We start from the raw sequence: 115343 nt of genomic DNA, 5'->3' as shown, positions 1-115343 counted from the left end.
GCCGGCCGGCGCCTCCGTGTACGGGTAGCGGTCGAGATCACCCGAGCCGGCGAGGCCGGAGTCGGCGGAACGGGCGGCGGTCATCATGGTGTGCGCAAGGGTACTCACGCATCCTTTGTCGGCGTCCGTTCGTCGCCTCTTGAGGTCTTTGGTGAAAAGCACACGAAAGGGTGATCGGCGCCCGCCTCCCAATTGACGCCTTAGCGGGTCAAAGCGTGCATTTCGCGGGGAGTTGCGCGCTCACACCGATTCAACGGTCCCGGATGATCACCAACGAACTCTGCCCCGAAGGCTGGTGAACAAATATGCACAGATCAGGGCGGAAAGCGACAACGACAGTGCCGCCCCGACAGGTTGCGCCACCACTCGGACAGCAGCCAGCACCCATCGATCGATTTCGTGCGGCCACTGAACCCAGGCCAGACCCCGCACCCTGGACGGAAACCCGATGGCCGAACGCGCGGCCGGGTCCGCCAGTACCTTCTTGACGAGCGGCACCACGAGCACGGGGACGGCGAGGACGGCGGCCACCCCGGCCCCCGTCACCCGGAAGACGCCCGCGGCCAGCAGACCGGCCCAGGCGCAGCCGACGGTGAGACCCGCCCAACTCGCCGCGAGCGTGGCCGCGTTCCGAGGCATCGCGGTCAAGGCACCGCCGTACAGGAGGTGGAGGACCTCCGCGTCGACCAGGACGACGAGCAGAGCGAGCGACAGGGCGGTGGCCGCCGACACGATCAGTTTCGCCAACAGCAGGCCGAGGCGCCGGGGAACGGTCCCACGGCCGGCCGCGAGCGCGGGATAGCGGAACTCGTCGCCGAAGGAGAGCGCGCCGAGCAGTCCGGCTCCGAGCGCGGCCGGGGGCAGCGGCAGCAGGGCGGGCCAGGCCGCCAACCGGTCAGGCTCGGGCGCGCGGCCGGTACGGGCGAGCAGAACGGAGAGCAGGGCGGAGACGACCACGACCGAGGCCACGATCAAGGCGGTTGTCCTGACCCCGAACAGACGGCGCAGTTCGTAGCGCAGCGGCTGGAGCGGGCCGCGAGCGGCACGCACCGGGATGAGGGGCGCGCGTCCGGGACTGGCGCCACCGGGAAACGGGGAGCCGGGGGGCGCCCGGAAGGACCCGGACCGATCGGCTGTGGCGGCTGTGGCGGCGTCGGGGACGGGAGCACCGACGCCGGTCTCGTCGGCGAGTCGGTGCACGGGAATGCCGTGCCGGAAGGCCGCGTCGCCGATCTCCGCGCAGCTGCTGCCGTACACCGAGAGGCGGCCGTTCTCCTCGGTGACGACTTCCATGGAGCGGCGTGCGGTGCGCGCCTCACGGCTGACCACCGCGGCGAGTCTGGCCGCGTGCGGGGTCCGGACGGCGACGCGGGGGCGGAGCCGGGTACGGGCGAAGTCCGCGGCGTCCTGATCGGCGACGAGCCGCCCGTGGGCGAGGGTGACCACCCGGTCGGCCGCGCGCGCGGCCTCCTTGGGGTCGCCGGTGGTGTAGAGAACCGTGCCTCCCCGGGCCGCATGGGTCCGCAGCATCCCGTACAACCATGCCTTCTCGCGCGGAGAGAGTCCTTCGGCGGGCCCGTCGAGCAGCAGGGCGTGCGGGTCGCCCAGGATCGCGGACGCGAGTCCGAGCCGTCGGTCCATGCCGGCCGAGAGCGTGCCGATGCGCTGGTCCCCCAGGCCGGCCAGTCCCACGGCTTCGAGCACGTCGTCGGCCCGCCCGACGGAGACACCCGCGGCGGCGGCGAGCATGCGGAGTTGGCCCCGGGCGGTCCGGGCCGGGTGGCCCGGTACGTCCCCGAGGAGCACCCCCACCTCTCGGGCGGGGTGCGCGACCCGGTGCAGCGGCCGGCCCCGGAAGTAGGTGATGCCCCGTCCGGGTTCGAGTTCGAGCATCAGCCTGAGGGCCGTGGTCCTGCCCGACCCCGGAGCGCCGAGGAGCGCGGTGACCTGCCCGGGGCGGGCTTCGAACGTCAGGTCGTCCAGGGCGGGCGGTCGGTCACGACGGGGGGCGCTGGTGAGTCCGAAGGCCTGGAGCATCGCTTCTCCCGCGGAAGATGAGACCGCTCGACGGCAGTGGGTACCGCAGCACGATAACGCGACATTTCAGACTTTTGTTGCAGCGTCGTCACGGTGGGCGCTCCGTCGGCTCAGACCTCGGGCCTCAGCATCGGAGGATTGAGCACCGTGGCCGCCCCCGCCCGGAAGAGCTGGGCGGGCCGCCCTCCCTGGCGCGTGGTCGTCCCTCCGGCCGGCACCAGGAAGCCCGGGGTTCCGGTGACCTTGCGATGGAAGTTACGGGGATCGAGGACCACTCCCCAGACGGCCTCGTACACCCTGCGCAGTTCGCCGACCGTGAAGGCGGGCGGGCAGAACGCGGTCGCCAGCGAGGAGTACTCGATCTTGGAGCGGGCCCTTTCGACCCCGTCGGCGAGAATACGGGCATGGTCGAACGCCAGCGCTGACGCTTGTCCGTCCTCGTGCCCGAAGCCACCTTCCGGGCCCAGCAGGTCGTCGACGGGTGACCACCGCGCGCTGTTCGCGTCACCGCCCGCGCGGGGCGCCGGCAGATCGGGGGCCAGAGCGAGATGGGCGACGCTGACGACCCGCATCCTCGGGTCCCGCTCGGGTGCGCCGTAGGTCGCGAGCTGTTCGAGGTGCGCGCCGTTACCGGTCGCCGGGGACGCCGCGTCGTGCGCGCACAGTCCGGTCTCCTCGACGAGTTCACGCGCCGCCGCGGCGCCCAGGTCCTCGTCCGCCTTGACGAAGCCGCCCGGCAGCGCCCACCGGCCCTGGTACGGCGGCTCACCGCGCCGCACGACCAGGGCGCAGAGCGCGTGGCGGCGTACCGTCAGCACGACCAGGTCGACGGTGACGGCGAAGGGCGGGAAGCTCGACGGGTCGTAGGGCGGCATGCCGTGATCATAGTCGTCTGCCTGACGATAAACACTCCTTTCGTGAGGACCGGAGCCCGCTGCCGGAGCCCACCACCGAGCCCGCTGACAGCGGGCTCCACCACGGAACCCCCTCCCACGGCACGGTGACCGCCCCAAGGCGGGTACGGGACGCGGTGAGCGGTCCGCCGGTGCGCGGGCGGCGATGTCCCGGATCGCGCACGCCCCGTCTCCCGCTGCGTCTTCCCACGGACCACGACCACCGCGCCCCCCCCTGAGCCTGCTGGACGTCCGCTCCCTCCGCTCCCCGAACTCCAGCGCTGAGCGGTGGCGTTGGAGTTCGGCGGCCGAAGGCCGAACGGCGGCGTTCCGGCCCGCCCGAGCGTTGTTCCGGCCCGCCGTCCCTGTACCGCCGTAGCCCCGTGGGATCGGGATATGGCCGTCATCGTCCGCTCCTGGTTCCGCTCGGTCCCTGGCGGCGGGCGTCCCGGACACGTCGTCGTGCCGGTCCGGACTCGGTGCGCGCGGAGCCGGGCGGCCTCCTCGGGGCAGGGACCTTCCGCGTGCTCACCCGGCAGGGCCGCGGCCGGGGACTCGTACGGCGGGTGCCGCGCACGGCCCGTCCGCTGCGCTCACCGCGCAGACAGCTGCGCAGGGTCTCCGGATCGAGTCCCTGGTTGCAGGCTTGATGGAGGAGCAGGGCGAAGGTGTACTCAGGATCGGCCCGCAGGGCGAGCCCCAGGGCGACACGGGCGCCCGGCTCGTCACCGGTCGACCAGGACACCCATCCGGCGAGTGCGAGGGGGGCTGCTGCGTGCTCGACGTACGGCCCGACACATCGGCGGGAGAGCGCCCGCCACAGCCGTAGCGCGGACTCCGCCTCCGGGCCTTCCATCCGTTCCGCGGCCTTGTCCCGGGTCTCCCTGTCCTGGAGGCCGAGAATGACCGCGGCGGCCTCTTCGTGGCTGATCAGCCGGTCGTCCCGGGTGTCCGCGGCGGCAGGAGCGCCCTGCGGAGCCCGCCGCAGACGCCTCATGAGCCGGTGGGCCAGCCGCAGCGTCTCCCCGCCGACCTCCGCCCGGCCCGTCGCGTCGAGAATCCTGGGCACCAGCGCGGCGCCCGCCGTGTCCAGGGCCTTGCGCTGTTCCGCCACCGCCGAGGTCTGCCACGGCGTGAGCCGCGCTTCCATCTCCCGCAGCGATCCGCGTACTTGAATGCCCGCGTAGGTGGCGGCCGCCGCCATCACGGAGGTGCCCGGCATGGACAGCGGCCTGCCCTCGGGCGGGCAGCAGCGGGCGTCGGGGCAGCAGTACGACCAGTAGCGCCCGTCGGAAATGCACAGTGCCTCCAACACCGGTACGTCAAGGGCTCCGCAGGAGGTACGCAGACGCTGGGCGAAGGGGCGCAGCCGTTCCATGGTGCGGCTGCCGGTGTCACCTTCGGCGGAATCCTGACAGAGGAAGATCACGACGGCGTCGGGACGGTCCCCGCGCCTCTCACTCCCCTTGATCAGGCATTCGGCGAGCTGATCGGCGACGTGCGGCCATTCCTGTGGTGCCCGCGGAATGCCCAGCCGGAGCCGGCCGCCGAAACGGCCTCGGCCTCCGTGCAGGGCGACCATGACCACGCTGTCGTTCGGGTGGAACCCCATGAGGTACGGAAGGGCGTCGGCCAGTTCGGAGGGACCGCGCAGGGTGATCTCCTGCTCGTCCGCAGGACTGGTGGATTCGTGGTGCTGGTTCATGGCACGACCGTCCCGCGTTCGGCGAGATCCCGCGACCCCCTGTGGATAACTTGTCCACAGCCTCATCGGTCCGTTCGCGGCCCGCCGGAGACATCGGGTTGCATGGACCCTCGGGAGGGAGCCATGGGACAGAGACTGCGTCTTCCATCGGCGCGGGCAGAACGCAGAGGCTCAGCCCGCCGCGGCGAGCACCAGCGGAAGGACCTGTTCGCTGCCCGCCCGGCGCAGCAGTCGGGCAGCGACTGCGAGCGTCCAGCCCGAGTCGGTGCAGTCGTCCACGAGCAGGACGGGGCCCGGAGAACTCGCCAGGGCACCGGCCAGCTCCTCGGGGACGGCGAAGGCGCCGGAGAGCGCCTTGAGGCGTTGGGCGGAGTTGCTGCGGCGTGCCGCGTGCGCGCCGTTCGGGCCGGTGTACGTCAGGGCGCCCAGGAAGGGAAGGCGGCCGATGGTCGCGATTCCCTGGGCGAGGGAGCCGACCAGTTGCGGACGGGTCAGGGATGGTACGGCGACGACCCCCACCGGCCGGGCGGAGACGTCCGGGACATTCGCCGCCCAGCCGCCCGGGGAGCGCGCCCAGTCGGCGAGGACCGCCACCGCGGCCCGCAGGACGTCGTCGGGGACCGGCCCGTCCGGCGCGTTCTCGGCAAGCAGCGGGCGCAGCCGGTTCCCCCAGCCGATGTCCGACAGCCGCCCCAGGGCACGTCCGGCGGAGCACTGCTCCTTGGCGGGGATGCGCCCCTTGAGGTCGACGCCCAGCGCGGGCATCCCCGTCGGCCACATACGGCGCGGCTCGATCTCCACCCCCGGGCGGTCCAGCTCCTTCGTCGCCCCCGTCAGCGTCTCCGCCGAGACGGAGGATTCGGCCCAGGCTCCCGCGCAGTTGTCGCAACGGCCGCACGGGGCCGCCCCCTCGTCGTCCAGCTGCCGGCGCAGGAACTCCATCCGGCACCGGGACGTGCTCACGTAATCACGCATGGCCTGCTGCTCCGCCGCCCGCTGCCGCGCCACCCACGCGTAGCGTTCGGCCTCGTACACCCACTCGGCTCCGGTGGCCGTCCAGCCGCCCTTCACCCGCTTGACGGCGCCGTCGACATCCAGCACCTTCAGCATCGACTCCAGCCGGCTGCGCCGCAGTTCCACCGCCGCCTCCAGGGCAGGCACCGACAGCGGCCGCCCCGCACCGGCGAGGGCCGAGAGGGTCTGGCGCACCTGCGCCTCCGGCGGAAAGGCGGTGTCGGCGAAGTAGCGCCAGATGGCCTCGTCCTCCTTGCCCGGCAGCAGCAGCACATCGGCGTGGGCCACGCCACGGCCCGCGCGCCCCACCTGCTGGTAGTAGGCGATCGGCGAGGACGGCGAACCCAGATGCACCACGAAACCCAGGTCCGGCTTGTCGTAGCCCATGCCCAGCGCCGATGTCGCGACCAGTGCCTTGACCCGGTTCTCCTGCAGGTCGACCTCGGCCTGCAGCCGGTCGGCGTTCTCCGTCTTGCCGGTGTACGAGGCCACGCGGAAGCCGCGCAGTCGCAGGAATGCCGTGGCCTCCTCGGCCGCGGCCACGGTCAGCGTGTAGATGATTCCGGAGCCCTGCAGCTCGTCCAGGTGCTCGGCGAGCCAGGCCAGGCGGTGCGCGGCATCCGGCAGCCGGACCACACCGAGCCGAAGGCTCTCCCTCTCCAGCGGGCCGCGCAGCACCAGGGCCTCGCCCGCGCCGGTACCCAACTGCTCGGCCACGTCCGCGGTGACCCGCGCGTTGGCGGTCGCGGTGGTGGCCAGCACCGGCACACCCGCCGGCAGCTCGGCCAGCATCGCCCGCAGCCTGCGGTAGTCGGGGCGGAAGTCGTGGCCCCAGTCGGAGATGCAGTGCGCCTCGTCGACCACCAGCAGGCCGGTCGTGGCCGCGAGCTTGGGCAGCACCTGATCGCGGAAATCCACCGAATTAAGACGTTCGGGACTTACCAGGAGAACGTCGGTCTCGCCGCGCTCCACCTCCCCGTAGATCGTGTCCCACTCCTCCGGGTTGGCCGAGTTGATGGTGCGCGCCCGGATACCGGCCCGCGCCGCCGACTCGACCTGGTTGCGCATCAGCGCCAGCAGCGGCGAGATGATCACCGTCGGGCCCGCGCCACGCCGGCGCAGCAGAGCGGTGGCCACGAAGTACACCGCCGACTTGCCCCAGCCGGTGCGCTGCACCACCAGCGCCCGTCGGCGCTCCTCCACCAGAGCCGCCACCGCCTGCCACTGGTCCTCCCGCAGCCGCGCCGCGCCGCCCGGGGCGCCGACGAGCTCGGCGAGGATGGCATCGGCTTCGGTGCGGAGCTCCAGGTTGTCCATGCCCCCATGCAACCCGATGGCAGGCACAATCGACCAATTCACCCCACGTGACAACCGACTCATGAACGGTCCGGCTCACGGACCACGGCGCTCAGCGGGTGCGCCCACCGCACGAGGCCCGTCGTCGGCACCGAGCGGACCGGGACGCCGGCGCCGGTGAGCGGAACCGTACCGCTCGTGAACTGGGCGGAACCGTATCGCTCGTGAACGATGTGCCGACACCGGCCGGACACCCACCGTGGCGACACGACCGCTGCGCCGGGCCGGGACGTGAAGGCGTGTTTCCGCTGGTCCTCGGCGTTCAGGCGGGACGAGTGGCGTCAGTGGTGCCCTTCTTGGGCAGGGATATCAGTGTCATTCCGGCTGATACCCGTCAGCCGCGCCATATTGCTCGTTGCCGCCCGCCGGTACGCCAGGAAGAATCGGACCCGCTCCCCGCACAGTCTTTCGCGGCCCGGAAGAGCTGTGCCACGGCGCGCCCTCACCCGACCCTGCCCGCACCGTGGGCGCGTATGCGAAGGGAGGACCGTGACCTTCGGATTCGCTCCGTCCGCAGCCACCCCGGTGCCGTCCGCCACGGCGTCCGCCGGCTCCGCCGGCCATCTCTCCAGAATGCTCGAACCGGCCGAATGGGCAGCCGCGGGCATACCGTTGCTGCGCAGCCCGCGCGAAGTCGTCAACGGCCTGCACGCCCGGCACCGGCCGACCCCGGCGACCGCCGTCGTCGCCGTGCTCGACCACGAGGAACGGCTCACGGCGAGCGCGTCCTTCGTCCGCCACCCGGCCGGCGCGGTGGACGGCTGGGAGTTCCGCAACGCGTTGCTGGCTCACCTGCGCCGCGTCGTACCGCACGATCTCCGCCGGCGCACCCCTGTCCGTACCGGCGTGCTTCTGTACTGCCGGGAAGGGGACGAACGCTGGACGGAGGAGGACGGGGCGTGGATGTGGGGGCTGCGGGACGCCTGCACGCTCCACGGCCTGCGGTGCGGCGCGTACATCACACTGACCCGCGGCGGCTGGCAGGTGCTGGGCGACGGACGCGGCGGACGCCGGCCCAGTTCCGTGTCGCGGCCCGTCTCCCTCGCCGACAGTTCCCTCGGCCCCGCTCCCGGTCCGTCGCGCTCGGGTGGTGGCGCCGCCGAGGCGCTTCGGCACGCCGCCGCCCGGTGAAGGACCCGGCCACCCCTCACGGGCAGCCGGGTCCCGCACTCGTACGGCTCAGACGCCGGCGCCAAGCGCGGCGTTGATCCGCTGCGGCTCACCGCACACGATCAGCAGCGCACCGGCGCGCTCCCGCGCCAGCGGCAGGGCACGGGCGGCGCTGCCGTCGGTGTCGCCGTTGACCGCGACCACCACCACGGGACGGGACTTCGCACGCCGCGCCGCCGTGGCGTCGGCGAAGAAGACGTCGTCGGCGGCGTCGTGCAGGGCCCAGTAGGCGGCCTCACCGAAGGTGAGCTCGTGAGCCGCCCACGGGTGCCGCTCGCCGGTGGTCAGCACCAGGATGTCGCCCGGTGCCCGCCCGGAGTCGAGCAGCAGGTCCACGGCCTCGTCGGCCGCTTCGAGTGCGCCGTTCATCGGGGCCGGGACCAGTTGGATCTCCGGAGTGGAACGATTCTCCTTCTGGGCCGTCCGGGGTCGGCCAGGGGTCGGCACGGGGGCGGCGGTGGACGTGGACTGCGCGCGCTGCGCCGGGGGCGCGGGCCGCGCGGGACCGGGCCCGGGGCGTCCGGGGCGCGGCGTGGCCGCGGTTCGCGGACCGGGTACGGGACGGGGGGTCGGCGCGGTACGGCCGGCGGCCGGAGTGACGCGGGGACCCTGGGCGCTCTCGTGAATCTGAGGCTCCTCGGGGGTGAGAGGCGTGAATGGTTGTCTGTCGCACGCCGATCGGATGGCATCGGCGGATGTCTGGTGCGTGTGCGCGGTCAGAAGTCGAAGCCGAGCTGGCCCCCGCTTTCCAGTGCGGCCGCCTCGGCGGAGAAACGGACCTTCTTCAGGTGCTGCCACCTGGGCAGCGCGTCGAGATAGGACCAGGAGAGGCGGTGGTGAGGTGTGGGCCCCCGCTCCTCCAGCGCGGCACGGTGCACGGGCGACGGGTAGCCGGCGTTGGCATCGAACGCGAAATCCGCGTACTCACCGGAATCCGCGCCCAGTTCGGCCATCATCAGATCCCTGTGCACCTTGGCGATCACCGAGGCCGCCGCCACCGCGACACAGGACTGGTCCCCCTTGATGACCGTGCGGACCTTCCAGGGGGCTCCGAGGTAGTCGTGCTTGCCGTCGAGGATGACCGCGTCCGGACGTACGGGGAGCACGTCCAGGGCGCGGACCGCGGCGAGCCTGAGCGCGGCAGTCATCCCGAGTTCGTCGATCTCCTGAGGCGAGGCGTGGCCGAGGCCGTAGGCGGTGACCCAGCCCCGCAGAAGCGGTGCCAGCTCCGTGCGGCGCTTGAGGGTGAGCAGCTTGGAGTCCGTGAGCCCGGCGGGGGGTTTGCGGAGACCGGTGACAGCCGCGCAGACGGTGACAGGTCCGGCCCACGCGCCACGCCCGACTTCGTCAACACCGGCGACGGTCTTGGCACCGGTGGTGGCGCGCAGCGAGCGCTCGACAGTGTGCGTGGGAGGTTCGTACGGCATGGCGCCAGTCAGCGTACGCCGATGGGAACGCGGGCGACACCCCGGGGCACCAGGTCGCTGTCACGGCCGGCCGCCGCCGCGCCGCCGGTGGCCGGTCCGGGTGTCCCGCCCGGGACGGCGCCGGGAGCCGTTCCGCCCCACGCGTCGTTCACCCCAGCCGCGTGAGACACCGGGCGCGCGCTGAGCGGAGGCGGTCAGACGGCCGGTCCGGTGAGCCAGTCCGGCAGCTCTTCCGTCCGCGCCAGCCACCGCGCGGGCGGCGCACCGACCGCGCCCGAGGCGGTGATCCCGCCCACGATGGCGCAGGTCGTGTCGATGTCGCCGCCGGCCTGCGCGGTCACCCAGAACGCCTCTTCGAAATCACTGAGGCTCCTGGCCGCCGACCAGAGCGCGAACGGCACGGTGTCGTGCGCGCTCGTGCGGCGGCCGTTGCCGAGAACGGCCGCGACCGTGGCCGGATCGCGGTAGTCGAGGAGGTCGCGCGCCCTGCGCAGGCCGGCTTCGACCGCGCTGCGCGGCAGAAGCGCGATGACCCTGTCGAGCAGGCCCGTCGGTGTGGGCGGCCCGTCCGGTGCGGCGGCGAGCGAGGCCGCAGCGGCCACGGCCATCGCTCCCACGACCGCCTCGCGGTGCTGATGTGTGGTGTACGAGGAGATCTCGGCCTGGTGCGTGGCCTGCTCCGGGTCGTCCGCGTACCAGGCGCCGAGCGGCCCGATCCGCATGGCGGAGCCGTTCCCCCACGATCCCTGGCCCTTGAAGAGTCCCGATGCGAGACCGCGCCAGTCGCCACCCTCCCGGACCAGTCCGAGCAGCCGGTTCACGGCGGGGCCGTAGTCCCGGTCCGGGTCGTGGTGGCGGGCGAAGGAGTGGGCGAGCGCGTCCTGGTCGATGCGGTCGTGTGCCAGGAGGACGGCCAGGACCGAGCAGGCCATTTCCGTGTCGTCGGTCCATCGCCAGGGGCCTGGCGGCAGCTCGCGCCGTTTCAGTGAGGGATAGTTGACGGGGAGGGAGAACTGGGAGCCCAGAGCGTCTCCGAGGGAGAGCCCGCGCAGGCTGGCCAGGGCGCGTTCGAAGCGCCGGCCGGGAGTGTGATCAGCGGTCATCGCTCCGCAACCCTATCCGGTGATGCCGTACGGCTCGGGGACCCGCCACCGCTCGAACGGCCGGTCAAGCGTGTACCGGCCGTCGTCCCCGAGCAACAGGGTGCGTGTCTCGGCGTTGCCCGGATTGGACAGCGACTCGAACTCCGCCACCGACCAGTGGAACCAGCGCATGCAGAACAGCCTCATCGTCAGCCCGTGGGTGACCAGCAGCACGTTCGGAGGATGATCGGGGTCCTCGAAGCTGCGGTGCAGGCTCTCCAGGAACGCGCCGACCCGGTCGTACACGTCGGCCCCCGACTCGCCCTGCGCGAAGCGGTAGAAGAAATGGCCGTAGGCGTCCCGGTACGCCTTCTGCAGTCGTACGTCCTCGCGGTCCTGCCAGTTCCCCCAGTCCTGCTCGCGCAGCCGGGGCTCCTCCCGTACCCGGACCCGGCCGAGGTCGAGACCCAGTGACCCGAACGTCTCGTGCGTGCGCCGGTAGGGCGAGACGTACACGCTGACGCGTTCGCCGCCGAACAGCTCGCGCAGTCCCTCGCCCGTCTCTCTCGCCTGTCGCAGCCCCGCCGGGGTGAGCCCCAGCGCGTGATCGGGTTCTCGTTCGTACACCGTGTCGTCGGCATTGCCCTCGGATTCTCCGTGCCGGACGAGGACTATGCGTTGCGGTCGTGCCATGCATCGACCCTACGGGCTGTCCCGTGGTCCCTGTGGAACAGCGCGCGGCGCCGGGTGCGGCGCACGGGCGGCCTTCTCCCCGAAGCCGTCCCCGAAGCCTTGCGGCCCCCGCGCCCGGACCGCCGCCCGGGGCAGGGCGGACCGATCAGACGGTCCAGGACGGTTCGAGCTGCACGACGTCCCCGGCCAGAGCGACGACGTCCTCCTCGATCCCCGCGCGCAGGGAGAGCCGTTCGACGCTGTTCGGCCGGTACTTGCCGCGCTCCGCGCTCGACTGCCACATCGACAGCACCAGGAACTCATGGCCCGGCGCCTCCCCGAACGCCCCCCGCACCATGCCGGGCGATCCCGCCATCGCCGGATTCCACACCTGGCGCTGCATCAGTGAGAAGTGCTCGACCCGGTCCTCGTGCACGCGGCTGTGCGCCACCCGCACCACGTCCACATCGGTGAACACGGGCTCGAAGCCGGTCTTCACATCGAAGCGGTACTCGAAGAGCTTGACCTGGGCGTCCTTGTACGTCCCGGACTGGGCGGCGGCCAACTGCTCATGTCCCCGCGCCATGAACGAGTCGTAGAAGACACGGTTCTCCCAGAACGCGAACACATGCGCCACGTCCGGTCGTTCCCGGCTCCACCCCCCGCCCTGTCCCCTGAATCCCGGCTCACCGAGCAGCCCCGCCCACTTTCGCTGCCCCCGCTCGAAACCACGGCGGTCCACCGCGGTGCAGCGAATCCACTTGACCAGCACCGAGCCATCGTACGGTGCCGGACGTGGCGCGGGTCACGCTCTGACGGAGTACACGCGAATCGGTCATCCGCCCGCCGCCAGGCGCGCCCTCCGGGATGTGTACGCGCACAATGGCTTGATCCGAACGGTCCCCTCCTCACCCCGCGCGCCTTTCGACGGACCGAGGACGCGAACAGCCACGCCCGGCCGCGCGCCGCGCTCGGTGCAGCTCATCGGTGAGGCGGCGCGGGCGTCTCCGTCCCGGTGCCCGTGGTTCGTACGCCGACGACCGCCACCGCGCGCTCCTCACCGGCCCTCGTACCACCCCGCCGGTCGTGGCCTCCGTCGACTTGGCCCGATTACGCCGTCCCGTCCCGCTTCCCCGGGTCGAGCCGGTTGGTTCCACGGTCGGTTACGGACATGATCGGACGGTGCGGCCGTTCCGTCGGCCCAGCGGCAAGGAAGGAAGTCCGATGAGCACCCCCAACAAGGACCTCGAAAAGGTCGAGGTGAGCGTCAAATGGGACCCCAGTCCCCACGGCGAGCCGCCCAACGACCTCGACATCATCGCGGCGACGTACCCGGCGGACGAGCCCTACGGCAGCCCCGCGTACCTCGTGCACTTCGACAGCCGTTCACCGGACGGCACCATCACCCTGAACCGGGACAGCCGCACCGGACAGGGATTCGGGTACGACGAGGTCATGACGCTGGAACTGGACCGGTTGGCCACGTCGTACGGCCGGGTCGTCGTCGGGGTCGCCATCCAGCAACGCGAAGGCCGCAAGACCTTCGGCGAGATAGAGAACACCGGCGTCCTGATCCGCGAGGGCTACACCAAGCTGTCGGAGGACGACCTCTCCGGGGTCGCCGACGCCTCGGCGGCGGTCGTCGCGGAGTTCGTCCGGGACGCCTCCGGTGTCTGGGAGTTCCACAGCGCGGTGCGCGGTTTCGACGGCGATCCCGAATCGTTCGCGGCACGCATGGGGAACCGCGCCACGGACGTGTGAGACGTCCCGCTCCGGAGCGGCCGCCGGACGGGCGAAGCGGTGTCCCCCCGGAGCGCGGTGCTCCGGGGGGACAGGCCGTTCGGTCACTCGGGCGTCAGCGGACGGACCGCTCCCGTCTCACCCTGCCACTGAGGACGAGGGACGGCGGGGACGGTCGTCGCCGGCCGGCGCGGTTCAGCTGCACCCGCTGGTGGAACCGCATCCCTCGCAGATGTAGCAGGAACCCGCCCGCTGCATCTTCGTACCGCAGGAGAAGCAGAGCGGTGCGTCCGCGCTGATCCCGAGCTGCATCTCGACGAGTTCCGCCGAGGTGTGCACGGTCTTCGGGGCGGGCTGCTCGGCCACCTCGGGGTCGACGACCGCCTTCAGCGGCTCCGCCTGGAGCGGTGCCGACTGGGACAGGCCCTCGACGTCCATCTCGTCGTCGCTCATGGACTGCTCGTACGAGCCGGTGTCCAGATGACGCTGACGCTCCTCCGCCGAGTGGATGCCCAGCGCCGAACGCGTCTCGAACGGCAGGAAGTCGAGCGCCAGGCGGCGGAAGATGTAGTCGACGATCGACTGCGCCATCCGCACGTCCGGGTCGTCCGTCATGCCGGCCGGCTCGAAACGCATGTTGGTGAACTTCGAGACGTACGTCTCCAGCGGGACGCCGTACTGGAGCCCGACCGAGACGGCGATCGAGAAGGCGTCCATCATGCCCGCCAGGGTGGAGCCCTGCTTGGACATCTTGAGGAAGACCTCGCCCAGACCGTCGTCCGGGTAGGAGTTGGCGGTCATGTAGCCCTCGGCGCCACCGACCGTGAAGGAGGTCGTGATGCCGGGGCGGCCCTTGGGGAGACGCTTGCGGACCGGTCGGTACTCGACGACCTTCTCGACCGCGGCCCGGATGGTCTCCTCGGCCTTCTCGGTGACCTCGGCCTTCTCCTTGGACTTGGTCTTGGCCGAGAGCGGCTGGCCCACCTTGCAGTTGTCGCGGTAGATCGCGAGCGCCTTGACGCCCATCTTCCACGCCTCGAAGTAGACCTCTTCGACGTCCTCGACGGTGGCCGTCTCCGGCAGGTTCACGGTCTTGGAGAGAGCGCCGGAGATCCACGGCTGGATGGCCGCCATCATCCGGACGTGACCCATCGCGGAGATGGAACGCTCACCCATCGCGCAGTCGAAGACGCTGTAGTGGTCCTCCTTCAGACCCGGAGCGTCGACCACGTTGCCGTTCTCGGCGATGTGGGCGACGATCGCCTCGATCTGGTCCGGCCGGTACCCGAGGCGGCGCAGCGCCTGCGGAACCGTACCGTTGACGATCTGCATCGAGCCGCCGCCGACCAGCTTCTTGAACTTGACCAGCGCGAGGTCGGGCTCCAGACCGGTGGTGTCGCAGGACATCGCGAGACCGATGGTGCCGGTGGGCGCGATGACCGACGCCTGCGCGTTGCGGAAACCGTTCTTCGCTCCGAGGCGCAGGACGTCCTGCCAGGCCTCCGTGGCGGCCGCCCAGACCGGCGAGTCCAGGTCGTCCACGAAGACGGCCTTGGCGTTCGCGTCGGAGTGCTGCTTCATGACGCGCTGGTGCGGCTCGGCGTTGCGGGCGTAGCCGTCGTACGGGCCGACGACCGCCGCGAGCTCCGCCGAGCGCCGGTACGACGTGCCGGTCATCAGCGAGGTGATGGCGCCGGCGAGCGCGCGACCGCCATCGCTGTCGTAGGCGTGACCGGTCGCCATCAGCAGGGCGCCGAGGTTCGCGTAACCGATGCCCAGCTGGCGGTAGGCGCGGGTGTTCTCGGCGATCTTCCGGGTCGGGAAGTCGGCGAAGCAGATGGAGACGTCCATCGCGGTGATGACGAGTTCGACGACCTTGGCGAAGCGCTCGACCTCGAAGGACTGGTTGCCCTCCCCGTCGTCCTTGAGGAACTTCATCAGGTTCAGCGAGGCCAGGTTGCACGAGGTGTTGTCCAGGTGCATGTACTCGCTGCACGGGTTCGAGCCGTTGATGCGGCCCGACTCCGGGCAGGTGTGCCAGGCGTTGATGGTGTCGTCGTACTGGATACCGGGGTCGGCGCAGGCCCACGCGGCCTCGGCCATCTTGCGGAAGAGGGACTTGGCCTCGACCTCTTCGATGACGTCACCGGTCATCCGGGCGCGCAGCCCGAACTTGCCGCCGGACTCGACGGCCTTCATGAACTCGTCGTTCACCCGGACCGAGTTGTTGGCGTTCTGGTACTGGACGGACGTGATGTCGTCGCCGCCCAGGTCCATGTCGAAGCCCGCGTCACGGAGGGCGCGGATCTTCTCCTCCTCCTTGACCTTGGTCTCGATGAAGTTCTCGATGTCCGGGTGGTCGACGTCGAGGATGACCATCTTGGCCGCGCGTCGGGTGGCCCCACCGGACTTGATCGTTCCGGCGGAGGCGTCGGCGCCGCGCATGAAGGAGACCGGACCGGAGGCGTTGCCGCCGGAGGAGAGCAGTTCCTTGGAGGAGCGGATGCGGGAGAGGTTCAGGCCGGCTCCGGAGCCGCCCTTGAAGATCATGCCCTCCTCCTTGTACCAGTCGAGGATCGACTCCATGGAGTCGTCGACGGCCAGGATGAAGCAGGCGGAGACCTGCTGGGGCTGGGGCGTGCCCACGTTGAACCACACCGGCGAGTTGAAGCTGAAGATCTGGTGCAGGAGGGCGTACGCCAGCTCGTGCTCGAAGATCTCGGCGTCCGCGGGAGAGGCGAAGTAGCCGTGCTCCTCGCCGGCCTTCCGGTACGTCTTCACGATCCGGTCGATGAGCTGCCGGAGACCGGTCTCGCGCTGCGGAGTGCCGACCGCCCCACGGAAGTACTTGCTGGTGACGATGTTGACCGCGTTCACCGACCAGAAGTCGGGGAACTCGACGCCACGCTGCTCGAAATTGACCGAGCCGTCGCGCCAATTGGTCATGACGACGTCACGGCGCTCCCATGCCACCTCGTCGTACGGATGCACGCCGGGGGTGGTGTGGATTCGCTCGATGCGCAGACCCTTGCCGGCCTTGGATCCCTTGGTGCGGGAACCTCGTGCCGGGCCGCTCGCCGTCTCTGTCATGCCGCCTCCCATATATGGGCAAAAACGCCCTGAAGTGCCCAGAACTTCCCGGGGCACAGTGTGTATCGATGATCCGCACGCCGCCCACGGTGCCCGGAACAGGTATGTGTGCCGTCGGACCCCGGCCAGGAGCGATCGCTCGGCCCCTGGCCGGTCCGTCCGCGTCGCTCAGTCGGCGGCGACGGCGGGCGCGGGGACCTCAAGGATCTCGCCCTGCCCGTGTTGTCCTGCGGGAGGCCGCTGCTCGCGCAGCTCCGCGATGGCGGCCTCGAAGTCCTCAAGTGTGTCGAACGCCCGGTAGACGGACGCGAAACGCAGGTACGCGACGAGGTCGAGTTCCTGCAGCGGGCCGAGTATGGCCAGACCCACGTCGTGGGTGGTCAGCTCGGCACTGCCGGTGGCGCGCACCGCTTCCTCGACCCGTTGGCCGAGCTTGGCGAGGGCGTCCTCGGTGACCGGCCGCCCCTGGCACGCCTTGCGCACACCGGAGATGACCTTGGTACGGCTGAAGGGTTCGGTCACGCCGCTGCGCTTCACGACCATCAGCGAGCAGGTCTCCACCGTGGTGAAACGGCGGGAGCAGTCGGGGCACTGCCGACGTCGTCGGATCGAGGTGCCGTCGTCGGTGGTGCGACTGTCCACGACCCGGCTGTCGGGGTGCCTGCAGAAGGGGCAGTGCATGGCTCCCAACCCTCCTTCACAGCGCGACTGAATGGCCTCTTCCGGTCCTGTCGGGGACCTTCGAAGCTGGCACCAGCATAGGCGATGACCACGAGTCCGACTGACCCGGGACCACTACTTCTGGGCGGCCGGAACAATCCAACCACTAGATCTAGGGTTTTGCCGCCCAACCGGCCCCGGCGCGTGTCGCGCCCGCCGGACGGTCGGCGGGTCGCGAGCGGCCGGGCAAGAGATTACGGGAAATGTTCGACCGCCGACTCCACCGGGGGCTGCCGGAGCCGCCACACGCACCCCCCGCACCGGTGCGGCACCGCCCGAGGCTAGCCTCGGAGACACGGTCGCCGACCGCTCCGGCCCTCTCGCATACACCCATCAGAGCACCGGCAACAGCCTTTCATTCGTTTTTCACTCGAACGTGTGTTTGGCGCAACCTTTCGAAAGCTACTACCGTTGTCCAGCTAGGGAGACCATTCGAGAGGGGCCGACGTGACCACCACCGCAGACAGTGCCACCATCACTGCCCAGGACCGCTCCCAGAGCCGACTCGAGCCGGTGCATGCCATGAATGACTCAGTCACACATACGGACGGACAGGAGCCCGCGCGACCAGCGCGCTCGCTCCCCGGCCGACCTCCGGGAATCCGGGCGGACAGCTCAGGACTCACGGACCGGCAGCGCCGAGTGATCGAGGTCATCCGGGATTCCGTGCAGCGTCGGGGATATCCGCCTTCCATGCGGGAGATCGGTCAGGCGGTGGGCCTGTCCAGCACGTCCTCCGTCGCCCATCAGCTGATGGCTCTGGAACGCAAGGGCTTCCTCCGCCGCGACCCCCACCGCCCCCGGGCGTACGAGGTACGCGGCTCGGACCAGCCCAGCCCGCAGCCGACCGACACCACCGGGAAGCCGGCCGCTTCGTACGTTCCCCTGGTCGGCCGGATCGCGGCCGGCGGGCCGATCCTCGCCGAGGAATCAGTCGAGGACGTCTTCCCGCTCCCCCGCCAGCTGGTCGGCGACGGCGAGCTGTTCGTCCTGAAGGTCGTCGGTGACTCGATGATCGAGGCGGCGATCTGCGACGGTGACTGGGTCACCGTGCGTCGACAGCCGGTCGCGGAGAACGGCGACATCGTGGCCGCGATGCTGGACGGCGAGGCCACGGTCAAGCGCTTCAAGCGGGAGGACGGCCATGTCTGGCTGCTTCCCCACAACTCCGCGTACCAGCCGATCCCCGGCGACGAGGCGACCATCCTCGGCAAGGTCGTGGCGGTGCTGCGGCGGGTGTGAAGGCCCGCCGACTCTGGACCGGACCCCGGGACCCGCTGCGCCGGTCCCGGGGTCCACCTGTGTCCGGGGACCACTGTGTACGGGGACTGTTCAAGGAGTCTCTCAGCCGGATTGGATCGGTACGCCCTCTCCCGCACCCACACGCGCCGACCGGCACATGTCGGTGACAGCCCTGGGTGCCGCTTCCGGCGCACACCGCCGGAAGCGCCACTACCGGTTGTCGGCCTTGGCGGTCGCGTCGATCGCCGCCAGCGAGCGACGCACCTGGTTGCGATCCGTGGTGAACCAGAAGTCCGGCAGCGAGGCACGCAGATAGCTTCCGTACCGCGCGTTGGCCAGTCGGGGATCGAGGACCGCCACCACTCCCCGGTCCCCCGTCGCCCGTACCAGACGCCCCGCACCCTGGGCCATCAGCAGCGCCGCATGGGTCGCCGCGACGGCCATGAATCCATTGCCCCCGGCCTCCTCCACCGCCTTCTGCCGTGCGCTCATCAGCGGATCGTCCGGACGCGGGAACGGAATCCGGTCCATGATCACGAGCTGACAACTCGGACCCGGGACATCGACGCCCTGCCAGAGCGACAGCGTGCCGAAGAGACAGGTCTCGGGGTCCGCGGCGAAGTTCTTGATCAACTCGCCCAGGGTTTCCTCGCCCTGGAGCAGGATGGGCTTGTCGAGCCGTCCTCGCAGCTCCTCCGCGGCGGCCTGGGCCGCCCGCATGGAGGAGAAGAGTCCGAGCGTCCGTCCGCCTGCGGCCTCGACCAGTTCGGCCAGCTCGTCCATCATGTCGCCGCGCGACCCCTCACGGCCGGGGTTGGCCAGGTGTCTGGCGACGTACAGGATTCCCTGCTTCGGGTAGTCGAAGGGCGACCCGACGTCGAGCCCCTTCCACTGCGGGACGTCGTCACCGGCGGTGCCCTCGGGGGCGAGGCCCAGCGAGGCACCCACCCCGTTGAAGTCCCCACCGAGCTTGAGGGTGGCGGAGGTGAGGACGACGGAGCGCTCGGCGAACAGCTTCTCCCGGAGCAGCCCGGACACGGAGAGCGGAGCGACCCGCACCGAGGCCCCGAACCGGTCGTGCCGCTCGTACCACACGACGTCGTACTCGGAGCCCTGCGTGATGCGCTCGGCCACCGAGTGGATGGACTCGACGGAGGCCAGGGCCTGCTTACGGACCGCGTCCTCGTCCTGGACCGACTTGTCGCGGGTGGCGCCCATCGCGGAGATCACCGTACGCGCCGCGTCGCGAAGCGCCATCAGGGCGTAGCCGAGGTCCTCCGGAACCTCTTCGAGGCGGCCGGGGAGGGCCAGCTCCATCACCCGCTCGAAGCTCTCGGCCGCCGTCTGGAGCGCGTCGGCGGCCTTCTCGTTGACCAGCTTCGCCGAGCGGCGCACCGCCCGGTTGACCTGTCCCGGAGTCAGCTCGCCGGTGGCCACACCGGTGACCCGGGAGACCAGTTCGTGGGCCTCGTCGACGATGAGCACCTCGTGCTGCGGAAGCACCGGCGCGCCTTCGATGGCGTCGATGGCGAGAAGGGCGTGGTTGGTGACGACCACGTCGGCCAGCTTGGCCTGCTCACGGGCCCGTTCGGCGAAACACTCCGCGCCGTACGCGCATTTGCTCGCGCCCAGGCATTCCCTGGACGATACGGACACCTGTGCCCAGGCGCGGTCGGACACCCCGGGCGTGAGGTCGTCGCGGTCCCCGGTCTCCGTCTCGTCCGACCAGTCCCGCATCCTCAGCAGGTCCTGGCCGAGCTTGCTCGTCGGCGCCGCCGCCTCGAACTGGTCGAAAAGCCCCTCCTCCTCGTCCTGCGGAGCGCCCTCGTGGAGGCGGTGCAGACAGAGGTAGTTCGACCGCCCCTTGAGCATCGCGAACTGCGGACGGCGGCGCAGCAGCGGCTGCAGGGCCTCGACGGTGCGCGGAAGGTCGCGCTCCACCAGCTGGCGTTGCAACGCCAGGGTCGCCGTGGCCACCACGACGCGTTCCCCGTGCGCCAGGGCGGGCACCAGATAGCCGAGGGACTTGCCCGTGCCGGTGCCGGCCTGGACGAGCAGATGGGCGTTGTCGTCGACCGCTTCGGCAACGGCCTCGGCCATGGTGACCTGGCCGGGCCGCTCCGTACCGCCGACGGCGGTGACGGCGGCGTGCAGGAGCTCGGGGAGGGATGGCTTCGTCATAGCCCGACCACCCTACGGGGCTCCACCGACAACGGCGATCACTCCCGGACTTCCCCGGCTGCGTGCAGCGGGTTGGGGACCGTGCCGTGGACGGCGGCGTGCGGACGCGTCGGCCGGTCCCGGTACCCGTCGAGATGCAGCCGGTTGCGGTTGAGACAGAGGCGCTCGATGCGTGGCGTCAGCATGTCGAACATCTCGAAGCGTTCCTTGAGCTCGGGAAAGCGGGCGTGGTGCCGGTGGATCTCCCCTCGGACGAGTGACCAGAAATCGGCCTCGGACACGCCGAGCTGTTCCTCGCACAGGGGCGACAGGTAGCGGAAGACGCCCACGAAGAGCCCGGAATGGATGAACTGGGTGAGGAAGGACGGTTCCTCGGTGAGGAGCACCCGGCGGACGTCCTCGGGCATCGAGGCGTGTTCGGGAAGCGGACGCGCGCTGACGTTGACGTCGTCGACGAAGTCCTTGATCGCCAGGCGTACCGGGACGTCCCGTTCGTCGAAGACGACGATGGCGTTCTCGCCGTGCGGGGAGAACACCGTGCCGTACCGGTACAGGAAGTGCAGTAACGGCGGCAGCAGCGCCGTGAAGAGACGTGTCAGCCAGACGGTGGGCGTCAGGCCCGAGCGCTCGACGAGTTCGGCGGTGAAGGCCCGGCCGTCGGGGTCGGTGTGGAGCAGCGAGGCGAGGGTGCGCGCGCGTTCGCCGGGGGCAAGCCGGGGCTGAAGGGGTTCGCGCCAGATGGCGCCGAGGATCTCCTTGAACTGGTACGGCGTCTCCGGGAGGTGGTCGTACAGCGGGTGCTCGACGGCCACGGACGCGACCTCGCCGAGGAGGATCGCCCCGCAGGTGTCCCGCAGGAACGGGTCCGTCTCGCAGAGACCCTGCATCCACCCGGTGACGGCGGGCGCGGCGAGCGTGCGCTCGGTCGGCAGCCCGCGCCAGACAAGGGTGTTGAGGATGGACAGCGGAAGCTTGACGGTGTGCCGGTCGGGCCGTCCCACATTGGCGAACGTGCGGATGGACTGCTGGGGCAGCCGGAGGTCGTCGTCGGCGTGCAGCGGGACGATGTCGCCCGCGGCGATGGCCGGGGCGAACAGCGGAACGATCCACTCGTCCCACTGCCAGGGGTGCACGGGGAAGCAGAGGAAGGTACGGGGGTCCCGGCCCCGGCCGCGCAGGACCGCGTCGAAGGACGCGCGGACCGAGGGATCGAGTTCCCGCCGGTAGAGGTCTTCGGGGTCGGCGAGGCCGGGCACCCCTCGGTAGCCGGCCATGCGGGTGCTGACGGCGATCCACGGCAGCCGGACCGGGTGGCGTGCTTCGGGGGCGTAGCGGGCGGCGTCGGTGGCGGAGAAGCCGAGGCGCCCCTTGTTGGCGACGAGCCAGGGGTGCCCGGTCTGGTGCCCCTCCAGCTCGGCGTAGTCGAGGTCGGCGAGCCGGGCGGCGGGGAGCGCCGTGTGCGCGAGCCGGGCGTCAGCGGCGAGTGTGGCGGTGATCTCCCGGATGAGGTGCCCGAGGGTGGCTCCGTCGAGCCCGAGGAGAGCGCGGGCGCGGGCCAGGAACTGGAGGGGATCGCGGAAGGGGGTGGCCGGGTCACTGACGGCCGCGTATCCGGTGGCGCGATCATCGAGGGGCGCCTGCTCCTCGGCCGGGGGGCGGGGTGCGCCGGGCGGTGCGGCGGGCTCCCCGACCCGGATCGAGTCCGGCGCGACCTGCCAGCTGTCGTACACCCCGCGCCGGGCGCGGAAGCTCAGGAGTGCGCCGTCGTCCAGCCGGAGCGTGTGGATGCCGGTCCGGGCGCCCGGAGCCGTCCCGCCCTCCGGGGCGGCCGGGCGTCTCCGCACTTCCCGTCCCGGCTCCTCCCGTTCGGTCCGCCCTGCGGCGTCGGTCCACGGGATCGGCTCGATGATCTCCTCGTACGCGAATTCGCCGAGCATCTTCGCCAGCAGGCGGGCCGCGGTCCGGTCCCAGACGGACCGGTTCAGTTCCGGGGTGGCGAGTGGAGCGGCGGGCTCCGCCGCGTCACGGCCGGCGGGATATTTCGGCACGGGGACTCCTCGGGGTGGAACCGATGGGGTTCGAGCGGTGTGGTGCGTGCGTCGTCTCGTTCACAACAGGGCCCGGTGGGCTCGGTCGCGGATCATCAGGGCGGCTCGCTTGTCGGGTAGTTCGACCTCCGCGGAGAAGCGGAAGCCGGCGCTCAGGAAGGCGGAGACGGAAGGGGTGTTGCGGAGGTCGGGTTCCGCGACCACGCGCGCGCACCGGGGCCGGTTGTCGAGCACGAGATCGGCGACGGCCCGGAGCAGGGTGGTGCCGACGCCCCGGCCGCGGTCGCTCACACCGCCGATGAGGAGGTGGATGCCCGTGTCGTGGGGGCGGGCGGGGTAGTGGCGCGCGAGGGGGTCGAGATCGGCGCGGTAGATCTCCCAGTAGCTCATGGGGGTACCGTCCAGCACGCCGAGGCAGGGGACGCTGCGTCCGTCGCCGTCGAGCTGGGACCGCAGATGGGCGGCCGTGACGGATTCGGGTCCGGCGAGTTCCCAGAAGGCGGCCACGGCCGGATCGTTCATCCAGCGGCTGATGGCCGCCACATCGCGTCGCGGTCGTACGGGGACGAGCTGGAACACGCCTGCCGGGGTCGTCACCGGCCGCCATTGGGCGGGGCCGTCGAGGAGTCCGGCGCCGCCCGGCCGTAACTCCGCTCCGGCGCCGGGCGCTTGAGGGAGTGTCGCGGGCCGGACGGGGGGCGGCGGGCCAGGCGTGGCGGGTCGCGGCGCGCCGTCCGCGAACAGGGCGAGGAGTTCTTCGGAGAGCTGTAGGTCCAGGGTGTCCTCGGTGCCCGTGCCGGCCTGTGGGGCAGGGCCGGTTCCGGTGTCGGGGTGCGCGTCGGCGGGAGGCACGGTGCCGCTCTCCTCTCGTGGTGTCAGGTGGTCGGGTTCCTTGTGCGTGCGGAGGGGGCGGTCGTGTTCCTCATGCGTGCAGGGGGTTGGCGATGGTGACGTAGACGGACTGGGTGTCGACGGGACCGACGAGTTCGTCGAGGCCGTGCAACCGGGTCAGCAGGTTGGCCTTGCACCGCAGTTGTGCGGCCTCCAGCAGATGGGCGGGGAGCGGGGAGCCGAGTTCCGTCGCCCCGGTCAGGAAGCGGCGGAACGCGGCGATGAGCATGTGTTCGTCGGCGAGCTGCTGGGCACCGAACGCCCCGATCAGACCGAGGACGTTGTTGATGCCGAGGTAGTAGGCGAAGCGTTCGTCGGTGACGGCGTCGGAGACGAAGGTGTCGCTCACCGATCCGATGCCGGGCAGACTGTGTTCGAGCGCGGTTCGGTGGGACTCCCGGAAGTAGTAGCCCTGATTGTCACGGTAGCGACCGCCGATGGGCCAGCCGTCGGGGTCGAGCAGCACCAGGGTGTTCTGCTGGTGGGCTTCGAGCGCCACCCCCGCCGCGCCGTCGAGCCAGAGCACCGGCCGTACGACGTGGTCGAGGTAGCGCAGGAACCACTCGGCGGCCACGGCGCCGGTCGTCCTGCCGGTGCGTACGGCGAGCCCTCGGACGATCTCCGTGAGCCGCGAGCGCATACCGGCCCGGTTCGGCCAGGGGCGCGGTGCGGTGAGCCCGGCGACACAGACGGCGTCGTCCTCGGGACCGAACGGATTCTGGCGCACCATCACGTCGAGGCCGTGCACGGGCTCACCGTCCCGGGTGTCGACGGCCAGCCAGGCGGGGTCCCGGATGATGTCGAAGCCCGGGTGGACGGCGTGCCACTGCGCGGCGAGCCCCGCGTCGAGGAGCCGGTGGACCTCGACCCCACGGTGGAGTTCCTTGCGGAGGTTCTCGCGCCGTGAGTTGGTGATGCGTACGCCGAAGGAGAGCTTGAGCATGACGTTCGCACCGGGGCGGTGAACGGTACGGACCGAGGAGGTGGGGTGCCAACGTTCACCGTGCGGTCCGAGGTCGTGCAGAAGGCCGGCGTCGAGGAGGGCGGTGACCTCGGGGCGGTGGCCCAGGTCCCGGGCCTGCCAGGGGTGCAGCGGCAGGGGGACGGTGCCGGCGGGCAGCCGCAGCCCTTCGGCGTGCGGGGCGATGAGTTCCGTGGCCGGTACGGGGCGGTCGCCGTCCCGCCACGACGACTCCCCGGCCAGTACGGACCGGTCGACCGCCATCCAGTGCAGCGGGAAGGAGCCGTGCGACTCGGGTGCGTAGAGGCGCGATTCGGCGTCGGACAGTCCCTCGCGGCTCTTCGGGGTGGGGTGCATCGGGTGTCCGAGCACGAGTGACTGCTCGGCGCTGAGGAAGAGGTCCGTGTCGGCGGGGTCGCCGGGTGAGCTGCGCCGTTCGGCGATGAAGCAGGCCGTGCGCCGGACCGAGTCGGCCACCCGGCCCACCAGGTCGGAGCCCTCGCCGTGCCCGGATTCGCGGCTGATGAGCGCCGCGACGGTGACGGCGTCGACGGTCGGGGCGCCGTCGGGAACGCCTTCCAGGACGGGGCGGCCGAAGCGGTGCCAGCCGGTCGGGGACCAGTAGAGGACGGGAACGAGCAGCGCGGTGCCGCTGGCGGGCAGGGGAAGCCGGAGAATCTTCCGGTCGGGCGCGGAAAGGCCGTTCTCCCGGACCCAGCAGCGGAGCAGGTTCTCGACGCCCGCGGTGTCGGCGGCCCTGGCCGGGTCGGGGTGGTCGAGTAGGTCGTCGTCCGGCGGCGGACCGGCCAGGGCCGCGTGCTGGGCGCGCCGGTCTCCGCTGGGCCCTTCCTTCTGGCGCGGCACGGTCGTCACCTCGACCGCGAGCGGGCCGGCGGGCCCGTCCGGGTCCCGGTACGGGCCGGAGGAAGGGCCGTCGGCCTCGGGCGCGTCGGGAGCGGGGGTGGGGTTCACGGCGGTCTTCCTTGTGAGGGTCCGGGTCAGTGGTCCGACCCGGTCGCGGTCCGGCGGTACGGAGAGCGTTCGGCGGCTGCCAGGGCGTCGGCGAGACGGTCGACGACCGCGGTCGCCTGTTCGTCGGTCAGCGTGAGGGGTGGGAGCAGGCGGACGACCGCGCAGTGGCGTCCGCCGAGTTCCACGATGAGTCCGCGACGCAGACACTCCTGCTGAACGGCCGCCGCGAAGTCAGGTGCGGGTGGCGGGGCGGTGTCCTCGATGCCGTCGCCGGAGGCGTCGGCGCGCGGTGCGGCCTCGGGGTCGACGAGTTCCATCCCGATCATGAGGCCGCGGCCCCGGACGTCCCCGATCGACGGATGAGCCGTGGCGAGCCCCTGGAGCCGGGCCGTCATGCGGGCGCCGAGGGTCGCCGCGCGCGCGGCGAGCCCGTTCTCCCGTACGTGGGCGAGGGTGGCCGCGCCGGCCGCCATGGCGAGTTGGTTGCCACGGAACGTACCGGCGTGCGCTCCCGGCCGCCAGGTGTCGAGCTCCGAGCGGTAGACGATCACGGCGAGGGGGAGGGAGCCGCCGATCGCCTTGGAGAGCACCATGACGTCGGGCACGATGCCGCTGTGCTCGACCGCCCAGAACGCGCCGGTCCGGCCGACGCCGGTCTGCACCTCGTCGGCGATCAGCGGGATGGAGCGGTCGGCGGTGATCTGTCGCATCCGGCGCATCCACGCGTCGGGGGCCGGGTTGACCCCGCCCTCGCCCTGCACCGGTTCCACGATCATTCCGGCGGGCGTGGGCACCCCGCCCTTGGGGTCGTCCAGGAGGTTCCGCGTCCAGCGGGCGGCGATCGTGGCGCCCCGCTCGCCACCGATCCCGAACGGGCAGCGGTAGTCGAGCGGGAACGGGAGACGGGTCACCTGGATGTCGGTGGCGCCGCCGGAGGCCCCGAGCGCTCCGGCCGTCATCCCGTGGTACGCGCCGGTGAAGGCCAGGAGCCCGCCGCGTCCGGTCGCGTTGCGGACCAGTTTGAACGCCGCTTCGACGGCGTCCGTGCCGGCCGGTCCGCAGAACTGGATGCGCGCGTTGTCGGCCAATCCCCGCGGCAGCGTGCTGAAGAGCTCCGTGGTGAAGGCGTCCTTGACCGGGGTCGCGAGATCGAGGACGTGCAGCGGCGCTCCGGAGTCGATGACCTTCTTGATCGCTTCCAGCACCACCGGGTGGTTGTGGCCGAGCGCCAGCGTGCCCGCGCCGGAGAGACAGTCGAGGTAGCGCCGACCGTCGGCACCCTCGATGGTCATCCCCCGGGCCCGTACCGGCACGATCGGCAGCGACCGCGCGTAGGTGCGGGCCGCCGACTCGCGCGACGACTGGCGGCGCAGAATCCCCTCGTGGGCAGCGGCCGACGCCACCGGAGCTGGTTCGGTCAGGGCCACGGTGTCGATCCTCCCGCGGTTGCAGTTGTGTTGCACGACGGTACGTTGCCTGAACAGAGGGGTGCCCGGATGAACTCTTCCCTCGTGTCCCCCTTACGTACCAACGACGCGGGGCACGAAGGATCACGGGTAAATCGGAAGATCCTTGCGGAGGGGAACCGTGGCCCTGCCGACCGCCGTCCCCATCGGCAACGGCATAGTGGGGGCCGGACTCCGGCATCGGGCGGCACCGCCGGAGTCCGCCGTGTGCGGCCGGCAGCCCGGTTGCCGTGCGGTACAGAAGTGACGAGTGACGAAGTCCCAGGGGGATCTCCGAAGATGCGACCGATACGCCCAGGTTCCACCGCACGCCGTGGGAGCGGCGCCCGCCGCGGGCCCTCCCCCGTGTTCGCCGCCGCGGCCGTGGCCGCCCTTCTCGCCCTGACCGCCACCGCGTGCGGTCCGGACGAGGACGGTGGGGACGCCGGGGACAAGCCGAGCGGTTCCGCCGGTCAGTCGCACGGCAGGATCACTGTTCCGGACGATCTGAAGGACCGGCTCAAGCAGCACGGGATCGATCTCGGCAAGTGGAAGAACGGCGAGTGGAAGAACTGGGACAAGGACAAGTGGCTGCGTGAGGCCAAGGACTTCGTGAACCCGGTCATCGAGGACCTCTGGGACCCGGACCGGATGCGCGACGCCGACAAGTCCCCGGAGAAGCCCGTCGACAACGACATCTCCGGCGACAAGGGCGTGACGGACCCGACGCCGGCGCCCGTACCGGCCGTGTCCGTGCCGACGCCGTACCACGACAGCGCTCCCGAGTTCGGAAAGCTCTTCTTCGACGGGCCCCAGGGATCGATGGTCTGCTCCGCGACCGTGGTCCAGGACCCGGCGCACCCGGGCAGGTCCAACATGGTGTGGACCGCCGGACACTGCGTGCACGCGGGCAAGAAGGGCGGCTGGTACCGCAACATCGCCTTCGTCCCGTCGTACAACAACGACGGTCTGTCGATGGCTGGTCTGCGGGGCGCGGCGAAGGAGAAGGTCGCCCCCTACGGCATCTGGTGGGGCGACTGGGCGCAGACGTCCGACCAGTGGATCGGCGAGGGCGCCTCGGTCGGCGGCCAGGGCGCTCCGTACGACTTCGCGGTGCTGCACGTCACCCCGGAGAAGGGGTCGACGGACAAGTCCCTGGAGGAGACGGTCGGCGCGGCGTTGCCGGTCGACTTCGACGCGCCGGCCGTGTCCGGGATCGGGAACCTGAAGGCGACCGGTTTCCCGGCGGCTCCGCCGTTCGACGGGCAGAGGCAGTTCCGGTGCGAGGACGCTCCCGGCCGCCTCTCGGTCGTGAAGGACGACCCGACGATGTACCGCATCGGGTGCACCATGACCGGTGGTTCGTCCGGTGGCGGCTGGGTGGCGAAGGGCCGGGACGGCAAGCCGGCGCTGGTCTCCAACACCTCCATCGGCCCGGTGAACGCCGGTTGGCTGGCAGGACCGCGGCTCGGTCCGGAGGCCAGGAGCGTCTACGACTCGGTGAGCGAGAAGTACGCCGGGCGGTGACCAGTACGGGCGGTCCGTGACTCGGGCCCGTGGGCCCGGTCCCCCGGCCCGAGCGGTGCTCCGGCACCAGCGGCACGGCGCCGCCCGGCCGGCCCCCGGCAACGCCCGAAGGCCCGCTCCCTCGATACCGAGGGAGCGGGCCTTCGTTCTTCCGTGTGGCCGGCGTCGTGCGCGGCCGTTCCCACGTGGTGGGCCGACGGCCCGCCGTCCGTACGGACGTCAGTGGGCCACGGGGACGAACGAGCCGAGTTCCGCGGCCAGTTCCTCGTGCACCCTGGCCTTGATCAGTGTGCCCTCCGGGGTGTGTTCCTCGGAGATCAACTCGCCCTCGGCGTGCACCCGGGAGACCAGTGCGCCCTGGATGTAGGGCACCAGGACCTCGATCTCGACGGACGGGTGCGGCAGTTGGGCGTCGATGAGCGCCAGCAGTTCGTCGATGCCCTCGCCGGTACGCGCCGAGACGGCGATCGCGTGCTTCTCGATCCGCAGCAGCCGCTGGAGCACGACCGGGTCCGCCGCGTCGGCCTTGTTGATCACCACGATCTCGGGCACGTCCAGCGCGCCCACGTCACGGATGACCTCACGGACCGCCGCCAGCTGCTCCTCCGGCACCGGATGGGAACCGTCCACCACGTGCAGGATCAGGTCGGACTCGCCGACCTCCTCCATCGTGGACCGGAACGCCTCGACGAGGTGGTGCGGCAGATGCCGTACGAACCCGACGGTGTCGGCCAGGGTGTACCCCCGGCCGCTCGGCGTCTCGGCCCGGCGGACGGTCGGGTCGAGAGTGGCGAACAGCGCGTTCTCCACCAGCACACCCGCGCCGGTCAGCCGGTTGAGGAGCGAGGACTTGCCCGCGTTGGTGTACCCGGCGATCGCCACCGAGGGCACCTTGTGGCGCTTGCGCTCCTGCCGCTTGAGATCGCGGCCGGTCTTCATCTCCGCGATCTCCCGGCGCATCTTCGCCATCTTCTCGCGGATACGGCGCCGGTCCGTCTCGATCTTGGTCTCACCGGGGCCACGCGTGGCCATCCCGCCACCGCCACCGCTGGAACCGCCACCACCCATCTGACGGGACAGCGACTGACCCCAGCCACGGAGCCTGGGCAGCATGTACTGCATCTGGGCCAGCGAGACCTGCGCCTTGCCCTCACGGGACTTGGCGTGCTGCGCGAAGATGTCGAGGATCAGGGCCGTGCGGTCGACGACCTTGACCTTGACGACGTCCTCCAGGTGGATCAGCTGTCCCGGGCTGAGCTCACCGTCGCAGACGACGGTGTCCGCCCCGGTCTCCAGCACGATGTCGCGCAGCTCCAGTGCCTTGCCCGAACCGATGTAGGTGGCCGGGTCGGGCTTGTCACGGCGCTGGAACACCGCGTCGAGGACCACGGCACCGGCCGTCTCGGCGAGTGCCGCCAGCTCCGCGAGGGAGTTCTCCGCGTCGAGCACGGTCCCGGAGGTCCAGACACCGACCAGCACGACGCGCTCCAGGCGCAGCTGTCGGTACTCGACCTCGGTGACGTCCTCGAGTTCGGTGGAGAGCCCCGCGACCCGTCGCAGCGCCGCTCGCTCGGAGCGGTCCAGCTGCTCGCCGTCGCGCTCCCCGTCGATGTCGTGGCTCCAGGCGACGTCCTCTTCCATCAGGGCGTCCGCCCGAAGGCTTTCGTTGAGGCTCTCGGTGGTGTTCTCCGTGGCGCTCCGCGCGTTCCGCGCGTCCTGGGGAAGGGAAGAAGAGGAGGTCATTGCATCCTTAAGTCGATGGGTTCCGCTGTATCTGTCACAACGCGTGACGTCCCCGGATGATTCCCGCGGGCGGAGGCCACCGGGGCGGCCGGTCCGGCTGTCGAGCCGGCATGCCGATAGTGACATGCCCCCGCCCGGCCCGTCACTCCGGTTTACGCCGTGCGCGACGGACGGCGTGAACCGCTCCCCTCACAGGTCACCGGATGACGGGGTACGCAGGTCGCCGCGTCCGCGGCTCACCGGGTCTGCGGGCGCGCGCTGCGCCAGTCACGGTGTCCGGGCATCGGCGGGGTCCTCTTCGCGTACAGCCACCCCTTGAAGAACGCGGTCAGGTCCCGTCCGGCGGTCTTCGACGCCAGCGCGGTGAAGTCGGCCGTGGTGGCCGATTCGTCGCGGTACTCGCGCACCCAGCTCCGCTCCAGCCGGCCGAAGGCGTCCGGGCCGATCTCCTGGCGCAGCGCGTAGAGGATCAGGGCGCTGCCGTCGTACACCACCGGCCGGAACAGACTGATCTTCTGTCCCCTGGCCGGGGCCGCGGGACGGGCCGGCGGCCCCCCGTCGGCCCGCCAGTTGTCGGACATGTCGTACGCGGCCCGCATCCGGCGCTCCATCGGCTGCTTGCCGAACTCCTCGGCGTAGCGGGCCTCGTACCAGGTGGCGTGGCCCTCGTTCAGCCAGACGTCGGACCACGCGCGCGGCGAGACGCTGTTGCCGAACCAGTGGTGGGACAGCTCGTGCACCATGACCGAGTCGCGGTACCACTCGGGGTAGGAGGAGTTGGTGAACAGCGAGCGTTCGAAGAGCGTCAGCGTCTGTGTCTCCAGCTCGAAGCCGGTCTCCGTGTCGGCGATCAGCAGGCCGTACGTCTCGAAGGGGTACGGGCCGACCTGCCGCTCCATCCATTCCAGCTGGCCCGGGGTCTTCTTCAGCAGCGGTTCCAGCTTCGCCCGGTCGGCGACCGGCACGACGTCGCGCACGGGCAGTCCGTGGGGCCCTGTGCGGGGCACGACGGCGGAGCGGCCGATGGAGACCTGGGCCAGCTCGGTGGCCATGGGGTGCTCGGTCCGGTACGTCCAGGTGGTGTCGGAGCCGTGCGAGGACTTCCCGGCGGGCAGTCCGTTGGCCACCACCGTGAGCGCCTTGGGCGCCGTGACCCGGAAGGTGAACAGCGCCTTGTCGGAGGGATGGTCGTTGCCCGGGAAGACCCGGTGGGCGGCGTCCGCCTGGTTGGCCATGGCCAGTCCGTCGGCGGTGCGCAGCCAGCCGCCGCTGTCGCGGTCGCCGTTCGGGTCGCTGGTGTGCCGGACGGTGATCCGCAGCGGGGCCCCGGCGGGAAGCGTGCCGGGTGCCCGCACGACCAGGTCCTCGTCCGTGACGGCGAACTCGGCCGGGGCGCTGTTGACCTCGACGGACCGTACCGTGCCACGGGCGAAGTCGAGGTTGATCCGGTCCAGCGGTGCGGTGGTCGTGGCGTCGATCTTGGTGACCGCTTCGAGCGGCCTGGTGTTGTCGCCCCGATAGGTGAAAGAGATGTCGTACGAACGGACGTCGTACCCGGGATTGCCCAGGTGCGGGAAGAGCGGGTCCCCGATCCCCAGTGGTTCGGGCGCGGGGAGGGTGGCGGCGACGAGGGTGACCGACGCGGTGGCCAGCAGGGCGGCGCGCAGTCGGCGGGAGGTGAGCGGCATGGTCTACGGCTATCAGCGACGACCGCCCGCACGGGCGCGGCGCGCTCCGGGCCACCCGAACGAGGAGCGGGCGGGGCGGGCGCCCCGCGGCTCGGCGCCTGCCGGCCGGGGGCCGTGACTCGACGCGTACCGGCTGGGGAGACGGGGCGTGACTCGGTGCGTACGGCCGGGGCTGGAGATGGCTCAACGACGCGTACCGGCCGGGGTGCCGGGCGCGGATCAGCGCGTACCCGCCGGATGCTGGGCACGGATCAGCGCGTACCCGCCGGATGCTGGGCACGGATCAGCGCGTACCCGCCGGATGCTGGGCACGGCTCACGTCGTACACCCCGGGCACGTCCCGCATGGCCCGCATGAGCGCGGGCAGTCCCGCCGCGTCCGGGAGCCGCAAGGTGTACGTGTGGCGGACCCGCTGCTCGCTGGGCGGTTCGACGGTGGCCGAGACGATCGCCGCGTCAGCCGTCGCGATGGCCTCGGTGAGGTCGGCGAGCAGCCGTGGCCGGCCGAACGACTCGGCGACCAGGGTGACGCGGCAGCCGGGCTCGTCGCCCCAGCGCACCCCGACCGGTACCCGGCCCACGGCCCGCATCCTGGCCACGGCGGAGCACTCCTCCCGGTGCACGGTGACGGCGCCGCCGCGCACGGTGAAGCCGGTGACGGCGTCGGGAGGTACGGGTGTGCAGCAGCCCGCGAGGCGTACGGCCGCGTCGGGCCGGTCCACGACGGCGCCGGCGGCCCGGTGTCCGGCTGCCGGGGCCGGTCCCGGTTCCGCGGCGCGCTGCTGCGGCCCGGAACCGGCCGCGAGGAGCCGCTCGGGGGCGGGGACCGGTCCCGCGACGGCCCCGTGGCCGCCCTGCGCGTCCTCGGGATGGGCGTCCAGCCAGGTGTTGATGGCGATCCGGGCGGCGGCCGTGCGGGTGTGGTCGAGCCAGTCGCGCGAGGGCCCGGACGCGGGGTCCTTGGTGAGCAGCAGCTGCACGGTGTCGCCGTCGCTCAGCACGGTGCTCAGCCTGGCGAGACGGCCGTTGACCCGGGCGCCGATACAGCGGTGCGCCCCTTCGCCGTACCGGGCGTACGCGGCGTCGACGCAGCTGGCCCCGGCGGGGAGGCCGAGGACGCCGCCGTCGGGGTGTAAGACCGTGATCTCCCGGTCCTGGGCGAGATCGGCGCGGAGCGTGGTCCAGAAGGTCTCCGGATCGGTGACCGAACGCTGCCAGTCGAGCAGCCGGGACAGCCAGCCGGGGCGGGTGGGGTCGGCGCGTTCGCCGTCCGAGGGTTCCGCGGCCTGCTGGGCCGCGGAACCGTCCGGGGTGTACGGGTTGCCGAGCGCCACGACGCCCGCCTCGGCGACCTTGTGCATGCGGTGCGTACGGATGAGGACTTCGACCACGGCGCCGTCGCGGCCGGCGAGGGCCGTGTGCAGTGACTGGTAGAGGTTGTACTTGGGGGCCGCGATGAAGTCCTTGAACTCGGAGATCACCGGGGTGAAACAGGTGTGCAGTTCGCCGAGGACGGCGTAGCAGTCGGCGTCCTCACCGACCAGGACCAGCAGCCGTCCGAAGTCGGTGCCGCGCAGTTCACCGCGTTTGATCCGGACCCGGTGCAGGGAGACGAAGTGGCGGGGTCTGATCAGGACCTCGGCGGAGATGCCCGCTTCCCGCAGGACCGCTCCGACGTTCTCGGCGATGGTCCCGAGCGGATCGTCGGCGCCGGACGCACCGGACGCACCGGACGCACCGGACGCCCGGGAGCTGCCGGAGGCACTGCCCGCGCCGGACGCCGCCGTGCCCGGGGCCGCCCGGCCGCCGGTTCGGCCGGACCGGTCGGAGGCGGCGATCAGGGTGCGGGTGTGCGCGTACTCCTCGGGGTGGAGGATGGCGAAGACCAGGTCCTCCAGCTCCGTCTTGAGGGCCTGCACCCCGAGCCGTTCCGCGAGCGGGATGAGCACGTCGCGGGTGACCTTGGCGATCCTGACCTGCTTCTCGGGGCGCATCACGCCGAGGGTGCGCATGTTGTGCAGCCGGTCGGCGAGTTTGATCGACATCACGCGGACGTCGTCCCCGGTGGCGACCAGCATCTTGCGGAAGGTCTCGGGTTCGGCCGCCGCGCCGTAGTCGACCTTTTCGAGCTTGGTGACGCCGTCGACGAGGTAGCGGACCTCTTCGCCGAACTCCTCGCCCACCTGGTCGAGCGTCACCTCGGTGTCCTCGACCGTGTCGTGGAGCAGTGAGGCGGTCAACGTGGTGGTCTCCGCGCCGAGTTCGGCGAGGATCAGGGTCACCGCGAGGGGGTGGGTGATGTACGGTTCGCCGCTCTTGCGCATCTGCCCCCGGTGCGAGGACTCGGCGAGGACGTACGCCTTGTGGAGAATGGCGAGGTCGGCGTCCGGGTGGTGCGCGCGGTGCGCCTCGGCGACATGGCCGATCGCGGCGGGCAGCCGGTCCCGGGGTTCGGGGCCGAGCAGTGCGACCCTGCCGAGTCTGCGGATGTCGATCCGGGGGCGGCCTCGCCTGCGGATGGGGGCACCAGGGTTCGTGGCCTCTGCGCTCATGGGGCACCTCCGGCAGCGTCTACCGGCGGTGGGGAGGAAGCGGACGCGCCTCCGGGCCGGTGCTTGATGCTACCGAGCCCACCACGTGGCGCAGTCCACCTCTCGCCCAGCGTGAAACGGATCACCCATTCGAGCGAAGCTTCAGACGTTCACCGTTTCGAGCAGAACCGGGTCCACGAAGCCCTCGGCAACGATCACCGCGGGGCCCGTCATCTCGATCTCGCCGTCCGGCCGCTCGGTGATGACCAGGGTGCCGCCGGGCAGGTCGACCGTGTAGGTGACGGCCGCGCCGGTGGCGGCGGGGTCGGTGCCGTCCCTGCGGGCCGCGGCGACGGCCACGGCGCAGGCCCCCGTACCGCAGGAGCGGGTCTCTCCGGAACCACGCTCGTGCACCCGCATCGCGACGTGCCGCGGACCGCGGTCCACCACGAACTCGACGTTGACGCCGTCGGGGTAGACGGTGGCCGGGTTGACGGGCGGTACGGAGAGCAGATCGCCGGCGTGCGCGAGGTCGTCGACGAACGCGACGGCGTGCGGATTGCCCATGTTGACGTTGCGGGCGGCCCAACTGCGTCCGCCGACCGTGACGGTGACGCCCTCTTCGGGAAGCCGGGCGCGGCCCATGGTCACGGTGACGCCGCCGTCCTTGGCGATGTGCGTCCGCTTGACGCCGCCACGGGTCGCGACCGCGAGGTCTCCCTCGTCGGCGAGCCCGGCGCGCTGGAGGTAGCGGGCGAAGACCCGTACGCCGTTGCCGCACATCTCGGCGATCGAGCCGTCGGCGTTCCGGTAGTCCATGAACCACTCGGCCTCGTCGGCCATGGTCCGCGCGTCGGGATGCGCGGCGGACCGCACCACGTGGAGCAGCCCGTCGCCGCCGATGCCGGCCCGGCGGTCGCACAGCCGGGCGACGGTGGACGCCGGCAGGTCGAGGGCGTTGTCCGGGTCGGGAACGATCACGAAGTCGTTCTCGGTGCCGTGCCCCTTGAGGAATGGGATCTGCGAAGTGCTCACAGGTCAACTGTACGAGGCGGCGCCGACACCGGCTTCCGCCGCCCGGTGCCGGTCAGCGGAGCCGGTCGACGCGCCAGACGGCGAGCGCCACCAGGGCCGCGCCCGCGACCACGTACAGCGCGACCACCCGCCAGTCGGGGCGCTCGCCGGCCTCCCGGGGCGGCAGTCCGGGCCAGGTGTGGCCCACCCGGCGGGCGGCCATCATGCCCCAGCCTGCGGCGCAGCCGCTGATCAGCAGTCCCAGCATGGCGACGACCGCGCCACCCTCACCGACCTCGAAGGCGAGCGGGAAGGCGAACATCAGGGAGCCGACGGCGGCGAGGATCACGATCGGTGCGAGCTGCCAGATCCGCAGTCGGCGCGCGGGCCGCAGCTCGACCTCGACCTCGGGGGTGACCGCGAGTTCGTCCGGGCCGTCAGGGCTGAGGCGTCCCGCCTCGTGCCCCGCGTCCGCCGCGTCCCGCTCCGTGTCGCGAGGGCCGGCCTCCATCGCCACGCGCCCTCCCCACTCGGACTCACCGGTCGATCGTCGCTCGATGATGGCACGCTCCGGGGTGCCGGAATGACGGGCTGAGCTTCCCGATGCCATCACGTGATCAGGCTGTGACCGCCCGTTCGACCAACGTCAGGGCCCGGTGCGGAAGTTCCCCGCTGTCCTCGGCCGCTCCGCTCAGCCAGTGCACCCGGGGATCGCGGCGGAACCACGAGTCCTGACGGCGTGCGAACCGTTTGGTGGCGCGGACCGTTTCGACGCGGGCCTCGTCCTCGGTGCACTCGTCGGCGAGCGCGGCGAGCACCTGCTGGTAGCCGAGCGCGCGGGACGCCGTGCGGCCCTCACGCAGTCCTCGCGCCTCCAGCGCGCGCACCTCGTCCACGAGTCCCGCCTCCCACATCCGGTCGACCCGGACGGTGATGCGCTCGTCGAGTTCGGGGCGTGGGACGTCGACGCCGATCTGCACGGCGTCGTAGACGGATTCGTCGCCGGGGAGGTTGGCGGTGAACGGTCTGCCGGTGATCTCGATGACTTCGAGGGCCCGGACGATACGGCGGCCGTTGCTCGGCAGGATCGCGCGGGCGGCCTCGGGGTCGGCCGCGTGAAGCCGATCGTGCAGCACGCCGGAGCCGTGTTCGAGGAGTTCCCGTTCCAGCCGGGCACGCACCTCCGGGTCGGTACCGGGGAACTCCAGGGCGTCGATGGCCCCCTTCACGTACAGACCGGAACCGCCGACCAGCACGGGGACGCGTCCGGCGGCGAGCAGCCGGTCGATCTCGGCACGGGCCAGCCGCTGGTACTCGGCGACACTGGCGGTCTCGGTGACGTCCCAGATGTCGAGCAGATGGTGCGGAACGGCTCCGCGCTCGGCGTACGTCAACTTCGCGGTGCCGATGTCCATCCCCCGGTAGAGCTGCATGGAGTCGGCGTTGATGACCTCTCCCCCCAGTTGCCGGGCGAGGTGGACCCCGAGATCGGACTTTCCGGCCGCCGTGGGACCGACGACGGCGATGACCCGCGGAGCGGGAGCTGAGCTTCTCACCGCGCCAGTCTCGCAAACCCCGGGCCCCCTTCCCGACGCTGCGGGTGGCGCGGGGCAAGCCGGGTGGTTCGGGCGGGACGGGATGGTGCCGGTGTGAGTAGATTCGGGAGGGACATGGGCGTTTCTTCCACGGTCCGGCCGTCGCGCGCCCCGCCTCTCCGACCGTTCGACCAGCCGGCCCGTGCCCGCCGCCCCCGCGGCGGGCCCGGGCCGGCGTCCGGTCGGGCGGTCGGAGAGGCGGGAAGGCGGACAATGGGGCAGGACGGATCGCCCGCACGCAGTTCGACCGCAGGGAAGGTGCCCCATGGGTTTCCTCGACACACTGAAGGCCAAACTCGGCCCGGCGAAGGACAAGGTCGGTGACCTCGCGCAGCAGCACGGGGACAAGATCGACCAAGGTCTCGACAAGGCGGCACGGACGGTCGACCAGAGGACCAAGGGCAAGTACAGCGACAAGATCGAGTCCGGCACCCAGAAGGCCAAGGACGCCATGGAGCGGCTGTCCCACAAGGACGAGGGCGGCAGCGGGGGCGTCGGCGGTACGGGTGGCACCGGTGGTCCCGGGAGCACGCCGCCCGCCTCCTGAGCCGGCGGGCCCGGTGTGAGGGCGGGCGCGGACGGGCGCGGAGTCGACTCGTGCCCGTCCGCGCCCGCGTCCCTGTCCTGGCGCCCGGGGGCCGGGAACGGTCCCTAGGACCAGACGGCGACGGTGTATCCGACCCCGTACGGAGCGTCCTCGTACAACAGCTGCCCGCCGAGCCCGGCGCCCTCCGCCGCACCGGTGAGCACCTGCCAGGGAGCGCGGCCGGCCGCCTTGAGTTCGTACGCCAGTGACTCGTCCAGCGCGCTCAGTGTGGCGAGGTCCGCCGCGCCCAGCGCGCGGGTCGCGGCGGCGTCGAAGCCGGCCGCGCGCCCGTCGAGGTAGCCGGGGGCCTTGAGGGTGCGGCAGGCACTGCCGTCGCCCATGACCAGCAGGGCCACGCGGTCCGCGCGGGCCGCCAGCCGCCGCCCGGCGGACACGCAGCGTTCAGTGGCAAGCCGTTCCCCCACGCCCAGACCCTCGACCGGGGCGTCCGCCCACCCGGCGCGGCCGAGCAGCCAGGCACCGACCGCGAGCGACGGCGGGAGCGGGTGGTCCGGATCGGCGTCTCCGCGCTCTCCGAGGCTTGCGGAGACGCCGACGCCGAAGCCCTGGAACGACCCGGTGGCGCCCTGGGGGTACGGGGCGAGTCCGTCGGCGTCCACGGGCCCGACGACGACCAGCAGGTCGGGCCGGGCCGCGGCCAGCAGGCCCAGCGCGTCGAGGCACGCGGTCCGCGCGGCGTCCAGCTCGGGCGCGGCGCCCGCGGCTACCTCGGGCACCAGCAGAGGCGGACAGGGACACACTGCGGCGGCGACAAGCATGCCGGCCAGCGTACTGCGTGGGCCCCCGTCAGTCGCAGCCGCAGCCCGGGGCCGCCGCCACGGGAAGCGGGGCCGGAGCGCCCACGCGCGGGAGGCCGAGCATGACGCCGGAGGGCTTCGTGGCGGGTACCGCGTTGCGCTTCTCCCAGGCATCGCCGGACCGGGTGCGCCGCACGCCCAGCGGGGTGCCCTCGGCGAGCAGATGGTGCGGGGCGGCGTAGGTGATCTCCACGGTCACCACGTCGCCGGGGCGCACCTCGCCGTCCGGCTTGGTGAAGTGGACCAGGCGGTTGTCGGGAGCGCGGCCGGAGAGCCGGTGCGTGGCACCGTCCTTGCGGCCCTCACCCTCCGCGACCATGATCTCCAGGGTCCGGCCGACCTGCTTCTTGTTCTCGTCCCAGGAGATCTCCTCCTGGAGCGCGGACAGCCGCATGTACCGCTCCTGGACGACCGCCTTGGGGATCTGTCCCGGCATCTCGGCGGCGGGGGTGCCGGGGCGCTTGGAGTACTGGAAGGTGAAGGCGTTCGCGAACCGCGCCTCACGGACCGCGTGCATGGTCTGCTCGAAGTCCTCCTCGGTCTCGCCGGGGAAGCCGACGATGATGTCCGTGGAGATCGCGGCGTCCGGCATGGCGGCGCGCACCTTCTCGATGATGCCGAGGAAGCGCTCCTGCCGGTACGAGCGGCGCATCGCCTTGAGGATGCCGTCCGAGCCCGACTGCATCGGCATGTGGAGCTGCGGCATCACGTTCGGTGTCTCGGCCATGGCCGCGATCACGTCGTCGGTGAAGTCGCGGGGGTGCGGTGAGGTGAAGCGCACCCGCTCCAGCCCCTCGATCCGCCCGCAGGCGCGCAGCAGCTTCGAGAACGCCTCACGGTCACCGATGTCGGAGCCGTACGCGTTGACGTTCTGGCCGAGCAGGGTGATCTCGGAGACGCCCTCCGCGACGAGCGCCTCGATCTCGGCGAGGATGTCGCCCGTGCGGCGGTCCTTCTCCTTGCCCCGCAGCGCCGGGACGATGCAGAACGTGCAGGTGTTGTTGCATCCGACGGAGATCGAGACCCACGCGGCGTACGCGGACTCACGGCGGGTCGGCAGTGTGGACGGGAACGCCTCAAGGGACTCGGCGATCTCGACCTGCGCCTCCTCCTGGACCCGGGCGCGCTCCAGCAGGACGGGCAGCTTGCCGATGTTGTGCGTGCCGAAGACGACGTCGACCCAGGGCGCCCGCCGGACGATGGTGTCGCGGTCCTTCTGCGCGAGGCAGCCGCCGACGGCGATCTGCATCCCCGGCCGCTTCGTCTTCATCGGGGCGAGCCGGCCGAGGTTGCCGTAGAGCTTGTTGTCGGCGTTCTCCCGTACCGCACAGGTGTTGAAGACGACGACATCGGCGTCACCGTCGGCGTCCTCGGGCGCGCGTACGTACCCCGCGTCCTCCAGGAGTCCCGACAACCGCTCGGAGTCGTGGACGTTCATCTGGCACCCGTAGGTGCGCACCTCGTAACTTCTTCTGCCGTCCACGGTCTCGCTCCGGTCGCTGCTGCTCATACGACAAGGGTAGGCGCTGGCCCGGGGGCCTCCCCACGCCGAGTCCTCCCGTACCGTCGGCCCGGGCCGTTCTCCGGCATCCGTCTCCGGCCACCGCTTACGGCCGCCGCCTCTGGCCACCGCGCCGGGCCAACTGGCAGGATCACGCCATGCTTCAGGCACTGTCCCGTTTCGGCCGGCTGCGCGTCCTCCAGGGCTGCGCGGCGATCGTGGTCGTGCTCGGGCTGCTGCTGTGGTGGCTGCTGCCGCTCGGGAACCCCTCGCCCAGTGGTTCGCTGACCTTCAGCACCGGTGTGCGCAGCGGCGTCTACCAGCGCTACGGCGAGCGTCTGAGGGGCGCGCTCGCCACGGACCTGCCCAAGGTGTCGATACGGCTCCTGACCAGTGAGGGGTCCCAGCAGAACATCGAGCGGGTGGCGACCGGGGAGGCCGACTTCACCATCGCCACGGCCGACGCCGTCGCGACCTATCTGCGCGACGACAAGCCGGGGGCCGAGCGGCTGCGGGCGTGCGTCCGGCTGTACGACGACTACGTGCAACTGGTCGTGCCCAAGGACTCGGGGATCACGAAGGTCTCCGATCTGCGCGGCCGACGGATCGGGGTGGGGCAGCGGGGCTCGGGGGTGCGGCTGGTGGCCGACCGGCTGATGACGGCCGCGGGGCTCGACCCGGAGCATGACGTCACACCGGTCCCGGCCGGGATCGACACGATGCCTCAGCGGCTGCGGAACGGGCTGCTCGACGCGTTCTTCTGGTCCGGCGGGCTGCCCACGGCCGCGGTGCAGGATCTGTCGGACCGGTACGCGATCCGGCTGGTCCCGCTGGAGAACTCGTTGGTCACCGAGCTCCAGGCGGCGGGAGGGCCCACCCGCTTCTACCGGTCGGCGCTGATGCCCGCCGACGCCTACCACGATGCCCAGCTGGGCGGGGCGGTGCAGACCGTGGCCATCGCCAATCTCCTGGTGACCACGGACCGTACGGACCCGGCGATGACCGAGGCGTTCACCCGGACCGTGATCGACAGCCGGGACCGCATCGGACGGGAGGTGCACGCCGCGCAGCTGGTGGACCTGCGGACGGCGATCTACACGGACCCGCTGCCGCTGCACGAAGGGGCCAAGCGCTACTACCGCTCGGTCAAGCCCTGACCGGCGGGCCGGCCAGGGCTCAGGTGTGCGGGGCGTCGCGGGGTACGGAGACGGCGACCCGCAGTCCGTGCGGTTCGCACCGCTCGTACGTGATCGACCCCCCGCCCGTCGCCAGCAGCACCCGGGCGATGGAGAGGCCGAGGCCGGAACCCTGGACGTTCTGGTGGCGGTTGCTGCGCCAGAAGCGGTCGCCGACGCGTGCCAGCTCCTGCTCGGTGAGCCCGGGGCCCCGGTCGGTGACGACCACGGTGACGTGCGGGCCGTCGGTGGCCACCGTGACGTCGACCTCTTCCCCCTCAGGGGTGAACTTCAGGGCGTTGTCGATGACCGCGTCGAGGGCGCTGGAGAGCGCGACGGGGTCCGCCCAGGCGGTCGCCGCCGAAGCCCCTGCCGCTGTCAGCCGCACGCCCTTCTCCTCCGCGACCGGCCGCCACGACCCGAGCCGTTCCGCGGTGAGCGCGCCGATGTCGGTGAGCCGCAGATCGACCTCGGCGTGCTCGGCCAGTGCCAGGTCGAGCAGATCGTCCAGCACCTGGCCGAGGCGCTTGCCCTCCGTACGCACCGAGGCGATCTCCTCGTTCCCCTCCGGGAGTTCGAGTGCCAGCAGCTCGATCCGCAGCAGCAGCGCGGCCAGCGGGTTGCGCAACTGGTGCGAGGCGTCGGCCACGAAGGCGCGCTGCTGCTCCAGGACGTCCTCGACGTTGTCCGCCATCTCGTTGAACGACCTGGCCAGGCGCCGCAGTTCCGGGGGACCGCCGGAGGCCGCCACCCTGGACCGCATCCGGCCGCTGGCGATGTCGTGGGCGGCGGCGTCCAGCGTCCCCACCGGCAGCAGCACCCAGCCCGTGAGCCGGATCGCGGCACCGACCGCGATCAGCATGGCGACCGCCTCGCCCGCCGCGATCAGGAGCCAGCCGTGCAGCGTACGCGAACGCATCTCGCCGGTCGGGGAGTCGAGGACCACGACGGCGAGCACGTCCCCGTCCCTGACCACGGGTGAGGCGACGACCACCCGGCCACGCTGCCAGGGCCACACCTGCGGCGGATCGTGGCTGCGGCGGCCCAGCAGCGCCTCTTTGAACGCCTCGCGCCCCTCCCCCTCGGTGGGCAGCCGCCAGCCCGCGGGGGCCTTCGCCATGGCGGTGTCGTCTTCGCGGTGGAAGACGCCGGCCTTGATGCCGTACACGGAGTCGTACGTCTCCAGCTCGGCCTGGAGTGTGCGCCGGCGTTCGTCCTTGCCCTGGGAGCCCTCCGTGACGAACTGGGCGAGCGCGGCGAAGCGTGCCGTGTCGTCGATGCGGTCGACGACGACACGCTGCTGCTCGGCGGCGGCCACGCTGACCGCGAGCGGGAAGCCGAGCGCGAGCAGTACACCCGCCATCAGGACGATGAGCAGTGGAAGCAGACGGGTGCGCACCGGGACGTACGGCTCTACGCGGAGGGCGTGACGAGGCGGTAGCCGACCCCACGCACCGTCTCGATCAGTGCGGGCAGCCGGAGCTTGGAGCGCAGGGACGCCACGTGCACTTCGAGCGTGCGTCCCGTCCCCTCCCAACTGGTGCGCCAGACCTCGCTGATGATCTGTTCCCTGCGGAACACCACGCCGGGTCGCTGGGCGAGCAGCGCGAGCAGGTCGAACTCCTTGCGGGTGAGCTGCACTTCCTGGCCGTCGACGCTGACCCGGCGGGTCGGCAGCTCGATGTGCACATGGCCGAGCCGCAGCGCGGCGACGGGGGTCGGCCCGGTCTCCTCGCCGGCGGTCGTGCGCCTGCTGACCGCGTGGATGCGGGCGAGGAGTTCACCGGTGTCGTACGGCTTGACGACATAGTCGTCAGCCCCGAGGTTGAGGCCGTGGATGCGGGACCGGACGTCGGCCCGCGCGGTCACCATGATCACCGGCGTGGCGGTGCGCTTGCGGATCTTGCCGCACACCTCGTAGCCGTCCTGGTCCGGCAGTCCGAGGTCGAGGAGCACGACCCCGAAGGGCTCCTCGTCCGCGGGCAGCAGGGCCCGCAGGGCCTCCTCGCCGTTGCGGGCGTGGACGACCTGGAAGCCGTGCCGGGCGAGCACGGCGGACAGGGCCGCCGCGACGTGGTCGTCGTCCTCGACGAGCAGCAGTCTCATCGGACCCCCTCTCCTGTGGTGCTCCTGGTGCCCCGATTGTGCTTCACGGTTCGCACTTCTCGGTTCGCACTTCTCGGTTCGCACTTCTCGGTTCGCACTTCTCGGCACTTCGAGCGCGGTGTACGTGGCATGCGGCATGGGACTCGCCGCCATGCGGGGACGGGCCCGCACGCCGGTGTTTCGGAGGCTGACGCACCAGGGCATCCACTCCGATGAGCGGTGCGCCAGTCAAGTCCCGTTCCGTACCGGCGTGGTTTCCGTTACCCACCCGGTACGCCATGAATACACCGTCCGGCGCCCCGTTCACACGGAGTGTCCGGCCGAAGCCGGATCGTTATGCTCAATTTCCGCTCAGATGTAATGACGCTGGTCGCACTGCGTCACTAGGGTCCTTCCCAACCGAGGAGGACGGAGCAAGAGCCGATGAGCGGAGTTCCAGTGACCAAGGCCGCCGAGGACGCGGTACCCGCGGCGAGCGACCTTGTCGTACTGAGCAACGTCAACAAGCACTTCGGCGCGCTGCATGTGCTCCAGGACATCGACCTGACCATCGCCCGTGGCGAGGTCGTGGTCGTCATCGGGCCCTCCGGGTCCGGGAAGTCCACGCTGTGCCGCACGATCAACCGCTTGGAGACGATCGACTCGGGCGCGATCTCGATCGACGGAAAACCGCTGCCCCAGGAGGGCAAGGAACTGGCCCGGCTGCGCGCCGACGTCGGGATGGTCTTCCAGTCGTTCAATCTCTTCGCGCACAAGACGGTGCTCGAGAACGTGATGCTGGGTCAGCTGAAGGTCCGCAGGACGGACAAGAAGACCGCCGAGGAGAAGGCCCGCACCCTGCTCGACCGGGTGGGCGTGGCCACGCAGGCCGACAAGTACCCCTCCCAGCTCTCCGGCGGTCAGCAGCAACGTGTGGCCATCGCGCGGGCGTTGGCGATGGACCCGAAGGTCATGCTCTTCGACGAGCCGACCTCCGCGCTCGACCCGGAGATGATCAACGAGGTGCTGGAGGTCATGCAGCAGCTCGCACGCGACGGCATGACCATGGTCGTCGTCACGCACGAGATGGGATTCGCCCGCTCGGCGGCGAACCGTGTCGTCTTCATGGCGGACGGGAAGATCGTCGAAGAGGCGGTGCCTGACCAGTTCTTCAGCAACCCGCGCAGTGACCGGGCCAAGGACTTCCTGTCGAAGATCCTTCACCACTGACGACAACCACCACCGACGCAAGGGATGTTCACATGAAGTTCCGCACGCCGGCCGTCCTCGCGGCCATCGCTGTGCTCGCTCTGACCGCGACGGCCTGCGGTGGCAAGGAGGGCTCGGCCGGCGACAAGCCGTCCGGTACCAAGCCCGGTGCCTCCGGAGCGCCCAAGCTGCCCACGTACACCGTCGCGTCGGGCGTCGACCTGGATTCGCCGACGTTCAAGGAGGCGAAGAAGCGCGGCAAGCTCGTCATCGGTGCCAAGGCCGACCAGCCGTATCTCGGCTTCGAGGACCAGTCGACGAAGGAACGCTCCGGTTTCGACATCGAGATCGCCAAGATGATCGCCGCCGACCTCGGTTTCTCCGAGAAGCAGATCGAGTGGAAGACCGTCGACTCCGGCATCCGTGAGACCGCGATCTCCAAGGGTCAGGTCGACTACTTCGTCGGTACGTACACGATCAACGACAACCGGAAGAAGCAGGTCGGTTTCGCCGGCCCGTACTACAAGGCGGGCGCGGACCTGCTGGTCCGCCACGGCGACACCTCCATCACCGGCAAGGACGCGGTGAAGGGCAAGAAGGTCTGCTCGATCGTCGGCTCCACGCCGCTCCAGGAGATCAAGAAGCCCGAGTACGGCGCGAAGGTCGTCGAACTCGCCAAGTACTCCGACTGCGTCCAGCAGTTGCTGACCAAGCAGGTCGACGCCGTCACCACCGACGACTCGATCCTGAAGGGGTACGCGGCGCAGAACTCCGGCAAGCTCATGGTCGTCGGCAAGCCGTTCACCGAGGAGCCGTACGGTGTCGGTCTGAACAAGGACGACAAGGTGCTCCGCGACGCGATCGACGACTCGCTCGAAGCGCACGTCAAGGACGGCACGTACAAGAAGATCTACGAGGCGACCCTGGGCCTGTCCGGCTCGGAGTACACGGCTCCCCCCTCCGTCGAACGGTACTGACGTACCCCGTTGCCGACGCCTCGCCACTGACGCCCACGCGTGAGTGACGCGTCCCGTACGCCGCCGCTGCCGATGACGCCGGGCACGGTGTGCGTACGGGACGTCCCTGTCCGATGCCGCTGACCGCCGACGCGGAGACCTCATGAACGTACTGCTCGACAATTTCCCGGAATTCCGCGACGGCTTCATAGGAACCGTGTCGATCACCGCCGTCAGCTCGGTCATCGCCCTGGTGCTCGGCGTCGCCCTGGCCGGATTCCGGGTCTCCCCCGTGCCGCCTCTGCGGTTCTTCGGCACCGCCTGGGTGACGCTGCTGCGCAACACCCCGCTCACCCTCCTCTTCCTCATCTTCTTCTTCGTCGTGCCGGAGATCCTGTTCCCCGGCATGAGTCCCTTCCTGCTCGGGGCGCTGGCGCTCGGCTTCTACACCTCCTCGTTCGTGTGCGAGGCGGTCCGCTCGGGCATCAACACGGTCCCACTGGGACAGGCGGAGGCCGCGCGCTCCATCGGCATGTCGTTCGCGCAGACGCTGCGGATCGTCGTCCTCCCCCAGGCCACCAGGACCGTGATCCCGCCGTTGAGCAGCATCTTCATCGCGCTGACCAAGAACTCCGCGATCGCGGGCGCCTTCAGCGTCGCCGAGCTCTTCGGCTGGCAGAAGCTGATGAGCGACCGGGGCTACAACATCACGCCGGTGTTCATCTGGGTGGCTCTCGGCTATCTGGTCGTCACCTTTGTCATCAGCGGCCTGTTCCGGCTGCTGGAGCGCCGCATGGAGGTCGCCCGATGAGTGCCAGCGTTCTCTACGACACGCCGGGCCCCAAGGCCGTCCTGCGCAACCGGATCTACGCGGTCGTCGGCAGCCTCGCCATCCTGGCGCTCCTCGCCGTCAGTGTCGTACGACTGTCCGACAAGGGGCATCTCGCTCCCGAGATGTGGGACATCTTCAACTACTCGGGCATCCGGCAGAACATCGCGGACGCCCTGGTGGCCACCCTCAAGGCCTTCGGCCTGGCCGCGATCGGTTCACTGATCCTCGGCGTGGTGCTCGCCGTCGGCCGGCTGTCGGACCACAAACCGGTCCGCTGGGCGGCCACCACGTTCATCGAACTGTTCCGCTCGATCCCCCTGTTGATCACCATCTACGCCGTCTGGGTCGGCTTCCTCACCGACTACTCGATGTGGGCGCTGGCACTGGGACTGTCCGTCTACAACGGCTGCGTCCAGGCCGAGGTGCTGCGTGCCGGGATCAACTCGGTGCCCAGGGGACAGAGCGAAGCGGCGTACGCCCTGGGCATGAGCAAGACCCAGGTCATGGCCGGCGTACTGATTCCGCAGGCCGTCCGGGCGATGCTTCCGACCATCATCAGCCAGCTCGTCGTGACCCTCAAGGACACCTCGCTGGGCTTCATCATCCTGTACCCGGAACTGCTTCAGACGGCCCGGCTGATCGCCTCCAACACCCAGGTCAACGGCCAGTATCCGTACGTCTCGACGATCACCGTCATCGGTGCCATCTACATCAGCATGTGTCTGTTGCTGTCGGCGCTCGCCACCTGGATCGAGAAGCGCGGAAGGCGGGCCAGGAAGGGCGCGCCGCTGACCGCGGCCGGACAGCAGGTGCCCGGAGCGGGCACGCTGGAAACGCTGAACGCTCCGGCCCCGCCGCGGGGGGACGACAATCCCCACGGGTGACCGAGCAGTGGCCGACGGGGGGCGGCGGTCTCCCCGGGGTCTCCGCGGCCTCCCGGGAGCGCCCGTGCCCAGCAAGGCCGGGAGGGGCAGCGGCTTCCGCCTCCCGGCATGTCTGGAGGGTCCGCGGGTCCACGGTCTTCCGGCAGCGCCCCTCCGCTCCCCCGGCCTCCCGACAGGCCGGGGGAGCAGCGGTCGTCCACAACCACCGCCCCGAGGGGTGCTCGCCTGACGGCGAGCACCCCTCGGGCGTGACCCCGTGACGGACGGATACCGGCCGGACCACCGGACGCACGACGGGGCACGCGCGGGCGAGGACCGATCCGGAGCCGCCCCCGCGTGCGCCCACTGTCACTTGACGCAAGCACTCGCAGTGGGTTGCATACGTTCTGTGATCGTGTCCCCTGCCTCCGTCGTCGCGTCCCCTCTGTCACGCCCTTCGCGCTCTTCACCGCCCGCGCCCTCGCCCCTGTCGACCGCCCGGGTCCGAGGAGCCGTGTCGTGGACCCGGTGATCGTCGTCGGCGCCGGGCCGGTCGGACTGGCGCTGTCACTGGCCCTCGCCGCGCAGGGCGTCCCCTCCGTCCTCCTGGACGAGAGCCCCGGCAAGGACGAGACGCGGCTGGCCCGTACGGTCGTCCTGCGGGAGGACACAGCCGACCTGGTGGAACGGCTGGGCCACGACACCCTGCGGGACGAAGGATTCCGCTGGTCGGGCTGGCGTTCGATGCGTCGCAAACAGCTGATACGGGAACTGCCGTCGGCCGGTTCCGCTCAGGACGAGCCGCTGCCCGGGACGCTCCATCTGCCGCAGCATGCACTGACGCGCGGACTGCGGCAGGCCGTCGACGCCGAACGGCTGGTACGCGTCACGCGGCTCAGCCGCGTCGACACACTGGAGCAGGACCGCTCCGGGGTCACCGTACACACCAGGGAACCCGACTCCACCTGGTGGCGCGGGAGTTACCTGGTGGGCTGCGACGGTGCCAGGTCCACCGTGCGCAAACTGCTCGACGTCCGGTTCCCCGGGCGCACGGCCGTGGAGCGGCACGCCGTCGCCGCGCTGCGCACCGAACTCCCGTGGCCCGGCCGCGCCGTACTGCACCGGCTGCCGCCCTGGCACACCGGCGGCGACGAGATCACGGCACGGCCGCTGCCGGGCGGTGTCTGGCGGCTGGACTGGCTGCTGCCACCGCGCGGTGAACTCGTCACCCCCGACGCCCTGATCGCCCGCATCCGGGACACCCTGACCGGCTGGTGCGGGGAGGCACCCCCGTACGAACTGCTGGACACCGGCGTGTACACACTGCACCACCGGCTCGCCAGGCGCTGGCGGGTCGGCCGGGCCTTTCTGGCGGGGGACGCCGCTCATCTGCTGGGCGCGGTCGGCACCCAAGGGCTGGACGAGGGACTGCGGGACGTCGAGAACCTCGCCTGGAAGCTCGCGCTGGCCTGGCATCACGGCGCGTCCGAGGCCCTGCTGGACAGCTACCAGGCGGAACGCCGGACCGCGGTCGCCGCCCGGCTGCGCGCCGCCGACCAGTCACTGCCGGTGCTGCGCGGCGGTGGAGGGCTGCGGACGCTGGTGCCGGGGAGCGCGCGTGGGCACGACGCGCTGCTCGCCGATGGGCATCTGGGACGCGGCCCGCTGGGTGCGCCCCCGTCGTACGCCCGCTCTCCACTCGCTCCGCCCCACGCCGAGGCGCACACGCCGGTGGGTACGCCGCCGGGCTCACTCGTCGAGGACGTACGGGTCACTGCTCCGGACGGGACCGCCGCGCGGCTGCGCGAACGGCTCGGGCGGGACCATCTGCTGGTGGTGCTGGTCGCGCCCGGTACGGAGGTGTGGGACCGGCGGCACTGGATGACGGCGGGCGTCATGCCCCGGCTCGCCGAGGCCGTCGAGGCCCTGCCCGTCAAGGGTGAGGTCCTGGTGACCGAGGCCTACCCCGGGGCCTCGGCCCACACTGTGCTGCTGATCAGGGCCGACGGGTATCTGGTGGACTCGTTCGCCGGGGTGCGGCCCGCGGAACTCCACGCGGCGGCCGACGCGGCGCGCGGGGGCGCGGAGCCTGCCTCCACGCACTCCGACCGGACGGCCGACATCAATTGACCATCGCGGGCGCACATGGTGTACTCCGAATCATGACCGACACCGATGTGCGCCTGTGGCGGAGGGTCCACATGGACCTCGTCCGCTATGCGGGCTGCGTGTGTCATCCGTCCTGCTGAATCGCCTTTCACCGCCGCACCGCGCGGGCTTCCGCGCGGTCGCGCGTTCACGCGAACTCTCAGGACGGTCCCTGTGTCTGCCTCTCCCGCTTCTCCCGTGTCCCCTGCCGCGTCCGCCGCCGCCCCCGCTGATGACGTCGTCCCGGCCGGTGCCTCCGTGGCCACCATCGAGTCTCCCGCCCCGACCGTCTCCGCTTCCCGGTCCGCGGCTCCCGCCGCCCGTTCGTCAGAACCCGTTCCAGCCCCGACGGCCGGAGAACTGCTCGACTTCGTCCGTCGCGTGGCGGCCGACGCCGATCTCGTCGCCTCGCTGCCTCTCGACCCCGAGGGCCGCACCTGGGTACGGCTCGACGGGCCGGGCGGCAGCGAGGCATGGCTGATCGGCTGGCCGCCCGGTACGGGCACCGGCTGGCACGACCACGCCGAATCGTTCGGCGCCTTCCTCACCGCGACGGGGACGCTGAAGGAGCACTCGCTCGCCGTGCGGCTGCCCGCCGACGGCTGGAAGACCCTCGAACTGGCCGAAGGCGTCGACCGGTCACGGGACCTGACGTCCGGTCAGGGAAGGGCGTTCGGCCGGCACCATGTCCACGAGGTGCTGAACGAGTCCACCGCAGAGCACGCCATCTCGGTCCACGCCTACTATCCGCCCCTGCCACAGATCCGGCGCTTCAGCCGCACGGGCGCGGTGCTCCGCCTGGAGCAGGTCGAGAGCCCCGGGGACTGGCAGTGAGCGGCCGACAGGAACCGGGCACGGGCGGCGAACCGGCGCCGACCGGTATAGACGAACTACTGGAACGTGTCCGCTCCGGTTTCGAGCGGATCGGCCCGCGCGGGGCCTTCGACGCCGCCGCCGACGGCGCACTGCTGGTGGACATCCGGTACGCGGCGCTGCGGGAACGGGACGGAACGATTCCCGGAGCCCTGGTGATCGAACGCAATGAGCTGGAGTGGCGGCTCGATCCACGCGGCAGCCATCGAGTCCCGGAAGCGGTCGACCACGGCCTCCGGATCGTGGTGATCTGCAACGAGGGGTACGCGTCGAGCCTGGCCGTGGCATCCCTGCGGCAGTTGGGACTGCACCGGGCGACCGATCTGATCGGTGGCTTCCAGGCATGGCGCGCGGCAGGACTCCCGGTCACTTCCTGAACCGCATCGAAGCGCACGCGCCAGGTAGGGGACGCGCGACATGGGTGACGCGCGGGTCTCGGGAGGTGCGGACTCAGGAAGTACGGGGAAGCACGGGAAGCGGGAAAAGGGCCCGGGGTGGTCGTCGCTCAGCGACGGCCACCCCGTCCGTGTCTTCACAGGTCTCCGAATCGCCGGTCCACAGGTCCGCCGGTCCACAGACCTGCCCGTCGGCCGACGGCCTCATGGGCGCCCGCTTCCCAGCGCTCCAGCCGCGTGTCCGCGCCGTAGTCCCCACCCCTCTCCCTCTTCCTGGCACACCCGAACGCCACATCCGCGTGAAGGGAAGACGCCATTCAACCGACATTCACCACAACATCCGGACATAACATGACGGAAGCTGTGAAGCGATGTCGACCACCACCCTTTCCCCGGAACAACTGGACCGCCGGGCCGTCCGCCTCCACGACGCAGAGGTCTGGCAACAGATCATCACCGGCTGGGACCTCCCAACCCCCGAGCCCGCGCGGTCCGACGGCCCGGAATCCCCTGATCCGGTCAGCGGTCAAGGGCTCGTACCGGCCCCCTGCCCGGATCAGAACCGGGCCGACTGGCGGAGTCTGCTGTCCATGCCCGTCGACCGGCTCATCGCCGACACGGTCAGGACGCTTCCACCACTCCCGCCCCGCGAACGTCCCCTGCCCGGACGCCTGGGCGCGGCGCTGCCCGACCGGTTCCACATCTGGCGGCGGGTCGGGCAACCCGACCTGCGTCCCTCGACCCAGCTGGCCTACGCGCGCCAGATCCTGACGGAGTGGGGCTGGCAGAACACCCCGTACCGGTTGCGCGATGCCCGTGGCGCCCGCTGCATCTGCGGCGCACTGCTCACCGCACACCGTCTCGGATACGGGTCGCTGGAGACCGTCGACCGGGCCGGTGCGTGGCTCATCGCCGAACTCCGTGCGCAGGGGTGGCCCGGCTTGATCGGACCATGGAACCGGCACCCCGGGCGTACCGCCGAGGAGGCCGTCGCGCTGATCGACGCCGCCATTCGCCGCTCCGCCCTCGCCGGTCACTGACGGAACGTCCATGGCCGGTCACTGACGGAACGCCCGTGGCCGGCTTTCGCCACAGCGTCCGAGGCCGACCCCCGACGTCCGCCCCGGACCCATGCCCTCCGCGCTCAGGCTGCCCGCGCTCGACGCCTCTGTGCTCCCCCTGCGCGCTCCGGCCGCAGTGGTCCGAGCCGACCGCTCCCCACCACTCGACCACCCCGCGGTCCGCCCTCGTCCCGGCCCTCGCGACCCACTCCCGCTATCGCCCTCGCCTGCGTCAATGTGCTTCCGGTCCCCGGTCAGAAAGGCTCGTCCAGCCCTTCCGTGTCCTCGCCCTCCTCCTTCAGCGCCTGCCGCACCACCCGCAGGGCCAGCCCTTCGCCGTACCCCTTGCGGGCGAGCATCCCCGCGAGGCGGCGCAACCGTTTGTCACGGTCCAGACCCCGCGTGGAACGGAGCTTGCGCGCGACGAGCTCCCGGGCGGTCGCCTCCTCCTGCTCCGCGTCGAGCTGCCCGACGGCCTCGTCGATCACCATGGAGTCCACACCTTTGGTGCGCAGCTCGCGGGCGAGAGCCCGCCGGGCCAGTCCACGGCCATGGTGTCGGGACTCCACCCAGGCGTCCGCGAACGCCGCGTCGTTGATCAGCCCCACATCCTCGAAGCGCGACAGCACGTGCTCCGCCGCCTCGTCCGGGATCTCCCGCTTGCGCAGGGCGTCCGCGAGTTGCTTCCGCGTGCGCGGGGTGCCGGTGAGCAGGCGCAGACAGATGTCGCGCGCCTGCTCGACGGGGTCTCGCGGTTCCCCCTTCCCGGCCCTCGACGAGGAGGGGGAACCGCTGCTTGTGGAACGGGAGCGGGAGCGACGGCCCACACCCTCGCCGAAGCCGGTGCCGGGACCCGGCTCGGTACGGAACCCGCCGGCCGGGCCGGTGGCGGGACCGGGCTCGGCATGGCTGTCGGACCACTCCGTACGCCGCGTCACGGACTAGCTCTTGGCTGCCGCGGCCTTGACCGGCTTGGCCTTGACCGCCGGCGCGGGCACGGACTTCGCCGCCGTCCCGTCGGTGGCCGTCACACCGCTCGCGGCGTCCGGTCCGGGCTCGGCCGTGGGGTCTGCGGGCCGCACCCCGATACCGAGCTTCTCCAGGATCTTCTTCTCGATCTCGTTGGCCAGATCCGGATTGTCCTTCAGGAAGTTACGGGCGTTCTCCTTGCCCTGGCCGAGCTGATCGCCCTCGTACGTGTACCAGGCGCCCGCCTTGCGGACGAAGCCGTTGTCCACTCCCATGTCGATCAGGCCGCCCTCGCGGCTGATCCCATGGCCGTAGAGGATGTCGAACTCCGCCTGCTTGAAGGGCGGCGCGACCTTGTTCTTGACGACCTTCACCCGGGTGCGGTTGCCGACGGCGTCGGTGCCGTCCTTCAGCGTCTCGATCCGGCGGATGTCGAGGCGCACCGAGGCGTAGAACTTCAGCGCCCGGCCACCGGTCGTGGTCTCCGGCGAGCCGAACATCACACCGATCTTCTCGCGGAGCTGGTTGATGAAGATCGCGGTGGTCTTCGACTGGTTGAGCGCACTGGTGATCTTCCGGAGCGCCTGACTCATCAGACGGGCCTGGAGACCCACGTGCGAGTCACCCATCTCGCCCTCGATCTCCGCGCGGGGCACGAGGGCCGCGACGGAGTCGATGACGATCAGGTCGAGCGCACCGGAGCGGATCAGCATGTCCACGATTTCCAGTGCCTGCTCACCGTTGTCCGGCTGGGACAGGATGAGGTTGTCGATGTCGACACCGAGCTTCTTCGCGTACTCGGGGTCGAGGGCGTGTTCGGCATCGATGAAGGCCACCGTGCCGCCGAGCTTCTGCGCGTTCGCCACCGCGTGCAGTGTCAGGGTGGTCTTGCCGGAGGACTCCGGCCCGTACACCTCCACCACACGGCCGCGCGGCAGGCCGCCGACGCCGAGCGCCACGTCGAGCGCGGTCGACCCGGTGGGGATGACCTCGATGGGCTCGTTCGGCCGCTCTCCCAGGCGCATCACCGCGCCCTTGCCGAACTGCCGTTCAATCTGTGCGAGTGCGGCGTCCAACGCCTTCTCGCGGTCGGTTCCTGCCATGGGTTCCACCCGATTTGCTTGAGTCGATCGCTTCACATCAACGACGCTAACCCCTGCCACTGACAATGGGCCTCGGCGTCCTCCCGGCCTGTGGACAACTCCACGGCCGGACCCGGGAAAACCCGGCCGGAATTCAATGAGAATGGATGTTCGATTTCGGTGTCAAGCGCACCACACCGGCCCTGCCGGGAACCACCCGGCCGTGGCTGATCCCTCGCAGTGAGGACTCAGCATGGTCACCTCCGTGACCACCGGTGGACATGTGGGCCACGAGCCGCGGCCGGGGCGGAGCCGGCTGATCCTGCCGGACCCGTCCCAGATGTGGTGGGGGATTGCCTCGCACCCGTTCCGGCTGCGCCGGCGCCATGGCGATGAGACTGCGGCACGCGCCTGACCGCTGCGTACGGCTGGCGGACGGTCGTGCCCGGGTGGTGGATGGTCGCGCCGAGGACGATGTGGACGAGCGGACCGCGGAGGCGTTCGCTGCGACCGAGCGGGCTTGTCCGGCGATCGGCCGCGAGTTCGCGCACGTCGTCGTCCCGACCCGGTGCCCATGGCGAATCCGAGGTGGCCGGCCTGCCACCGGCATTGGCGGAACACCGGCCGCGGCCGGCCCCCTACGACTACTTCCCATCCGTTTCAGCCGGACCACCTGGCCGACCCGGCGCGTCCGGACCCGCCGGGCCCGCCGCGCCCCCAGTACCCCCCGAGCCCACCGGACCATCCGGACCCCCGGCCCCTCCGGTGCCGTCCAGCCTCCCGGCGCCGTTCACCCCATCGGCCGCCTCGCCTTCCGATCCGTCCGAGCCGTCCGATCCGTCCAATCCGCCCGCCCCACGCTCCGCCCGCATCGCACGGCGGATTCGCGAGACCGCCGGTTCGCCGCGCCGCCCACTCGGCCCGCCGTGCACGCGGGGATCGTCCGTCACGTCGTACCGCTTCACATAGGCCCCCAGGAACGCCTGGAGCGTGGCGACGGCCGGGATCGCGATCAGGGCCCCGACGGCGCCCATCAGCGCCGTACCCGCGATCACGGAACCGAAGGCGACCGCCGGATGGATGTCCACCGTCCTGGCCGTGAGCTTGGGCTGGAGCACGTAGTTCTCGAACTGCTGGTAGATGACGACGAAGCCGAGCACCCACAGGGCGTACCAGGGATCGACGGTGAAGGCGATCAGCATCGGCAGGGCACCCGCCAGATACGTCCCGATGGTGGGGATGAACTGCGAGACGAGCCCGACCCACATCGCGAGCGCCGGCGCGTACGGCACACCGAGGACCATCAGCACGACGTAGTGCGCCACAGCGGAGACGAGTGCCATCAGACCGCGTGAGTAGAGATAGCCGCCGGTCTTGTCGACCGCGATCTCCCAGGCCCGCAGCACCTCGGCCTGCCGGGCGGGCGGCAGGACGGAACACAGCCCGCGGCGCAGCCGGGGTCCGTCGGCCGCGAAGTAGAAGGAGAACAGGAAGATCGTCAGCAGCCGGAACAGTCCGCCGAGCACGGTGGTGGAGACGTCGAGCACACCGGTCGCGCTGTTCTGGACGTACTTCTGCAGCCAGTCGGAGTGCAGCAGGCTGTCCTGGACCTGCACCCGGGAGAGTTCGGTGTGGAAGGACTGGTTGACCCAGTTGATCACCGAGTCGAGGTACTTGGGGAACTCGTCGACCATGTCGAGGATCTGGCCCGCGAGCATCGATCCGAGCATGACGACGAAACCGGCGGACGCCAGCAGCACCACGAGGAAGACCAGGAAGGTCGCGAGCCCCCTGCGCATCCCGCGCGCCGACATCCGGCTCACCGCGGGCTCGATGGCGAGCGCCAGGAAGAAGGCGATCAGTATGTTGGTCAGCAAACCGATGAGCTGATCGAACGCCCAGCTGCCGAGCCGGAAACAGGCGTAGAGCGCCAGGGCGAGGACCATCGCACGCGGCAGCCAGCGGGGCATGCGGACGGGACCGGTGGCCGCCGGTGAGGTCGGCGGTACGGCCGGTGGTGCGGGTGGGGAGGCGGGCGGCTGGCTGTGGGCGGTCTCGTCGGTCGATGGCACGGAACAAGTCTCGCCTACGGGTCCGACAACCGGCCGCCCGCCCCGTCGCCGAGCAGCGGGTCAGCCCAGCGACGCGACGCCGCGCCCGCGAGGGGCGAGGGCGCGGGCCCCCGCGTCGGCCGTGCCTCAGCGTTTGTCGGCCGGAACGCCGACCGCCGCGCACACACCTCGCCAGACGTCCTTGGCCTCCCAGCCGGCGGCCAGTGCCTCGTGCACCGTGCGCCCGCCGAGCTCGGCCATCACGTGGTCCCGGGCGAAGGAGTCCGCGTACTCCGCACCGAAGTGGTCCGCCATCCGCTCCCAGAAAATCGTCAACCGCATGACACCAGTATCGCGCTCCTGAGAGTGCAGCCGGGATGCTGCACCTCGGCGCGGGCCTTTTCCGTTCTACGGTCGGTCCATGGCTGGAACAGGAGCAACTTCCCTCGCCCGCGCCGAGCAGTTCGTCTGGCTCACGGCCCGCGTCCTCGAACAACGGCGGTTCGCGCACCGCTTCCTCGACGCGAGTCCCGACCCCGTCGAGACCGCGCTCGCCGCCTACCTCAACGAGGACGGCGGGTACGGGCACGCGCTCGAACCCGATCTCCGTGGTCCCGTGAGCCAACCACTGCACACGGCCCACGCGCTCAGCGTCCTCGACTCGATCGGCCGCTGCGACGGACTGCGCGCGGAGCGCGTCTGCCGCTACCTGAGCGGGGTGTCCACGAAGGAGGGCGCGCTTCCCGCACTCGACCCCTCTCAGCGCGGCTACCCCGCCGCCCCCTTCATCCCCATCGTCGACGATCCGCCGGCCGAGCTTCTGGCCACCGGTCCGGTCGTCGGACTCCTGCACCGCAACCAGGTGTGGCACGCCTGGCTGTTCCGGGCCACCGACTTCTGCTGGGCGGCGGTCGACGCACTGCGGACATCGCATCCGTACGAGATCGAGGCGGCGGTCGCGTTCCTGGACGGAGTCCCCGACCGGGCCCGCGCGGAGGCGGCGGCCGACCGGTTGGGGCGGCTGGTGCGGGAGCAGCGGCTGGTGGTCCTCGACCCCGACCGGCGCGCGGGGTGTCCGGTGGCGCCGGGGTACGCGCCGGGCGAGCACCACTTCCCGTACGACTACGCCCGGGAACCCGGCTCGCTCGCCCGCCGTTGGTTCACGGACGAGGAGCTGGAGCGCTCCCTGGACCATCTGGCGTCCGAGCAGCAACAGGACGGCGGCTGGCCGCTGAACTGGCGGCAGTGGGCACCCGGCACAGCCCTGGAGGGGCGGCCCCTGGTGACGCTCAGGGCACTGGAGACGCTACGGGCGTACGGGCGCGATCTGGGCTGATCCGACAGGCGCCCGCGATTCGGCACACCCGCCACCGTCACCCCTCACCCACCGCCCCTCACTCATCCCTCAGCCGTGCTTCAGCGTCCCTCACCCGTCACCCCAGTGCGCGCACCGCGGCCGTCACCACGACGGCCACGCCGACGACCACCAGGAAGGGGGCGCGCATGATCAGTGCGAGCGCCGCGGCCGCGAGCCCCGCGCCCCTGGCGTCGAGGAGCAGCTGCTGCCCGTGGCCGAAGGTCTGCTGCGCGGTGAGTGCGGCCAGCAGCGCCACCGGCATGAGCGCCGCCAGGCGCTGGACGAGCGGCCGTTCCAGCACTCCGGCGGGCACCAGCAGACCGAGGAGTTTCGCGAGATAGCAGCCCGCGGCGGTGAGACCGATCGCGATCCAGACGTTCACCGGTTCTCCTCGGTCGTGGCCGTCGTCGTGCCGCTGCCGCCGCTCGGGGCATCGGTCCCGCGCCCCTTGAGGAAGAGGACGACGGGTGCGGCGAGCGCCGCGAGCAGTACGGGTGCGCCGATGGGAAGCACCGGGAGCAGTCCCAGTGCGAGCGCCACCGCGAGCGCGGCGGTGATCCGCTCGGTGGCGCTCTTCAGCATCGGTGCGAGGAGGGCGAGGAACACGGCCGGACCGGCCGCGTCGAGCCCCCAGGCGTCGGTGTCGCCCAGCGCCTCGGCGCCCAGTGCCCCCACCAGGCTGGTCAGATTCCACAGCACGTACAGGGTGATCCCGGTGACGGTGAACCCGATCCGGGCGGCGCGGCGGGTGGGCTGGGGAAGGGTCACCGCCGTCGTCTCGTCGATGACCCACTGCGCGGCGAACGGCCGTACCGCACGGGGCAGCGCGAGCAGCTGCGACAGCCTCAGTCCGTAGAAGGCGTTGCGCACACCCAGGAAGAAGGCCCCGGCCGCCGCGGTGTACGGGTTGCCGCCCGCGGCGAGAGCGCCGACCAGGGCGAACTGCGAGGCCCCGGTGAACACCAGGAGGCTGAGCGCACAGGTCTGCGGAAGGCTCAGGCCCGAGCCCGCCGAGGTGACTCCGAACGCGAAGCCGGACAGTCCCACGGCCACGCCGACGCCCAGCGCGTCCCGCACGACCGCCGCGTCCGTCTTCACCGCGTCCGTCGGTTGTCCGGCCGACGCCGCCGCGGTGCCGGCCACCCCGGTCGTCGCTCCTCGGGCCGTTCGGGCCGTTCGTCGCCTCATCGTTCCGCCTGTCGAATCCGTACGCTCGGTCGGCGCGGTGCGCTCCGACGGAGTTGTCTGTTCTGCCACGCACCGGACGCTACGCGAGCCGATCGGATCGGTCTTGTCCGTTCTTGCACGCTTCCGACTCTTCCGGTCCTCCGTCATCCGCGCCTCCAGCCTCTCCCCGGCGCGTACGGCGTGACGCGCCCCGCCTGTGTGAGGCGTGCGAGTGGACGGAACATCGCGAAGACAGCTCAGCGGGACATCAGTCGGCGGCCGGGGCCACGACACATCAGTCAGCGGTCGGGACACCACCGCCCGCAGCCTCCTTCCACCATCGATGTCAGTGGTCGGGTGCACGATGGGGACATGGCCGGTTCCGCTCTCGATTCGTTCTCGCCCGCGACCCGCAGCTGGTTCACGGGTGCCTTCCGCGCGCCGACAGCCGCCCAGGAGGGCGCCTGGCGGGCCATCGGCGCGGGCTCGGACGTGCTGGTGGTCGCGCCGACCGGTTCGGGCAAGACACTCGCCGCCTTCCTGGCCTCACTGGACCGGCTCGCCGCCGTGCCGCCCCCGGCCGAGGCGAAGAAGCGCTGCCGAGTGCTGTACGTGTCCCCGCTCAAGGCCCTCGCGGTCGACGTGGAGCGGAACCTCCGCTCCCCGCTGACCGGCATCCGCCAGGAGTCGATGCGATTGGGGCTGCCCGAGCCCGAGATCCGGGTCGGCATCAGATCCGGTGACACCCCTCCCGCCGAGCGCCGCTCCATGGCGACCCGGCCGCCGGACATCCTGATCACCACGCCCGAGTCGCTGTTCCTGATGCTGACGTCCTCCGCCAGAGAGGCCCTGACAGGCGTCGAGACGGTGATCCTGGACGAGGTGCACGCCGTGGCGGGTACGAAGCGGGGCGCCCACCTCGCCGTCTCGCTGGAACGGCTCGACGAGCTGCTGCCCCGGCCCGCCCGGCGGATCGGCCTCTCGGCCACCGTCCGGCCGGTCGACGAAGTGGCGCGTTTCCTGTCACCGCAGCGGAAGGTGGAGATCGTCCAGCCGCCGTCCACCAAGGAGTTCGACCTCTCGGTCGTCGTGCCCGTCGAGGATCTGGGAGAGCTGGGCGGTTCACCGGCGACCGACACGGACCAGGCGGACAAGCCGTCGATCTGGCCTCACGTCGAGGAGCGGATCGCCGATCTCGTGCAGTCCCACCGCTCCACCATCGTCTTCGCCAACTCCAGACGTCTGGCGGAACGCCTGTGCAACCGGCTGAACGAGATCGCGTACGAGCGCGCGACCGGGGAGGCGATGCCGGAACACCACTCCCCCGCCGAGATCATGGCGGAGTCGGGCGCGGCGAAGGGCGCCCCCGCGCTGCTCGCCCGCGCGCACCACGGCTCGGTCTCGAAGGAGCAGCGCGCCCAGGTCGAGGAGGACCTGAAGGCGGGCCGGCTGCCTGCCGTGGTCGCCACCTCCAGTCTTGAGCTGGGCATCGACATGGGCGCGGTGGATCTGGTGATCCAGGTCGAGTCGCCCCCGTCCGTCGCCTCCGGTCTCCAGCGGGTCGGCCGCGCCGGACACCAGGTCGGCGCGGTCTCCACCGGGGTGGTCTTCCCCAAGTACCGGGGAGACCTGGTACAGGCCGCCGTGGTCACCGAACGGATGCGTGAGGGGGCGATCGAGGCCCTGCGCGTCCCGGCCAATCCGCTGGACGTGCTCGCCCAGCAGCTGGTCGCCATGGTTTCCCTCGACACCTGGCAGGTGGACGATCTGCTGGCCGTGACCCGGCGAGCGGCACCGTTCGCCTCGCTCCCCGAATCGGCTTTCACGGCCGTGCTCGACATGCTCGCCGGACGCTATCCGTCCGACGCCTTCGCCGAGCTGCGCCCGCGTGTCGTCTGGGACCGGATCGCCGGTACGGTCACCGGCCGCCCCGGCGCCCAGCGGCTCGCCGTCACCTCGGGCGGCACCATCCCCGACCGCGGACTCTTCGGCGTCTTCCTCGCCGGGTCCGACCCCAAGAAGGGTGGCGGACGGGTCGGTGAGCTGGACGAGGAGATGGTGTACGAGTCCCGGGTGGGCGATGTCTTCACCCTGGGCACCACGTCCTGGCGCATCCAGGAGATCACCCGCGACCGCGTGCTGGTCCTGCCCGCCCCCGGGGTCCCCGGCAGGCTGCCCTTCTGGAAGGGCGATCAGCTGGGCCGTCCGCTGGAGCTGGGCCGGGCCCTGGGGGCGTTCCTGCGAGAGATCGGCGCGCTGTCCCCGGAGGACGCCAGGCTGCGGCTGCTCGCCGCCGGTCTCGACGCCTGGGCCGCCGACAACGTCCTGTCCTACCTCGACGAACAGCGCCGTGCCTGCGGTCATGTGCCGGACGACCGGACGGTGCTCGTCGAGCGCTTCAGGGACGAGCTGGGTGACTGGCGGGTGGTCGTGCACTCACCGTTCGGCGCCCAGGTCCACGCCCCGTGGGCGCTCGCCCTGTCCGCACGCCTCTCCGAGCGGTACGGGATGGACGCGCAGGTCATGCACGCCGACGACGGCATCGTGCTGCGTCTGCCGGACGCGGACCTGATGGGCTTCGACCTCCTCGATCACGACCCGGTCCGGTCCGCGGACGGTGCCGACGGCGCCGAGCCGGCCTGGGACACGCCGTCCCACGCGGTCGGTGGCCCCCTTGGTTCCCCGGCTCCGACCGGAACGGGGACCGGTGGCGACCAGCCTCCGGTCGGCGCCGCCGATGTCGCCTTCGACCAGGGCGAGATCAATCAGATCGTCACCGAACAGGTCGGTGGTTCCGCGCTCTTCGCGTCCCGCTTCCGCGAATGCGCCGCCCGCGCCCTGTTGTTGCCACGCCGTAGCCCCGGCAGGCGCACCCCACTCTGGCAGCAGCGTCAGCGCGCCGCACAACTGCTCCAGGTGGCGTCCGAGTTCGGCTCGTTCCCGATCGTCCTCGAAGCGGTACGGGAATGTCTCCAGGACGTCTTCGACGTCCCCGGCCTCACCGAGCTCATGGGCGATCTCGAAGCACGGCGTGTCCGCCTCGTCGAGGTCACCACCCAGGAACCGTCCCCGTTCGCCCGTTCGCTCCTCTTCGGCTATGTCGCGCAGTTCCTGTACGAGGGTGACTCGCCCCTCGCCGAACGGCGCGCTGCGGCCCTCTCCCTCGACTCGCGTCTCCTGGCCGAACTCCTCGGCCGGGCGGAACTGCGTGAACTTCTCGACGCCGATGTGCTGAGCGAGCTGGAACAGGAGCTCCAGTGGCTGACCGAGGACCGCCGGATCAAGGACGCCGAAGGAGTCGCCGATCTGTTGCGCGTCCTGGGCCCGCTCACCGACGCCGAGTTGGCCGCACGGGGAGCCCGGCCGCAGTGGGCTCCCGAGTTGGCGTCGGCCCGCCGGGCGATCCAGGTGCGGATCGCCGGGGCCGACCACTGGGCGGCGATCGAGGACGCCGGAAGGCTGCGCGACGCCCTGGGCACGGCGCTTCCGGTCGGTGTTCCCGAAGCGTTCACCGAACCGGTGAAGGACCCGCTCGGCGATCTGCTCGCCCGGCACGCCCGCACGCACGGCCCGTTCACCTCCTCCCGGGCCGCCGAGCGCTTCGGTCTGGGCGCCGCCGTCACGGACGGCGCCCTGCACCGCCTCGCCGCGTCCGGCCGGATCGTGCAGGGCGAATTCCACCCGGCGGGCATCGGACAGGAATGGTGCGACGCCACGGTCCTGCGCCGGCTCCGCCGCCGCTCGCTCGCCGCCCTCCGCCACGAGCTGGAGCCGGTGCCGCCCGCCGCTCTCGCCTCCTTCCTCCCCCAGTGGCAGCATCTCGGCAGCCACGCGTTGCGCGGGATCGACGGCCTGGCCCGCGCCGTCGAACAGTTGCAGGGAGCGCCGGTCCCGGCGTCGGCCCTGGAGAAGCTGATCCTGCCGAGCCGCGTCATGGGCTACACCCCCGCCCTCCTCGACGAGCTGACCACCACCGGCGAGGTGGTCTGGGCGGGGGCGGGCGCCCTCCCCGGCAAGGACGGCTGGATCTCTCTCTACCCCGCCGACAGCGCCCCTCTGCTGCTGCCTCCATCGCACCCGCTGGAGCAGTCCGCACTCCACGAGTCCGTCCTCACCGCACTGACCGGTGGCTACGGCCTCTTCTTCCGTCAGATCGCCGACCAGGTCCGCTCCACCACCCATCCGGACTGCACCGATCCACAACTCGCCGACGCCCTCTGGGACCTGGCCTGGTCCGGCCGTCTGACCAACGACACGCTCGCCCCGTTGCGCTCACTCCTCGGCTCGGGTCGCACCGCCGGCTCCACCGCGCACCGCGCCGGGCGCAGTGTGCCGCGCGGTCGTTACGGGTCACTCACGGCCGCCGCCCGTCCGGTCTCACGGACCGGACCACCCACGGTCTCGGGCCGCTGGTCACTGCTTCCCGCCCACGAACCCGACCCCACCCACCGGGCGCACGCCCTGGCCCGTACTCTCCTCGACCGGCACGGCGTGGTGACCCGGGGCGCTGTCCAGGCCGAAGGGATCGAGGGCGGCTTCTCCGCCATCTACCGCGTCCTCTCGGCCTTCGAGGACAACGGCCAAGCCCGCCGGGGTTACGTCGTCGAGGGGCTCGGCGCGGCGCAGTTCGCCATGGACGGTGCCGTCGACCGGCTGCGCGCCGCGTCCACCGCCCGCGACCGTACGGACCCCGGCGACACTCCCCGCGCCCTGGTCCTCGCCGCCGCCGACCCGGCGAACGCGTACGGAGCCGCACTGCCCTGGCCCGACCCCCCGGACGGCGCCGGACACAGGCCGGGGCGGAAGGCGGGCTCCCTGGTGGTCCTGGTCGACGGCGAGTTGACGCTCTACATGGAGCGCGGGGGCAAGTCCCTGCTGGCCTGGCCGACCGGCCCGGACGACCCCGCGCTCCGGTCCGCGGCCGAGGCACTCGCCGGCGCCGCGCGCGCGGGCACCCTCGGCACAGTCACCGTGGAACGCGCCAACGGCGTCTCGTCGCTGACTTCCCCACTCGGACGCACGCTGGAGGCGGCGGGCTTCCACGCCACCCCGAGAGGACTGCGACTGCGCGCCTGACCGGCCGACCGGGCCGAGGACCGCGCATCATGGAGGACATGCCCGAAGGAGACACCGTTCTGCAGACCGCCACACGTCTGCACGCCGCGCTGGCGGACCGGCCGCTCACCCGCTGCGATCTACGCGTTCCCCGGTTCGCCACCGCCGACCTCACCGGCCGGACCGTCCTGGGCACGGTCTCGCGGGGCAAGCACCTCCTGACCCGGATCGAGGGCGGACTGACCCTCCACAGTCATCTGCGGATGGACGGCGCATGGAAGATCTTCGCCCCCTCGGAACGCTGGCGCGGCGGCCCGACCCACCAGATCCGCGCCGTCCTCGGCACCGCCGAACACACCGCGGTGGGATACCGGCTGCCCGTCCTCGAACTCCTGCGCACCCGTGACGAGGAGCAGGCCGTCGGCCATCTGGGTCCTGACCTGCTGGGACCCGACTGGGACGCGAGGACCGCGCTCCGGAATCTGCTCGCCGACCCGGGCCGTCCGCTCGGTGAGGCACTGCTGGACCAACGCAACCTGGCGGGCATCGGCAACATCTACAAGGCGGAGCTGTGTTTCCTGGCCCGCGTCACGCCCTGGCTGCCGGTCTGCGAACTCTCGACACCCACCGCCACCCGCCTGGTCGCCACGGCCAAGCGGCTGCTGGAGGCGAACCGGGACCGCCCCATGCGCACCACCACAGGACCCCTCGCGGCCGCGGTGCCGACCCACGCCCACGAACGCCTCTACGTATACGGCCGGACCCACCGCCCCTGCCTGCGCTGCGGCACGCCTGTCCGGGTGGCCGACCAGGACAACCGGCCCACCTATTGGTGCCCGCGCTGCCAGACCGGCCCCACCCCGTAGGTCCGGGCGGGTCCGGCTCCCGCGTGCCCGCCCCGGAAACACCGGACACCACGGCCGCGCCCTCACCCATCCGGTACACATCCGGCGCCACCCTCGCCGCACCGCGCGCACGAGCCATCACCGCACGGACCACCACCGCACGGACCACCGCAGGAACCGTCACCGCACGAACCACCGCCACGCGGACACACCCCGCACCGTGCTACCGGACCGCCCGTTCAGGTCCGCCCACGCAATGCGTCGGCCGAATCGCGGTTGCCGCCGTCCGCACAGCTGATCGGACGAGCACCCGCGCGGTCGTTCAACCCCATGGTCCGGCGGCCCGAACTGCGCTGCCGCAGGACGACGGCCGCGCGGCGCACCACCCGTAGCGCCGCGTGCCGGGTCAGCACATGCCGTACCACCGACCGCATCACCGACGCGCGCTCCGTCACGCCTCGCCCCGCCGAGATACGCCCGATCACACCCCAGCCGACCACGCCTCGGTCGGCAACGGACCGCTCAGTCTCCCCAGCACTCTCCGCCGCACCCGCACCCGTGTCCGTACCGGACGACCGTCCGGTGGCACTCGTGGCCACGTGGACCGGCAGAAGACTCAGCCCCCAACCGCCCGCCGCCACAGCGCCTTCGACGAGTCCGCTGTGACCGGGCTCAAGGACCAGCCGCAGCACTGCCCACCACCACAACCCGGCGAGCACAAGCGCCGGCACCCACCGCCGTACCATGGCTGCCTCCTCCGGCCGAAGCTGGTGCCGCCACTCCCGCGAGGAGGGGCGTGCCCACGCGACAAAGGTGCGAACACCGGGTGTACGCGGCAGCGGCGACAACGCACGCGGCGCACGTGACGCGTACCGCCGTTGAGGCATACGCGCACACATGCGCCCTGTTTCCCCCACACCGTCTCTCACCGAACAGCGGCGGCAGGAACAGCTGGAGCGCCCCCGCACGCCCCGTTTCCACCCAGGTCCCCTCGTCCGGCCGCGCGCCGGAGCCCGGACGCCCGTGCCGGGCCCTCGGGACCCACTCGCCGATCCGGCCCGGTCCGAACGAGAGGCCCGGCGGCCGGGCAGCGAGAGATGCCACCGCGGCCGATCACCTCGTGAAGAGGCGAAGAGGGGTTGTCAGGCGCTCTCCGCCTGGAACATCCACGCGTGCTTCTCAAGGTCCCCGGTGAGCGTGATCAGGATGTCCTGGCTGACCGGGTCCGGCTCGCCGGTGACGTCGATCCGCTCACGCATCCGCTCGATCACCACACCCAGGGCGTCGACCAGGGCGCGGACCGCGTCCACGTCCTTGATCCAGCCGTCGGGGGCGTTCTGGATGGCGGTGGTCTTGGCAAGGGTCGAGGACCGTCCGTCCGGGTTCACTCCCAGCGCGGAAGCTCGCTCCGCGACCGTGTCGGAGTGGGTACGGGCCGTGTCGACGACATCGTCGAGCTGAAGGTGCACCGAACGGAAGCGGGGTCCGACGACGTTCCAGTGGACCTGCTTGGCGACCAGCGAGAGGTCGATCAGATCCACGAGTGCGCCCTGAAGCGCGTCTCCCACGACCTTCAGGTCGGCCTCGGACAGCGGGCTCTTCACCACAGACATGCACTTCTCCCATCACATAGCCGATTGGACGCACCATCCACGATGGCACAAATGCACCAAAACGGTCGGCCGAGAACTCTTCCGGCCTCACTTCGCACCTGCCCGTTGCGACGAGCGGTACACGCGGCGGGTGAGAACGGATGCACACGACGGGTGACACCTTCGACGACTCGCGTCCCGCACGGTCCCCGCGTTCCCACCCGGCCGCGCGCACTCTCCGCACACCCCCCCGCGTGCGGACGCGGCAGCAGACGGCCCGCCGTACCTGTGCCCACAGCCACGCGCTTCCCGCTCGCGGACCACACCCGGAAGCCCGCGGGAACGCAGAACACGAAGGCACATACGCCGAGGCCCCGGCCGGCACCCCTGGTAGGGGGCCGGGCCGGGGCCTCGGTTCACACCGGACCGCGTGGGTCAGGCGGCGACGACATCCACCGCTTCCGCGGGCGCCTTGATCGTCATCCGCCCCGTCGGCACGCCTGCCACCGACGTGACGGAGACGGAGTTGAGCATGGGGCGTACCGGCACAGGGACCGGATCGCCGGCCGCTGCCGACTCGGCCAGTTCAGCCAGCGACAGCTCATCGCTCACTTCACGCATGAGCTCGGACATCCGTACGTCTAGCGCGTCGCAAATGGCGGAGAGCAGTTCGGAGGATGCCTCCTTCTGCCCCCGCTCCACCTCGGAGAGATAGCCGAGCGAGACTCGGGCGGACGAGGAGACTTCGCGCAGAGTACGGCCTTGGCGCTGGCGCTGCCGACGCAGCACGTCACCAAGCAGGCGACGGAGCAGAATCATCGGTGGCTCCCTCCTCGGACCGCGTAGCCGCATCCTTCACGCCCCACCGTACCGCCTTGCGCGGCGGCCGTGCGGGGAGCGATGTCGTGTTCACTCAGGGCTGCAAACATCAATTCCCCCCGTTCTCTTCCGTATCCTGTGTCCTCGCGTTTTCGACGAGTTCGCCGGAGAGCAGTTCCAGCACTCTCCGTACACTCTCTGTACGGATGTCCGCCCGGCCACCGTTCAACCGCAGCGGCAGCACTTTCTCCGCACCGCCCGGTCCGGCGACCGCGACATAGACCGTTCCGACGGGACGGCCGTCCTGTTCGTCGGGTCCGGCCACCCCCGTGGTGGCCGCTCCCCAGTCCGCCCCCAGCACTCGACGCACACCCGCCGCCATCTGCCGCGCGACCCCGGGGTCCACCGCGCCGTTCCTGGCCAGCAGGTCCCCGTCGACACCGAGCACATCCCGCTTCAGGCCGGTGGCGTACGCCGTCACGGAGCCCCGGAAGGTCTGCGAGGAACCAGGGGCGGCCGTCAGCTCCGCCGCGACCAGGCCACCGGTCAGCGACTCCGCGACCGCGACCGTCTCGCCCCGCTCCAGCAGCAGCTTCAGCACGCGGGCCGCGGCCGTCATCGCTCCACCTCGGCCGAGTCCCGGGCTTCCGCCGGACTCGAACCCGGACCCGGGCCCGCGTCCGCGTCGGCACCCGTCGCAGACGCCTCCGACGCCCCGGACGCCACCGCCGGCTCCGAACCCGCGGCATTCGACTCCCGCCGCTCCGCGGCCAGCCCCCTGCGCCGCAGCACGATCGCCTGGCGCACGTAGTCGAGTCCCGTGACCACCGTCATCACGACCGCCACCGCCATCACCCAGAACCGCAGGGTGGCCAGCGGTCCGGTCAGCGCCAGGACGTACATCCCGGCGGCCGTCCCCTGGGCCAGCGTCTTCATCTTCCCGCCGCGACTGGCCGGGATCACCGCGTGCCGGATCACCCAGAACCGCATCAGCGTGATGCCCAGTTCGCGGAAGAGGATCACCCCGGTGACCCACCAGGACAGGTCCCCGAGCGAGGACAGGCAGACGAGCGCCGCCCCCATGATCGCCTTGTCGGCGATCGGGTCGGCGATCTTCCCGAAGTCCGTGACCAGGTTGTACCTACGCGCCAGATGGCCGTCGAAGAGGTCGGTGATCATGGCGACCGCGAAGGCCGCCCAGGCGAACGAGCGCCACACCGGGTCGTAGCCGCCGTTGTGGAGCAGCAGCATGACGAAGCCGGGTACCAACAGCAGCCGCACCATGGTGAGGATGTTGGCGATGTTCCACAGGCTGGCCTGGTTGACGGCCGCGGTGCCCAGCTTGCCGCCGCGCGGAGCCGGCGTGGAGCCGGACCCGCGTGCCGCGGACGCCGGGGCTCCGGTCATCTGGCTGCCTCCGCGAGTTCGTGATGTTCGGCCACCAGGTCCACTCCCTCGGTGCCCACTGCCTTCGCCTCGACCATACGGCCGGGCACCAGTCCCTCGCGTGCTGTGAAGACCACCTGGCCGTCCGTTTCGGGCGCCTGATGCGCCGCGCGGCCGATCGCGCCGTCCTCGTCGTCCACGGACTCGACGAGGACCTGGAGGGATTCGCCGACGCGCTCCTCGGCGCGCTGCGAGGTCAGTTCCTCGGCCAGCTGCGAGATGTGGGCGAGCCGTTCGGCGATGGTGTCGGCGTCCAGCTTGTTCTCGTAGCCGACCGCCTCGGTGCCTTCCTCGTCGGAGTAGCCGAAGACCCCGATGGCGTCGAGCCTGGCGCCGGTGAGGAAGCGTTCCAGCTCCGCCAGGTCGGCCTCGGTCTCGCCGGGGAAGCCCACGATGAAGTTGGAGCGGGCACCGGCCTGCGGTGCCTTGGAACGGATGGTCTCCAGCAGCTCCAGGAAACGGTCCGTGTCACCGAAGCGCCGCATCGCGCGCAGCACCCCGGGGGCGGAGTGCTGGAAGGAGAGGTCGAAGTAGGGGGCGACCTTGGGCGTGGAGGTCAGCACGTCGATCAGGCCGGGCCGCATCTCGGCCGGCTGGAGGTAGCTGACCCGGATGCGTTCGATTCCGGCCACGTCCGCGAGCTCGGGCAGCAGTGTCTCCAGCAGTCGGATGTCACCGAGGTCCTTGCCGTACGAGGTGTTGTTCTCGGAGACGAGCATGACCTCCTTCACCCCCTGCTCGGCGAGCCAGCGGGTCTCCCCGAGCACGTCCGAGGGGCGCCGCGAGATGAACGAGCCGCGGAAGGAGGGGATCGCGCAGAAGGAACATCGGCGGTCACAGCCCGAGGCGAGCTTCACCGAGGCGACGGGGCTGGTGCCCAGTCGGCGGCGCAGCGGCGCCCTCGGACCGGAGACCGGGGCGACACCCTCGGGCAGGTCCGCCGGGGCGGCGGCGTGGGCCGTCTCCTGTGCGTGGCCCGGCAGCGCGACGGCGGCGTCCTGCCGCTCGGCCGGGCTGATCGGCAGCAGCTTGCGCCGGTCGCGCGGGGTGTGCGAGGCGTGGATGCCGCCGTTGAGGATGGTCTGAAGACGGTCGGAGATGTCGGCGTAGTCGTCGAATCCGAGGACTCCGTCGGCTTCCGGCAGGGCCTCGGCGAGGTCCTTGCCGTAGCGCTCGGCCATGCAGCCGACGGCGACGACGGCCTGTGTCCTGCCGTGGTCCTTCAGATCGTTGGCTTCGAGAAGTGCGTCGACGGAGTCCTTCTTCGCGGCCTCGACGAAGCCACAGGTGTTGACGACGGCGACGTCGGCGTCGGAGGCGTCCTCGACGAGCTCCCAGCCGTCCGCTGCCAAGCGGCCTGCGAGCTCCTCCGAGTCCACCTCGTTACGGGCGCAGCCAAGAGTGACAAGGGCGACGGTACGGCGTTCGGGCATGGGCTCAAGACTACTTTGTCGCGGCGACCGGCCCACCGCGCAGGGTTCCCCGCTACTGCGAGTGACGGAAGGCAAGGTGCCTGGGCGGTGGAGACGCCCCCTCGGCCCGAAAGACACACGCGTCCCCACGGAGTCGGAGGACCTCGTGCCCGCAAGCCCAGCCGTCCCGGGAAAGGGAAGCGGTCAGCCGTCCTCCGGGTCACCCTTCGTGTACGAGAGCCGCTCGACCTGTCCGGATTCGAACTCGTCCTCGACCTTCTTGCCGTTGACGAAGAGCTCGATGGCCCCGGCGTCGCCCACGATGAGATCGACGCGCTCCTTGTCCTGGAAGGTCTTGGAGTCGCCCTTCTCAAGGAGCCCGTCGAAGAGCTGACGTCCGTTGTGGTCCTTGGCCGAGATCCAGCTCTTTCCCTGGGTGGCGCTGAGCTTCACGGTCACCTTGTCGAGCGGTGCGGCCGCGATGGCGCTGTCCGAGGGCACGGGCTTGGGGTCGGCGGGCTTGCTGGGAGTCGGCTCGGCACTGGTCTTCTCGGGGGCCGGACCCTCCGCGACCTTCGCGGCGGAGCCGCTGTCGTCACCTCCGCTGAGGAGGGTGAAGCCGGCGAATCCGACGACCGCGACGATCGCCGCGACCATGGCGGCGGTCCAGTTGGGCCTGCGGGGTTCGGACCGGATTCGTTCCGCTTCGAACAGCGGCGCCGCCGGGGTGGGCGCGGGACGCCCGCCGTGCTCGGCGTCGTACTGCGAGACCAGAGGTTCCGGGTCCAGCCCGACGGTGCTCGCGAACGTACGGATGTGTCCGCGCGCGTACACGTCACCGCCGCAGCGGGAGAAGTCGTCGCTCTCGATCGCGCGCACGATAGGGACGCGCACCCGGGTGGAGGTGCTGACCTCTTCGACCGTGAGACCTGCGGCTATGCGGGCCTGCTGGAGGACACGACCGATCGAAGGCCGGTCGTCTTCGGGAGAGTTGCCGATGGACACGGGGGCGCCTTTCGAGCGTGAGCCACCTGCTGGGTGTTCAGTCTAGGGGGGGTACGAAAGGGTGGGGCAACCGGGAGCGAGGACTTTGTACGCCATCGGATTGGCGGGTCGGCCCCAGGGGTGAAACATCGGGCTGTCCCTTCCCTCACCTTGACGTACGGCGGGGTGATTCGGTTGCTCCGGCAGTCCTCAGGAAGCGGTTTCCCCGCGGATCTCGGCCAACACCCCGTCCAGATCGTCGGCCTTCAGCAGTACGTCGCGCGCCTTCGACCCCTCGCTGGGCCCGACGATGCTCCGGGACTCCATCAGGTCCATCAGCCGGCCCGCCTTGGCGAAGCCGACGCGCAGTTTGCGCTGGAGCATCGAGGTCGATCCGAACTGTGTGGAGACGACCAGTTCGGCCGCCTGGCACAACAGGTCCAGGTCGTCGCCGATGTCCTCGTCGATCTCCTTCTTCTTGGCCGTGCCGACCACCACGTCCTCGCGGAAGACGGGGGCCATCTGGTCCTTGCAGTGCTGGACGACGGCCGCGACCTCGGCCTCCGTGACGAAGGCGCCCTGCATACGGGTGGGCTTGTTGGCCCCCATCGGCAGGAACAGTCCGTCGCCCTTGCCGATGAGCTTCTCGGCGCCCGGCTGGTCGAGGATGACCCGGCTGTCGGCGAGCGAGGAGGTCGCGAAGGCCAGCCGGGACGGGACGTTCGCCTTGATCAGACCGGTGACGACGTCGACCGACGGACGCTGGGTGGCGAGCACCAGGTGGATGCCCGCCGCCCGCGCCAGCTGGGTGATCCGGACGATGGCGTCCTCGACGTCACGCGGAGCGACCATCATCAGGTCGGCCAGCTCGTCGACGATCACCAGCAGGTACGGGTACGGGGTCAGCTCGCGCTCACTGCCCTCGGGCGGCTTGGCCTTGCCGGTGCGCACCGCGTGGTTGAAGTCGTCGATGTGCCGGTAACCGAACGCCGCGAGGTCGTCGTAGCGCAGGTCCATCTCGCGCACCACCCACTGGAGCGCCTCGGCGGCCCGCTTCGGGTTGGTGATGATCGGGGTGATCAGGTGCGGGATGCCCTCGTACGCGGTGAGCTCGACCCGCTTGGGATCGACGAGCACCATTTTCACCTGCTCCGGGGTCGCCCGCGCCATGACCGAGGTGATCAGGCAGTTGATGCAGGAGGACTTGCCGGAACCGGTCGCTCCGGCGACCAGGACGTGCGGCATCTTCGCCAGGTTGGCCATCTCGTAGCCGCCCTCGACGTTCTTGCCGAGCGCCACCAGCATCGGGTGGTCGTCCTCGGCCGCGTCCGCGAGGCGCAGGACGTCGCCGAGGTTCACCATCTCCCGGTCGCTGTTGGGGATCTCGATGCCGACCGCGGACTTGCCGGGGATCGGGGAGATGATCCGGACGTCGGGGCTGGCGACGGCGTACGCGATGTTCTTCGCGAGCGCGGTGATCCGCTCGACCTTGACGGCCGGGCCCAGCTCGACCTCGTAGCGCGTCACCGTCGGACCGCGGGTGAACCCGGTGACGGCCGCGTCGACCTTGAACTCGGTGAAGACGTTCGTGAGCGAGGCGACGATCGCGTCGTTGGCCGCGCTGCGTGTCTTCCCCGGGCCGCCGCGCTCCAGCAGGTCGAGTGAGGGCAGCGCGTAGCTGATGTCACCGGAGAGCTGAAGCTGCTCGGCGCGCGACGGCAGCGGCTCCGACTGTGAACGGTCGGGTACGGGTTTGGTCAGATCGGGCACACCACCGGTCGCCGCCGGCTCCTGTGCCCGCCCCGCGTTCCGCCGTCCGGCGGTGCGTTCGGACGTCTCCGCCTCCCGGGCGCCAGGCAGCGGTGTTCCGGCCCGCCTCTGGTCCCGGTCGGCCGAGACGCCCTGGGTGAGGTCGGCGACGACCGGTGAGGGAGGCATGCCGTTGAGCACGGCGCCGTCCAGCGCCGCGGCGGCGGCAGCGGCGACGTCCACCGCGTCCATCGGCCGGTTCATGGCGGGCTGCGCGGAGGCCCTGCGCGGCCTGCGGCGCTTCGTCAGCGCCTCGGCCTCGGCCTCGTACTCGTCAGGACCGTGGTGGTCGCCCGGTGCCTCGGAGCGTCGTACGGGCGAGCGGCGGGAACGGGCGGGCAGCGCCTCGCGCCACTGCTCGTCGTAGCGTTCGTCGTCGCTCTCCTCCCCGAGGTCCGCTCCGTCGTCGTACGACGGCGCGATGACGCCCAGCTTGACGCCGAGCTGGCGCAGCCGGTGCGGGATCGCGTTCACCGGGGTCGCGGTGACGACCAGCAGCCCGAAGACGGTGAGCAGCAGGAGCAGCGGAACGGCCAGCACCTCACCCATGGTGAAGATCAGCGGTTTGGAGGCGGCCCAGCCGATCAGCCCGCCCGCGTCCTGCATGGCGTCGGTGCCGTCCCCCCGGTCGGGCGCCCCGCAGGCGATGTGGACCTGGCCGAGCACTCCGACGACCAGGGCCGAGAGGCCGATGACGATGCGCCCGTTGGCCTCGGGCTTCTCGGGATAGAGGATCAGCCGCACGGCGATGGCGCCCAGCAGTATCGGCACCAGCAGATCGAGGCGTCCGAAGGCGCCGGTGACGAGCATCTCGACCAGGTCCCCGACGGGACCCCGCAGATTCGACCAGGTGCCCGCGGCCACGATCAGCGCGAGGCCGAGCAGCAGCAGGGCGACGCCGTCCTTGCGGTGGGCCGGGTCGAGCCCCTTGGCGCCGCGCCCTATGCCGCGCAGAAGGGCGCCGATGCCGTGCGCGGCGCCCAGCCAGACGGCGCGTACCAGCCGGTACACGCCCCCGGTGGGGGACGGCGCCGGCTTGGGCGGGGGCTTCCTGGCGGGCGCCCTCTTCGCGGGCACGGTCTTCTTCGCGGCGGTCTTCTTGGCGGGCGCGGCTTTCCGCGCCGGGCCAGGAGTACGGCCGACGCGCTTCGCGGGGCCCGCCGTGCCCTGGGAACCCTTGCCGGACGTACGTGAGGCCATGGGGCCGAGGTTACCGGTGCCGGCGCCGCTCGACACGTGCGCCCACCTCTTCACCCGACCGTGTCGCTCGGAAAAGGACCGAAGCTGACGCGCCCTCACCGTGGTACGGGCCACTGCCGGTCCACAGCCCTGCGACCGCCTGACCGGGCGCGACGGCACGCACGGCGCCCGGTACCGCCGCCGAAGCCGGTGGGACGGTCGGTCAGTTCTGCGCGGGGAAGGCGCTCACGCCGCCGGTACCGGGCTCCAGCGCGTCGAGCGCGCGGCGCAGTCCGGTCAGCTTGCGTTCGAGATGGGCGGCGGTCGCCACCGCTCCGGCGTCCGCCGAGTCGTCGTCGAGCTGCTTGGAGAGCGCTTCGGCCTGTTCCTCAACTGCCGCGAGACGCGCCGAGAGTTCGGCCAGCAGCCCGGCGGGCTCGCCGTCGCCGGAGCCGGGGCCGCCACCGCCCTCCAGCTGGAGTCTCAGCAGCGCCGCCTGCTCACGCAGTTGGCAGTTCTTCATGTACAGCTCGACGAAGACCGACACCTTGGCGCGCAGCACCCAGGGGTCGAACGGCTTCGAGATGTAGTCCACGGCACCCGCCGCGTAACCCCGGAAGGTGTGGTGCGGGCCGTGGTTGATGGCGGTGAGGAAGATGATCGGGATGTCCCGCGTCCGCTCCCGCCGCTTGATGTGCGCGGCGGTCTCGAAGCCGTCCATGCCCGGCATCTGGACGTCCAGCAGAATGACCGCAAAGTCGTCCGTGAGCAGCGCTTTGAGCGCTTCCTCCCCTGACGATGCCCGCACCAGTGTCTGATCGAGCGCAGAGAGGATGGCCTCCAGCGCCAGCAGATTCTCCGGCCGGTCATCGACCAGGAGGATCTTGGCCTTCTGCACCATGGCCCGTCCTCCTCGCCCCGGAATCGCACCGGGTGCCGCCCCAGGGGACGACTCCCATACGCCGTCCGTCCTTGTGCCGGTCATGGTAACCGCACCCCGCTCGTCGCCACACCCTGTCACCGCCATGTCACTGTGGATGTCACAGCGCACGTAGCGGAAACGCGGTGGGAGATCAGAAGGTTCCCCCGATCCGGCCCTCTCACACTCCTTTGCCCCCGCCCGATCAGCACTTCATCGCATTTTCAGTCTCTGTCGCGCCCCTTCAAGCCCGCCCGGCACTCACTCTCCACGCATCCACTGCTGCATCACGGAGAGCAGGTGATCGGAGTCGACGGGCTTGGTGACGTAGTCCGAAGCACCCGACTCGATCGCCTTCTCCCGGTCGCCCTTCATCGCCTTCGCGGTGAGCGCGACGATCGGCAGCCCGGCGAACTGCGGCATCCGGCGGATCGCCGTCGTCGTCGCGTATCCGTCCATCTCCGGCATCATGATGTCCATCAGCACGACCGTCACATCGTCGTGCTGCTCCAGGACTTCGATGCCCTCGCGGCCGTTCTCCGCGTACAGCACGGAGAGGCCGTGCTGCTCCAGCACGCTGGTGAGCGCGAAGACGTTACGGATGTCGTCGTCGACGATCAGCACCTTCTCGCCGCGGAACCGGAACGTCCTGCGTGCCTCCGGCTCCTCCTGACCACCCGTGCTCGGCACCCACGACTCCTGCGGCGCCGGCTCGGCGGCCGGCCTCGGAGGCAGCGCGGGCCGCCGCTCCCCCGCTCCCAGCGCCTTGCGCCGGTGCCGGAACAGCCCCGCGGCACCGGCCGGTCCGTCGACCGGACGCGTCGCGTCGACGGGCCCGGACGTCTCCCCGCGCGCCCCGTCGTCACCCACGCCCCCGTGCGACTCGGCGGGCCCCGGCCCGATGTGCGGATAGCCCTGCGGCGGCAACTCGCTGGGGTGCAACGGCAGGTACAGCGTGAACGTCGAGCCCCGTCCCGGCTCGCTCGCCGCGTGGATCTCGCCTCCCAGCAGCCGGGCGATCTCCCGGCTGATCGAGAGACCGAGCCCGGTACCGCCGTACTTGCGACTGGTCGTCCCGTCCGCCTGCTTGAACGCCTCGAAGATGACCAGCATCTTGCTGGACGCGATCCCGATACCGGTGTCGGTGACCGAGAACGCGATCAGGTCACCGTCCACCTCGCGCAGCGAACCGGCCTCCAGCAACTGCTCACGGATCGCGTTCGGCACATCGGTACCCGCCGGCCGGATCACCAGCTCGACCGCGCCCGTGTCCGTGAACTTCACCGCGTTGGACAGCAGGTTGCGCAGCACCTGGAGCAGCCGCTGCTCGTCCGTGTGCAGCGTCGCGGGCAGTTCCGGCGACACCCGTACGGAGAAGTCGAGCCCCTTCTCGGCGGTCAGCGGCCGGAACGTCGCCTCGACGTAGTCGACCAGCTGGACCAGCGCGATCCTGGTCGGGCTGACGTCCATCTTGCCCGCCTCGACCTTCGACAGGTCGAGGATGTCGTTGATCAGCTGGAGCAGATCGGAACCGGCTCCGTGGATCGTCTCGGCGAACTCCACCTGCTTCGGCGACAGATTGCCCTCGGCGTTGTCCGCCAGCAGTTTCGCCAGGATGAGCAGCGAGTTGAGCGGGGTACGCAGCTCGTGCGACATGTTCGCCAGGAACTCGGACTTGTAGCGCATCGAGACCGCGAGCTGTTCGGCGCGCTCCTCAAGGACCTGCCGGGCCTCCTCGATCTCGGTGTTCTTCACCTCGATGTCCCGGTTCTGCCGGGCCAGCAGCTCGGCCTTCTCCTCCAGTTCCGCGTTGGACGCCTGAAGGGCCTTCTGCCGGTTCTCCAGCTCCTGCGAACGGTCGCGGAGCTGTTCGGTCAGCTCCTGCGACTGCTCAAGGAGCTTCTCCGTCTTCGTGTTGACGCTGATGGTGTTGACACTCGTCGCGATCATCTCGGCGAGCTGGTTCAGGAAGTCCCGCTGGATGTGGGTGAACGGCTGGAACGACGCCAGCTCGATCACTCCGAGGACCTTCCCCTCGAACAGCACCGGCAGCACGATCACATGGGCCGGCGGCGCCTCGCCGAGACCCGAGGAGATCTTCAGATAGCCGGGCGGCACGTTGTCCACCTGGATGGTGCGCTTCTCCTCGGCGGCCGTGCCGATCAGTGTCTCGCCCGGCCGGAAGGAGGTCGGCATCGAGCCTGCCGAGTACCCGTAACTGCCGCGCATCCGCAGCTCGTACGCGTTGTCGTCGGCGTCGTCCGAGCCGACCTCGTCCGTGTCGCCGGTCCCCATCGCGAGGAAGAACGCGCCGTGCTGGGCGGAGACCACCGGGGTCAGCTCGCTCATGATCAGCGAGGCGACGTCGTCCAGATCGCGGCGGCCCTGCATCAGACCGGAGATCCGGGCGAGATTGCCCTTGAGCCAGTCCTGTTCCTTGTTGGCGAGCGTGGTGTCGCGCAGGTTGGCGATCATCGTGTTGATGTTGTCCTGGAGCACCTGGATCTCGCCGGCCGCGTCCACGTCGATCTTCAGGTTCAGATCGCCGCGGGTCACCGCGGTCGCGACGGCCGCGATGGCGCGCACCTGCCGGGTGAGGTTCCCGGCCATCTCGTTCACCGACTCGGTGAGGTCGCGCCAGGTGCCGTCGACGTCCCGCACGCGGGCCTGGCCGCCCAGCTGCCCCTCGGTGCCCACCTCACGGGCCACTCTGGTCACCTGCTCCGCGAAGGACGACAGCTGGTCGACCATCGTGTTGATGGTGTTCTTCAGCTCCTGGATCTCACCGCGCGCGTCGATGTCGATCTTCTTGGTGAGATCACCCTTGGCGATGGCGGTGGTGACCGTGGCGATCTGGCGCACCTGACCGGTGAGGTTGGACGCCATCGAGTTCACGGACTCGGTGAGGTCCTTCCAGGTGCCGGAGACGCCCGGGACGCGGGCCTGACCGCCCAGCTCGCCCTCCGTACCCACCTCGCGTGCGACGCGTGTCACCTCGTCGGCGAACGACGACAGGGTGGTCACCATCGTGTTGACGGTGTCGGCCAGCTCGGCGACCTCACCGCGCGCCTCGACGGTGACCTTCTTCGTCAGATCGCCGTTGGCGACGGCGGACGAGACCCGCGAGATGTTCCGCACCTGACTGGTGAGGTTGTTGGCCATCAGGTTGACGTTGTCGCTGAGGTCCTTCCAGATGCCGGTCGCACCACGCACCCGCGCCTGACCGCCGAGGATGCCCTCGGTACCGACCTCACGTGCGACGCGTGTCACCTCGTCCGCGAAGTTCAGCAACTGGTCGACCATGGTGTTGACGGTCGTGACCAGCTCAAGGATCTCGCCCTTGGCGTCGACGGTGATCTTCTTCGACAGGTCGCCCTTGGCGACCGCGGTGGTGACCTCGGCGATGTTGCGGACCTGCATGGTCAGGTTGTTCGCCATGCCGTTGACGGACTGGGTCAGGTCCTTCCACGTACCCGAGACGCCCTGCACCTCGGCCTGGCCGCCCAGGATGCCCGCCGTGCCGACCTCGCGGGCGACCCTCGTCACCTGCTCGGCGAAGTTCGAGAGCTGGTCCACCATCGTGTTGAGGGTGTTCTTCAGCTCCAGGATCTCGCCCCGCGCGTCCACGTCGATCTTCTGCGAGAGATCACCGCGCGCCACCGCGGTGGCCACCTGGGCGATGCTGCGGACCTGGTCGGTGAGGTTCCCCGCCATGCCGTTCACCGAGTCGGTCAGATCGCGCCAGACACCGGCCACCCCGGGCACCCGCGCCTGGCCACCGAGCCTGCCGTCCGTGCCCACCTCGCGCGCCACCCGGGTCACCTGCTCGGCGAACGCGGAGAGCTGGTCCACCATCGTGTTGATGGTGTTCTTCAACTCCAGGATCTCGCCCCGCGCGTCCACATCGATCTTCTGCGACAGGTCGCCCCGCGCGACGGCCGTCGTCACCTGAGCGATCTGACGCACCTGATCGGTGAGATTGCCCGCCATGAAGTTGACGGAGTCGGTGAGTTCCTTCCAGGTACCGGAGACGCCGTCGACCCGCGCCTGGCCACCGAGGCGGCCCTCCGTCCCCACGTCTCGGGCCATCCTCGTCACCTGGTCGGCGAAGGACGACAGCTGCGCCACCATGGTGTTGACGGTGTTCTTCAGCTCAAGCATCTCGCCCGCGACGTCCACGGTGACCTTCTGCGACAGATCGCCGTTCGCGACCGCCGTCGTCACCTGCGCGATGTCCCGCACCTGACCGGTCAGGTTCCGGAACGCCGTGTTCACCGAGTCGGTGAGGTCCTTCCAGGTCCCGGCCGCGCCCGGCACCTCGGCCTGACCGCCCAGCCGTCCCTCGACACCGACCTCACGGGCCACCCGGGTCACCTCGGACCCGAAGGACTGAAGCTGGTCCACCATGGTGTTGACGGTGTTCTTCAGCTCAAGCATCTCGCCCGCGACGTCCACGGTGACCTTCTGCGACATGTCGCCACTGGCCACCGCCGTGGTCACCTGCGCGATGTCCCGCACCTGGGTCGTGAGGTTCCGGAAGACCGTGTTGACGGAGTCCGTCAGGTCCTTCCACGTGCCCGCGGCGCCCGGCACCTGCGCCTGGCCACCGAGCAGCCCCTCACCGCCGACCTCGCTCGCCACCCGGGTGACCTCGTCCGCGAAGGTCCGCAGCGTCTCGGTCATCTGGTTGATCGTCTCGGCCAGCTGCGCGACCTCGCCCCGCGCGGTCACCGTGACCTTCTGCGACAGGTCGCCGCTGGCGACCGCCGTCGTCACCTCGGCGATGCCGCGCACCTGGGACGTCAGGTTCCCCGCCATCGTGTTGACGGAGTCGGTGAGGTCCTTCCAGACCCCGGCGACCCCCGGCACCTGGGCCTGCCCCCCCAGCTCGCCCTCGGTGCCGACCTCACGTGCGACCCGGGTGACCTCGGAGGAGAACGAGGACAGCTGGTCGACCATCGTGTTGACGGTGTTCTTCAGCTGGAGCATCTCCCCGGCCACATGGACGGTGACCTTCCGCGACAGATCGCCCTTGGCGACGGCCGTCGTCACGAGGGCGATGTCACGCACCTGGGCGGTCAGCCGGTACGCCATGGTGTTCACGGAGTCCGTGAGGTCCTTCCACGACCCCGACATGCCGCGCACCTGGGCCTGGCCGCCCAGCTTGCCCTCCGTACCCACCTCGACCGCTACGCGCGTCACCTGTTCGGTGAACGCCGACAGCTGGTCGACGAGGTTGTTGACCGTACGGGCGACCTTCAGGAACTCGCCGCGCAACGGCCGGACGGTCTCGTCGGCCGTGTGCGACCGCAGCTCCATCCGCTGTTCCAGATCGCCGTCGGCCACCGCCGACAGCACCCGCCCGACTTCGGAGACCGGTCGCGCCAGATCGTCGACCAGTTCGTTCGAGGCGTCGATCGCCGCCGCCCAGGAACCCTCACAGGTCCCCTTCTCCAGGCGCTCGGTGAGCTTGCCCTCCCGGCCGACCACACGCCGTACCCGTGCCAGTTCACCCGTGAGGTGGAGATTACGGTCCGCGACCTCGTTGAAGACCGCCGCGATCTCCGTCATCACGCCGTCGCCGGACACGGTCAGACGTCTGCGGAAGTTCCCGTCGCGCATCGCCACCATGGCCGACAGCAGCCTGTTCAGAGATGCCGCGTCGACCTCGATGGTTCCGTTGCGCTGTTTCTTCACGGACTGTCCGCCTCTTGTGCGCGTGTCTGTACCCCGCGCCGCCACGTCAGACTCCACCGTGTCCCTCCCGCAGGGGTTGACCGTCCAGCTAGGGCCTCGTCCGGGAGCTTGCCCAGACTTCCACTTCGGCTCACCGCCACACGGCCAACCGTTGACGGGTGACCATGCGGACGTCAAATCGTTGAAACGTACCAGGCCGGAACCGGCCCGAGCACACCCGCCGACACTCGTCCACGTCACCCCGTTGGGAAGAGCGTATGCGGTCGGTCACGCACACCGGCGGGCCCGCCCGCCTCCGAAGCCGGGCCTCGCGTATCCGGGACCGGTAGCGAGCGTCTAGCCTGGCAGGCGAATCGAAGCGGCGATAAACGGGCACAGGACTCGGGGAAGCGACGAGACACCATATGGGGAGTGCTGTGATCACCGCGCGCGCGGCTGCCACCTTCGACCCGGTCGGGCGCTCTGTCGCGACCGCCCGCGCCTTTGTCCGCGACACCCTCCAGGGCTGGGGGTACACCGACATCGTCGACGACGCCGTCGTCCTCACCAGCGAACTGGTCACCAACGCGGTCGTACACGCGGGCACCGCCGCGGACGTGCTGTGTCTGCGTACGGAGGACGGCGTACGGGTCGAGGTCGCCGACCACTACCCGGAACGGGAGGTCCCGCTCCAGAGCACCGCTCTGGACTTCGGCAGCCCGGACCGTGAGAACGGCCGTGGTCTGCTGCTCTGCGCGGCACTCGCCTCCCGCTGGGGCGTCGAGTACTCACCGACCCGCAAGCATGTCTGGTTCCAACTGGATCTTCCCGACCGGCCGGTCGGCGTCCGCTCGGCCGGACCGGTACTGCCCACGGAACTCCTCCCGGTCACCGACGAACGCGTCCGCGTGGCCGTGGTCCAGATCGACGGCTCGGGTTCCGTCGCCGCCTGGAACGACGACGCCGCGTTCCTCTTCGGTTATGACGCCGAACAGGTCACCGGCAAGCAGCTCGCCGAATTCCTCGCCTGGCCCCACACGCCCGGCACGAACACCGGCAGCGCGGACGCCCTCCGGCTCTCCCGGTGGGAGGGCAGTTACGGCATCCGCAGCGCCGACGGCCGCGTCATCCCCGTCTACGCCTCGCATCTACGGGTCCGCGACACCGAGGGCGAACCGTCGACGGTCTGCCTGCTCGTCCGTGAGTACGAACGCGCCGTGCTCCAGACCCCGGCTCGCACCCCGGTCTCCGATCTCGCTTCCGAGAGCCGTACGACCGATCCGTTCGAGGTCTTCATCGGCTCCCCCGCCCCCGACGACCTCGACGGCCTGCTCCAGCGGACCGTCGAGCGGGCGCGCGACATGCTTGAGGCCGACTCGGCCTTCCTGCTGCTGGCCACCGACGACGAGACGGAACTGGAGGTACGGGCCACCACGGGCCTGCCGTCCGCACGCCAGCGTTTCGCCCGGGTTCCCGTCGAGGCCGGCAGCGGACGGTACGGCTCGGCGCGGATGCCGGCCGTCCACGAGGACCTGACCGCCGTCCCCGGCGCCGTACCGCTGCTCAACGACACCGGGATGCGTTCCGTGGTCACCGTCCCGCTGAAGGTCGAGGGCCGTCTCACCGGTTCGCTGGGCGTCGCGGCCGAAGCACCGGGCCGGTACAGCAACGAGGAGGCGCTGCGTCTTCAGTTCGCCGCCGACCGTATCGCGCTCGCCGTCGAGTCGGCCCGCCTCGGTGAGCTGGAGCGGCTGCGCCGGGGGTCGCTGTCCTTCCTGGTCGAGGCGTCCGACCTGCTGGCGGGCACGCTCGACCGGGACCAGACCCTGGCCCTGATGGCCCAGATGACGGTCCCCACCCTGGCTTCCTGGTGTGCCGTCTACACGATCGCCGACCAGTCGTCGGAGCCGTACCTGTCCTTCGTGCTGCACGAGGACGAGGAGCGGATCGACGGCCTCAAAGCCCTGCTCGCCGACATCTCGCCGCCGGAGCCGGTCCCGGCCCCCGGTGCCCGGGTCTGGTCCGCGCCGTCCGAGGCCGCCCACGAGGCCGCGCTGAGGACGTCGATGCGCCGTCGCGGCCTTGAGGAGACCCCGGCCGGCAGCGCGGACATCCGCACGACGCTCGCCACGGCCGCCGCGGTCGGCGGTGAGACGGTGGTGCTGCCCCTCGTCGCCCGTAACCGGGTCATCGGCATGCTCACGCTCGGCAAGCCGTCCGACGACCATTTCCGCCAGGAGATCCTGGAGCTGGCCGAGGACCTCTCCCGCCGGGCCGCGCTCGCCCTGGACAACGCCCGCCTCTACTCGGAGCGCACCGCGATCAGCCAGGCCCTCCAGCGCAGCCTGCTGCCCCCGGGCCTGCCCGACGTCCCCAACGTCGAGATCGAGGTCATCTACCGTGCGGCGGGCGAGGGCAACGAGGTCGGCGGCGACTTCTACGACGTCTTCCCGATCCGCGACGGCGCGTACGGCTTCGCCATCGGTGACGTCTGCGGTACGGGTCCGGAGGCGGCCGCGGTCACCGGCCTCGCCCGCCACGCCCTGCGTCTGCTGGCCCGCGAGGGCTTCGGCGGCCCCGCTGTCCTGGAGCGGCTCAACGCCGCCATCCTCGACGAGGGCGCCCGCAGCCGCTTCCTGACCCTGCTGTACGGCGAGCTGTGGCCGCAGGAGGACGGCAGCGCCCTCCTCAAGGTCGTCTGCGCGGGCCATCCACTGCCCCTGCGACTGCACCAGGACGGCACGGTCGAACCGGCCGCCGAGCCGCAGCCGCTGCTCGGTGTCATCGACGACCTGGAGCTGTTCGAGCAGACCGTCACGCTCGACCCGGGCGATGTCCTGCTCTGTGTGACGGACGGGGTCACCGAGCGTCGAGAGGGCACGCGCATGCTGGGTGACGACGGCCTGGCAGAGGTCCTGACGACGTGTACGGGCCTGACGGCCGGCGCGGTGGCGTCCCGGGTCCTGCGGGCGGTCGAGCGCTTCGCCGCGGAGCCCGCCTCCGACGACATGGCGATCCTGGCCATGCGCGTCCCCGAACCACACATCCTCTAGTGCCGTGACCGGCAATGTTTGCCCGTCAAGGAGCGTCGTCCGGTGCGTGTGATCGCAAGGCGGCCGGAAGTCCTCGTAGCGGAGCTACCAGGGCTTTTGGCCAACGCGGCGAGCGTGCGTGCTGGGCGACGCGACAGGGCAAAGCCTGCCGGGAGGGGCACTAGTTCGGCCACGAAGGCACCCTGAACACACGAAAGGCCCCCGCCAAGAGGCGGGGGCCTTTCGTCCTGCTGAGCCCCAATACGGAATCGAACCGTAGACCTTCTCCTTACCATGGAGACGCTCTACCGACTGAGCTATTGGGGCCTGCTGCGCTGTGGCAACGGATAGATCATACCCCGAAGCGGCGGGAGATCCGAACCATCACCGCCATGAATCTCGGCCGACTCGCCGACGGCTCCCCAACGACTCTACGGGAGCTTCACTCCCACTCTCTCCGGGCCACGACCGGAGAGCACAACACCGCGCCCGGCCGGGAACGCGGGAAAGCCCCGTGCCACAAGGGCACGGGGCTTTCCCGTCACAAATAGTTCGGCGGCGACCTACTCTCCCACAGGGTCCCCCCTGCAGTACCATCGGCGCTGAAAGGCTTAGCTTCCGGGTTCGGAATGTAACCGGGCGTTTCCCTAACGCAATGACCACCGAAACACTATGAAAATGTGAACCAACCGGACAACAACACAGCCGTTCATTATTTCAGAACCAACACAGTGGACGCGAGCAACTGAGGACAAGCCCTCGGCCTATTAGTACCAGTCAGCTCCACCCGTTACCAGGCTTCCACATCTGGCCTATCAACCCAGTCGTCTACTGGGAGCCTTAACCCCTCAAAGGGGGTGGGAATACTCATCTCGAAGCAGGCTTCCCGCTTAGATGCTTTCAGCGGTTATCCTTTCCGAACGTAGCCAACCAGCCATGCCCTTGGCAGGACAACTGGCACACCAGAGGTTCGTCCGTCCCGGTCCTCTCGTACTAGGGACAGCCCTTCTCAATATTCCTACGCGCACAGCGGATAGGGACCGAACTGTCTCACGACGTTCTAAACCCAGCTCGCGTACCGCTTTAATGGGCGAACAGCCCAACCCTTGGGACCGACTCCAGCCCCAGGATGCGACGAGCCGACATCGAGGTGCCAAACCATCCCGTCGATATGGACTCTTGGGGAAGATCAGCCTGTTATCCCCGGGGTACCTTTTATCCGTTGAGCGACGGCGCTTCCACAAGCCACCGCCGGATCACTAGTCCCGACTTTCGTCCCTGCTCGACCCGTCGGTCTCACAGTCAAGCTCCCTTGTGCACTTACACTCAACACCTGATTACCAACCAGGCTGAGGGAACCTTTGGGCGCCTCCGTTACTCTTTAGGAGGCAACCGCCCCAGTTAAACTACCCATCAGACACTGTCCCTGATCCGGATCACGGACCCAGGTTAGACATCCAGCACGACCAGAGTGGTATTTCAACGACGACTCCGCAACCACTGGCGTGGCCACATCACAGTCTCCCACCTATCCTACACAAGCCGAACCGAACACCAATATCAAACTATAGTAAAGGTCCCGGGGTCTTTCCGTCCTGCTGCGCGAAACGAGCATCTTTACTCGTAGTGCAATTTCACCGGGCCTATGGTTGAGACAGTCGAGAAGTCGTTACGCCATTCGTGCAGGTCGGAACTTACCCGACAAGGAATTTCGCTACCTTAGGATGGTTATAGTTACCACCGCCGTTTACTGGCGCTTAAGTTCTCAGCTTCGCACACCCGAAAGCGCACTAACCGGTCCCCTTAACGTTCCAGCACCGGGCAGGCGTCAGTCCGTATACATCGCCTTACGGCTTCGCACGGACCTGTGTTTTTAGTAAACAGTCGCTTCTCGCTGGTCTCTGCGGCCACCCCCAGCTCATGGAGCAAAGCCCAATCACCAGAAATGGCCCCCCTTCTCCCGAAGTTACGGGGGCATTTTGCCGAGTTCCTTAACCATAGTTCACCCGAACGCCTCGGTATTCTCTACCTGACTACCTGAGTCGGTTTAGGGTACGGGCCGCCATGAAACTCGCTAGAGGCTTTTCTCGACAGCATAGGATCATCCACTTCACCACAATCGGCTCGGCATCAGGTCTCACCCTCCATGTTGCACGGATTTACCTGCACAACGGGCTACACCCTTACCCCGGGACAACCACCGCCCGGGCTGGACTACCTTCCTGCGTCACCCCATCGCTTACCTAATACAAGTCTGGACCGTCGGCTCCACCACTACCCTCAACTCCGAAGAGATCAGGCCGGCTTCACGGACTTAGCATCGCCTGATTCAGTACTGGGCGTTTCAAAGCGGGTACCGGAATATCAACCGGTTGTCCATCGACTACGCCTGTCGGCCTCGCCTTAGGTCCCGACTTACCCTGGGCAGATCAGCTTGACCCAGGAACCCTTAGTCAATCGGCGCACACGTTTCTCACGTGTGTATCGCTACTCATGCCTGCATTCTCACTCGTGAACCGTCCACAACTCGCTTCCGCGGCTGCTTCACCCGGCACACGACGCTCCCCTACCCATCCCAGCCCCCGTTAGGAGTACATGCTGAAATGACACGACTTCGGCGGTACGCTTGAGCCCCGCTACATTGTCGGCGCGGAATCACTTGACCAGTGAGCTATTACGCACTCTTTCAAGGATGGCTGCTTCTAAGCCAACCTCCTGGTTGTCTCTGCGACTCCACATCCTTTCCCACTTAGCGTACGCTTAGGGGCCTTAGTCGATGCTCTGGGCTGTTTCCCTCTCGACCATGGAGCTTATCCCCCACAGTCTCACTGCCGCGCTCTCACTTACCGGCATTCGGAGTTTGGCTAAGGTCAGTAACCCGGTAGGGCCCATCGCCTATCCAGTGCTCTACCTCCGGCAAGAAACACACGACGCTGCACCTAAATGCATTTCGGGGAGAACCAGCTATCACGGAGTTTGATTGGCCTTTCACCCCTAACCACAGGTCATCCCCCAGGTTTTCAACCCTGGTGGGTTCGGTCCTCCACGAAGTCTTACCTCCGCTTCAACCTGCCCATGGCTAGATCACTCCGCTTCGGGTCTTGAGCGCGCTACTAAAACGCCCTATTAGGACTCGCTTTCGCTACGGCTTCCCCACACGGGTTAACCTCGCAACACACCGCAAACTCGCAGGCTCATTCTTCAAAAGGCACGCAGTCACGACGCACCGAGCAAGCTCGATGCGCGACGCTCCCACGGCTTGTAGGCACACGGTTTCAGGTACTATTTCACTCCGCTCCCGCGGTACTTTTCACCATTCCCTCACGGTACTATCCGCTATCGGTCACCAGGGAATATTTAGGCTTAGCGGGTGGTCCCGCCAGATTCACACGGGATTTCTCGGGCCCCGTGCTACTTGGGAAATCCTCAAGCAAGCCGTTGATGTTTCAGCTACGGGGGTCTTACCCTCTACGCCGGACCTTTCGCATGTCCTTCGCCTACACCAACGGTTTCTGACTTGCCGACCAATCGGCAGATTGATCAAGAGAACTCCCACAACCCCGCATGCGCAACCCCTGCCGGGTATCACACACATACGGTTTGGCCTCATCCAGTTTCGCTCGCCACTACTCCCGGAATCACGGTTGTTTTCTCTTCCTGAGGGTACTGAGATGTTTCACTTCCCCTCGTTCCCTCCACACTGCCTATGTGTTCAGCAGCGGGTGACAGCCCATGACGACTGCCGGGTTTCCCCATTCGGACACCCCCGGATCAAAGCTTGGTTGACAGCTCCCCGGGGCCTATCGTGGCCTCCCACGTCCTTCATCGGTTCCTGGTGCCAAGGCATCCACCGTGCGCCCTTAAAAACTTGGCCACAGATGCTCGCGTCCACTGTGCAGTTCTCAAACAACGACCAGCCACCCATCACCCCACCCCGAAAGGTGAGTGCACTGGGGCCGGCAACCGAAGGCGACCATACGGCCATACCCTCAGACACCCAACAGCGTGCCCGGACCAGTCAAACCTTTTTCACGTTCCACGCCGAAGCAGTACTAATGAACAAGACCCAACCAGACCGAATAGTCAACGTTCCACCCATGAGCTGACCACCGCCGGACAGATGCCGACGTAGTGGCTCTGGACCCCTCGCAGGGTCTAGATGCTCCTTAGAAAGGAGGTGATCCAGCCGCACCTTCCGGTACGGCTACCTTGTTACGACTTCGTCCCAATCGCCAGTCCCACCTTCGACAGCTCCCTCCCCACAAGGGGGTTGGGCCACCGGCTTCGGGTGTTACCGACTTTCGTGACGTGACGGGCGGTGTGTACAAGGCCCGGGAACGTATTCACCGCAGCAATGCTGATCTGCGATTACTAGCAACTCCGACTTCATGGGGTCGAGTTGCAGACCCCAATCCGAACTGAGACCGGCTTTTTGAGATTCGCTCCGCCTCACGACATCGCAGCTCATTGTACCGGCCATTGTAGCACGTGTGCAGCCCAAGACATAAGGGGCATGATGACTTGACGTCGTCCCCACCTTCCTCCGAGTTGACCCCGGCGGTCTCCTGTGAGTCCCCATCACCCCGAAGGGCATGCTGGCAACACAGGACAAGGGTTGCGCTCGTTGCGGGACTTAACCCAACATCTCACGACACGAGCTGACGACAGCCATGCACCACCTGTACACCGACCACAAGGGGGGCACCATCTCTGATGCTTTCCGGTGTATGTCAAGCCTTGGTAAGGTTCTTCGCGTTGCGTCGAATTAAGCCACATGCTCCGCTGCTTGTGCGGGCCCCCGTCAATTCCTTTGAGTTTTAGCCTTGCGGCCGTACTCCCCAGGCGGGGAACTTAATGCGTTAGCTGCGGCACCGACGACGTGGAATGTCGCCAACACCTAGTTCCCAACGTTTACGGCGTGGACTACCAGGGTATCTAATCCTGTTCGCTCCCCACGCTTTCGCTCCTCAGCGTCAGTAATGGCCCAGAGATCCGCCTTCGCCACCGGTGTTCCTCCTGATATCTGCGCATTTCACCGCTACACCAGGAATTCCGATCTCCCCTACCACACTCTAGCCTGCCCGTATCGACTGCAGACCCGGGGTTAAGCCCCGGGCTTTCACAACCGACGTGACAAGCCGCCTACGAGCTCTTTACGCCCAATAATTCCGGACAACGCTTGCGCCCTACGTATTACCGCGGCTGCTGGCACGTAGTTAGCCGGCGCTTCTTCTGCAGGTACCGTCACTTGCGCTTCTTCCCTGCTGAAAGAGGTTTACAACCCGAAGGCCGTCATCCCTCACGCGGCGTCGCTGCATCAGGCTTTCGCCCATTGTGCAATATTCCCCACTGCTGCCTCCCGTAGGAGTCTGGGCCGTGTCTCAGTCCCAGTGTGGCCGGTCGCCCTCTCAGGCCGGCTACCCGTCGTCGCCTTGGTAGGCCATCACCCCACCAACAAGCTGATAGGCCGCGGGCTCATCCTGCACCGCCGGAGCTTTCAACCCCATCCCATGCGGGACAGAGTATTATCCGGTATTAGACCCCGTTTCCAGGGCTTGTCCCAGAGTGCAGGGCAGATTGCCCACGTGTTACTCACCCGTTCGCCACTAATCCACCCCGAAAGGCTTCATCGTTCGACTTGCATGTGTTAAGCACGCCGCCAGCGTTCGTCCTGAGCCAGGATCAAACTCTCCGTGAATGTTTTCCCGTAATCGGGACACACATCACGAGAGCGGAACAACCGGTCGGAATAAGACCGGTCATCCACAGCGTCCTCGCTGTGTCATTGCCTGCCCCCAGCCACAAGGACCGGTGAACAGGACTTTCAAAGGAACCACCAACCTGCCGAAACAGGCCGGGGTATCAACATATCTGGCGTTGACTTTTGGCACGCTGTTGAGTTCTCAAGGAACGGACGCTTCCTTCGTACTCACCCTCTCGGGCTTTCCTCCGGGCGCTTCCCTTCTGTGCTTCCAACCTTACCAGACTCTTTTTCGTTCCGTTTCCGGTCCGAATTTGATTCCGGTGGCCTTTGGAGTGGCCTTTTGCCTTTCGGCTGACCCCGACTTTATCAGAACTTCTGAGTCGGAATTCCCGCCCCGTTCGGAAGAACACCTGCGCACGGATGCGCCGGGCGCTTCCCGGTCGAGCGGAGCCGTAAACGTACTGGAGCGGGGCGCCCCGATGCAAATCGAGGTGCCCCGCTCCGTGTTGGAGACCCTTCGGCGTCAGACCTCGACGACGACCGGGAGGATCATCGGACGCCTGCGGTAGGTGTCCGAGACCCACTTGCCCACCGTGCGGCGGACGAGCTGCTGGAGCTGGTGGGGCTCCATCACTCCGTCCTGGGCGGACTTGTTGAGGGCTTCCTCGACCCTGGGCACCACGGCCGTGAAGGACGAGTCCTCGATGCCGGAGCCGCGCGCCTGGAAGTGCGGCCCGCCCACGATCTTGCCGGACGAGCTGTCGACCACGATGAACACCGAGATGATGCCCTCGTCACCGAGGATGCGGCGGTCCTTGAGCGAGCTCTCGGTGACGTCACCGACCGACAGGCCGTCGACGTACACATAACCGGCCTGGACCTTGCCGACGATCTTGGCCTTGCCGTCGATCAGGTCGACGACGACGCCGTCCTCCGCGATGACGATGTGGTCCTTGGGGACGCCCGTGAGGGCGCCGAGCTCGGCGTTGGCCCTCAGATGGCGCCATTCGCCGTGGACCGGCATCAGGTTCTTCGGCTTGCAGATGTTGTAGAAGTACAGCAGCTCGCCGGCCGAGGCGTGGCCCGAGACATGGACCTTGGCGTTGCCCTTGTGGATGACGTGGGCGCCCCAGCGGGTCAGACCGTTGATCACGCGGTACACCGCGTTCTCGTTGCCCGGGATCAGCGACGACGCCAGGATCACCGTGTCGCCCGGGACGATCCGGATCTGGTGGTCGCGGTTGGCCATCCGGGAGAGCGCCGCCATCGGCTCTCCCTGGGAGCCCGTGCACACCAGCACGACCTCGTCGTCCGGAAGGTCGTCGAGGGTCTTGACGTCGACGACCAGGCCCGCCGGAACCTTCAGATAGCCGAGGTCGCGCGCGATGCCCATGTTCCGGACCATGGAGCGGCCCACGAACGCGACCCTGCGGCCGTACTCGTGCGCCGCGTCCAGGATCTGCTGGATGCGGTGGACGTGGCTGGCGAAGCTCGCCACGATGATCCGCTTCTGGGCGTTCGCGAATACCTGCCGCAGGACGTTGGAGATGTCCCGCTCGGGCGGGACGAAGCCCGGCACCTCGGCGTTCGTGGAGTCCGACAGGAGAAGGTCGATGCCCTCCTCGCCGAGCCTGGCGAAGGTCGGCAGGTCCGTCAGCCGGCGGTCCAGCGGCAGCTGGTCCATCTTGAAGTCGCCCGTGTGCACGACCATGCCGGCGGGAGTGCGGATGGCCACGGCCAGCGCGTCCGGGATGGAGTGGTTGACCGCGACGAACTCGCAGTCGAACGGGCCGATCCGCTCCCGGTGTCCCTCGGTGACCTCAAGGGTGTACGGGCGGATGCGGTGCTCCTGGAGCTTCGCCTCGATCAGCGCCAGGGTCAGCTTGGAGCCGATCAGCGGGATGTCCGGCTTCAGACGCAGCAGATACGGGACACCACCGATGTGGTCCTCGTGTCCGTGCGTGAGGACGATGCCCTCGATGTCGTCGAGGCGGTCCCGGATCGTGGTGAAGTCGGGAAGGATCAGATCGATCCCCGGCTGTTCCTCCTCCGGGAAGAGGACACCGCAGTCGACGATGAGCAGGCGGCCGCCGTACTCGAACACCGTCATGTTGCGGCCGATCTCGCCGAGGCCGCCGAGCGGGGTGACCCGGAGGCCGCCCTTGGCGAGCTTCGGCGGCGTGCCGAGTTCAGGGTGCGGATGACTCAAAAGACTCTCCTTACCACGCGCGCCACGTACCGCTTGGGCACGTGGCGCGCATGTCATTCGTGCACTTGCTGTTGTCTGAGGTGTGCTTCCGCGGAGATCCCGCGTATTCAGTTGTGAAGTCGTTGGTTACAGCTGTACCCCGCCGGCCGCGAGATCGATCTTGAGCTGGGCCGTCTCCTGCGGGGTGAGTTCCACCAGCGGCAGACGGAGCGGTCCCGCGGGCAGTCCCTGGAGGGCGAGCGCGGCCTTCGAGGTGATCACACCCTGGGTGCGGAACATACCGGTGAAGACCGGGAGCAGCTTCTGGTGGATCTCGGTGGCCTTCTGGACGTCGCCGCCGAGGTACGCCTCGATCAGCGCGCGCAGTTCGGGGGTGACGACGTGGCCCACGACCGAGACGAAACCGACCGCGCCGACCGACAGCAGCGGCAGGCTCAGCATGTCGTCGCCGGAGTACCAGGCGAGACCGGAGCGGGCGATGGCCCAGCTGGCGCGGCCGAGGTCGCCCTTGGCGTCCTTGTTGGCGACGATCCGGGGGTGCTCGGCGAGACGGACCAGTGTCTCCGTGTCGATCGGTACCCCGCTGCGGCCGGGGATGTCGTACAGCATCACGGGAAGGCCGGTCGCGTCGGCGATGGCGCTGAAGTGGCGCAGGAGTCCTTCCTGCGGCGGCTTGCTGTAGTACGGGGTGACCGCGAGGAGGCCGTGGGCGCCGGAACGCTCGGCGGTGCGGGCGAGCTCGACGCTGTGCCGGGTGTCGTTGGTGCCGATGCCGGTGAGCACGTGGGCCCGGTCCCCGACCGCTTCCAGTACCGCCCGTACCAGCTGGTCTTTCTCCGAGTCGCTGGTGGTCGGGGACTCACCGGTGGTGCCGTTGACGACCAGGCCGTCGTTGCCTGCGTCCACCAGCTGGACGGCGAGCCGCTGAGCGCCGTCGAGGTCGAGTGCGCCGTCCGCCGTGAAGGGCGTGACCATGGCGGTGAGGACCCGCCCGAAGGGGGTCTGCGGAGTGGAGATCGGAGCCATGGGTACCACGCTACTCGCTGCTCAGCGGGTCGCGCCCCCTCGGGGGGAGAAGCGGGGGGACGAGGGAGTGGGACCCGGCACTGCCTGCTCGGGGGTTCAAGCAGTGCCGGGTCCGTTTGATCAGCCTAGATGAACTTCATGAAACGCCGCAATACGGACACCGCCTATGGGGCGACCCGTCCATTTTTGTTGAAGGCCGCATGAGTGAGCGGCATGAGCTTCGCCCACTCCCGCTCCATCCGCTCTCCGACCATCTCGATCTCGCGCTGCGGGAAGGAGGGGACCTTCGCCAGCTCGTGCTGGGTGCGCAGGCCGAGGAAGTGCATCAGCGAGCGGGCGTTGCACGTGGCGTACATCGACGAGAAGAGGCCTACCGGAAGCACCGCGCGGGCGACCTCGCGGGCGACCCCGGCGGCGAGCATCTCCTGGTAGGAGGCGTAGGCCTGGCGGTAGGAGTCCTCCATGACGCGGGTGGTGAGCTCCTGCTGGGCACCGGTGCCCTCGACGAACTCGTACTTGCCGGGGCGGCCCTGCTGGACGAGCTTGCGGGACTCCCCCGGGACGTAGAAGACCGGCTCCAGCTGCCTGTAACGGCCCGATTCCTCGTTGTACGACCAGCCGACCCGGTGCCGCATGAACTCGCGGAACACGAAGATCGGAGCGTTGATGAAGAAGGTCATGGAGTTGTGCTCGAACGGGCTGCCGTGGCGGTCGCGCATCAGGAAGTTGATGAGCCCCTTGGAGCGCTCGGGATCTTTGCTGACTTCCTCCAGAGACTGCTCCCCGGCGGTGGAGACACGGGCCGCCCACAGCACGTCGGAGTCGCCGGCGGCGTGTTTCACCAGGTCAACGGTGACATCGCTGCGGAAACTGAGCTTGGCGGGCTCGGGGGTCTCGGTCATCGGCAGGGGTCCTTCCGGCGGTTCGCTGCGGGCGCCCCCACTCTACGAGTCCGTACCGACAGCGGACGCCCTGCGGTCCGTCCGGGGATTTCTCGTGACCGTTCGGCGATTCGGGGCACCAAAAGGGCCTCCCGTACGTCTGACTCAATAGCAGCACCCGTTCAAGAGTTCAAGGAGAGATACCTCATGTTCCGCCGGCGTGAATCCGTCCCGTTCTCGTTCGTAGCCGAGGCCGACCGATTCCGCAGTAACGTCACTCCTCCTCCCCGGCAGCGCGTCGGCGCGGCCCAGCTGGCCGGCCGTTCGCTCGTGGGTCTGACCGTGGTCGCGGGCCTGGTCGGCTCGCTGCTGCTCGGCCTGCCCGCCCTGGCCCCCGACCGGGCCCCCTCGCACAGTCAGCAGTCCGAGGCCGTCCACGGCCGCTGACTCGGACGGACCCCCTGGGGTGGTCGGGTCGGTGACCACCTCGATAACCTCACCGGGCACAGCAATCGAGCGTGCTTGTGAGTGAGGATCAGTCGTGCCCCTGCCCTTTCTGACGGCCGACCGCGTGTTCGACGCGGACGCGGAGGACGCCGCGCTGCCGTTCGACGACCACGACAGCTGGCGGCGGCCCTACCGCCTGGGACCGTGGCGGGTCGCCGCCGCGGCGGGGCTGTTGCTGCTCGCCTCGTTCGTCCTGCTCGCGGCGATGATCATCGCGTTCGCGGGTGCGGTGTCCGGGGCGGCCACGTGCCTGGTCCTCGCCCTGGCGGTGATCGGCGGCGCCCTGCGGCTGCTGCGGATGGGCGCCTGGGTCAGCCGTCACGGAGTGCGCCGGGTGGCCTTCTTCGTCACCACGACCGTGCCGTGGCAGCACACCACCGCGGTCCGCACGGTGCAGCAGCCCGTGAAGTGGCTCGGATTCCCGCGCACGGTGCAGGGTCAGGCCCTGGTGGTCGTGCGCGGGAACGGTTCCGCGCTGCCGCCGCTGTTCACGGACCACAACGCGGACTTCCTGTCGCGCCGTGAGGCCTTCGACCGCGCGGCCGACACGATCGAGGCCTGGAGCGACGAGTACCGCCCGTAGGACCTGGACCGGGTCCTGGGCGGGGCTCCCCGAAAGCCGGTACGGCGCCACTCAGGCGCGTACCGGCTTTCCCGCGTGCAGGGCGATCGCGCGCTGCATGGCCTTGCGGGCCCGGGGAGTGTCCCTGGCGTCCTGGTAGGCGACCGCGAGCCGGAACCAGCAGCGCCAGTCGTCCGGGCTGTCCTCGGTCTCCTCACGGCGCCGGGTGAAGACGGCGTCGGCGGAGTCGCGGTCGATGCGGCCGGCCGGGGTGCGGACCAGTTCGTCGACCGGCAGTCCGCCCTCGGCGTCCAGTTCGGCGGCGAGGGCGTTGGCCCTGCTGACGAACTGGGTGTTCTTCCACAGGAACCACACGCCGATCACCGGCAGGATCAGGACCGCTACCCCGAAGGTGACCGTGAGCAGGGTGCCGTGCCGGATGAGCAGATAGCCGCGGCTGCCGACCAGGACGAAGTAGAAGACCAGGACGGCGGCCGTGACGAGGTAAGTGATCTTTGCGCGCATGGCGGTGGGTTCACTCAGTTCAGTTCGAGAAAGTGTTCCAGGCCGAAGGTGAGGCCCGGACTGGTCACCACGCGGCGCACGCCGAGCAGGATGCCCGGCATGAAGCTGCTGTGGTGCAGGGAGTCGTGGCGGATGGTGAGGGTCTCGCCCTCGCCGCCGAGGAGCACTTCCTGGTGGGCGAGAAGGCCGCGGAGCCGGACCGAGTGGACCGGGACCCCGTCGACGTCCGCGCCGCGGGCGCCGTCCAGGGCCGTGGCCGTGGCGTCCGGCTGCGGGTCGCAGCCGGCCCGGTCGCGGGCGGCGGCGATCAGCTGGGCGGTGCGGGTGGCGGTGCCGGAGGGGGCGTCGACCTTGTTGGGGTGGTGCAGCTCGATGACCTCGACCGACTCGAAGTAGCGGGCCGCCTGCTCCGCGAACCTCATGGTGAGGACCGCGCCGATGGAGAAGTTCGGCGCGACGAGCACACCGGTCCGCGGCGAGTCGGAGAGCCAGGAGTTCAGCCGCGCGAGCCGTTCGTCGTTCCAGCCCGTGGTGCCGACGACCGCGTGGATGCCGTGCCGTACGCAGAAGTCGAGGTTGTCCATCACCGAGGCGGGTGTGGTGAGGTCGACCGTGACCTGGGCCCCGGCCTCCGCCAGGGTGTCGAGGCGGTCGTCCCGGTCGAGGGCGGCCACCAGTTCCATGTCGTCGGCCGCCTCGACGGCTCGTACGGCTTCGGAACCGATCCGGCCCTTGGCACCGAGAACGGCCACGCGCAGCTTGCTCATTGCTCTGCTTCCTTGAGGTGGTTACGCGACCGCTTCGTGGAGGCGGTCGGCCTGCTTGTCCTTGAGCGGGCCGATGACGGACAGCGAGGGCCGGTGCCCGAGGAGCTCGCCGGCCACCGCGCGGACGTCGTCGGGGGTGACCTCCGCCATCCTGGCCAGCATGTCGTCGACCGACATCTGCTCGCCCCAGCACAGTTCGCTCTTGCCGATACGGCTCATCAGCGCGCCCGTGTCCTCAAGGCCGAGGACGGTGGAGCCGGAGAGCTGACCGATGGCGCGGCCGATCTCCTCGTCGTCGAGGCCGTCCGTCGCGACCCGGTCGAGCTCGTCACGGCAGATCTTCAGGACGTCGTGCACCTGGCTCGGCCGGCAGCCCGCGTACACACCGAACAGCCCGCAGTCGGCGAAGCCGGAGGTGTACGAGTACACGCTGTAGGCGAGACCGCGCTTCTCCCGTACCTCCTGGAACAGCCGGGAGCTCATGCCGCCGCCGAGTGCGGTGTTCAGGACGCCGAGCGCCCAGCGGCGGTCGTCGGTACGGGCCAGTCCCGGCATCCCGAGGACGACGTGGGCCTGCTCGGTCCTGCGGTCGAGGAGTTCGACCCGGCCCGCGGTGCGCAGGGGGCGGGAGCCCTCACGCGGCGCCATCGGGACGGCGTCCGTCCGGGAGAGGGCGCCCGCCCGTTCGAAGGCCCTGCGGACCTGGCGTACGACCGTGGCGTGGTCGACGTTGCCCGCGGCGGCGACGACGAGGTGCGTCGGGTCGTAGTGCTTCTTGTAGAAACGGGAGATCTGGCCGCGGGTGAGCGCGTTCACGGTGTCGACCGTACCGAGGACCGGACGGCCCAGCGGGGTGTCGCCGAGCATGGTGTGCGCGAACAGGTCGTGGACGCAGTCGCTCGGGTCGTCCTCCGTCATCGCGATCTCCTCAAGGATGACGCCGCGCTCGGCGTCGACGTCCTCGGGGGTGATCAGCGAGCCGGTCAGCATGTCGCAGACGACGTCGATGGCCAGCGGCAGGTCGGTGTCGAGGACCCGCGCGTAGTAGCAGGTGTACTCCTTCGCCGTGAAGGCGTTCATCTCGCCGCCGACCGCGTCGATGGCGGCGGAGATGTCGAGGGCGCCGCGCCTGTCGGTGCCCTTGAAGAGGAGGTGTTCGAGGTAGTGCGTCGCGCCGTTCAGGGTGGGTGTCTCGTCGCGCGAACCGACGTTGGCCCAGATCCCGAAGGTGGCGGAGCGGACGGAGGGCAGCGTCTCGGTGACGATCCGCAGACCGCCGGGCAGCACGGTCCGGCGGACGGTGCCGATGCCGTCGGTGCCCTTGAGGAGCGTTTGGGTACGGGCGACGGCCCGCGCCTTCGAAGAGGTGCGGGCCGTCGTCGTGGAACTACGGGACGTCACTTGGCGGCGTCGTCCTTCTCGTCGGCCTCTTCGCTCTCGATCACGGGGATCAGGGAGAGCTTGCCGCGCTGGTCGATCTCGGCGATCTCGACCTGGACCTTCGCGCCGACCCCGAGCACGTCCTCGACGTTCTCCACGCGCTTGCCACCGGCGAGCTTGCGGATCTGCGAGATGTGCAGCAGGCCGTCCTTGCCCGGGAGCAGGGAGACGAACGCGCCGAAGGTGGTGGTCTTGACGACCGTACCCAGGTAGCGCTCGCCGACCTCCGGCATGGTCGGGTTGGCGATGCCGTTGATCGTGGCGCGGGCGGCCTCGGCCTGCGAGCCCTGGGCGGCACCGATGTAGATGGTGCCGTCGTCCTCGATCGTGATGTCGGCGCCGGTGTCCTCCTGGATCTGGTTGATCATCTTGCCCTTGGGGCCGATGACCTCACCGATCTTGTCCACCGGGATCTTGACGGTGATGATCCGCGGGGCGTTCGGGGACATCTCGTCCGGGACGTCGATGGCCTCGTTCATCACGTCGAGGATGTGGAGGCGGGCGTCGCGGGCCTGCTTCAGCGCGGCGGCCAGGACCGAGGCGGGGATGCCGTCGAGCTTGGTGTCGAGCTGGAGCGCGGTCACGAACTGCTTCGTACCGGCGACCTTGAAGTCCATGTCGCCGAAGGCGTCCTCCGCACCGAGGATGTCGGTGAGGGCGACGTAGTGGGTCTTGCCGTCGATCTCCTGCGAGATCAGACCCATGGCGATACCGGCGACGGCGGCCTTGAGCGGCACACCGGCGTTCAGCAGCGACATGGTGGAGGCGCAGACCGAGCCCATGGACGTCGAGCCGTTGGAGCCCAGCGCCTCGGAGACCTGGCGGATGGCGTACGGGAACTCCTCGCGCGACGGCAGCACCGGCACGATGGCGCGCTCGGCGAGCGCTCCGTGGCCGATCTCGCGGCGCTTCGGCGAACCGACGCGGCCGGTCTCGCCGACGGAGTACGGCGGGAAGTTGTAGTTGTGCATGTAGCGCTTGCGGGTCACCGGGGAGAGGGTGTCCAGCTGCTGCTCCATCCGGAGCATGTTGAGGGTGGTGACGCCCAGGATCTGGGTCTCGCCACGCTCGAACAGCGCCGAGCCGTGCACGCGCGGGATGGCCTCGACCTCGGCGGCGAGCGTACGGATGTCCGTGACGCCACGGCCGTCGATGCGGACCTTGTCCTTGATGACGCGCTCGCGGACCAGCTTCTTGGTCAGCGCCCGGTACGCGGCGGAGATCTCCTTCTCGCGGCCCTCGAAGGCCGGGAGCAGCTTCTCTGCGGCGATCTCCTTGACGCGGTCCAGCTCGGTCTCACGGTCCTGCTTGCCGGCGATGGTGAGCGCCTGCGCGAGCTCGGACGTGACGGCGCTGGAGAGCGCCTCGAAGACGTCGTCCTGGTAGTCGAGGAAGACCGGGAACTCGCCGGTCGGCTTCGCGGCCTTGGCGGCGAGGTCCGACTGGGCCTTGCAGAGCGCCTTGATGAAGGGCTTCGCGGCCTCGAGGCCGGCGGCGACGACCTCCTCGGTGGGGGCCTCCGCGCCGTCCTTGACGAGCTGGATGGTCTTCTCGGTGGCCTCGGCCTCGACCATCATGATCGCGACGTCGCCGTCCTCCAGGACGCGACCGGCGACGACCATGTCGAAGACGGCGTCCTCAAGCTCGGTGTGCGTCGGGAAGGCGACCCACTGGCCCTTGATGAGGGCGACACGGGTGCCGCCGACCGGGCCGGAGAAGGGCAGGCCGGCGAGCTGCGTGGAGCAGGAGGCGGCGTTGATCGCGACCACGTCGTACAGGTGGTCGGGGTTGAGCGCCATGATCGTCTCGACGATCTGGATCTCGTTGCGCAGGCCCTTCTTGAAGGAGGGGCGCAGCGGCCGGTCGATCAGACGGCAGGTGAGGATCGCGTCCTCGGAGGGGCGGCCCTCGCGGCGGAAGAAGGAGCCGGGGATCTTGCCCGCGGCGTACTGCCGCTCCTCGACGTCCACCGTGAGGGGGAAGAAGTCGAGCTGGTCCTTGGGCTTCTTGGAAGCGGTGGTGGCTGACAGCACCATGGTGTCGTCGTCCAGGTACGCGACGGCGGAGCCGGCGGCCTGCTTGGCCAGGCGGCCCGTCTCGAAGCGGATGGTGCGGGTGCCGAAGGTGCCGTTGTCGATCACGGCTTCGGCGTAGTGGGTCTCGTTCTCCACTAGATATTTCTCCATACTCGTCGTCTTTCGTCCCCCTACCCGTGTGGTCGGGGACGGTACGGAGAAGCGCCTTGGGGCGGGGCCGGTCTTCGATCGAAGCACCCGGGATGTTCCGGGGGCCACTACCGAGGACCGGCGGAGGCGACTGGCGCTCCTCCTCGTCTTTTGTCGTACGTCCAGGTTACTGAGCTTCGCCCCGGTCTCGCACGTACAACAAAGGGAGCGGCCCCATGGAAGTGGGAACCGCTCCCTCCACGGCGTCCTACTTGGCGCCGCCGGCCGCACCGCGGCGGATGCCGAGGCGGTCGACCAGCGCGCGGAAGCGCTGGATGTCCTTCTTGGCCAGGTACTGCAGCAGGCGGCGGCGCTGGCCGACCAGGATCAGCAGTCCACGGCGGGAGTGGTGGTCGTGCTTGTGGGTCTTGAGGTGCTCCGTCAGGTCCGAGATCCGACGGGAGAGCATGGCCACCTGGACCTCGGGGGAACCGGTGTCACCCTCCTTGGTGGCGAACTCGGACATGATCTGCTTCTTCGTAGCGGCGTCGAGCGGCACGCGGTACTCCTCTTGTTGTTCGATGCGCCCACGAGTGCCCCTGGTCTGGTTCTCAGGGGGGCTTCCGTGACTCGGAGGCGAAGGTCCGATGAGCGCAGACCGCAGGGTTCTCGAAAAAGCCCCGGGATCGCGTACACAAACGGCCGTTACACAGCGTACCAGTCCGTAGGGACCGGGCCCGCCGGGGGTCCCTACGGACGGCCGGCGGGCCTGTCGGGCAGGTCCGGCGGTGTGCCGTCGGCCGGTCCGGTCGTCCGGTGGCCGGTCCGGTCGTCGGGTCGTCCGGTGGCCGGTCCGGCCGCGGCCGGACCGCCGGTCGTCAGCTGGTCAGGGCCCGGACCGAGCGGTAGACGTCGAAGACCGCGAGGCAGAGAGGTACGAGTGTGAGCAGTACGAACGTCTCGGCGATCTCCAGGAAACGCCCCCAGAACGGCGTGACCCCCTTGCGCGGCACGATCAGTCCGATGGCCGTGACCAGCGCGGCCACGGCGGCGACGGCCGCCGCGAGCCAGATCGTACGGATGTCGAGCGCCGTGCTGTCGCCCTGGAGGGCGTCGCGCAGCATCCCGCGCGGCGGGTTGAGGCACAGCCCGAGGCCGAGCAGCACCAGGGAGCCGAGCCCCGCCGCCAGGGCGCAGCCGACCTGCGCGGTGTAGCGGAACAGATGGGCGCGCATCAGCATGGCGGTTCCGGTGGCGAGCGCGAGGAGCTGGCCCCAGAGGTCTCCGGAGAATCCGAGGACGGCGGCGGCGCCGACCGCCACCAGGGCGCAGCCGCCGGCCAGACCGACCAGCAGTTCGTGGCCGCGCCGTGCCTGGGCGGCGATGCGGTCGGCGTCGACGGGGCCCTGCGGGGCCGGTTCGGACGTGCCGTAGTCACCGACGGCGGAGCGTGGCGGCTCGAAACCGATGGGGAGCCGGGCGAAGCGGGTGGAGAGACCGGGCAGGAAGGCGAGCGCGCCGACGGAGAGCGGGGCGCAGACGGCCGCGGTCTCGACCGGCGCCATGTCGGTGAGGATCGCGGCGAAGGTGACGGCCAGGCCGACGGCCGCGGCGAAGACGAACGCGACGAACGGCCCGTCCCCGTCGGGGGCGACGATCATGAGGACGACGGCTGCGACCAGGACGGCGGCGCAGGCGAGCAGGAACTGGAGCCTGCCGATGCCCTGCCCGTCGCTCAGCGGCAGCAGACCCGCGCCGCCGACCCCGGCGTTGGCGAGGGCGCCGATGCCGAGGGCGATCGCGGAGCCCCGGTCGTCGTAGACGCGGGCCCGCACCCCGGCCAGCGCGAGCAGCAGTACGCCGGTGACCCCGGCCAGGACGCCGGGGAGGCCGTGCGTGTCGTGGCGCGGGTCGGAGGTCCACAGGACGAAGCCGAGCAGGACCAGCAGGACGGACCCGCCGAAGAGGCCGGAGCCGCGCATCAGGCTGTCGCCCCACAGGGTGCGGTCCCGGGCCACGGCGGAGGCGACGGCGTCGGACACGTCGTCGAAGACCGCCGGGGGCAGTGACTCGGCGAACGGTCGCAGTGACAGCAGTTCGCCGTCGAGGACGCGGAGGGCGGCCAGGGTACGGGCGCTGTCGAGGACGGTGCCGTCACGGCGCACCAGGTGGTAGCCGACCGGCGCGCCCTCGGCGGGGCTCTGGCCGGACAGCCGGAGGATCTCCGGGTAGAGGTCGGCGACCGGGATGTCCTCGGGGAGCGCCACGTCGACGCGGCTGTCGGGCGCGACGACCGTGACCCGGCAGAAGCCGGTTCCGTTGCCGGCCGGAACTCCCGGTCCCGGCCTGCCCGGACCGGCGGCCGCTTGGGTCGTCGTCGTCACCTGCTGCTCCCCCACATCGTGCTCCTGGAATCGTTCTCCTGGAATCGCGGGCCTCGCCTCGCGTCCCGAATGACCGTTTTTCTGCGGTAGTTCGCGGGTGCGTACACGCGTCGCGTCACCCTACCGCCCGCCGCCTTTCCGGGGCGCCAGTAGGATTCCCTCCGCGGATGGAGCCCGTCGCCACGGGGCGCCGATAGGAACACTTCTGTCCGGCAAGGGAATTGGTGAGCTGTGAGCCAGATCGTCGTCAAGCGCCCACCGCGGGCCCTGCCCTCCGAAGTGCCTGGCGAGCAGGTGCAGTTGCAACCCCCTCCGGAACTTCCCCGCGGTCAGCAGGAGGGCGCGCTCATGCAGTTGCTGCCCATGCTGGGCATGGGCGGTTCGGTGGTCTTCTTCTTCATGACCCCGAATCCGATCATGCGGATCATGGGAATGGTGATGATCGCGTCGACGATCGCGATGGCCATTTCCATGCTGGTGCGCTATCGCCGTGGTACGCAGGGCCAGCTCGCCGACATGCGGCGCGACTATCTGAAGTACCTGACGCAGACGCGGCGGGCGGTGCTGCGGACCGCCCGGTTGCAGCGTGACGCGCAGTTCTATCTGCATCCGTCCCCGGAGCAGTTGTGGGCGCTGGTCGCCGAGGGCAGCCGGGTGTGGGAACGCAGGATCGGCGACGAGGACTTCGGGCAGGTGCGGATCGGGCTGGGCAGCCAGGAGCTCGCCACCCCGCTGGTGGCACCGGAGACCGCACCCGTCGACGAGTTGGAGCCGCTCACGGCCGGGGCGATGCAGCAGTTCCTGACGGTGCACGGCACGCTGGACGGCCTGCCGATGGCGGTCTCGCTGCGCGCCTTCTACCACGTGACGGTCAGCGGCGACCCGGACTCCGTGCGCTCGGCGGCCCGCGCGATGCTCGGCTCGCTCACCTCCCTGCACTCACCCGAGGATCTGGTCGTCGCGATCGCCGCCGGCCGGGAGGCCGCTCCTCGGTGGGAGTGGGCGAAGTGGCTGCCGCACGTCCAGATTCCGGATTCCACGGACGGTGCGGGCAGCCGCCGGCTGATCACCACCAGCGCGCCGGAGCTGGAGGAACTGCTCGCGGCGCGGCTCGACGGGCGTCCGCGCTTCCAGCCCGGCGGACAGCCGCTGCTGGAGCAGCCGCACATCCTTGTGGTGCTCGACGGCGAGTCGGTCCCGCCGATGTCGGCGCTCGCCTCCCCCGAGGGGTTGCAGGGCGTGACCGTCATCGAGGTCGTGCCGGGGGAGGTCACCGGGGCGCGCGGCGGGCTGTCCGTGGTGGTGCGGCCCGATTCCCTGCAACTGGAGTCGGGGCACGGCCTGGTCTACGACGGGGTGCCCGATCTGCTGAGTTACGAGGCAGCCGAGGCCCTGGCCCGTCAACTGGCGCCGCTGCACGTGGCGTCGGGCGGGGACGACGACGAACCCCTCCTGGCCAACCTGGAGTTCACCGACCTGCTGAACCTCGGCGACGCGGCCTCCGTCGATGTCGGCCGCACCTGGCGGCCGCGCTCCCAGGCGGAGCGGCTGCGCGTGCCGATCGGGGTGGGCGAGGACGGCACCCCGGTGATGCTGGACCTGAAGGAGGCCGCGCAGGAGGGCATGGGGCCGCACGGTCTGTGTGTGGGTGCCACCGGTTCGGGCAAGTCCGAGCTGCTGCGCACCCTGGTGCTGGGGCTGGCCGTCACGCACTCGTCGGAGACCCTGAACTTCGTCCTCGCGGACTTCAAGGGCGGTGCGACCTTCGCGGGCATGGCGCAGATGCCGCACGTCGCGGCGGTCATCACCAACCTGGCGGACGATCTGACGCTGGTGGACCGCATGGGCGACTCCATCCGGGGCGAGCTGAACCGCCGTCAGGAGATGTTGCGCGACGCGGGCAACTACGCGAACATCCACGACTACGAGAAGGCGCGGGCCGCGGGCGCGCCGTTGCAGCCGGTGCCGTCGCTGGTGCTGGTGATCGACGAGTTCAGCGAACTCCTCACGGCCAAGCCGGACTTCATCGAGATGTTCGTGCAGATCGGCCGGATCGGCCGTTCGCTCGGTGTGCATCTGCTGCTGGCCTCCCAGCGTCTGGAGGAGGGGCGGCTGCGCGGTCTGGAGACGTATCTGTCGTACCGGGTGGGTCTGCGCACCTTCTCGGCCGCGGAGTCGCGGGCGGCGCTGGGTGTGCCGGACGCGTACCAGCTGCCCAATGTGCCGGGCTCCGGCTATCTGAAGTACGGCACGGACGAGATGGTGCGGTTCAAGGCGGCGTACGTCTCCGGGGTGTACCGCACCAACGCGCAGCAGGCCGCTTCGCTCGGTGGCGCGCTGCCGGTGGACCGCAGGCCGGTGGCGTTCACCGCGGCCCCGGTCCCGGTGCGGTACGTCGAGCCGGGCGCCCGGGGCCTGGTTCCGGAGGCTCGTGCCCCCGAGGACGACGCGCTGGCCGACACGGTGCTGGACGTGATCGTGCGACGGCTGGAGGGGCGGGGCGCCTCGGCCCATCAGGTGTGGCTCCCGCCGCTGGACAATCCGCCGTCGCTGGACGAGCTGCTGCCGGGCCTCTCGGCGGTGCCGGGGCGGGGGCTGACGCAGCCCGGTTTCGAGGGGGCGGGCCGTCTCGTCGTGCCGCTGGGTGTCGTCGACAAGCCGTACGAGCAGCGCCGCGACACCCTGTACCGGGACTTCTCGGGTGCGGCGGGTCATATGCAGATCACCGGAGGCCCGCAGTCCGGCAAGTCGACCCTGCTGCGGACGGTCATCGCCGGGTTCGCGCTCACCCACACCCCGCAGGAGGTCCAGTTCTACGGACTCGACTTCGGCGGTGGCGGTCTGGCGTCGGTCTCCGGTCTGCCGCACGTCGGCGGGGTGGCGTCCCGGCTGGACCCCGAGCGGGTGCGGCGGACCGTCGCGGAGGTGCACGGCATCCTGGGGCGTCGCGAGGAGTACTTCCGCGGCGCGGGGATCGACTCCATCGCCACCTTCCGCAGACTGCGGGCGCGCGGGGACATCTCGGCGCAGGACCAGCCGTGGGGCGACGTCTTCCTGGTGATCGACGGATGGGGCAACTTCCGTACGGACTACGACGCCCTGGAACCGGCCGTCGTGGACATCGCGGCGCGCGGCCTCGGATACGGAATCCACGTGATCATCACCGCGTCGCGTTCCATGGAGGTCAGGGCGAACCTCAAGGACCACCTGATGAACCGGCTGGAGCTCCGGCTCGGCGACATCATGGACTCGGAGCTGGACCGCAAGTCGGCGGTCAACGTCCCGGCGGGAGTGCCCGGTCGCGGGCTGACCCCGGAGAAGCTGCACTTCATGGCGGCGGTGCCGCGGATCGACGGCATCAACTCCGACAGCGACCTCTCCGAGGCCACCGCGGCCATGAACCAGGAGGTCTCGCGGCACTGGTCCGGGCCGGCGGCCCCGAGCGTACGTCTGCTGCCGCGCGAACTCCCGGTCTCGGAGCTGCCGGCCGGCCACGCTCACCCGGATCGCGGAATCGCGTTCGGCATCGACGAGAACGATCTGGCCCCGGTGTTCCTGGACTTCGAGCACGATCCGTTCCTGCTGGTGTTCGGCGAGAGCGAGTCCGGGAAGTCGAATCTGCTGCGGCTGATCATCAAGCAGTTGTCCGAGCGGTACGACGGGGACAGCTGCAAGCTGTTCGTGATCGACAACCGGCGCGCGCTGCTGGACGCCACCCCGGCCACGCACCTGGCGGAGTACGTCCCCATGTCCAACGCCATGGACCATCATGTCGACGCCCTGCTGAACCTGATGCAACGCCGCACACCATCAGCCGATGTGACGGCACGTCAGCTGCGGGACCGCAGTTGGTGGAGCGGTCCTACGGTGTACGTGGTCGTCGACGACTACGACCTGGTCTCCACGTCGAGCGGCAATCCGCTGGGCAAGCTCACCGAACTGCTGCCCTTCGCCCGCGATGTGGGCGTCCGCTTCATCATCGCCCGCAACTCGGCGGGGGCGGGCCGTGCCGCGTACGAGCCGTTCATCCAGCGGATGACGGAGCTGGGCGCACAGGGGCTGTTGCTGTCGGGCGACCCGAACGAGGGCGCGATCATGGGCAACGCCCGGCCGCGTCCGATGCCGGTGGGCCGGGGTGTCTTCGTGTCGCGGCGGCGGGGGAACCCGCTGGTGCAGTCGGCGCTCATGCCTACGGACGGCTGAGCGCCGGGACGAAGCGGACGCCGAACCCACGGTCCGACGGGGCACACGGCGGGTTCCGGGGCGGAGCGGGGCTGTGGCGGGCCGCGCGGCGTCTGCGGAGTGTGTCTGTGCGAGGTGTTGTGTGCGCGGTACGGCTGCACGTGGTACGGCTGTACGTGGTGCAGCTCTGCGCGGGTACGCCTGGGTGCGGTACGCCTCGGTGCGGTGCGTCCGTGAGCGCGTCGGTGGGGCCGGGGGGCCGGTTGGTACGTTGAAGGAATCAGTGGCCGTCCCCGTGTTCGATCGCAGGGGACGGCATGGCATGGACAACGGGGAGGGCGTCTCTCTTATGGCATGGGCCGAGTGGGAGCAGTTGAAGTCCGAGGCGGCCGGCAAGCAGTCGGCCCGGATGGAGTTGAACCAGGTGCCGCCCGAGCCGGGTGGCGGGGGTGCGGCCCCGCAGGGCGATCTACGGGTGGATCAGTCGGACCTGGCCGCGATCGGCGACGCGGCGTACCAGCTGTACGGCGACCTGGACCGGTTCGGTGACCACGCCCGTATCTCGTCCATGAAGGCTGCGGGCGGTCTGAAGACGGACGGCTTCGCGATCGGCGGGGCACTCGACCATGTCGCCGAACGCTGGGTCGACCAGGTCCGCTCGCTGCTGGACGCCTGCGCGCACATCTCCAACCACCTCGACTACACCAAGGGCGCACACGCCGGTGACGAGGTCCACATCGGCGGAACGCTCAGCAGCATCTCCCAGTTGGACAAGGGCTTCGACGAGCGCAGGAGCAGCTGACGAGGCCGGCCGCGGCCGGCGGTCGGGTGGGTGCGGACGCGGCGGTGGGGCACGGCGCGTGACACACCTCGGGGTGGACACCTCCCGCGCGTGTCCACCCCGACCGCTGTGCCGGCCTGGCAGCCGTATCCGTACCGCTTCCTACATGAAGTTCTGCGCGGCCTTCAGGTCACCACCGCGGTAGGCGGGAGCCGCCTCGCGCACGGCGCGGGAGATGGCCACCAGGGCGTTGTGGATGCCCCGCGCCTCGTTGTCCCACTTCTGCTGCGCGGTGTCGTACGCGCTCTTCGCCTCACCGGTCCAGAGCTCGGAGACGGACGCGACCTTGCGCTTGATGGCCTCAAGGTCCTCCTCAAGGCGCTTGCCCTGGCTGTCGATGGCGGCTGCGGCCTGCTCCAGGCTCGCGTAAGTGACCACCATAGAGCCGTCGTTGTTCGACATGCGATCCTCCACGTGTTGAGTAGTTCGTCGGATGGCGGCCCGTACCGGGTACGGGCAGGAGGTCAGAAGTTGTTGAGGTTCGAGGTCGCGGCCGTCGCGCCGGCGTCGCCCGAGTAGCCACTGACCACGTCCACGCCCTGGAGCGCGGCGCGGACCTCGTCCTCCGTGTTGCCGGAGATGGTGCGAGCGGCCTTGATGGCTTCCTGGTAGTTGAGCAGGAGCTGGGCGATGTGCACCATGTGCTCGTTGATCTCGGTCTGCTTGGCGTTGAACGCCCCGGCACCGATGCCCTTCCAGGCACCTTCCAGGCTGTCGATCGTCGCCTGGAGCTGCTTGAGCTGGCCCTTGACCGAGTCGAACCGCGTGGACAGTTCCCCCTCCAGCTGGAGGAGACTGTGGTCTGTGACCTTCTGATCTGCCATGTGTGTTCTTCCTTCCTGGTGCTTCTGTGCGTCCCGGCGGCTCTCGCCGGTGAGCACGTGAGGTACGTACGGGATGCCGCCTGGTACGTACGGTGTGCGCTGATGCGGACACGGGTGGTGCGGGTGCGGTGCGGTGCGGGTGCGGGTGCGGGTGCGGGTGCGGTCTCAGACGCCGCGGCGTCTGCGTACCAGGACGAAGGCAGCCGCCCCGAGCACGACGACGCCCGCCGCCACTCCCAGGATCAGCCCCACCTGGCTGTCTTCGCCCGGCTTTTCGGCCGAGCCTGTCACGACGGCGGCGTCCGCGTTTTTCTTCTGCGGCGGCTGTGACGAAGCTGATGCAGACGCCGTGGGCACGGCCGACGAACCACTCGTCGTCTTCTCGTCGGTGAGCGGGCTGACGTCCGGGGCACCCGGATCGCCCTTGCCGCGAAGGATGTTGACGGCGGGACGGACCACGCCGTGCCCGAGGTAGTTGCTGAGGGTGCCCTTCTCCCAGTCACCCCGGCCCGCGGTGTCGAGGAGAACGCGAAGGACCTGGTTGGCGGTCCAGTCCGGGTGGGCGGACCAGATCAGGGCTGCGGAGGCGGAGGCGATGGCGGTGGCGGCGCTGGTGCCGCCGTCCTCGTAGCAGTAATTCTCGAACTTTTCGTCGCACCAGCGCGGGATGTCGTCTCCCGGCGCTGCGATGTCGACGATCGCACCATGTTGGGAATAGGCGGACACCTTGCTGTTGCGGTCGGTCGCGGCAACGCCGACGACTTCGGGGTACGAAGCGGGGAATTGCTCCTTGTTGTCCTTCTCCGCGTTGTTCCCGACGCCGGCAAAGAAAAGCTTCCCTTTGTTCTGCGCATACTTCACCGCCTCCCTCTCCTCAGCAGAGGGGAAGTCACTGGCAAACGACATGCTGATGATCTGAGCGCCGCTGTCCGCTGCGGCCCGGATCGCGTCCTCGGAGTCATGGGCGTTCACCGAGTGCTCGTCCTGGAACTGCGTGTCGGTGATCCTCATAGGAATGATCTTCGCGCCCGGGGCGAGCCCCTTGAGGCCACCGCCGTTGCCCGTTCCGGCGATCAGCTCCGCCATCGTTGTGCCGTGTCCGCGATAGTCGTCGGTCTCGTCACCAGTGGCACCCGTCGCATCCATCCCTTTGAGGATCTGCCCTTTGAGTGACGGAGTTGACGGGTTGACCCCGGTGTCGATGACGGCGACCTTGATTCCTTCGCCCGTCACGGTCTTCCACATCTCCTTGGCGTGCATCGCGTCCAAGTACCACTGTTTCGACTGGACGTCTGCGGCTACAGCGGATGGAGCCGTGCTGACGAGGCCCGCGCTCACAACCCCGACTACCGCCAATGTGGAGATCAGACGTTGTTTAAAGGCCCCGGACTTCCTGGACCTCTCGGACCGGCCCATCCCTACCGTCATCCTGACTTCCGAACCTTCCCTGTGCCTACTCGATCACCGGCGGTACGGCTCCGGGCCGTCGCGCCGCCCATGTCTCTTCGTCTTCCGTCAGGTAGTCCGGCCGTGTCGTACCCGTGTTCTCCTGCTCTTCCTCGTCGGAGTCCCGTCGGCGCCCGGAGCCACGCACCAGGCCGGCGCCGCCGGAGGTGAAGCCCTTACCCTTGGCCCTGGAGCCAGGAGCATCACCGCGAGGCGTACCGATCACCCCGCTGGAGCTGGTCGTGCCTCGGCCTCCCGAACGGGCCGCACCCGCGCTCGATCCGTTCGCTCCGCGCCCGCTCGCGGCTCCTCCGGTGGCACGTCCCTGGCTCGCAGACTCACCGCCGATCACGGTCCCGCGCGAGCCACCCCGGGATCCGGTGGTTCCCGATGCCGAGCCGCCACGCTGCGGAGTCCCGCCCACGATGCCGTTGCCACGGCCCGCACGCGGACCTGAGGAGGGTCCCCCACCCGTGTGTCCCGCCATCGGGCGACCACCGGTCCCTCCGGGCCTGCCCCCGCCTGAAGCCGTTGCGCTGGTGCCTCCGACAGAGCGTCCGGTCTGTGTTCCGCCGTGCCCGGCGGTCGGCGAGCCACCAGCGGTCCCCCCCGGTCGGCCGATCCCTGCCGGATGGCCATCGGCCATCGGCCCCGTCCTGCGTTCCGCCCCAGGTCCACCGACCGCAGAAGTGCCGCCTGCGCCGGGGCCGGGTCTCACGTGAGCACTGCCGCTTCTACCGACGGCTTTCTGTACATCGCCGACGGTGGTCGAACGTGATGTCCCTTTTTGCACGGGCTTGAACGCACCGTTGACCACCGGGGAAACCGGAGGAAACGCGCCGGTCCCGGCTCCCGGTCCGCCCGGTGCCGAGGGGGTAGGCGCAGGGCTCGCCGGAGTCACGGGAGGAGGCGGCGCGGTGACGCTGTCGATCTCCGTCGACGTGCTCCTGGCCGGGACTGGCGTGATCGTGCCGACGGCCTCGACCTCGCGTCGCCCAGTAGAGGCATCGACGCCATGGCCGCTCCCCCGCGCGGAAACGCTACTTTGTGCGCTGTCGTATGACGAGTGGCCGTTCGACGTAGAGGAGCCCGTCCTCGAATTCCCCCTCGGGTCGATGATGCCGCGCGGCCGTGGCACATCGACATCCAGCGCCTTGTCGAATCTGGGCGGCTCCTTCGAAGCCAGTACCTCTTCCGAGACCGCGTAGTACGACGCCAGGCGGTTCACCTGGTTGATGGCCTCCTGGCGGTGCTTCTCCACCCGGACCGCCGCCGCGTACTCCGGGTTGGCGTCCGTGCGCTTCGGCAGCTCGATCTCGTCGACCTTCTTCGGGTCCAGCCGGTCGTCGCGCGGTGGCATCGACTTGCGTACCGAGGCGAGGCCCGTGCCCGCGACCGTGATCTGCGTGCCCGCCGCGTCCGCGAAGTCACCCAGCTTCTGGGCGTGGCCGACCAGGCCCTTCCCCCATTCCCGGAAGGCGTTACCCGACTCGCCCTGCCAGTCGACCCGGTCGATGTGTTCGCCGAGTTCCTTGGCGGCCTCCCGGATGGCGTCCCGGGCGTTCCACAAGGCCTGCCCCGCGCTCTCCAGGTGCTCCGGGTTCGACGCCTCGACCAGGTCGATCATCACGTTGAGATCATGGCCCTCGAACGAGGTGCGGCCGTGGTTGCGGGGTCCACCGCCGAAAGGCAGCGCGTCGGTCACCCGCTCGACGGTCCGGACGACGTCCGTGGTGAAGATCTGGGTCCGAACCCGCCCCTGGTCCTGTTCGCGCTGTTCCTCGGGCGCCAGTTCGGGCTGCTGTTCGCTCATCAGCTGTCCCCCAGATCGTCGTAGGCCGAACCGGTCGAACCGTCGGTGCGCGGCTGCCCGGAACCGGCCTCGTGCGGTGCCTGTCCGTTCTCCTTCGCCAGTCGGGCCTCGATCGCGTGGAACCGCGCCCGCACGTCGTTGTCCACGTTGTCGAATCCGACGCTCGCCGCCTGCACCCCCAGGCTCAGGTACTCGATCTGCTCACCCAGTGACCTGGACAGCGAGACGAGTGCCTCGTGGACGCGGTTGTACTGGGTGTAGAGCCCGTCCGCCTCCGCGAAGCCCGCGTTCGTGCCGCTCAGTGAGGTGCGGGAGACCGTCTGGGCGGCCACCTTGGACCTTCCGCCCGCGGAACTCTCGAAGTTCGCCAGCAAGGTGTTGACCCGGTCCCTGAACTTCTCCAGCGCGCCCACGCCGTGTTCGAGGTCGCTCGCTCCTTTGGACGGGCCTCCCCCGCCACCGTTCGCACCGCTCACGATGCCTGCCCTTCCCCGTTCCCCGTTTGCTCAAGCTGTTGTGCGTTGCGATCGCATTGCCGTGAACGACACACCGCTCGCACGCATACCACTCTATCCACTGCCTCCAACAGGGCCAACTGCCTTGTCGGCCACGTGACTTCCCATTTCGGGGCGTCGATGCGGGGGTACGTCAGCCGGTGGGCCGGCGCGTCGCGCCCGCCGTGCGGCGGCGGGCGTCCCTGAGTGCCACGGCGGTGCCGGAGATCGCGGCGACCAGGACGACCCCGCCCACCACCACGTAGGTGGCGAGGCGCTGGTTGCGTTCCTCCGCCGTCTCGCCGAGGTGGAGTTCGGCGGGGGTGGGGGCCTCGGCGCGGCTCACGCCCTCGTTCGCCACCGGTCGTTCGACGGGTTTGTCGTCCTCGCTCAGGGCGCGCACCGGGTCGACGACGCCCCAGCCCACCAGTCGGTCGTGGCCCGCGATCGAGCGTTCGGCCGTCTGCTGGATCTGCGCGACGATCTCCCTCTGCGTCCAGCCGGGGTGCTTGGCCTTGATCAGCGCGGCGACCCCGGCGACGTACGGGGCCGAGAAACTGGTCCCGTTGTCGGAGCAGTGGCCACCACCCGGCACCGTGGAGACCATGTCCACGCCGGGGGCCGCCACCCCCACGAACTCGCCGGACTGGGAGAAGGCCGCGCGCTCGTTGTTGCGGTCGGAGGCGGCGACGGCCAGGACGCCCTCGTACGAGGCCGGATAGGTCTTCTTGGCGTTGCCGCCCAGGCCGTCGTTGCCCGCGGAGGCGACGACGACGACGTCCTTGGCCAGGGCGTCCTCCACCGCCTGCTTCAGGACGGGGGACGGCTCCAAGGCGTTGGCCGTGTCCTGGGAGATGTTGATGACGTCCGCGTGCGCGTCGTCGACGGCGTAGTGGATGGCGTCGGCGAGGGTCTCGGCCGTGCCGTGGCCGTCCGCGTCGTTCTGCTGGACCGGGATCAGGGTGGCGTCGGGCGCGAGTCCGGTGAAGCCCGTGCCCTTGGCCGGGCGGGCCGCGATGATGCCGGCGACCTTGGTGCCGTGGCCGACTCCGTCCGTCGTGCCGTCCTCCCTGCCGCGTTTGATCGGCGCGCCGTCCTCCGACTTGAGGTCCTTGCGCAGGAAGTTGCGGCCGCTCTTGACGTCGACGGCATGGGCGAGCTGGGGGTTCCTGATGTCGATCCCGGTGTCGATGACCGCGACGCGCACCCCTTTCCCGGTGGACTGCTTCCAGAGTTCGTCCAACAGCACGCGCTGCAACGCCCATGGGCGGCCCGGGTATTCCTTCGCCGGGAAGGTGCACTGGGTCGAGTCGTCGGCGACGGCCGGAGCGACCGGCACGGTGATGAGCGTGACGGCGGTCGCGGCGACGGCGAACAGCAGGCGTCGGTACGTGTACGTCACGGGCCCGCCCCTCATGAGCCCTGCGGCTGCCGGGCGTCCGACGTGGACAGCCGCGGACCGGTCGGCAGGAAGGAGGACCAGGCGGCCGGGACGGGAGCGGGTACGACGTCCTTGTACCCGAGCCGGTTCTGGGCCTGCTGCGCCTCCTGCCGGGCCGCCTCCCTGTCCTTCTCGGAGCCGGACTCCCCGATGCCCGAGTCGTCGGCGGCGCTGTCGCCGTTGGACTGCATCGCGTAGCGCAGACCGGTGTCGGTGACCAGGAAGAGGAAACCGGTGTCCGTCCTGGACCCCTTGAACTGGCGGAACAGCAGGCCCGATCCGGGCGTGACGTACGCGCTGCTGGAGCCGGTGGGAAGCGTCGCGGGGAAGTCCGCGCCGACCCAGGTGCTGAGGGTGGTGGCGCCGTCGGACTTCCGCACGCTCCGCAGCACGTTGCACACCGTGTTCCGGCTTCCCTTCGTCGTACCCGCGGAGTTGACCGGCTTCGGCGCGTACTCGGGCCAGTCATGGTTCCGGCCGAACGCCTGGCCCGGTTCGAACGCGGCGGCGCTGACGGGCAGCGCGTTGCCCGCCTGGCCGAGGCCGATCAGGTCCCGGCTGCTGAGCAGCAGCTTGGCGGTGAAGTCGGACACGGGCGCGACCCGGCCCGGCAGCACGACGTACCGCTGTGTCCGGGTGCCGGAGGTGGCGGCGAGGACCATGCCCACCTTGTTCGCCTCCGTTCCCAGGTCGCCGGCGACACCCGCGTCGGCGCCGGGGGTTCCCTGGACCCTGGGGAAGGTGATGGGGTCCCCGGTGCGCAGGGTCGCGAGCCAGGCGTCGGAGACCCGCTGGGCGGGGCGGTCCTGGCCCACCAGGGTGCGCAGCAGCAGCTCGTCCTTGGCCAGGGAGTACGCCGTACCGTTCGCGTCCACGACGTACCGGGTGCGGTCGGGTCCCTCGACGTACATCAGCTCACCACCGGTCAGCCGGCCCGCGCCCTCCGTCCTGTCCCGGTCGCGTTCCGCGAGGACGAACGCCGCCTTCTGGATGGCCCGGCCCCCCTCACCGGGCCGCTCGCAGACGGCCCAGCGTTTGGCCGCTCCGGCCTCACGGGTGTCGGGCAGCCGGTCGGGGGCGTACGGGATGCCGAGGGTCGCGCCGTGCGGAATCCGGCCGCTGTCGAGTTCGGACTCGGCGACCGTGACGACCTTCCCCTTGTCCGGATCGAGGAGGAGCTTGGCCGACGACATGTTGAGGACCGGATGGAGCTGGGTCTTGCCCTCGGTCTTCAACACCACATAGCGGGTGGTGGACTTGCTGGCGATGATGACGTTCTCGAAGGGGGTGTCCCAGCCCTTGGGCGCGACCGGCTTGAACATTCCCCAGGCCCCGAAGACCGCGAGGACCACCACACCGACGATCGCGCCCGGGACCACCGCGCGCAGCGGGCGCGGCGCGCCCTCCTCGGAACCGGTCGGGTTGGGCTGGAGGAACTGTGCGATGAGCCTGCGCTTCGCGAAGGTGTAGGCGTTGAGCTCGTCTCGCCGCGATGCCATGTGTCCGCTGCCCCTTCTCCCCAGTGGGCGACCAGGTTCCCACATCCGTCGACGGGCACTGCGGCCGGACCGGCCCCCCTACTATGCCTGTTGACGTCTCGCCCCACCTGCTCAGGTAGGGTGATCGCCCGGTCAACACCCGTGAAAAAACGGCTAATTCGGACACGAGGGGGCAACGCGGCGATGAGTACGGCGACGCGCCGGCGCACGGGGCGGGCTACCGCGCGGGCCTCCGGCAGTTCCCGACGGCAACGCCGCAACGGCCGGTCCGTCCCATCCGCCACGACACCCCTGGGAGCGCCCGCGGCGACCACCCTGCGGTCCATTTCGCGGACCGGCCGGCTCGGCCCGCTGCTGCGGCAGTTGGTGCTCGTCGAGGCGGCGCTCGCGGTGGCGGCCGTGGGGGCCGTGCTCGGCACGCCCTGGGTGGTACCGGCCGTCGTGGTCGCCTGTGCGCTGGTGCTGCTCGCGGTGGTACGCCGTCGGGGCCGCGCCGTTCAGGACTGGCTGGCGACGGCGCTGGCGCTGCGTGCCCGGGGACGGGCCACCGGGTCCGCGGTACGGACGGGTCGGGCACCGGACGTGGAGCCGACGCTGGCACCGGTCACGGAGGGTGTGCCCGGGTTCGGTCCTTCCGGGTATGTCGACCGGAACCGACGCACGGTGGGGATGCTCGGGGACGGCACCTTCCTGACCGCGGTGGTACGGGTCGAGGCGGGCGGCGAGGCACTGCGTCCGGCCGCCGGCGCCCGGGCGCTCCCGCTGTCCCTGCTGGGTGACGCGCTGGAGGTGGACGACATCGTGCTGGAGTCGGCGCAGTTGGTCCAGCAGGTGCGGTCGGCCCCGGCTCCGCATCTCCCCCAGCGGTCGGTGGCCCGGCTGTCGTACGCGCCGCTCCAGGAGAAGACGGGGGCGCCCGCGCTGCGGATGACGTGGGTGGCCGTGAAGCTGGACCCGCAGCTGTGCCGGGAGGCGGTCGAGGCGCGCGGGGGCGGTCTCGGTGGCGCGCAGCGGTGTCTGGTGCGGGTGGCGGACCATGTCGCGAGCCGGATCACCGGTGCCGGGTTCCGGGCCGCGGTGCTGGACCAGGACGAGTTGAACTCCGCGGTGGCGACCTCGGCGTGTGCCAACCCGATGCTGTCGGCACGAGCCGGACGGCCTGATTCCGGCCATCAGCGGCGGACGTCGGAGACGTCGAGGGTGTGGCGGTGCGACGACCGCTGGCACACCACGTACGCGGTCGACCGCTGGCCCGAGCTGGGCCGGGGCGCGACGCCGCTGCCCCGCCTCGTGTCCCTGCTGACCTCGGTCCCCGCCTATGCGACGACCTTCAGCCTCACCGTGCGGCGCGGTGCGCACCGGGGAGCGACGACCGTGAGCGGGCATGTCCGGATCACCGGTGGATCGGACACCGAACTGGTCGGCGTACGAAGGACGTTGGAGCAGGCGGCACGGTACGCGAAGGTCGGTCTGGTGCGGCTGGACCGTGAGCAGCTGCCCGGGGTGCTGGCGACGCTTCCGCTGGGTGGTGCGCGGTGAGGAACCGGATGGCGGCGAGGCGCGGGCTGCGCGGTCCGCGTCACGCGGGGCACACCCTGGCGACGGCGGACCTGGCGGCGCTGTCGCTGCCGGTCGGGGACGACGGCGTGGTGATCGGCGACGACGCGGAGGGACGTCCGCAGCTGATCGCGTTCCACCGCCCGACGCCGTACGACGTACTCCTGATCGGTGGGCTGTGGACGGCGCAGGTGCTGGCGCTGCGCGCGGCCGGTACCGGGGCGCGGGTGGCCGTCGAGACGGGCCGCGCACAGGCGTGGACGGCGTTGGCGCAGGCGGCCGGCGCGGGTCTTGAGTGCATCACCCTGCACGATGTGGGACGGGTGCCGCCGACGGGTGCGACGGTGAGCAGTCCGGTGGTGGTCGTACGGGACTGCGGGATGCGCCCGCCCCGGGGCCGGGTGGTGTCGTCGCCGTGGCAGTCCGTGCTGACGCTG

Annotated in this window: 83 protein-coding genes, 1 tRNA gene and 3 rRNA genes (2 of these 87 cut by a window edge); 24 read left to right on the top strand and 63 right to left on the bottom strand. The window is 70.0% G+C overall.

Annotated elements, in window-relative coordinates; all coding sequences use genetic code 11:
* The 5 genes from PZB75_RS24640 to PZB75_RS24620 form a co-directional block, all read right to left on the bottom strand.
* Positions 1–87, bottom strand: the 5' portion of a protein-coding gene (locus PZB75_RS24640; RefSeq protein WP_275538854.1) for a FadR/GntR family transcriptional regulator. 780 nt of this gene lie to the left of the window's left edge; 87 of the gene's 867 nt are visible here — the first part of the coding sequence; its start codon is at positions 85–87; its stop codon lies beyond the left edge, outside the window.
* 180 nt (positions 88–267) lie between these two features.
* Complete coding sequence (locus PZB75_RS24635; protein WP_275537472.1) at positions 268–2037, bottom strand: ABC transporter ATP-binding protein; 1770 nt, start codon at positions 2035–2037, stop codon at positions 268–270.
* Positions 2038–2147: 110 nt separating this feature from the next.
* The gene (locus PZB75_RS24630) at positions 2148–2912 is read right to left on the bottom strand and encodes an NUDIX domain-containing protein (protein WP_275537471.1); all 765 of its coding nucleotides are present in this window, start codon (positions 2910–2912) and stop codon (positions 2148–2150) included.
* A gap of 421 nt (positions 2913–3333) precedes the next feature.
* Positions 3334–4635: a DUF4192 domain-containing protein gene (locus PZB75_RS24625; RefSeq protein ID WP_275537470.1), complete on the bottom strand. Its 1302-nt coding sequence runs from the start codon at positions 4633–4635 to the stop codon at positions 3334–3336.
* Positions 4636–4806: 171 nt separating this feature from the next.
* A complete protein-coding gene (locus PZB75_RS24620) occupies positions 4807–6966 on the bottom strand; it encodes a DEAD/DEAH box helicase (RefSeq protein ID WP_275537469.1) in 2160 nt (719 codons plus the stop codon).
* Positions 6967–7494: 528 nt separating this feature from the next.
* Here PZB75_RS24620 and PZB75_RS24615 point away from each other — a divergent pair.
* Positions 7495–8136, top strand: coding sequence for a hypothetical protein (locus tag PZB75_RS24615; protein ID WP_275537468.1), 642 nt, complete (start codon positions 7495–7497; stop codon positions 8134–8136).
* A gap of 48 nt (positions 8137–8184) precedes the next feature.
* On the opposite strand, the gene PZB75_RS24610 is transcribed toward PZB75_RS24615, so the two are convergent.
* From PZB75_RS24610 to PZB75_RS24590, 5 genes are all read right to left on the bottom strand, one after another.
* On the bottom strand, positions 8185–8859 hold the full coding sequence (locus PZB75_RS24610; RefSeq protein ID WP_275538853.1) for a hypothetical protein: 675 nt from the start codon (positions 8857–8859) through the stop codon (positions 8185–8187).
* A 32-nt stretch (positions 8860–8891) separates the two neighbouring features.
* Positions 8892–9602: a ribonuclease HII gene (locus PZB75_RS24605; protein ID WP_275537467.1), complete on the bottom strand. Its 711-nt coding sequence runs from the start codon at positions 9600–9602 to the stop codon at positions 8892–8894.
* Positions 9603–9796: 194 nt separating this feature from the next.
* Positions 9797–10705 carry an ADP-ribosylglycohydrolase family protein gene (locus PZB75_RS24600; RefSeq protein WP_275537466.1) on the bottom strand — a complete coding sequence of 303 codons (909 nt, stop codon included), beginning with the start codon at positions 10703–10705 and terminating at the stop codon, positions 9797–9799.
* Positions 10706–10717: 12 nt separating this feature from the next.
* Positions 10718–11377, bottom strand: coding sequence for a histidine phosphatase family protein (locus PZB75_RS24595; protein ID WP_275537465.1), 660 nt, complete (start codon positions 11375–11377; stop codon positions 10718–10720).
* A 145-nt stretch (positions 11378–11522) separates the two neighbouring features.
* Positions 11523–12128, bottom strand: a complete 606-nt coding sequence (locus tag PZB75_RS24590) for a YdbC family protein (protein ID WP_275537464.1) — start codon at positions 12126–12128, stop codon at positions 11523–11525.
* Positions 12129–12580: 452 nt separating this feature from the next.
* Between PZB75_RS24590 and PZB75_RS24585 the strand changes: the two genes are divergently transcribed.
* Positions 12581–13117, top strand: a complete 537-nt coding sequence (locus PZB75_RS24585; RefSeq protein ID WP_275537463.1) for a TerD family protein — start codon at positions 12581–12583, stop codon at positions 13115–13117.
* Positions 13118–13291: 174 nt separating this feature from the next.
* Here the strand turns inward: PZB75_RS24585 and PZB75_RS24580 are convergent, their stop codons facing one another.
* Both PZB75_RS24580 and nrdR read right to left on the bottom strand, forming a co-directional pair.
* Positions 13292–16186, bottom strand: coding sequence for a vitamin B12-dependent ribonucleotide reductase (locus tag PZB75_RS24580; RefSeq protein ID WP_275537462.1), 2895 nt, complete (start codon positions 16184–16186; stop codon positions 13292–13294).
* A gap of 168 nt (positions 16187–16354) precedes the next feature.
* The gene (nrdR, locus tag PZB75_RS24575; RefSeq protein WP_275537461.1) at positions 16355–16867 is read right to left on the bottom strand and encodes a transcriptional regulator NrdR; all 513 of its coding nucleotides are present in this window, start codon (positions 16865–16867) and stop codon (positions 16355–16357) included.
* A gap of 486 nt (positions 16868–17353) precedes the next feature.
* Here nrdR and lexA point away from each other — a divergent pair, with 486 nt between their 5' ends.
* On the top strand, positions 17354–18148 hold the full coding sequence (gene lexA / locus PZB75_RS24570; RefSeq protein WP_275537460.1) for a transcriptional repressor LexA: 795 nt from the start codon (positions 17354–17356) through the stop codon (positions 18146–18148).
* 210 nt (positions 18149–18358) lie between these two features.
* On the opposite strand, the gene PZB75_RS24565 is transcribed toward lexA, so the two are convergent.
* The 5 genes from PZB75_RS24565 to PZB75_RS24545 form a co-directional block, all read right to left on the bottom strand.
* Positions 18359–20329, bottom strand: a complete 1971-nt coding sequence (locus PZB75_RS24565) for an ATP-dependent DNA helicase (protein ID WP_275537459.1) — start codon at positions 20327–20329, stop codon at positions 18359–18361.
* 38 nt (positions 20330–20367) lie between these two features.
* Positions 20368–22377 (bottom strand): IucA/IucC family siderophore biosynthesis protein, encoded by a 2010-nt coding sequence (locus PZB75_RS24560; RefSeq protein ID WP_275537458.1) that lies wholly within the window; start codon positions 22375–22377, stop codon positions 20368–20370.
* A gap of 60 nt (positions 22378–22437) precedes the next feature.
* Positions 22438–23229 carry a GNAT family N-acetyltransferase gene (locus PZB75_RS24555; RefSeq protein ID WP_275537457.1) on the bottom strand — a complete coding sequence of 264 codons (792 nt, stop codon included), beginning with the start codon at positions 23227–23229 and terminating at the stop codon, positions 22438–22440.
* A gap of 70 nt (positions 23230–23299) precedes the next feature.
* Complete coding sequence (locus PZB75_RS24550) at positions 23300–25201, bottom strand: IucA/IucC family protein (RefSeq protein ID WP_275537456.1); 1902 nt, start codon at positions 25199–25201, stop codon at positions 23300–23302.
* A 26-nt stretch (positions 25202–25227) separates the two neighbouring features.
* The gene (locus PZB75_RS24545; RefSeq protein WP_275537455.1) at positions 25228–26628 is read right to left on the bottom strand and encodes a diaminobutyrate--2-oxoglutarate transaminase family protein; all 1401 of its coding nucleotides are present in this window, start codon (positions 26626–26628) and stop codon (positions 25228–25230) included.
* 318 nt (positions 26629–26946) lie between these two features.
* On the opposite strand from PZB75_RS24545, the gene PZB75_RS24540 reads away from it, so the two are divergent.
* On the top strand, positions 26947–28173 hold the full coding sequence (locus tag PZB75_RS24540) for a hypothetical protein (RefSeq protein WP_275537454.1): 1227 nt from the start codon (positions 26947–26949) through the stop codon (positions 28171–28173).
* A 219-nt stretch (positions 28174–28392) separates the two neighbouring features.
* On the opposite strand, the gene hflX is transcribed toward PZB75_RS24540, so the two are convergent.
* The 6 genes from hflX to miaA all read right to left on the bottom strand — a co-directional run bounded on the left by hflX (position 28393) and on the right by miaA (position 36704).
* Complete coding sequence (hflX, locus tag PZB75_RS24535) at positions 28393–29916, bottom strand: GTPase HflX (RefSeq protein WP_275537453.1); 1524 nt, start codon at positions 29914–29916, stop codon at positions 28393–28395.
* A gap of 236 nt (positions 29917–30152) precedes the next feature.
* Positions 30153–31604, bottom strand: a complete 1452-nt coding sequence (locus tag PZB75_RS24530; RefSeq protein ID WP_275537452.1) for a M1 family metallopeptidase — start codon at positions 31602–31604, stop codon at positions 30153–30155.
* A gap of 283 nt (positions 31605–31887) precedes the next feature.
* Positions 31888–34155 (bottom strand): HD domain-containing protein, encoded by a 2268-nt coding sequence (locus tag PZB75_RS24525; protein WP_275537451.1) that lies wholly within the window; start codon positions 34153–34155, stop codon positions 31888–31890.
* 141 nt (positions 34156–34296) lie between these two features.
* A complete protein-coding gene (gene dapF / locus PZB75_RS24520; RefSeq protein ID WP_275537450.1) occupies positions 34297–35169 on the bottom strand; it encodes a diaminopimelate epimerase in 873 nt (290 codons plus the stop codon).
* 52 nt (positions 35170–35221) lie between these two features.
* The gene (locus tag PZB75_RS24515; RefSeq protein WP_275538852.1) at positions 35222–35659 is read right to left on the bottom strand and encodes a hypothetical protein; all 438 of its coding nucleotides are present in this window, start codon (positions 35657–35659) and stop codon (positions 35222–35224) included.
* Positions 35660–35765: 106 nt separating this feature from the next.
* Positions 35766–36704 (bottom strand): tRNA (adenosine(37)-N6)-dimethylallyltransferase MiaA, encoded by a 939-nt coding sequence (miaA, locus tag PZB75_RS24510; protein WP_275537449.1) that lies wholly within the window; start codon positions 36702–36704, stop codon positions 35766–35768.
* 304 nt (positions 36705–37008) lie between these two features.
* Here miaA and PZB75_RS24505 point away from each other — a divergent pair, with 304 nt between their 5' ends.
* Positions 37009–37290, top strand: a complete 282-nt coding sequence (locus PZB75_RS24505) for an antitoxin (RefSeq protein ID WP_275537448.1) — start codon at positions 37009–37011, stop codon at positions 37288–37290.
* 104 nt (positions 37291–37394) lie between these two features.
* Here the strand turns inward: PZB75_RS24505 and PZB75_RS24500 are convergent, their stop codons facing one another.
* The gene (locus tag PZB75_RS24500) at positions 37395–38108 is read right to left on the bottom strand and encodes a class III extradiol dioxygenase subunit B-like domain-containing protein (protein WP_275537447.1); all 714 of its coding nucleotides are present in this window, start codon (positions 38106–38108) and stop codon (positions 37395–37397) included.
* Positions 38109–38136: 28 nt separating this feature from the next.
* The gene (gene miaB, locus PZB75_RS24495) at positions 38137–39657 is read right to left on the bottom strand and encodes a tRNA (N6-isopentenyl adenosine(37)-C2)-methylthiotransferase MiaB (protein ID WP_275537446.1); all 1521 of its coding nucleotides are present in this window, start codon (positions 39655–39657) and stop codon (positions 38137–38139) included.
* Positions 39658–39806: 149 nt separating this feature from the next.
* On the opposite strand from miaB, the gene PZB75_RS24490 reads away from it, so the two are divergent.
* Positions 39807–40805: a TAXI family TRAP transporter solute-binding subunit gene (locus PZB75_RS24490; RefSeq protein WP_275537445.1), complete on the top strand. Its 999-nt coding sequence runs from the start codon at positions 39807–39809 to the stop codon at positions 40803–40805.
* 19 nt (positions 40806–40824) lie between these two features.
* On the opposite strand, the gene PZB75_RS24485 is transcribed toward PZB75_RS24490, so the two are convergent.
* Entirely contained in the window at positions 40825–42222 is a 1398-nt protein-coding gene (locus tag PZB75_RS24485; RefSeq protein WP_275537444.1) for a HAMP domain-containing sensor histidine kinase, read from the bottom strand.
* Between the two features lie 14 nt (positions 42223–42236).
* Entirely contained in the window at positions 42237–42929 is a 693-nt protein-coding gene (locus PZB75_RS24480) for a response regulator transcription factor (RefSeq protein WP_275537443.1), read from the bottom strand.
* A 423-nt stretch (positions 42930–43352) separates the two neighbouring features.
* Between PZB75_RS24480 and PZB75_RS24475 the strand changes: the two genes are divergently transcribed.
* The 8 genes from PZB75_RS24475 to PZB75_RS24440 all read left to right on the top strand — a co-directional run bounded on the left by PZB75_RS24475 (position 43353) and on the right by PZB75_RS24440 (position 51224).
* Positions 43353–44138 carry an amino acid ABC transporter ATP-binding protein gene (locus PZB75_RS24475; protein WP_275537442.1) on the top strand — a complete coding sequence of 262 codons (786 nt, stop codon included), beginning with the start codon at positions 43353–43355 and terminating at the stop codon, positions 44136–44138.
* Between the two features lie 32 nt (positions 44139–44170).
* Entirely contained in the window at positions 44171–45094 is a 924-nt protein-coding gene (locus PZB75_RS24470; RefSeq protein ID WP_275537441.1) for a glutamate ABC transporter substrate-binding protein, read from the top strand.
* Between the two features lie 142 nt (positions 45095–45236).
* Positions 45237–45884: an amino acid ABC transporter permease gene (locus tag PZB75_RS24465; RefSeq protein ID WP_275537440.1), complete on the top strand. Its 648-nt coding sequence runs from the start codon at positions 45237–45239 to the stop codon at positions 45882–45884.
* The gene (locus tag PZB75_RS24460) at positions 45881–46789 is read left to right on the top strand and encodes an amino acid ABC transporter permease (protein WP_275537439.1); all 909 of its coding nucleotides are present in this window, start codon (positions 45881–45883) and stop codon (positions 46787–46789) included. The genes PZB75_RS24465 and PZB75_RS24460 overlap by 4 nt, the downstream gene beginning before the upstream one ends.
* Before the next feature lie 498 nt (positions 46790–47287).
* A complete protein-coding gene (locus PZB75_RS24455) occupies positions 47288–48898 on the top strand; it encodes an FAD-dependent monooxygenase (RefSeq protein ID WP_275537438.1) in 1611 nt (536 codons plus the stop codon).
* 378 nt (positions 48899–49276) lie between these two features.
* Entirely contained in the window at positions 49277–49750 is a 474-nt protein-coding gene (locus PZB75_RS24450) for a cysteine dioxygenase (protein ID WP_343286282.1), read from the top strand.
* Entirely contained in the window at positions 49747–50166 is a 420-nt protein-coding gene (locus PZB75_RS24445; RefSeq protein ID WP_275537437.1) for a rhodanese-like domain-containing protein, read from the top strand. The genes PZB75_RS24450 and PZB75_RS24445 overlap by 4 nt, the downstream gene beginning before the upstream one ends.
* Before the next feature lie 389 nt (positions 50167–50555).
* Positions 50556–51224: a hypothetical protein gene (locus tag PZB75_RS24440; RefSeq protein ID WP_275537436.1), complete on the top strand. Its 669-nt coding sequence runs from the start codon at positions 50556–50558 to the stop codon at positions 51222–51224.
* A 275-nt stretch (positions 51225–51499) separates the two neighbouring features.
* Here the strand turns inward: PZB75_RS24440 and recX are convergent, their stop codons facing one another.
* From recX to PZB75_RS24420, 4 genes are all read right to left on the bottom strand, one after another.
* Positions 51500–52183 carry a recombination regulator RecX gene (gene recX, locus PZB75_RS24435; RefSeq protein WP_275537435.1) on the bottom strand — a complete coding sequence of 228 codons (684 nt, stop codon included), beginning with the start codon at positions 52181–52183 and terminating at the stop codon, positions 51500–51502.
* 3 nt (positions 52184–52186) lie between these two features.
* The gene (recA, locus tag PZB75_RS24430) at positions 52187–53317 is read right to left on the bottom strand and encodes a recombinase RecA (protein ID WP_275537434.1); all 1131 of its coding nucleotides are present in this window, start codon (positions 53315–53317) and stop codon (positions 52187–52189) included.
* A 623-nt stretch (positions 53318–53940) separates the two neighbouring features.
* Complete coding sequence (locus PZB75_RS24425; RefSeq protein WP_275538850.1) at positions 53941–55266, bottom strand: AI-2E family transporter; 1326 nt, start codon at positions 55264–55266, stop codon at positions 53941–53943.
* A gap of 228 nt (positions 55267–55494) precedes the next feature.
* Complete coding sequence (locus PZB75_RS24420) at positions 55495–55689, bottom strand: DUF3046 domain-containing protein (protein WP_275537433.1); 195 nt, start codon at positions 55687–55689, stop codon at positions 55495–55497.
* A 79-nt stretch (positions 55690–55768) separates the two neighbouring features.
* Between PZB75_RS24420 and PZB75_RS24415 the strand changes: the two genes are divergently transcribed.
* Positions 55769–56683 (top strand): hypothetical protein, encoded by a 915-nt coding sequence (locus PZB75_RS24415; RefSeq protein ID WP_275537432.1) that lies wholly within the window; start codon positions 55769–55771, stop codon positions 56681–56683.
* Positions 56684–56780: 97 nt separating this feature from the next.
* Here the strand turns inward: PZB75_RS24415 and PZB75_RS24410 are convergent, their stop codons facing one another.
* Positions 56781–57086 (bottom strand): AzlD domain-containing protein, encoded by a 306-nt coding sequence (locus PZB75_RS24410; protein ID WP_275537431.1) that lies wholly within the window; start codon positions 57084–57086, stop codon positions 56781–56783.
* Entirely contained in the window at positions 57083–57892 is an 810-nt protein-coding gene (locus tag PZB75_RS24405) for an AzlC family ABC transporter permease (protein ID WP_275537430.1), read from the bottom strand. Before PZB75_RS24405 ends, PZB75_RS24410 begins: the two co-directional genes overlap by 4 nt.
* Before the next feature lie 351 nt (positions 57893–58243).
* Here PZB75_RS24405 and PZB75_RS24400 point away from each other — a divergent pair, with 351 nt between their 5' ends.
* On the top strand, positions 58244–62947 hold the full coding sequence (locus PZB75_RS24400) for a DEAD/DEAH box helicase (RefSeq protein WP_275537429.1): 4704 nt from the start codon (positions 58244–58246) through the stop codon (positions 62945–62947).
* Positions 62948–62985: 38 nt separating this feature from the next.
* Positions 62986–63792, top strand: coding sequence for a DNA-formamidopyrimidine glycosylase family protein (locus PZB75_RS24395; protein WP_275537428.1), 807 nt, complete (start codon positions 62986–62988; stop codon positions 63790–63792).
* 218 nt (positions 63793–64010) lie between these two features.
* Here PZB75_RS24395 and PZB75_RS24390 read toward each other — a convergent pair whose 3' ends face one another.
* The 10 genes from PZB75_RS24390 to PZB75_RS24345 form a co-directional block, all read right to left on the bottom strand.
* A complete protein-coding gene (locus tag PZB75_RS24390) occupies positions 64011–64502 on the bottom strand; it encodes a hypothetical protein (protein ID WP_275538937.1) in 492 nt (163 codons plus the stop codon).
* A gap of 411 nt (positions 64503–64913) precedes the next feature.
* The gene (locus tag PZB75_RS24385; protein WP_275537427.1) at positions 64914–65384 is read right to left on the bottom strand and encodes a DNA starvation/stationary phase protection protein; all 471 of its coding nucleotides are present in this window, start codon (positions 65382–65384) and stop codon (positions 64914–64916) included.
* Between the two features lie 414 nt (positions 65385–65798).
* The gene (locus PZB75_RS24380; protein ID WP_275537426.1) at positions 65799–66182 is read right to left on the bottom strand and encodes a helix-turn-helix transcriptional regulator; all 384 of its coding nucleotides are present in this window, start codon (positions 66180–66182) and stop codon (positions 65799–65801) included.
* A 109-nt stretch (positions 66183–66291) separates the two neighbouring features.
* The gene (locus tag PZB75_RS24375) at positions 66292–66801 is read right to left on the bottom strand and encodes a nicotinamide-nucleotide amidohydrolase family protein (protein WP_275537425.1); all 510 of its coding nucleotides are present in this window, start codon (positions 66799–66801) and stop codon (positions 66292–66294) included.
* The gene (gene pgsA, locus PZB75_RS24370) at positions 66798–67589 is read right to left on the bottom strand and encodes a CDP-diacylglycerol--glycerol-3-phosphate 3-phosphatidyltransferase (protein ID WP_275537424.1); all 792 of its coding nucleotides are present in this window, start codon (positions 67587–67589) and stop codon (positions 66798–66800) included. Before pgsA ends, PZB75_RS24375 begins: the two co-directional genes overlap by 4 nt.
* Positions 67586–69061 (bottom strand): 30S ribosomal protein S12 methylthiotransferase RimO, encoded by a 1476-nt coding sequence (rimO, locus tag PZB75_RS24365; protein WP_275537423.1) that lies wholly within the window; start codon positions 69059–69061, stop codon positions 67586–67588. Before rimO ends, pgsA begins: the two co-directional genes overlap by 4 nt.
* Positions 69062–69244: 183 nt before the next feature.
* On the bottom strand, positions 69245–70045 hold the full coding sequence (locus PZB75_RS24360; RefSeq protein WP_275537422.1) for a helix-turn-helix domain-containing protein: 801 nt from the start codon (positions 70043–70045) through the stop codon (positions 69245–69247).
* Positions 70046–70234: 189 nt separating this feature from the next.
* Positions 70235–73033 carry a DNA translocase FtsK gene (locus PZB75_RS24355; protein ID WP_275537421.1) on the bottom strand — a complete coding sequence of 933 codons (2799 nt, stop codon included), beginning with the start codon at positions 73031–73033 and terminating at the stop codon, positions 70235–70237.
* A 202-nt stretch (positions 73034–73235) separates the two neighbouring features.
* Positions 73236–73913: a response regulator gene (locus PZB75_RS24350; RefSeq protein WP_275537420.1), complete on the bottom strand. Its 678-nt coding sequence runs from the start codon at positions 73911–73913 to the stop codon at positions 73236–73238.
* A gap of 279 nt (positions 73914–74192) precedes the next feature.
* Positions 74193–79628: a HAMP domain-containing protein gene (locus PZB75_RS24345; protein WP_275537419.1), complete on the bottom strand. Its 5436-nt coding sequence runs from the start codon at positions 79626–79628 to the stop codon at positions 74193–74195.
* Between the two features lie 416 nt (positions 79629–80044).
* Here PZB75_RS24345 and PZB75_RS24340 point away from each other — a divergent pair, with 416 nt between their 5' ends.
* Positions 80045–82660: a SpoIIE family protein phosphatase gene (locus tag PZB75_RS24340; RefSeq protein ID WP_275537418.1), complete on the top strand. Its 2616-nt coding sequence runs from the start codon at positions 80045–80047 to the stop codon at positions 82658–82660.
* A 233-nt stretch (positions 82661–82893) separates the two neighbouring features.
* Here the strand turns inward: PZB75_RS24340 and PZB75_RS24335 are convergent.
* The 7 genes from PZB75_RS24335 to thyX form a co-directional block, all read right to left on the bottom strand.
* Positions 82894–82966: transfer RNA gene (locus tag PZB75_RS24335), tRNA-Thr, on the bottom strand.
* Positions 82967–83189: 223 nt separating this feature from the next.
* Positions 83190–83306 (bottom strand): 5S ribosomal RNA (rrf, locus tag PZB75_RS24330).
* Positions 83307–83386: 80 nt separating this feature from the next.
* Positions 83387–86513: ribosomal RNA gene (locus tag PZB75_RS24325) — 23S ribosomal RNA — on the bottom strand.
* Positions 86514–86809: 296 nt separating this feature from the next.
* Positions 86810–88337, bottom strand: a 16S ribosomal RNA gene (locus tag PZB75_RS24320).
* The 16S, 23S and 5S rRNA genes sit together here with 1 tRNA gene alongside, the layout of an rRNA operon.
* Positions 88338–88866: 529 nt before the next feature.
* Positions 88867–90552: a ribonuclease J gene (locus PZB75_RS24315; RefSeq protein ID WP_275537417.1), complete on the bottom strand. Its 1686-nt coding sequence runs from the start codon at positions 90550–90552 to the stop codon at positions 88867–88869.
* Between the two features lie 126 nt (positions 90553–90678).
* Positions 90679–91578 (bottom strand): 4-hydroxy-tetrahydrodipicolinate synthase, encoded by a 900-nt coding sequence (dapA, locus tag PZB75_RS24310; RefSeq protein ID WP_275537416.1) that lies wholly within the window; start codon positions 91576–91578, stop codon positions 90679–90681.
* A gap of 164 nt (positions 91579–91742) precedes the next feature.
* Positions 91743–92480 (bottom strand): FAD-dependent thymidylate synthase, encoded by a 738-nt coding sequence (gene thyX, locus PZB75_RS24305; protein WP_275537415.1) that lies wholly within the window; start codon positions 92478–92480, stop codon positions 91743–91745.
* Between the two features lie 186 nt (positions 92481–92666).
* On the opposite strand from thyX, the gene PZB75_RS24300 reads away from it, so the two are divergent.
* Complete coding sequence (locus PZB75_RS24300; RefSeq protein WP_275537414.1) at positions 92667–92906, top strand: hypothetical protein; 240 nt, start codon at positions 92667–92669, stop codon at positions 92904–92906.
* 94 nt (positions 92907–93000) lie between these two features.
* Positions 93001–93549, top strand: a complete 549-nt coding sequence (locus PZB75_RS24295) for a hypothetical protein (protein ID WP_275537413.1) — start codon at positions 93001–93003, stop codon at positions 93547–93549.
* A gap of 51 nt (positions 93550–93600) precedes the next feature.
* Here the strand turns inward: PZB75_RS24295 and PZB75_RS24290 are convergent, their stop codons facing one another.
* From PZB75_RS24290 to eccD, 6 genes are all read right to left on the bottom strand, one after another.
* Complete coding sequence (locus tag PZB75_RS24290) at positions 93601–94053, bottom strand: hypothetical protein (protein ID WP_275537412.1); 453 nt, start codon at positions 94051–94053, stop codon at positions 93601–93603.
* Between the two features lie 14 nt (positions 94054–94067).
* Positions 94068–94820, bottom strand: a complete 753-nt coding sequence (gene dapB / locus PZB75_RS24285; RefSeq protein WP_275537411.1) for a 4-hydroxy-tetrahydrodipicolinate reductase — start codon at positions 94818–94820, stop codon at positions 94068–94070.
* Positions 94821–94841: 21 nt separating this feature from the next.
* Positions 94842–96221: a pitrilysin family protein gene (locus tag PZB75_RS24280; protein ID WP_275537410.1), complete on the bottom strand. Its 1380-nt coding sequence runs from the start codon at positions 96219–96221 to the stop codon at positions 94842–94844.
* Positions 96218–98431, bottom strand: a complete 2214-nt coding sequence (locus tag PZB75_RS24275) for a polyribonucleotide nucleotidyltransferase (RefSeq protein ID WP_275538849.1) — start codon at positions 98429–98431, stop codon at positions 96218–96220. The genes PZB75_RS24280 and PZB75_RS24275 overlap by 4 nt, the downstream gene beginning before the upstream one ends.
* A 262-nt stretch (positions 98432–98693) precedes the next feature.
* The gene (gene rpsO, locus PZB75_RS24270) at positions 98694–98984 is read right to left on the bottom strand and encodes a 30S ribosomal protein S15 (protein WP_275537409.1); all 291 of its coding nucleotides are present in this window, start codon (positions 98982–98984) and stop codon (positions 98694–98696) included.
* Between the two features lie 319 nt (positions 98985–99303).
* Positions 99304–100809, bottom strand: a complete 1506-nt coding sequence (gene eccD / locus PZB75_RS24265) for a type VII secretion integral membrane protein EccD (protein WP_275538848.1) — start codon at positions 100807–100809, stop codon at positions 99304–99306.
* 231 nt (positions 100810–101040) lie between these two features.
* On the opposite strand from eccD, the gene eccCa reads away from it, so the two are divergent.
* Positions 101041–105012 (top strand): type VII secretion protein EccCa, encoded by a 3972-nt coding sequence (eccCa, locus tag PZB75_RS24260; protein WP_275537408.1) that lies wholly within the window; start codon positions 101041–101043, stop codon positions 105010–105012.
* A 328-nt stretch (positions 105013–105340) separates the two neighbouring features.
* Entirely contained in the window at positions 105341–105793 is a 453-nt protein-coding gene (locus PZB75_RS24255) for a hypothetical protein (RefSeq protein ID WP_275538847.1), read from the top strand.
* A 141-nt stretch (positions 105794–105934) separates the two neighbouring features.
* Here the strand turns inward: PZB75_RS24255 and PZB75_RS24250 are convergent, their stop codons facing one another.
* The 7 genes from PZB75_RS24250 to eccB form a co-directional block, all read right to left on the bottom strand.
* Positions 105935–106234, bottom strand: coding sequence for a WXG100 family type VII secretion target (locus PZB75_RS24250; RefSeq protein WP_275537407.1), 300 nt, complete (start codon positions 106232–106234; stop codon positions 105935–105937).
* Between the two features lie 62 nt (positions 106235–106296).
* Positions 106297–106656, bottom strand: a complete 360-nt coding sequence (locus PZB75_RS24245) for a WXG100 family type VII secretion target (protein ID WP_275537406.1) — start codon at positions 106654–106656, stop codon at positions 106297–106299.
* Positions 106657–106821: 165 nt separating this feature from the next.
* On the bottom strand, positions 106822–108084 hold the full coding sequence (locus PZB75_RS24240; RefSeq protein WP_275537405.1) for a S8 family serine peptidase: 1263 nt from the start codon (positions 108082–108084) through the stop codon (positions 106822–106824).
* Positions 108085–108109: 25 nt separating this feature from the next.
* The gene (locus PZB75_RS24235; protein WP_275537404.1) at positions 108110–109915 is read right to left on the bottom strand and encodes a hypothetical protein; all 1806 of its coding nucleotides are present in this window, start codon (positions 109913–109915) and stop codon (positions 108110–108112) included.
* Positions 109915–110391, bottom strand: coding sequence for a hypothetical protein (locus tag PZB75_RS24230; protein WP_275537403.1), 477 nt, complete (start codon positions 110389–110391; stop codon positions 109915–109917). Before PZB75_RS24230 ends, PZB75_RS24235 begins: the two co-directional genes overlap by 1 nt.
* 172 nt (positions 110392–110563) lie before the next feature.
* Positions 110564–111826, bottom strand: a complete 1263-nt coding sequence (gene mycP, locus PZB75_RS24225; protein ID WP_275537402.1) for a type VII secretion-associated serine protease mycosin — start codon at positions 111824–111826, stop codon at positions 110564–110566.
* Positions 111823–113349, bottom strand: coding sequence for a type VII secretion protein EccB (eccB, locus tag PZB75_RS24220; RefSeq protein WP_275537401.1), 1527 nt, complete (start codon positions 113347–113349; stop codon positions 111823–111825). Before eccB ends, mycP begins: the two co-directional genes overlap by 4 nt.
* Positions 113350–113532: 183 nt before the next feature.
* On the opposite strand from eccB, the gene eccE reads away from it, so the two are divergent.
* A complete protein-coding gene (gene eccE / locus PZB75_RS24215) occupies positions 113533–114888 on the top strand; it encodes a type VII secretion protein EccE (RefSeq protein ID WP_275537400.1) in 1356 nt (451 codons plus the stop codon).
* A gap of 8 nt (positions 114889–114896) precedes the next feature.
* Positions 114897–115343, top strand: partial view of a hypothetical protein gene (locus PZB75_RS24210; protein ID WP_275537399.1) — the 5' portion only. 252 nt of this gene lie beyond the right edge of the window; 447 of the gene's 699 nt are visible here — the first part of the coding sequence; it begins with the start codon at positions 114897–114899; its stop codon lies beyond the right edge, outside the window.

Source organism: Streptomyces sp. AM 4-1-1 (assembly GCF_029167625.1).
Lineage (GTDB): Bacteria > Actinomycetota > Actinomycetes > Streptomycetales > Streptomycetaceae > Streptomyces.
The sequence above is the reverse complement of the archived record's forward strand: the minus strand, read 5'-3'. Positions and strand labels throughout refer to the sequence as shown.

Bases quoted from the DNA above. Each gene is read 5' to 3' on its own strand.
- PZB75_RS24635 (WP_275537472.1), bottom strand. From the start codon at position 2,037: ATGCTCCAGGCCTTCGGACTCACCAGCGCCCCCCGTCGTGACCGACCG.
- PZB75_RS24630 (WP_275537471.1), bottom strand. From the start codon at position 2,912: ATGCCGCCCTACGACCCGTCGAGCTTCCCGCCCTTCGCCGTCACCGTC.
- PZB75_RS24625 (WP_275537470.1), bottom strand. From the start codon at position 4,635: ATGAACCAGCACCACGAATCCACCAGTCCTGCGGACGAGCAGGAGATC.
- PZB75_RS24620 (WP_275537469.1), bottom strand. From the start codon at position 6,966: ATGGACAACCTGGAGCTCCGCACCGAAGCCGATGCCATCCTCGCCGAG.
- PZB75_RS24605 (WP_275537467.1), bottom strand. From the start codon at position 9,602: ATGCCGTACGAACCTCCCACGCACACTGTCGAGCGCTCGCTGCGCGCC.
- PZB75_RS24600 (WP_275537466.1), bottom strand. From the start codon at position 10,705: ATGACCGCTGATCACACTCCCGGCCGGCGCTTCGAACGCGCCCTGGCC.
- PZB75_RS24595 (WP_275537465.1), bottom strand. From the start codon at position 11,377: ATGGCACGACCGCAACGCATAGTCCTCGTCCGGCACGGAGAATCCGAG.
- PZB75_RS24585 (WP_275537463.1), top strand. From the start codon at position 12,581: ATGAGCACCCCCAACAAGGACCTCGAAAAGGTCGAGGTGAGCGTCAAA.
- PZB75_RS24580 (WP_275537462.1), bottom strand. From the start codon at position 16,186: ATGACAGAGACGGCGAGCGGCCCGGCACGAGGTTCCCGCACCAAGGGA.
- nrdR (WP_275537461.1), bottom strand. From the start codon at position 16,867: ATGCACTGCCCCTTCTGCAGGCACCCCGACAGCCGGGTCGTGGACAGT.
- PZB75_RS24565 (WP_275537459.1), bottom strand. From the start codon at position 20,329: ATGACGAAGCCATCCCTCCCCGAGCTCCTGCACGCCGCCGTCACCGCC.
- PZB75_RS24540 (WP_275537454.1), top strand. From the start codon at position 26,947: ATGCGACCGATACGCCCAGGTTCCACCGCACGCCGTGGGAGCGGCGCC.
- hflX (WP_275537453.1), bottom strand. From the start codon at position 29,916: ATGACCTCCTCTTCTTCCCTTCCCCAGGACGCGCGGAACGCGCGGAGC.
- PZB75_RS24530 (WP_275537452.1), bottom strand. From the start codon at position 31,604: ATGCCGCTCACCTCCCGCCGACTGCGCGCCGCCCTGCTGGCCACCGCG.
- PZB75_RS24525 (WP_275537451.1), bottom strand. From the start codon at position 34,155: ATGAGCGCAGAGGCCACGAACCCTGGTGCCCCCATCCGCAGGCGAGGC.
- PZB75_RS24515 (WP_275538852.1), bottom strand. From the start codon at position 35,659: ATGGAGGCCGGCCCTCGCGACACGGAGCGGGACGCGGCGGACGCGGGG.
- PZB75_RS24505 (WP_275537448.1), top strand. From the start codon at position 37,009: ATGGGTTTCCTCGACACACTGAAGGCCAAACTCGGCCCGGCGAAGGAC.
- PZB75_RS24500 (WP_275537447.1), bottom strand. From the start codon at position 38,108: ATGCTTGTCGCCGCCGCAGTGTGTCCCTGTCCGCCTCTGCTGGTGCCC.
- miaB (WP_275537446.1), bottom strand. From the start codon at position 39,657: ATGAGCAGCAGCGACCGGAGCGAGACCGTGGACGGCAGAAGAAGTTAC.
- PZB75_RS24490 (WP_275537445.1), top strand. From the start codon at position 39,807: ATGCTTCAGGCACTGTCCCGTTTCGGCCGGCTGCGCGTCCTCCAGGGC.
- PZB75_RS24480 (WP_275537443.1), bottom strand. From the start codon at position 42,929: ATGAGACTGCTGCTCGTCGAGGACGACGACCACGTCGCGGCGGCCCTG.
- PZB75_RS24475 (WP_275537442.1), top strand. From the start codon at position 43,353: ATGAGCGGAGTTCCAGTGACCAAGGCCGCCGAGGACGCGGTACCCGCG.
- PZB75_RS24470 (WP_275537441.1), top strand. From the start codon at position 44,171: ATGAAGTTCCGCACGCCGGCCGTCCTCGCGGCCATCGCTGTGCTCGCT.
- PZB75_RS24465 (WP_275537440.1), top strand. From the start codon at position 45,237: ATGAACGTACTGCTCGACAATTTCCCGGAATTCCGCGACGGCTTCATA.
- PZB75_RS24460 (WP_275537439.1), top strand. From the start codon at position 45,881: ATGAGTGCCAGCGTTCTCTACGACACGCCGGGCCCCAAGGCCGTCCTG.
- PZB75_RS24440 (WP_275537436.1), top strand. From the start codon at position 50,556: ATGTCGACCACCACCCTTTCCCCGGAACAACTGGACCGCCGGGCCGTC.
- recA (WP_275537434.1), bottom strand. From the start codon at position 53,317: ATGGCAGGAACCGACCGCGAGAAGGCGTTGGACGCCGCACTCGCACAG.
- PZB75_RS24425 (WP_275538850.1), bottom strand. From the start codon at position 55,266: ATGCCCCGCTGGCTGCCGCGTGCGATGGTCCTCGCCCTGGCGCTCTAC.
- PZB75_RS24420 (WP_275537433.1), bottom strand. From the start codon at position 55,689: ATGCGGTTGACGATTTTCTGGGAGCGGATGGCGGACCACTTCGGTGCG.
- PZB75_RS24415 (WP_275537432.1), top strand. From the start codon at position 55,769: ATGGCTGGAACAGGAGCAACTTCCCTCGCCCGCGCCGAGCAGTTCGTC.
- PZB75_RS24405 (WP_275537430.1), bottom strand. From the start codon at position 57,892: ATGAGGCGACGAACGGCCCGAACGGCCCGAGGAGCGACGACCGGGGTG.
- PZB75_RS24400 (WP_275537429.1), top strand. From the start codon at position 58,244: ATGGCCGGTTCCGCTCTCGATTCGTTCTCGCCCGCGACCCGCAGCTGG.
- PZB75_RS24395 (WP_275537428.1), top strand. From the start codon at position 62,986: ATGCCCGAAGGAGACACCGTTCTGCAGACCGCCACACGTCTGCACGCC.
- PZB75_RS24385 (WP_275537427.1), bottom strand. From the start codon at position 65,384: ATGTCTGTGGTGAAGAGCCCGCTGTCCGAGGCCGACCTGAAGGTCGTG.
- PZB75_RS24380 (WP_275537426.1), bottom strand. From the start codon at position 66,182: ATGATTCTGCTCCGTCGCCTGCTTGGTGACGTGCTGCGTCGGCAGCGC.
- PZB75_RS24375 (WP_275537425.1), bottom strand. From the start codon at position 66,801: ATGACGGCCGCGGCCCGCGTGCTGAAGCTGCTGCTGGAGCGGGGCGAG.
- pgsA (WP_275537424.1), bottom strand. From the start codon at position 67,589: ATGACCGGAGCCCCGGCGTCCGCGGCACGCGGGTCCGGCTCCACGCCG.
- rimO (WP_275537423.1), bottom strand. From the start codon at position 69,061: ATGCCCGAACGCCGTACCGTCGCCCTTGTCACTCTTGGCTGCGCCCGT.
- PZB75_RS24355 (WP_275537421.1), bottom strand. From the start codon at position 73,033: ATGGCCTCACGTACGTCCGGCAAGGGTTCCCAGGGCACGGCGGGCCCC.
- PZB75_RS24350 (WP_275537420.1), bottom strand. From the start codon at position 73,913: ATGGTGCAGAAGGCCAAGATCCTCCTGGTCGATGACCGGCCGGAGAAT.
- dapA (WP_275537416.1), bottom strand. From the start codon at position 91,578: ATGGCTCCGATCTCCACTCCGCAGACCCCCTTCGGGCGGGTCCTCACC.
- thyX (WP_275537415.1), bottom strand. From the start codon at position 92,480: ATGACCGAGACCCCCGAGCCCGCCAAGCTCAGTTTCCGCAGCGATGTC.
- PZB75_RS24300 (WP_275537414.1), top strand. From the start codon at position 92,667: ATGTTCCGCCGGCGTGAATCCGTCCCGTTCTCGTTCGTAGCCGAGGCC.
- PZB75_RS24290 (WP_275537412.1), bottom strand. From the start codon at position 94,053: ATGCGCGCAAAGATCACTTACCTCGTCACGGCCGCCGTCCTGGTCTTC.
- dapB (WP_275537411.1), bottom strand. From the start codon at position 94,820: ATGAGCAAGCTGCGCGTGGCCGTTCTCGGTGCCAAGGGCCGGATCGGT.
- PZB75_RS24255 (WP_275538847.1), top strand. From the start codon at position 105,341: ATGGCATGGGCCGAGTGGGAGCAGTTGAAGTCCGAGGCGGCCGGCAAG.
- PZB75_RS24250 (WP_275537407.1), bottom strand. From the start codon at position 106,234: ATGTCGAACAACGACGGCTCTATGGTGGTCACTTACGCGAGCCTGGAG.
- PZB75_RS24245 (WP_275537406.1), bottom strand. From the start codon at position 106,656: ATGGCAGATCAGAAGGTCACAGACCACAGTCTCCTCCAGCTGGAGGGG.
- PZB75_RS24240 (WP_275537405.1), bottom strand. From the start codon at position 108,084: ATGACGGTAGGGATGGGCCGGTCCGAGAGGTCCAGGAAGTCCGGGGCC.
- PZB75_RS24235 (WP_275537404.1), bottom strand. From the start codon at position 109,915: ATGAGCGAACAGCAGCCCGAACTGGCGCCCGAGGAACAGCGCGAACAG.
- mycP (WP_275537402.1), bottom strand. From the start codon at position 111,826: ATGAGGGGCGGGCCCGTGACGTACACGTACCGACGCCTGCTGTTCGCC.
- eccB (WP_275537401.1), bottom strand. From the start codon at position 113,349: ATGGCATCGCGGCGAGACGAGCTCAACGCCTACACCTTCGCGAAGCGC.
- eccE (WP_275537400.1), top strand. From the start codon at position 113,533: ATGAGTACGGCGACGCGCCGGCGCACGGGGCGGGCTACCGCGCGGGCC.